This is a genomic window from Aureimonas glaciei, from assembly GCF_014643375.1.
Lineage (GTDB): Bacteria > Pseudomonadota > Alphaproteobacteria > Rhizobiales > Rhizobiaceae > Plantimonas > Plantimonas glaciei.
The window spans coordinates 562,559-675,693 of the sequence record NZ_BMJJ01000001.1 but is presented as its reverse complement, the minus strand read 5'-3'; the positions used below and the strand labels follow the sequence as shown (position 1 = coordinate 675,693).

The following is a 113,135-nucleotide window of genomic DNA, read 5'->3' as shown; positions in this document are numbered from 1 at the left end:
CGGCGCCCACACCTTCCGCCGCCTCGACAAGGAGGGCGTGTTCCACCACCAGTGGCCGGCCATCCAGGACGGCTGAGGCAGGGTCCCCGCGTCCGGCACGGCGCGACGATCATCACCCCGAGCGGGCGGCGAGGATCGTCGCCCGCTCGGACCAGGCCTGACAAATCCGGGAACATCGCCCGGAGGAACCCGTTATCTCCTCGAACCCATCAAGGGATATCAGGAGGTTACAATGTCCGATACGGTTTCCCCCAGCAATATCGAAGCCAGCCGCGTCACCGGCACGAATGTCTACAACCGCGCCGGCGAGACCCTCGGCGAGATCTATGACGTCGTCATCGGCAAGCGCGACGGACGGGTGAAATACGCCATCATGTCCTTCGGCGGCTTCCTCGGCATCGGCGAGGAGTATCACCCCTTGCCCTGGGATCAGCTCGAATACGACGAGCGCCAGGGCGGCTATGTCGTCGATCTCGACCGCGACCGTCTGGAAGGCGCGCCGCGCTACGCCCGAAACGAGCGCCCCGACTGGGACGACCGGGAATATGGCCGGCGCGTCGACGATTTCTATGGCTCGCCGCTGCTGCCGGCATCCGTCTGAGATCGCACGGCACAGGTTCGAGGATCGGCCCCGACGGGGCCGATTTTCGTTTGAGCCCACGGGCCGGCGGACAGTCCGCGCCTTGACTTCGAGGGGCCTGCTGCCGATCTTTCGAAAGGGCTGGATCGCCGGGCCCGAAATTCGTCGACCGGCGACGCTCTTCGAGCAGCCTGGCCCTTGGCAAGCCTCCGCAGAGGGGAATGCCTCAGCAAGGGAGACGATCATGCGCACCGATGCAAGAGATCAGGGCCGCCTGGCCTTCGACCATAACCTGCCGATGTCGTCCTGCACCTATCCGGCTGGATCGACCCTTCGGGCCGATTGGATGGAGGGCTGGAACAGCGCTCGCAACGCCCGTCCGGCTCCCGTGCAGCAAGCCGCCGAAACAGACAGCCCCAAGCAGTCCGGCTGACCGCCGCACGCTGCCATCGCCTTCGCCTGAGGAGAACACGATGCCCGACACCGGCAAGACCCGCTCCAATGCGCCGCCGCTGGAAAAGGCCGCGGGCATCGGCAAGAGCCGTCTCAACGACATCATCGGCGCCGACGATTACGAGTTCGGCGCCGAGGAAGCACCCGATGGCGGAGGGCGGGAGCAGCCGACGACGCTGCATCCCCAGCCGACCGGCCCCGGCCGTTCCGGCCCGCCCCGCCGCTGACGCCCCGCGGCTGCATTTTCTCGGCCCGCGTCCCCGGACGGCTGCAACTTCCCGCGGACGTGCCGCGCGTCAGTCTCTCGGCGCCCACCGTCGCTCGTAAACTTGACAGAAGCAGTCATGAATTATAGCGCAGGGGCCTGCCTCGGCCTTCGGCCGGGCCCCTGCGATGGATTGCTGCATGCTGAAGGCCCGTTCCACCATCCGCCTTGCCGACGCCGCGACGGTCCACGACAAGCTCTGCGCCCACATGACCGAGCATTGCGCGGTCACGCGCGCAGCGACCCGCTCGACGATCGCCTTCGAGTACGGCGTGGCGGAGGTCGAAGTGTTCGCCGACCGGCTGCAGGTCGCCGTCACCGGCGATGACGAGACGGGCCTGTCCTATGTGAAGATGGGCATCGTCTACCACGTCCGCGCCTTCGCCGAGCCGGAGGTACTGGACATCAGCTGGAGCGGCGACGGCAATGGCCGCTCGCCGGCCTTCTTCCGGGAAATGCGCGTCCTGCGCGCCATGGACGTCACACCGCGCATGCGCCGCGTCGTCCTCACCGGCGAGGATCTCGGACGCTTCGCCGGCGAGGGTCTGCATGTCCGGTTGATCTTTCCGCCCGCTGGCCGCGAGCCGGTCTGGCCGTGGCTGGGCGAGGACGGCTGCCCGATCTGGCCGGTCGGCGAGGACGAGCTCACGGCGCGGGTCTACACCATCCGGCATGTCGATCTCGCCCGGTCGGAAGTATGGATCGATATCCTGCGCCATGACGGCGATGCGACGCCGGGCTCCTCCTTCGCCATGACGGCACGGCCCGGCGACAGGGTCGGGATGACCGGGCCGAGCGGCCGCATGCCGAAAGCGGGGCAGTTGCTTCTCCTCGGCGACGAGACCGCCCTGCCGGCGATCGCCCGCATTCTCGAAGCGCTGCCGGAGAGCGCGCGCGTGCGCGCCGTCATCGAGGTCGCGGGGCCGGAGGAAGAGCAGACCCTGCCCTCGGCGGCCGAGGTCAGCATCCAGTGGCTGCACCGCGATGCTCCCCGGCCGGGCGCCCCCGGCGGGCTCGCCGACGTGCTTGATGCCGCCGAAAGCCTCGACCCGGACGTCTATATCTGGGCCGGCTGCGAGTTCGCCGATTTCCGCCGCCTGCGCAAGCGCGTGCGGACGGACTGGAAACTGCCGCGTGACAGGCATCACCTGGTCGCCTATTGGCGCAAGGGCGCGGCCGGCGAAGCGGCGCGCGCCGACGCCTGAGCGCGATCCCGAATGCCGGCCATCCGGCTTTTGGAAGAGATCATGCGACAGCCGAGAACGACGGCGGGAAGGCGATGAAGAAAAGCCATCCCGCTTCAGCGTGCCAGTGACAGGACGGCGGCTCCGACAGGGGCGGCGATGACAGGACGGACCGACATGCTTTCCCGATTCCTCGCCTATTACACCCCCTGGCGGGGCCTGTTCCTGCTCGACTTCAGCTGCGCCGTCATCGCCGGCCTGCTCGAGCTCGGCTTTCCCATCGCGGTCAAGGTTTTTGTCGACGACCTGCTGCCGGGCAACGACTGGGCGCTGATCCTCCTCGCCTCGGCCGGGTTGCTGGCGATCTACGTTCTTAATGCCGGCCTGATGGGGGTGGTGAACTACTGGGGCCACATGCTCGGGATCAACATCGAGACCGAGATGCGCCGCCGTGCCTTCGACCATCTGCAGAAACTCTCCTTCGGCTATTTCGACAACCAGAAGACCGGCCATCTCGTCGGCCGCCTGACCAAGGACCTGGAAGAGATCGGCGAGGTCGCCCATCACGGGCCCGAAGACCTTTTCATCGCCGTCATGACCTTCGTCGGCGCCTTTGCGCTGATGGTCGCCGTGCATCTGGAACTCGCCCTGATCACCGCCGTCGTCGTGCCCTTCGGCGTCTTCGTCACCGCCCGCTACGGCAACCGGATGACGCAGGCCTGGCACACGATCTACGGCTCGGTCGGCGACTTCAACGCCCGGATCGAGGAAAATGTCGGCGGCATCCGCGTCGTCAAATCCTTCGCCAACGAGGACCACGAGCGCGCGCTGTTTGCCGTCAACAACCAGAATTACCGGGCCCGCAAGCTCGACGCCTACCGCATCATGACCGCCAGCCAGTCGTTGAACTATCTGTCGATGCGGCTGACGCAGGTGATCGTCATGGTCGCCGGCACCTGGTTCGTCATGGACGGGGACCTGTCGATCGGCGGCTTCATCGGCTTTCTCCTCCTCGTCAACGTCTTCTTCCGGCCGGTCGAGAAGATCGCCGCGGTGCTGGAGACCTATCCCAAGGGCATTGCCGGCTTCCGCCGCTATACCGAGTTCCTCGACACCGCGCCCGACATCGTCGACCGGCCGGGCGCCGTGGCGCTTGCCGACGTGCGGGGTGCGATCGCATTTCGTGGCGTGCATTTCAGCTATGCGCGGGGCCGCGAAGTTCTGGGCGGCATCGACTTCACCATCGCCCCCGGCGAGACCGTCGCCTTCGTCGGCCCGTCCGGCGCCGGCAAGACGACGATCTGCTCGCTGGTGCCGCGCTTCTACGACGTGACCGAGGGGGCCATCCTCGTCGACGGCATCGATATCCGCGACATCCAGCTCGCCTCGCTGCGCGCCGAGATCGGCGTAGTGCAGCAGGACGTCTTCCTCTTCGGCGGCACGGTCCGCGAGAACATCGCCTATGGCCGTCTCGGCGCCAGCGAGGCGGAGATCATCGCCGCCGTCGAAAAGGCCCATCTCACCGCCACGATTGCAGCCCTGCCCCTGGGCCTCGACACCGTGGTCGGCGAGCGCGGCGTCAAGCTGTCAGGCGGGCAGAAGCAGCGCCTGTCGATCGCTCGCATGTTCCTCAAGGATCCGGCGGTGCTGATCCTCGACGAGGCGACCTCGGCGCTGGATACCGAAACTGAGCGCGCCATCCAGGCCTCGCTGGCCGAGCTCGCCCGCGGCCGCACCACCCTGATCATCGCCCACCGCCTCTCGACCGTGCGCCATGCCGACCGCATCGTCGTCGTCGCCGAGGGACGCATCGTCGAGGAGGGATCGCACGCCGCGCTTCTCGCCCGCGGCGGCGCCTACGCCCGCCTCGTCGGCGCCCAGGACGGGATTTTGGCGGCGGAGTGAAGGACGCGAACGGGAGGGTGTGCCGGTGTGCCTTTCGGCTCGGCTGCCTTCACGCGGAGTATCTGACATGTGACGCCGCCGGAGAGGCGCACACCTCGGCCTAGTCCTTCTCGGGCTCGACCCGAGAACCCATGCCGAACGCGGCAGCGGCACTGCGTGGCAGGACAGGCACGGTCGCGCCGCATCCTGAGTCGACTTTGCAACGGGTCCGCTTCCGGCATGGGTCGTCGGGTCAAGCCCGACGATGACGAGGTTTGGGACGCTGATGGCGTCATGAACGTGCGGCTCTCTCCAACGCGCGCGGCGCCCGCGTCCGCGCAGCAGGACGGCCTACCAGGAGTAGGTCAAGCTCGCCGTCACCTTGCGCGGCTCATTGTAGAAGCAGGAGTTGGCGTCCTGGCACGAGGACACGGCCTTCTTGTCGAAGAGGTTGGACGCGTTGAGCTGACCCTTCCAGTTGGCCTTCTCGTAGGAGATCGAGGCGTCGACGACAGTATAGTCCGGGACCTCCAGCGTGTTGGCCTTGTCGGCATAGCTCTCGCCGTTCCAGCGCAGGCCGCCGCCGAGGCGCAGGCCGGTCAGCGCGTCGGACTGGAAGGCATAGTCGAGCCAGAGCGAGGCGAACTCCTCGGGGATGGCGACTGGCACCTTGCCGAGGTCGACGTCGCTGGATTCCGTCACTTCGAGATCGAACTTCGTGTAGGCCGCCAGGAGGCTGAAGCCGTTGCCGAGGCCGACGGTGCCTTCGAGCTCAAAACCCTGCGACTGGATTTCGCCCGTCTGGACCTGCTGGAACGGGTTGTTGCCGACGACGTCGTTGGTGAGGACGTTGCCGCGGGTGAGGTCGAAGACGGACGCGGTGAAGAAGCCGTCGAAGCCGGTCGGCTGATACTTGATGCCGGCCTCATACTGGTCGCCGTCGCCGGACTCGAAGGGCGTCCCGGCCGCGTCGATACCGAGAACCGGGGTGAAGAACCGGGAATAGGTGGCATAGGGCGTGAGGCCGTTGTCGAAAAGATAGGCGACGCCGGCCCGGCCGCTGAAGGCGCCCTCGTCGTCCTCGGCATCGGTGCCGATGCGGTTGTCGAGTTCCGTGTTGAGGAAATCGTAGCGCGCGTTCAGCGTCACCACGAGCTTGTCGGCCCGCATCTGGTCCTGGATGTAGAGGCCGGTCTGGTTCAGCGTCTGGGCGTTGTCGATATAGGGCGCGCCGAGCGGCGGCTGGCCGACGCCGTAGTTCGGGTTCAGGACGTCGAGCGGCATGCCGAGCCCTCCGGGTCCATTCCAGGCCGACACCGCCTGGGTCTGGTCGAGCTTGTAGTAGCGGTAGTCGAGGCCGGCGAGCAGCTTGTGGTCGATCGCGCCCGTGGCGAAGAGCGCCTCGACCTGGTTGTCGATGGTGACCGTATCGGCGGTGGGGTCGGTGCGGAAGTGGATGCGGGCGAGTTCCGAGCCGCCGGGGGTGACGTAGCCGTTGCCGTAGGCCAGTTCATAGGTCGAATCGAGATGGGCGTAGCGGGCCTTCTGGCGCACCGTGAAGGTCTCGTTGAACGAATGCTCGAACTCGTAGCCGATCATCGTCTGGTCGCGCTCGAAGGTGTCGATCGTCGTGTCGCTGGTGAACAGCTTGCGGTCGATCTTGCCGTAGGACGCCGGCACGACGGTGCCGACATAGGGCAGGAAGCCCGGCACGTTGTTGGAATCGTCGCGCTGATAGGAGCCGTAGAGCGTGAAGCTCGTCTGCGCGTCGGGCTGATAGGTGAGGGTCGGGGCGATCAGGCCGCGGAACTCGTCGCCCTCGTCGGCATAGAAGTCGCCACCGAAGAGCTTGGCGTTCAGCCGGTAGGTCCAGATGTCGTCGTCGCCGAGCGGGCCGCTGCTGTCGAGCGCCGTATAGACCTGGCCGTATTCGTTGACGCCGACCTCGACCGATCCCTGCGGCGTCGTGGTCGGGCGCTTGGAAACGAGGTTCACGAGACCGCCCGGCGAGCTGCCGCCGTAGAGGACGGAGGCCGGGCCCTTCAGCACCTCGACGCGTTCGAGCAGGACGGGATCGACCTGCCAGGTCGCGAAGGCCGTCGAGAACAGGGCAAGGCCGTCGAGATACAGACCGTCCTCGTTGGCAGGGAAGCCGCGGATGTTGAACCAGTCCAGCCGGTTGTTGTTGCCGAATTTTTGGCCCTGCACGCCCGAGGAATACCGCACAGCCTCGTCGACGGACTGGACGTTGCGGAGTTCGAGCTGGTCCTGGCCGATCACCGAGACGGGCTGCGGGCTCTCCAGCCGGGACCCGGCGCCCTTGGTCGACGTCGCGCTCTGCTTCGGGACGACCAGCGCGCTGTCGGCGGCCAGGGTCCCGTCGGTGCCCGTGCCGGCGCCCGCCCCCTGCAGCGTCACCGTGTCGAGGACGATCGCGTCCTGTGCGGCGGCGGGAACGAGCAGCGCCCCGAGCGCGCAGGACACGAGCAGAAGGGTCTGGGTGCGGCGGACGGGAAAGGGCATGGCGGCCTCCTGAAGATCGGTGCTTTCCGCCTAACCGGTTTATTATGACAATTGGAGTCAAGTTATGGCGTGCGGCAGTATCTCGGCCCCACTGTTGCCATAATGTGACGCGCCCGGGTCCGGGGGCCGCCGGCGATGCGGGAACGCGGCGGCCGCGCCCATTCCTTTCGCGTTGACGGGGCGACGCCGATTGCCCTATCCCGCGGCCATCCCCAACTGGAAACCGCGGCGATCACGGCCGCGCCAACCGAGGAGTCAGGGCCACGCTGAAGGATCCTTCCGACGTCCTCAGGGACGTGTTCGGCCATGCGTCCTTCCGGGGCCAGCAGGAGGACGTCGTCCGGCATGTCACCGGCGGCGGCGATGCCGTCGTGCTGTTTCCGACGGGCGCCGGCAAGTCGGCCTGCTACCAGGTGCCGGCGCTCTGCCGCGAGGGCGTCGCGATCATCGTCTCGCCGCTGATCGCGCTGATGCGCGACCAGGTCGAGGCCCTGCGCCAGGCGGGCGTCGCGGCCGCGGCGCTGAACTCGTCGATCGCGCCGGAAGAGGCCAGCGAGATCCGCCGGCAGATCGCCGCAGGCACGCTCGACCTTCTCTATGTCGCGCCCGAACGCGCATCGACGCCCGGTTTCCGCCGCATGCTGCAGGACGCGAAGGTGGCGCTGATCGCCATCGACGAGGCGCATTGCGTGAGCCAGTGGGGGCACGATTTCCGGCCGGACTACCGCGAGTTGGCGAGCCTCGGTGCGCTCTTTCCGGGCGTGCCGCGCATCGCCTTGACCGCCACCGCCGATCCGATGACCCGCGCCGACATCATCGAGCGGCTCGATCTCGGGCAAGCGCGCGTCTTCTCCTCGAGCTTCGACCGGCCGAACATCTCCTATTCCATCGTCGAGCGCGACAATGCCCGCCAGCAGCTCCTGAAATTCCTTGCCGCGCACGAAGGCGACAGCGGCATCGTCTACTGCCTGTCGCGCGCCAAGGTCGACGACACCGCGACCTGGCTGTCGGCGCAGGGCATTCGCGCTTTGCCCTACCATGCCGGCATGGATGCGGGCCGACGGGCCGCCCATCAGGACGCCTTCCTGAAGGAGGACAATCTCTGCCTGGTGGCGACCGTCGCCTTCGGCATGGGCATCGACAAGCCCGATGTGCGCTATGTCGCCCATCTCGACCTGCCCTCCTCGATCGAGGCCTACTATCAGGAGACCGGCCGCGCCGGCCGCGACGGCCAGCCCGCCGCCGCCTGGATGAGCTACGGCATGGGCGACGTGGTGCAGCGGCGGCGGATGATCGACGACGGTCAGGCCCCGGAGGAGATCAAGCGCGTGGAGCGAGGCAAGCTCACGGCCCTTCTCGGCCTCTGCGAGACCGTCGACTGCCGGCGCAAGGCGCTTCTGTCCTATTTCGGCGAGGCCTACGACCATGCCTGCGGCAATTGCGATACCTGCCGCTCGCCGGTCGAGACCTTCGACGGCACCGAAGCCGCGGTGAAGGCGATGGCGGCGGTCTACCGCACGGGCGAGCGTTTTGGCGCCGGCCACGTCGTCGACGTCCTCACCGGCAAGGTGACGGAAAAGGTCGAGCGTTTCGGCCATGAATCCCAGGCGGTGTTCGGTGCCGGCAAGGATGTCGACGCCAAGGTCTGGCAGTCGGTGCTACGGCAGCTGACGGCGAGCGGCCTGCTCGTCGTCGACCACGCCGCGCACGGCGCCCTGAAGCTTGGCGATGGGGCGCGCGAAGTGTTCCGCGGCGAGCGCCAGATCACGCTGCGCAAGGACCGGCCGCGCAAGGCGACCGAGACGCGGCGCTCGGGCTTTTCCTCGCCGGCCGCCGCCGACATGCCGGCCGAGGCGCAGCGCCTGTTCCAGGCGCTGCGCGCCGAACGCCTGCGTCTCGCCAAGGAACAGGGCGTGCCACCCTACGTCGTCTTCCAGGACGCGACGCTCCGCGCCATGTCGCTGACGCCGCCGCGAAGCCTCGAGGCGATGATCGCTTTGCCCGGCATCGGCCAGGCCAAGCTCGAGCGCTACGGCGAGGCCTTTTTGGCCGTGATCGACGAAGAGCGGCAGCGCGCCGACTGAACACCGGCGGGTGCAGATGCCCCGGCGAAGCTTGCGAGCTGAATCGCGTCTTCTTTGCCCCGCCGCCCCTCGACACGCCTGAGAACTCCCGGCGCTAATATCACGAACTTGTGATGGAACCGGTCCCTGCGGCTGATTGTCAGGCGGCGTTAGGGGAACCCCCTGGTCCCGCACACTGGGCGGCGCTGGCGCCCCCGTCGCCAGAGCCGCATCCGATCCGGGTCGCAGGCCGGCTGTCGCGGGGCGCCAGCCCGGCCCAAGCTTTCTCCTAAACAGTCGATCCAGAGTCCGTACCCGCCGGCGGCGGGCATCGCCCCCTCATGTGCCCCACCGGGAGGCAAGAAAATCTCAATCCGCCTCCCCTACACCAACACCTCGACATCCCCCGCCGTGACGCCACGCGGTCAGTGAGTGATCAAAGCATTAGGGATTGTCGAATATTTTGGGTCGAAAGAAAGCTTGCGAACCACCATCGATAGTTAGTTCATTTTACTTATCGATCTGTACCCGCAGGCTATGGGAGCGAGGACGACCTCATGCGAATTTCCGACATCTCCATCGCCAAGAAGATCGGCATGGCCTTCGCCATCATGATCATCGGTTCGGCCGCGATGGGCATGGCAGTGCGTTCCAACATGGTCACCATCAAGCAAGCCCAGTCGGAGACGGCTTCGGACAACCTGATCATCGCCGACACGCTGGAGGCGCGGGGCGCCCTGACGCGCCAGGAAAACTCGCTGCGCGGCTTCATCATCACCAAGGACAGCTACTATTCCGAGCGCGTGAAGAAGCATTATGCCACCTTCCGGAAGCATATGGATGCCGTCCGCCAGACCCCCGGCATCACGCCGGCGCGGACCGCGGTGATCGACAAGATCGAGGCCGATCTGGCGGCCTGGCACAAGAACATCGCCGACCGGGTGCTCCTGCTGGCCGGCAACGAAGCCACCTATCCCGAGGCCGTCGCGCTGCTCGGCTCGGACGCGGCCAGTAGTTACATCGACCCCGTCGAAGAGGGGCTCGACACGATGAAGGACGAGGAACGCCAGCAGATCACGGCGGAGACCGCGGCTCAGGATGCTGCCTTCCATAACGCGCAGCTGGTGCTTCTCCTCAGCATGGGCCTCTTGATCGCGGCGGCCGTCGGCCTCGGACTGCTCCTCAGCCGCGGCATCGCCTCGCCGGTGATCCTGATGCGCGACGCCATGCAGCGCCTGGCCGGCGGCGACACCGCGATCGACGTGCCGGCCCTCGGCCGCAAGGACGAGGTCGGCCAGATGGCCACGGCCTTCGACCAGCTGAAGCACGTCTCCATGGACCGCGAGCGCCTCGGCGCCCTCGCCGAGGAAGCCCGTCGCGCCGACGAGATGCGGGCTCGCCAGGCCGAGTTGACCTCGGAGGAATATGTCCGGGCGCACGAGTTCTTCATGGCCGAAGTGGCGACGGGGTTCCAGCGGCTGGCGTCGGGCGATCTTCTGGTCCGCCTCGATAAGCCTTTCGCCGCCGACTACGAAGCCATGCGCGGCCTGTTCAACGACAGCGTCGGCAAGCTGGAGGAAGCGATGGGATCGGTCGTCCAGTCGATCACCGCCATTCGCACCGGGCTCACCGAAATCTCCGTCGCGTCCAACGACCTCGCCCAGCGCACCGAGCAGCAGGCGGCGAGCCTCGAAGAGACCGTGGCGGCGCTGTCCGAGGTGACCACCGGCGTGAACCAGACGGCCGAGGGCGCGGCCCGCGCCCAGGTCGGCGCCAGCGCGGCGCAGAAGAACGCGGAGAAGGGCGGCGAGATCGTCGCCCGGGCCGTCGCCGCGATGGCCGAGATCGAGCATTCCTCGGAAGAGATCGGCAAGATCATCGGCGTCATCGACGAGATCGCCTTCCAGACGAACCTCCTGGCGCTCAATGCCGGCGTCGAGGCGGCCAGGGCCGGTGAAGCCGGCCGCGGTTTCGCGGTGGTCGCCCAGGAAGTGCGCGGGCTCGCCCAGCGCTCGGCGGAAGCGGCCAAGGAGATCAAGAATCTGATCTCGACCTCGTCGAAACAGGTCGGCGAGGGCGTCGAACTGGTCACCGCGTCGGGCAAGTCGCTGGAGGAAATCGTCGCGCAGGTCGGCGAGATGTCGGCGGTGGTCGCCGAGATCGCCAGGAGCGCCCGCGAGCAGGCGGTGTCCTTGCGCGAGGTTTCGGGCGCGGCCGACCAGATGGACAAGGTCACGCAGCAGAACGCGGCGATGGTCGAGGAGACGACGGCCGCCGCCCAGACTCTCACGGACGAGACCGAGGATCTGGCGGCCCTGATCGGGCGCTTTGCCACCCGGGCCTCGGCGACGACGGGTCGGTCGACGGTCACGGCGATCCCGCACAAGCCCGCCGCGGCGCGCCCTGTCGTCCAGATGCGGACGGCCGGCCATGGCGGCGCAGCGGCGCAGACATCCACGGACAGCTGGGAGGAATTCTGATGAGCGACAGCACCGACGCCCTGGTCATCGACCTGCCGGCCCATCTCGACCTGACGGCGGCCGGCCCACTCGCCGAGCGCTTCGTCGCCGCCCGCGGCGAGGCCATCGCCATCGACGCCTCGCATGTCGAGCGGCTCGGCGGACAGTGCCTGCAGGTGCTGCTCTCGGCCGTCGTCACCTGGAAGGCCGATCTCACCCCCCTCTCCATCACCAAGACGTCCGAGGGCTTCGAAAGCGGCCTCCGGCTTCTCGGCCTTTCCGTCGACAGCCTGCTCGAGAAAGAGATCTCCCTATGACCAAGACGATCCTGACCGTCGACGATTCGCGCACCATGCGCGAAATGCTGCGCCGCGCCCTGCAGGATTCCGGCTTCATCGTCGTCCAGGCCGAGGACGGCGTGCACGGCCTCGAAGTGCTGGAAGGCATGGCCTATCCCGACGTCATCATCACCGACGTCAACATGCCCCGCATGGACGGCCTGCAGTTCATCGAGGAAGTGCGCGCCGACGTGAACCGCCGCGTCATCCCGATCCTCGTCCTCTCCACCGAGAGCGATCCCGAGAAGAAGGCGAGAGCCCGAAGTGCCGGTGCCACCGGCTGGATCGTCAAGCCCTTCGACCCCGTCAAGCTCGTCGACGCCATCCGCCGCGTCGCCGCCTGAGCCTGCCGCCGCCGCCATCGAATGAACAGAGTATGGGCACTTCCACCCCGGCGCGGGCGCGCCGGACGGTGGGGCCCGAAGGCCGCGAAGACGGGGACGTCGGGCGCCGCCGCAAAAGATAGAGGAGACTTCGATGGACGCGATGGCGGAGATTCGGGCGACATTCTTCGAGGAATGCGTCGAGCAGCTGGGTGAACTGGAAAACGGCCTGTTGGCGATGGAGAACGGCGAGGCCGATTCCGATACCGTCAATGCCGTGTTCCGGGCCGTCCACTCCGTGAAGGGGGGAGCCGGCGCCTTCAACCTGAACGATCTGGTGCATTTCGCCCATATCTTCGAGACGACGCTCGACGAGGTCCGCTCCAACCGGCTCGAGGCGACGCCCGAGGTCATCCGCATCATGCTGCGCTCGGCCGACGTCCTGGCCGACCTCATCACCGTCGCCCGCGATGGCGGCGAGGTCGATGCCGCCCGCAGCAAGGTTCTCGTCGACGAACTGAGGGCGCTGATCCCCGCCTCCAAGGGGGGCAAGGCCCCGGTCGTCGCGGCCGCGTCGCAGGAGCCCGAGGAGGAAGAGGCGGAGGACGACTTCTCCGGCATGTTCGGCGACGGCATGGATGGGCTCGACTTCGTCCCCGTCGCCGTCGAGCTCGACGATTTCTTCGCCCCGCAGTCCGGCTACCGCGTCACCTTCAAGCCCAGCCCCGACATGTATGCCAAGGCCAATGAGAGCGCCCGCCTCATTCGCGAAGTGCTGGCGCTGGGGGGCGGACGGGTTCTCTGCGACACCTCGGCAACGCCGCTGCTCAGCGACCTCGACCCCGAAAGCGCCTTCCTCGTCTGGAGCATCGAAGTCGCCACCGAGGCGCCGATCGAGGACGCCATCCGCGAGATCTTCGAGTTCGCCTCCTTCGACTGCGAACTGACGATCGAACCCCTCACCGGCGATGCCCCCGCCGAGGCGGCGGAAGCCGCCGAGGAAAACGTCGATCCCGAGATCGCCGCGCTTCTGGCGCGCATGCAAACCGGCCTGTCCGACGAGCCGGCGGACGCAGCGCCGGCGCCCTCGCGCGAAGTCAAGCCGGCGGCGCCGCAGCTTGCGGCTCCCGCCAAGCCGCGCGCCGAAGCCGCCGCGCCGGCGGCCAAGGCCGCGCCCAAGCCGGCCGCCGCAGCCGCCGCCCCCAGCGGCGATCCCGTCGCCCAGGCCGGCGCGACCATCCGCGTCGATCTCGAGCGCGTCGACAAGCTGATCGATCTGGTCGGCGAGCTCGTCATCCACCAGGTCATGCTGTCGCAGCGCGCCACCCAGGCCGGCCTCACCCGCGCCACGGACGTCGCCGTCGGCCTCGACGAGCTGGAGCAGCTGACGCGCGAGATCCAGGACAGCGTCATGGCGATCCGCGCTCAGCCGGTGAAGTCGGTGTTCCAGCGCCTGCCGCGGCTCGTTCGCGAGGTCGCCGATGCGACCAAGAAGTCGGTCCGGCTCGTCACCGAGGGCGAAGGCACCGAGGTCGACAAGACAGTCATCGAACGCCTGTCGGATCCGCTCACCCACATGATCCGCAACGCCATCGACCATGGCGTCGAGACGCCGGAGGTGCGCCGCGCCGCGGGCAAGCCCGAGGAAGGCACGGTGCGGGTCGCCGCCATGCACCGTTCGGGGCGGATCGTCATCGAGATCTCGGACGACGGCGCCGGCATCAACCGGCCGGTGGTGCGCAACATCGCCATCAAGAACGGCCTGATCGCCCCTGATGCCACGCTGACGGACGAAGAGACCGACAACCTGATCTTCCTGCCGGGCTTCTCGACCAAGGAAGTCGTTTCCGAGCTCTCCGGCCGCGGCGTCGGCATGGACGTGGTCAAGCGCTCGATCCAGGCCCTCGGCGGCCGCGTCTCGATCGCCTCCAGGCCCGGCGAAGGCTCGATCTTCACCATGAGCCTGCCGCTGACGCTCGCCGTGCTCGACGGCATGATCGTCACCGCCGGCACGCAGACCCTCGTCGTGCCGCTGACGGCGATCATCGAGACGCTGAAGCCGAAGGCCAGCGAAGTCAGGGGCTTCGGCAGCGACGAGCGGTTGATCAAGGTGCGCGACAGTTTCCTGCCGCTCGTCGACGTCGCCGCCCAGCTCGGCTACCGGCACGAGCAGACCGACGCCATGAACGGCGTGGCGATCCTCGTCGAGGCGGAGAACGGCAGCCGTTCGGCGCTGCTCGTCGACGCCATCCAGGGCCAGCGCCAGGTGGTGATCAAGAGCCTCGAGGCGAACTACGGCCGCGTCGCGGGCGTGGCCGCCGCCACCATCATGGGCGATGGCCGCGTCGCCCTCATCCTCGACGTCGACGCCGTCACCGCCACGTCGCGCTTCGAACAAAGCCATTTCGGCAACAGCCTGCAAGCAGCGGAGTAAGAGCCATGAACGACATCAAAGACAACGAAAAGGCCGGCATGCGCGAACTCATCGCGTTCCGCATCGGCGAGCAGGAATTCTGCGTCGACATCATCGCCGTGCGCGAGATCCGGGGTTTTGCCGCCGCGACACCGCTGCCGCACGCGCCGAACTTCGTCGTCGGGGTGATCAACCTGCGCGGCACCGTGCTGCCGATCGTCGATCTCGCCGCCCGCCTCGGCTTCGGCCCGACGCAGCCGACGGCCCGTTCGGTGGTGATCGTGGTGCGCATCGATCGCCAGCTCGTCGGCCTTCTCGTCGATGCCGTCTCGGACATCCTGACCGTCACCGACGATCTGCTGCAGCCCACGCCCGACATCGCCTCGGAACTCGCCCGCACCTTCGTGCGCGGCGTCATGGCCTTCGAAGGCCGGATGATCTCGATGATCGCCGTCGACTTCGTGCTGCCGCAGACCGACATGGCCGCCTGATCGGGCGCTCCGGGTACCAGACTGTCCGGCGGCCCTGTCGCTGCCGGATGCCGAAACCGCGATGCAGAGGCATAGACCGTAATGGCACGACCTGAATCCGATAAGCGCGTGGCCGACGGCCGTACCGGATCGGGTGAATTCATCCTGACGGATTCCGACTTCAACACGATCGCCAAGATCCTTCATTCGGATTCAGGCATCCTGCTCGCCCCGTCGAAGAGCAACCTCGTCTATAGCAGGCTGGCCAAGCGCCTCAGGGCGCTCGGCCTCGCCAGCTTCAAGGAATACTGCTCCTACATCGAGGGCGCCGAGGGGACGAGCGAGCGGATGAGCATGCTCGCCGCGCTGACCACCAACGTCACGCACTTCTTCCGCGAGAACCACCATTTCGAGCATCTGAAGAGCGAGCTGCTGCCCGCGCTTCTGGCCGACGCCAAGAAGGGCGGGCGGGTGCGGATCTGGTCGGCCGGCTGCTCCAACGGCCACGAGCCCTATTCGATCGCGCTGACCGTCCTGTCGATGATGCCCGACGCCCCGAATTACGACATCAAGATCCTGGCCACCGACATCGACCCGAACGTCATCGCCTTCGGGCGCGCCGGCATCTACGACGAGGCGACGCTCGAGGCGGTGCCGAAGACGCTGAAGCAGCGCTGGTTCAAGCCGACGGGCGGCAAGGGCGGCGACGCCTTCGAGGTCTCGGACGCCATGCGCGACCTGATCTCCTTCCGCGAGCTGAACCTCATCGGCGAATGGCCGATGCAGGGGACCTTCCAGGCCCTGTTCTGCCGCAATGTCACGATCTACTTCGACCAGCCGACGCGCGAGAAGATCTGGCACCGCTACTGCCGCTATCTCGAGCCCGGCGGCTGGTTCTACATGGGCCATTCGGAACGGCTGACGGGCCCCGCCACGCAGTATCTCGCCTATGAGGGAACGACGGCCTACCGCCGCCTCGAGGGAGCCGTGAAATGAGCCCCGTCCGGGTCCTCATCGTCGACGATTCGCGCACCATGCGGGCGCTTCTGAAGCATGCGCTGTCGGGCGACCCGGCCATCGACGTCGTCGGCGAAGCCGCCAACCCGCTGGAAGCGCGGGACATGATGAAGGAACTCGACCCGGACGTCGTCACGCTCGACATCGAGATGCCGAACATGAACGGGCTCGATTTTCTCGACAAGATCATGCGGCTGCGGCCGACGCCGGTGATCATGGTCTCCAACCTCACCCAGCCGGGCGCCGCCGCCACGCTGCAGGCGCTGGAGACCGGCGCCTTCGATTGCATCTCCAAGCCGGGCGGCCTCACCGGCAACACGCTCGACCACCTTCCCGCTTTGGTGAAGGAGGCCGCCAAGGCCAAGCCCGGAATGGCCTCGGGCCGGCGCCAGATCGCCGCGGCCCGGGCGCCGGCAAACAGCTCGGCGCTCGAGCGCCACGCCAACTGGCCCGACCTCATCGGCATCGGCTCCTCCACCGGCGGCGTCGAGGCGCTGATGACCGTTTTGTCGGATTTCCCCGCCGACTGCCCCCCGACCCTCATCGTCCAGCACCTGCCGGCGGCCTTCACCTCGTCCTTCTCGGCGCGGCTGAACAAGATCTGCAAGGCTCGGGTGATCGAAGGCCAGAACGGCGCGGAAATCCAGCGCGGCACGGTCTATATCGCGCCGGGCGCCCAGCACATGACCCTTGCCACCAAGGCCGGGCTGCGGCTGAAGCTCACCCAGGAAGATCCGGTGAACGGCCATCGCCCCTCGGTCGACATGCTGTTCTCGTCGCTGGCCCAGAACTTCGCCGGAAGGATGACGGGCGCGATCCTCACCGGCATGGGCCGCGACGGCGCGCAGGGCCTGCTCGAGATGCGCCAGAGCGGCGCCAGGACGATGGCGCAGGACGAAGCGACCTCGCTCGTCTACGGCATGCCGCGCGTCGCTTACGAACTCGGCGGTGCCGAAAAGCGCGTCCCGCTGCAGGGCGTGACCAAGGAAATATTCTCGTAGCGCTACCCAAGAAATTGCCAGAAACATTCGGGCTTCGGCCCGGCTTGGGGCAGGCTCGATTTTTTCAAGCAGAGACTTACTCCCAATGCCTTAAGTACAGCACATTATAAGCTTCCTCTCCATGATCACTTTGTCCGGAGATACTTTTCTGCCAATTTTGCAGTACGCTGGCAGGCATTTTGTTAAGGCCGATCGGATTGAATAGACTGGACTGGGCGAGTCGTCGCCTTCACCCGAGGGGAGAGACAGGTCCATCACGGTCGTGAGACGGTGAACGCTTCCCGAGAACGTGGTGCTACCCGGATGCGGCCGGTCGATCTCCGCAACCGGCATTCGAGTATTGAGAAGGAACGAAGGTATGGCCTTCAAGTCGCAACTGAAAGTGCTGATCGTCGACGACCAGCGCACCAGCCGTATGCTGATCCGCGACGCGCTCGACCAGCTGGGCATTTCGCAGATCACGATGGCCGTGGACGGCGAGGAGGCGCTGAAGATGCTGATGAGCGCGCCGTGTCACATCATCATCTCCGACTTCAACATGCCCAAGGTCGACGGCCTGCAGCTCCTGAAGGCGGTGCGCTCCTATCCGCCGACGAAGAAGACGCCCTTCATCATCCTCACCGGCCGCGGCGACCGCGAGCTCGTGCAGAAGGCCGCCGCCCTCGGCGTCAACAATTTCCTGGTCAAGCCGATCTCCGTGCCGGTGCTGCAGAAGACCATCGAAGCCGTCGTCGGAAAGCTGCAATAGTCATGAGCGAAATGATCGCGCGTCGGCGCCTCAACATCATCCAGGGTGAAGCCAAATGGGGGAGCGGCGAGGATCTCGTCCTCACCACCCTGCTCGGCTCCTGCGTCGCGGCCTGCATGCGCGACCCCGTCGCCGGCGTCGGCGGCATGAACCACTTTCTGCTGCCGGGCGGCGGCGAGGGACAGAGCCGAGCCGAAAGCTACGGGCTCTACCTGATGGAGCTGTTGATCAACGGCCTCTTGAAGCAGGGCGCCCGCCGCGAGCGCATCGAGGCGAAACTCTTCGGCGGCGCGCGCACGGTCCAGGGCCTGTCCGATATCGGCGCCAAGAACGCCGCCTTCGCGCGCAACTTCCTGCGCAACGAAGGCATCATGGAAGCCCGCGGCGATGTCGGCGGCGACAAGGGCCGGCGGATCGAATACTGGCCGCATTCCGGCCGGGCGCGCCAGGTCTTCCTCGACAAGTCCGCCGTGCTGCCGCCGCCGCCGCCGGTCCGCCAGCAGAAATCCATCGGCGATCTGGAGCTGTTCTGATGGCCATGTCCTCGCCCATCCTCGTCGCCCCGCTCGTGGCCGACGGCTTCGCCGACACGCCGCGCTCCCTGGAAACGCCGATGCCCAAAACCACCGTCAACGCCATCCTGACCCGCCTCTCCTACGAACTGCACGCGCTGGCGGACGCGGCCGACGAGTTCCACCATCTCGCCTTCTCCGACGGCGGCTCCAGCAATCTCGCCAATGCCGACTATGTCCGGGCGACCCAGGGCATCGATCTGATGCAGCAGATCCTGGCGAACCTTTCCGACTACACGGGCTGCCTCGCCATGGCCGCGCCCGAGGAGATGGACCTCGACGACGCGCAGGCGCTCTCGCTGATCTCCCTCAGCGACCTGCGCGATCGCCTGCGGGACGTGCCCGCCACCGAGATCGAGCGCCAGGACAGCGGCGACGCCGACATCTTCTTCTAGCGCCCCGTTCGCCCCGTCCCGGCCGCCTCGCTCGGGACCGCGGATCAGAAACGCAGCCAGACGGCGGTGACGAGCGCGCGCTCTTGCAGGGCGTCGCGGCCGGCCAGGGTGGCCAAGCCCCCGACCTGCAGCGACAGGTGCCGGTTGACGTCGTAGACCGCGCTGAGCTGCAGCTTGTGCTCGGTCGGCTCGGCAAAGCCCGCGTCCGGGTGATCGACCGCCAGGGTGTTGAAGCTCTGGGCCAGAAGGAGCCACTGCGCCCGCGGCCGGATCCCGAGGGTGAGATCGGCCCGAAAGGCGTCCGACCGACCGTCCAGCCCCAGCCGATAGCCGCCCTGGATCTCGGCAAAGCCGGACCATCGGCCGACGCCGAACCCCTTGCCGGCAAAGAGCAGGGCCTCGACCTCGCCGCCCCGCTCCTCGGACCGGGCGCGCCTGTCGAAGGGCGTGGCGACGCGCCCGGTGATCTCGGCCGAGAGGACGGCGCCATCGCCCTCCCACAGAAGCAGCCGGGCGCCACCACCGCTGAGGCCGAAGCGCGCGGCATCGAGCGAAGGCGCCTCGCCGCTCGCATAGGTCTTGGCCTCGGTCCGCAGAATGGCCGTCACCCCGTCGGTCAGGCCATACTCGGCATAGAGATGGATCTCGGCCTTCTGGAACAGCGGGATCGCTTCCACCTGGCCACCGCCGTCGAAAGCCTCCATCGCCTCGGCCCAGAAGCCGCTGACGATCACCTGGCCGGTGCCTTGCGGCAGGGTCCAGGCCCCGGCCAGAGCGGGGGCCGGCAGCAGCGACGCCACCCAAACGGCGAGCCTCAGCGACACGCGCATCCCCATGCCCATCCCCCACCGGAACCGACAGTCGATTGAACGGCATGGTTCGGACGGCGGCAATCGGGACCCGGCGGGCAGAACCGGTGAATCTCCGGTCACGGGAAGCAAGTCGTACCGGTGTCCGGCCCGGCTCGGCCCGAGACGGCTCAGGCCACCGTGAGGGCGGTGATCTTCAGGGCGACATGCTCGGCCATCAGATCGCGGGCGGACAGGCCGAACAGGCGCAGGCGACCGGTATGTGCCAGCAAGAGCAGGCCGGCGGCATGGGCGAAGACGTCCGCCGTCAGGCGCTCGGCCGCGGCGTCGGTGGCGCCGAGCGCGCGCGCCGTGGCGCCGATCGGCGACAGCGCGGCGACGAGCCGCGCGTTCAGCGCCGCGTCGCGGTCGGCCCCCAGGCCCTGCGGTTTCATGCCGCCGCGCAGGAGGTAGAAACCGAGATCGAGATCGCGCGGGTGCTCGGCATAGAAGTCGAAGAAGGCGAGCGCCGCCGCCGTCAGCCGGTCCGCCGGGGCCTGCGCTTCGGCCACGGAAGCGGCGATGGCGAGGCCCAGGCCGTCCAGCGACTGCGCCAGGACCTCGGCATAGATCGCTTCCTTGGACTCGAAGTGGAAGTACAGGGCCGCCGGCGTGTAGCCGGCCTCGCCGGCGATGGCGCGCAGGCTGGCGCCTTCCAGGCCCTCGCTCTCGAAGATCCGCCTTGCGGCGTCGAGGATCATCGCGCGCTTGCGGGCGGCGCCAGCCTCGCGCCGCCCGCCCGTCCCGGCCGCCGCCGCGTCGGCGCCTGTTTCGATCGCCATGAACACTCCTCGGAAATGCGGCTTGACGAATAATCTAACAGTGTTCATTTTTGCCGGCAAGCCATGGGAGGATTGCCGAAAATGCTGATGACCGCCGCCGACTACCGGGATTCGCTGCGCCGCTACAGCCCGCGCGTTTTCGTCAATGGCGAGGCCATTCCCTCCGTCGCCGACGCGCCATCGCTGCGGCCGGGGATCAACGCCATCGGCGTCACCTATGATTTCGCCCACCGGCCGGAATTCCGGACGCTGATGACGGCGGATCAGGAGGGGCGCACCGTCAACCGCATGCTGCACGTCAACCGGACGACCCAGGACCTCCTCCACAAGCTGGAAGCGGTGCGGCTGGTCTGCCGGGAATCGGGCTGCGCCCAGCGCTACCTCGCCCACGACGCGCTGAACGCCTTCTACCAGGCGACGAAGCGCACCGACGCCGCACATGGCACGGACTACCACCAGCGGTTCCTCGCCTATCTCGACCGGGTGCAGGAAGAGGACCTGACGCTCGGCATCGCCATGACCGACGCCAAGGGCGACCGGTCGAAACGCCCGGGCGCGCAGGCGAACCGCGACGTCTATGTCCACATCACCGAGCGCCGGCCGGACGGCATCGTCATTCGCGGCACCAAGGCCATCGTCACCGCTGCGCCCTATGTGCACGAATTCCTGGTCATGCCCTGCCGGACCCACACGGCAGAGGACGCCGACTTCGCCGTCGCCTGCGCCGTGCCGGTCGATGCCGAGGGGGTGACCATCATCGCCCGCCCTGCCGGTCGACCCGGCGAGGCCGCGGCCAAGTTTTCCGGGCAGTATGGGCAGTCGACCGGGGTCGTCGTCTTCGACGACGTCTTCGTGCCGCACGACCGCGTCTTTCTCGCCGGCGAGACCGAGGAAGGCGGCTTTCTCACCACCACCTACGCCACCCACCACCGCCATTCCTGCATCGGCGCCCGGGCCGGTTTCGGCGACCTCCTGATCGGGGCCGGCGCCCTGATGATCGAGGCGAACGGGCTCGATCCCGATCTCCACGGCCACATTCGCGACCAGATGGTCGAACTGATCACCATCACCGAGAGCTTCTTTGCCTGCGGCGTCGCCGCCTCAGTCTACGGCACGGCGGATCCGGCGGGCTCGGTCATGCCCGACGCGCTGTTTTCCAACATCGGCAAGCTGCTGCTGGCGACCAAGATCTACGACATGCACCGCATCGCGCATGCCGTCTCGGGCGGGTTGATCGTCGCTCTGCCCGGCCCCGACGAGGACCACAATCCGGCCGCGCAGGCGTCGCTCGGCGCGGTCCTCGCCGGACGGCCGGACATTCCCGCCGCACAGCGGCTGGAGGTTTCGCGCTTCATCGAGGACCTCACCGTCTCGCACCAGGCCGGCTGGTATTCGGTGATCTCGCTGCATGGCGGCGGCTCGCCGGAGGCGATGAAGCGCGAGATCTGGCGGCACTATCCCGTCGCCGAGAAGGTGGAGTTGGTCGAGCGACTGCTCGACCGGGGCGTGCTGGCGAACGGCGGTGGGAACCAGCGGGTGTCGAAGCAGCCGGGCCGCTGCTGCGACACAGGCTGCACCCTGCCCGCGCCGGCGCTCGCCGGCCCCGACGAAGGGCCCATTCCCTTGGCGGGCGCCGCCGAATAGATTGCTCCCCGTGAAGTCGCGCAAGGGACGTACCGGCCGCCAGTGTCGGGCGACCCTACCGGTTGGGAGGCCGGGAGCCGCGATGCGTCGGGAGGGACATCATGGAAAGCCGCTACCACGCCGTCTATGCCGAATGGCAGGCCGATCCCGAAGGTTTCTGGCTGGAACAGGCGAAGGCGATCGACTGGGTCGACGCGCCGACGAAAGCCTTTGACGCCGAGGCCGGCGTCTACGGCCGCTGGTTTCCCGATGCCAGCTGCAACACCTGCTACAACGCCCTCGACCGGCACGTCGCCGCCGGGCGCGCCGACCAGACGGCGATCATCCACGATTCGCCCGTCACCGGCACGCAGCGCAAGCTGAGCTATGCCGAGCTCCTCGCCGAGGTCAAAGCGCTCGCGGCGAGCCTTCAGGATCTCGGCGTCACCAAAGGCGACCGCGTCATCATCTACATGCCGATGGTGCCGGAAGCCGCGATCGCCATGCTCGCCTGCGCCCGGCTCGGCGCCGTGCATTCGGTCGTCTTCGGCGGCTTTGCCGCGCGCGAGCTCGCCACCCGCATCGACGACTGCCGGCCGAAGGCGGTGCTGTCGGCCTCCTGCGGCATCGAGCCGGGCCGCACCGTCGCCTACAAGCCGCTGCTCGACAAGGCGATCGAGCTTGCCGCGCACAAGCCGGAAGCGACGGTCATCCTGCAGCGGCCCCAACTCCACGCTGCGATGACCGAGGGTCGCGACCACGACTGGGCGGGCTTGCGCGACAAGGCGATGGCGGCGATCGCCGCCGGGCGCGACGTGCCCTGCACCCCCGTGAAAGCGACCGACCCGCTCTACATCCTCTACACCTCCGGCACGACCGGCCAGCCGAAGGGCGTGGTGCGCGACAATGGCGGCCACATGGTCGCCCTGCAGTGGTCGATGGAGGCGCTGTTCGGCGTGAAGGCGGGCGAGGTCTGGTGGGCCGCCTCCGACGTCGGCTGGGTCGTCGGCCATTCCTACATCGTCTACGGGCCGCTGCTGAAAGGCTGCACGGCGGTGCTGTTCGAGGGCAAGCCGATCGGCACGCCCGATGCCGGCACTTTTTGGCGTGTCATCGCCGAGCACGGCGTGGTCGCCCTGTTCACCGCGCCGACGGCGATCCGCGGCATCCGCAAGGAGGATCCGGAGGGCGAGCTGCCCCGGGCTTATGACCTGTCGAAATTCCGCACGCTGTTCCTGGCCGGCGAGCGCGCCGACACGGAAACCATCCGCTGGGCCGAAAAGGCGCTCGGCGTGCCGGTGATCGACCACTGGTGGCAGACCGAGAGCGGCTGGCCGATCGCCATCAACCCGGCCGGCCTCGGCCTTCTCCCGGTCAAATACGGCAGCCCCGGCGTGACCGTGCCCGGCTACTACATCCAGATCCTCGACGAGAGCGCCAAACCACTCGGCCGTGGCGAGATGGGCGCCATCGCGCTGCGCCTGCCGCTGCCCCCCGGTGCCCTGCCGACCCTCTGGAACGCCGACGATCGTTTCCGCTCCGCCTATCTCGACGCCTATCCCGGCTACTACGCCACCGCCGACGCCGGAATGATCGACCAAGAGGGGTATCTCTACGTCATGGGCCGCACCGACGACGTCATCAACGTCGCCGGCCACCGGCTGTCGACGGGCGAGATGGAGGAGGCGGTGTCGACCCATCCGGCCGTCGCCGAATGCGCCGTCATCGGCATGCGCGACGAGTTGAAGGGCGAACTCCCCTGCGGTTTCGTCGTCCTCAAGAACTCGAACCTCTTGTCGGCCGACGCTATCCAGGACGAGGTGGTCGCCCTGGTGCGCGAGCGCATCGGCCCTGTTGCGGCCTTCCGCCGCGTGATCGTCGTCGACCGCCTGCCGAAGACGCGCTCGGGAAAAATCCTGCGCGGCACGATGAAGAAGATCGTCGACCGCGACGCCTTCGACATGCCCGCCACCATCGAGGATTCAAGCGCGCTCGACGACATCGAGCGGGCGCTGGGGCGGTAGGCCTCTGCGGGGTCGCAGGGTGACGGCACGGGACGGTAGTCCCGACCGTTCTTGATCCGTTCGACAAGGCGCGGCATGGTGCCGGCCCTCGGGGATACAAAACGGGCCGCGACCTCAGTGACAGCAGACCACATCTCCGCCGCCGCGGCCCGGCGCATCGCGCTCGCCGCGCAAGGTTTTGGCGAAGCGCGGCCGGAAGTCGCCGACTGGCGGCGGATGAACAGGACGATCAACCGGCTGGGGCTCTTGCAGATCGACTCGGTCAGCGTGTCTGCGCGGGCGCACTACATGCCGCTGTTCTCGCGGCTCGGGCCTTATCCGCGGGAAGCGTTGGAGCGGGCGGCCTGGGGGAAACCGCGCAAACTGTTCGAATATTGGGCGCACGAGGCCTCGCTCCTGCCGCTGGAGACGCAGCCGCTGCTGCGCTGGCGCATGGATCGGGCGGCGGCGGGCGAAGGCATCTACAAGGGCCTTGCCGTTTTCGGCCGCGAGCAGGCCCCGGCCGTGGCGGCGGTACTCGAGCGGATCGCGGCGGAAGGCCCGCTCTCCTCCGGCGATTTCGAGGCGCCGCGCGGCGCCGGCGGCTGGTGGGGCTGGAGCGACACCAAGCGCGCCCTGGAATTTCTGTTCTGGTCCGGCCGCATCACCACCGCGACGCGCCGCAGTTTTGCCCGCGTCTACGACTTGACCGAGCGGGTGATCCCGCCGGCGATCCTCTCGCTGCCGACGCCCTCACCGGCCGAGGCGCAACGCGCCCTGCTGCTCGCCTCGGCCCGGGCGCTCGGCATCGCCACCGCCTCGGACCTGCGCGACTATTTTCGCCTTTCCGCCGCGGAGACGCCGCCACTCCTCGCCGATCTCGTTGAGGCCGGAGCACTGATTCCGGTGACGGTCGAGGGCTGGTCGCAGCCGGCCTTCCTCCACCCACAAGCCCGGCGGCCGCGAAAAATCGCGGCTCAGGCGCTGCTCTCGCCCTTCGATCCCCTCGTCTTCGAGCGCGCCCGGACCGAGCGCCTGTTTGGCTTCCGCTACCGCATCGAGATCTATACGCCGGCCGAGAAGCGCCTGCACGGCTACTACGTGCTGCCCTTCCTCCTCGGCGACCGGCTGGTGGCGCGGGTGGATCTCAAGGCCGACCGCAAGGCCGGAACGCTCTTTGTCCTGTCGGCCCATGCCGAGCCGCACGCGCCGGCGGAGACGGCGGAGGCCCTTCTCACCGAGCTCCGGCAGATGGCCGGCTGGCTCGGCCTCGAACGCGTGACAGTGCTGCCGGCCGGGGATTTTGGCCCGCCGTTGGCAGCCGCCCAGGCAATCGCCGGCTGACAGCCCGACCTGGTGCCGCGATGAGGGACGTGGGGCCGCACCTTAGTCCGTCCGGATGCGGCCGCGCACGGCGAGTCGCCCATCCGCTTCCGGCGCGACCACGATGATCTCGCCGGAGGCCGGAAAAATGCCGGTCAGCGCGGTGATGTTGACCTGATGCGTGACGAGAACCGCCTTGCGGTCGTCCAGTGTCGCCAGGCGCTCCGTCACCTGGCGGCTGGCGGTATCGGCGCTGCCGCGATCGTCGAAGAAGGAGTTCAGCGCCGGCTCGTCTTCGACCGGACCGAGACCGAGCTGGTCGGCCGTGTCCCGCGCCCGGCACCACTGGCTGGAGAGAACGACGGCGACGGGGATGCCGCGCTCCCGCATCGCCGCGCCGATGCGCGCCGCCTGGGCGCGGCCGGCCTCGTCGAGATTGCGCTGCGTGGCGCAGTCGCCGATCCGAAAACCGTCGGGATCGCCCGTGCCGGGGGCGATGGCATGGCGCATCAGCGCATGCGTGCCGGGCGCCCGCAGCGCCGCCCAGCCCGCCTCGTCGGCGGCAGCGGGGGAAACCAGCGCCGCCAAGGCGGTCATGACGGCGAGGGCGGCAAAACCGGCAAGTCCGGCAAAAGCGGCAGCGGTGGCTTGGCGGTGCATGGATGGCCCCTTGTGGTCGGATCGGCCTGACGGCGATCCCGTGCCCGTCGGATCATGCCGCCGGGACCATCGCGCCGCCATGGGCCCAGCACCACAAAGCACCGACGCCCGATCACGCTTCTGCCAGTTCGGGCCGGACGCGTGGCGCCTCTGCGATTGCCGCCCCCGGCGAATACCGCTAAAGGCTCGGCCCGAAACCGTTTCCCCCGAGATCGAGGACCCCGCCATGGACGCCCATTCCACCAACGGCGAACAGCAGGCGGCGCTTCTGGCCGAGGCCCTGCCCTTCATGCAGGCCTACGAGAACAAGACGGTGGTGGTGAAATACGGCGGCCATGCCATGGGCAACGCCGCGCTCGGCAAGACCTTTGCCCGCGACATCGCGTTGCTCAAGCAGTCCGGCATCAACCCGATCGTCGTGCATGGCGGTGGCCCGCAGATCGGCGCCATGCTGTCCAAGATGGGCATCGAGTCGCACTTCGAGCACGGGCTTCGCGTCACCGACCAGCGCACCGTCGAGATCGTCGAGATGGTTCTCGCCGGCTCGATCAACAAGGAGATCGTCGCCCTCATCAATGCCGAGGGCGAGTGGGCGATCGGCCTCTGCGGCAAGGACGGCAACATGGTCTTCGCCGAAAAGGCGAAGAAGACGGTGATCGATCCCGACAGCCACATCGAGCGCGTGCTCGATCTCGGCTTCGTCGGCGAGCCGGTCGAGGTCGACCGCACGCTTCTGGACCTTCTCGCCCGCTCGGAGATGATCCCGGTGCTGGCGCCCGTCGCCCCCGGCCGCGACGGCCACACCTACAACATCAATGCCGACACCTTTGCCGGCGCCATCGCCGGCGCGCTGCAGGCCTCGCGCCTGCTGTTCCTGACCGACGTGCCGGGCGTGCTCGACAAATCGGGCACCTTGATCCGCGAGCTCTCCGTCGCCGAGGCCAAAACCCTCATCCGCGACGGCACCGTCACCGGCGGGATGATCCCGAAGGTCGAGACCTGCATCCAGGCGCTCGACCGCGGCGTCGAAGGCGTCGTCATCCTCAATGGCAAGACCCGCCACGCGGTCCTGCTCGAGCTCCTGACCGAGCACGGCGCGGGCACGCTGATCGTCCCGTAGGAATTGCGCATCCAGACCCCGGCGTTACTTCTGGCCGGGCTCCTGATGCGGCCGTTTAGGGAGCGAAGTGCGCCACGGGCGACCGATACGTCGGTCGCCGCGATGCGTACCCGGCGTTACGGATTTCTCTTGTGGCGCGGCGTAACCTGCCGTACTGCAACGCAGTTCATTCGTTTCCCTTGGTAATTCCGAAAGCAGCCCTCCTTGTCCTCCGCATCCGCCCCCTCGCCGCGCAATTCGCCGGCGCGCGTCCTCTCTGCCAGCCTCATCGGCACGACGATCGAGTTCTTCGATTTCTACATCTACGCGACGGCGGCGGTGATCGTGTTCCCCAAGCTGTTTTTTCCCGGCGGGGACCCGTCCGCGGCGGTGCTGCAGTCGCTGGCGACCTTTGCCATCGCCTTCTTCGCGCGGCCGATCGGGGCGGCGCTGTTCGGGCATTTCGGCGACCGGATCGGCCGCAAGGCGACGCTGGTCGCCGCCCTGATGCTGATGGGCATTTCCACCGTCGCCATCGGCCTCCTGCCGACCTATGCCTCGGTCGGCGTCCTCGCGCCGCTGCTCCTCGCCCTCTGCCGTCTCGGCCAGGGACTCGGCCTCGGCGGCGAATGGGGTGGCGCGGTGCTGCTGGCGACGGAGAACGCGCCGGAGGGCAAGCGCGCCTGGTACGGCATGTTTCCGCAGCTCGGCGCGCCGATCGGCTTCATCTGCGCCACCGGCAGCTTTCTCATCCTCAGCAATGTCCTCACCGACGCGCAGTTCTTCTCCTTCGGCTGGCGCATTCCCTTCATCGCCAGTGCCGTGCTGGTCTTTCTCGGCCTCTACATCCGCCTCAGCCTGCACGAGACGCCCGACTTCGCCAAGACGGTCGCGCGCAACGAGCGCGTCAAGGTGCCGTTCCTGACGGTCATGACCGGGCACAAGCGGCCGCTCTTCCTCGGCACCTTCGCGGCGCTCGCCACCTTCGTCCTGTTCTATCTGATGACGGTGTTCTGCCTGAGCTGGGGCACGACGGCGCTCGGCTTCAGCCGCAACGAGCTCCTGCCGATCCAGATGGTCGGCGTCGTCTTCTTCGGTCTCGCCATTCCGTTCTCGGCCAAGCTCGCCGACCGCTACGGACGGCGCCGGACGCTGCTGTGGACGACGCTGCTCATCTGCCTGTTCGGCTTCCTGTTCCAGCCGCTGTTCGGTGCGGGCCATGCGGGTGCCGTGCTGGCGTTCCAGATCATCGGCTTCGGCCTGATGGGCATGACCTACGGTCCGCTCGGCACGGCGCTGGCGGAGCTGTTTCCGACCAGCGTGCGCTATACCGGCGCGTCGCTGACCTTCAACCTCGGCGGCATCATCGGCGCCTCGCTCGCCCCCTATATCGCGACCAAGCTCGCGACCGACTACGGCCTCGCCTCCGTCGGCTACTACATGACCATCGCCGGCGTGATCACGGCGCTGGCGCTGCTCGCCATCCGCGAGGAGCCCGAGGAGCCCGAGGCAATTCGCCCCGCCGTCGCCTGAGGGGCCGCCAAGTCGCCGCGGCCTTGCCCGATGTGGCGGGGTCGCGGCAGCGATGCTAAGGAAGCCTGGAGGGCGAAGGCCCTTGCGCAAGGCTCGGCCGAGGCAGGACGGCTATACCGAGTCCTCAGCCCCGCAGCGCCGGGCGCCTCTCGAACCCGCCGGATGCCATGACCGCTGATACCGCGCTTCGCCACACCGCCGACGCCACACCCGGCGATTTCGCCGACGTGCGCGACTGGGTGTTCGACCTCGACAACACGCTCTATCCCCGCCGCACCAACCTGTTTGCCCAGATCGACGCGCGGATGACGGCTTTCGTCGCCGACTTCCTGCGCCTGCCGGCGGAAGAGGCCCGGATCGTGCAGAAGGGCCTCTACCGCAGCCATGGCACGACGCTGCGCGGGCTGATGTCGGAGCACGCCGTCGATCCCGACGCCTTCCTCGAATTCGTCCACGACATCGACTATTCCGGCGTTGCGCCCGACCCGGCGCTCGGCGCCGAAATCAAGCGCCTGCCCGGGCGAAAGTTCATCTTCACCAATGGCGACCGCGGTCACGCCGAGCGCACGGCGCGGCAGCTCGGCATTCTCGACCATTTCGAGGACATCTTCGACATCGTCGCCGCCGGTCTCAACCCCAAGCCGGCACAGGCGACCTACGACAAGTTCGTCGGGCTGTTCAAGATCGACGGCCCCCGGGCCGCGATGTTCGAGGATCTCGCCCGCAATCTCGAAGTGCCCAAACTGCTCGGCATGCGTACCGTCCTCATCGTCCCGCCGGATATGGAGGAAGTTCTCGGCGAGGCCTGGGAGCACGAGGGCCGCGACGGCGCCCATATCGACTTCATCACCGACGACCTCGCGACCTTTCTCGCGCGCATCGAGTAGTCAGTCGCCGAGCAGCGAGCGCCCCTTGGAGGCCAGCGGCGGACGGCTGTCCGGTGCCGGCCTGGCATCGGTGCGGCCGTCTTCGAAGACCTCGTTCTCGCGCGTGTAGTCAGAGCGCTGGTTCTGCGCCAGAACGTCGTCCTGGCTGCCCGGCTGGGAGGCTCCGCCCGCGAGCGCGGCCGCCCGCGCGGCGGCGCTGGCCGGATCGCTGTCCGTCTTGTCGCGGGCTGCCGCCGTCTCGTCGGCGTCGATCTTCTGCGCCGTATCGAGGTCTTGCTGGTGGCGCATCATGCTGGAATCGGTGTCGGGCATCGGATCGGCCTTTCCAAGGGAACATGTCCCTCGCCCAACTCGGCGGCGGCCCAGGGGGTTCCGGGGGCCGGGCTCTGCCTAGAACCCGTAGAAGGCGCGGATGATGTCCCAGCCCTCCTCCGCCGTGTCGGCGAACTGGATGAGTTTCAGATCGTCGGGGGCGATCGTGCCCTCCTCGGCCAGCACCTCGAGATTCAGCACCCGGTTCCAGAATTCCTTGCCGAAGAGGATCACCGGGATCCGCGCCATGCGCTTGGTCTGGATCAGCGTCAGCGCCTCGAACATCTCGTCGAGCGTGCCGAAACCGCCGGGGAAGATCGCCATGGCTTTTGCCCGCAGCAGGAAGTGCATCTTGCGCACGGCGAAATAGTGGAAGCGGAAGCAGAGTTCGGGCGTAGCGTAGGGGTTGGGCGCCTGCTCGTGCGGCAGGACGATGTTCAGGGCGACCGACACGCCGCCGACATCGGCCGCGCCGCGGTTGCCGGCCTCCATCACGCCGGGGCCGCCGCCGGTGACGATGACGAATTCCTTGCCGCCATGCGAGGCGGCCGAGTGCAGCGAGGCGAGGCGGGAAAACTGCCGGGCCGCGTCGTAATAGTGGGAATTCGCCTCCAGCCGCGCCTTCTGCTCGGGCGTGCGCCCCGCCCAGGCGGCCTTGCCCGGCTCGGGAATGCGCGCGCCGCCGAAGAGGACGATGGTCGACAGGATGCCCGCCTCGGCGAGGCCGTTCTCGGCCTTCATCAGTTCAAGCTGCAGCCGCACCGCCCGCATCGGGGCGCTGGTCAGGAATTCGTCGTCGTCGAAGGCGAGCTTGTAGGTCGGCGAGCGCGTCTGCCGCGTCGACGGCATTTTCGCCTGCTGCTCCTGGTCGAGGCGCGATGACGGGAACGGGTCCCAGGTGCCGCGGTCGGTATCGTCGGTCATGTCATGTCCATTCCTAGGCCGTCCGCGACGCCGGCGATGCGCTGGTCCCGGCCCGGCCGCGTTGACCCTGATTCGCCCTTCTACTAGACGAAAGCGGCAAGTTGAAAACGCCCGACAACCGGAGAATGTCCCGATGACCGCCCATGAAAGCCTCGCGCGCACCATCGAAGACGCTTTCGAGGAGCGCGCCGGCATATCCGCATCGACCCAGGGCGCCGTGCGCGACGCGGTCGACACGGCGATGGAGATGCTGGACAGCGGCGCGGCGCGGGTCGCCACCCGCGGCGAAGACGGCGTCTGGAGCGTCCACCAGTGGCTGAAGAAGGCCGTTCTCCTGTCCTTCCGCCTCAACGACATGAGCATCGTCGAGGGCGGCGCCGGCGGCGCCACCTGGTGGGACAAGGTGCCGTCGAAGTTTGCAGGCTGGGACGAGAACCGCTTCCGCGACGCCGGCTTCCGGGCCGTGCCGGGCTCGATCGTGCGCCGCGGCGCCTTCATCGGCAAGGACGTCGTCCTGATGCCGTCCTTCGTCAATCTCGGCGCCTATGTCGATACGGGCACGATGGTCGACGGCTGGGCGACGGTCGGCTCCTGCGCCCAGATCGGCAAGAACGTCCATCTTTCCGGCGGCGTCGGCATCGGCGGCGTGCTCGAGCCGCTGCAGGCAGGCCCCACCATCATCGAGGACAACTGCTTCATCGGCGCCCGCTCGGAGGTCGTCGAGGGCTGCATCGTGCGCGAGGGCGCGGTGCTCGGCATGGGCGTCTACATCGGCCAGTCGACGAAGATCGTCGACCGCGCCACCGGCGAGGTCAGCTATGGCGAGGTGCCGCCTTTTTCGGTGGTCGTCGCCGGCGCCATGCCGGGCAAGCCGATGGGCAATGGCGAGCCGGGCCCGAGCCTCTACTGCGCCGTCATCGTCAAGAAGGTGGATGCGCGTACGCGCTCGAAGACCTCGATCAACGAGCTGCTGCGCAGCTGAGCGCAGAGCCTGAGGCACCCCGATGGCGGGGCCGCTTCTCCCAGGCCCAACCGCCTCGGCAACAGACGCCGGCTCAGCCAGCCGCCCGAGGGCGGCTGGCTCGTCCGGAATGGCTTCGGCTGGAACGGCTAGAGGCGAAACAGCTAGAGCCGAAACGGCTCCAGTCGGAATGGCTTCAGTCGGTGAGGGCGAGCGAGGCGGCGACGGGTGTCGTGGCCCCGATGACGCGGCGGCTGCGGCTCGACTCCTTGCCAGCGCTGGCGAGCGCGACCCCGGCCGTCGCCGGAACGCCCGGCAGCGCCGCGGCAGCCACCGTGCGGGCGGTCGGCGTGGCGGAAGCCACGGCGATCTGCTGCTCGCGCTGGTTGGCGGCGACGATCGTCTCGCGATTGGCCTTGCCACGACGGCGTTCGATCGCTGCCATGTGGCGCTTGACGTTGGCGCAGTAGGCCGCGGCCGAGCGGCTCATCACCGTGGTGCGGTGGCCGCCCTTGTACTTCATCGCCGCGCCGCAGACGTCATGGCCGCTCTTCTGCCAGGCGCCGGCGAGATATTTCATGCCGTAGCGCAGGTTCGTCTGGGGATCGAAGAGGTCGCTCGTCTGTCCGGTAAAGCCGAGACCGCGGGCCGTCGCCGGCTGGATCTGCGACAGGCCGTAGACGCCGCTGCCCTTGGCCTTGGGATTGTAGTGGCTCTCGACGCGCACCACGGCATAGGCCAGTTCGCTCGGAATGTTGTTCTCGGCCGCGGAGCGCTCGATCATCCGGTCGATCGCGGCATCGCCGGTGATCGTGTCGGTGCCCTTGAAGGTGTCGCTGATGCGGGTGCTGACGACGTCGACCGCCTTGGTGGTGGTCTCGACCGCGGCGACCTTCACGGCCGTCGCGGAATCGGCGACGGCGGCGATCGTGGCGGGCACGGCATTGACGGGATTGAGCACGGAGGCTGCGGCCGCGATGCGGTCGCCGGCCGAGGGTTTTTGTTCCGCGGCATAGGCGGCGGCCTTGGCGACGAGCACGTCGTTGGTCGGCGGGACGAGGACCTGCGGGGCCGTGGTGGTCGCCTTGCGCTCGGCGACGTCCGCGGCGAGCGCCGCGATCTCGTCGGCCGGCGGCGCGCTGGGCCGCACCGCGGCGGATTTGCCGGGAGCCGTCCCCGCCGCGACGGCGGCGAGCTTGGCGGCGTCGGGCTTCTGCGACGGCTCGGGAACGCGCGTGCCATCGGCGAAGGCCATGATGCGGACCGGCGCATAACCATAGGCGTCGACACTGGCGGGCGCCGAGCCGGGGCCCTGGGTCAGGGAGGGGGACGCGGCGCCCTGCTGGTTCGAAACGCAGGCGGAAAGGGCGAAGGGAGCGGACAGAGCGATCAGGGCGACGGGGCGAAGCGTGGCGGGTGCGCGGCGAACCGCCTGCCAAACCATTTCCGATGCTGATCGCATGAGTGTCTCCGAAAACATTAAAGATCGTTCACCCATCCGTTCGGCGGCAAACATGGCACCGAAAAGGCGGAATGACGGCTGGCGCCACACAGAACACGTTTCGTGCGGGAGTGAAACCTTTTGGCAACTATTGCCTGCGTGGCAGGTCTGAAACTTTTGCGATACATCGAGGCATGCTTAACGCCCTCCCCGACCTGACCGACCCCACCGCCGTGCTGCAGCGCCTCGTTCACTGCCCTTCGGTCACACCCGACGATGCCGGCGCGCTGGCGACGCTGGAGCAGCTTCTGCTGCCACTCGGCTTCGCCGTGGCACGCCCGGTCTTTACCGAGGCCGGCACCGCCGACATCGCCAATCTCTTCGCCCGAAGCGGCACGGCCGGGCCGCATCTCACCTTCGCCGGCCATACCGACGTCGTGCCGCCCGGCAACACGGCGGATTGGAAGCACCCGCCCTTTTCCGGCATCATCGAGGACGGCGAACTCTACGGCCGCGGTGCGGTGGACATGAAGGGCGGCATCGCCTGCTTCGTCGCGGCGCTCGCCCGCCACCACGCCCGCGGCGGCCTGCCGCCGGGCCAGGTGTCGCTCTTGATCACCGGCGACGAGGAAGGGCCGGCGGTCAACGGCACCGTGAAGCTCCTCGCCTGGGCGGCCGAGCGCGGCGAGAAATTCGACGCCTGCGTCGTCGGCGAGCCGACCAATCCGGCAGCGCTCGGCGACATGATCAAGATCGGCCGGCGCGGCTCGCTGTCGGGCACCGTCACGGTGCGCGGCGTGCAAGGCCACGTCGCCTATCCGCATCTCGCCGACAATCCGGTGCGCGGGCTGATGGCGCTGATGGATGCCCTGCTCGCCGAGCCGCTCGATTCGGGCAACGACCGCTTCCAGGCCTCCAACCTCGAGATCACCGCGCTCGACACCTTTGGCAATGTTTCCACCAACGTCATTCCGGGCCGGGCGAGCGCGTCTTTCAACATCCGCTTCAACGACGAGTGGACGCCGGAAAGCCTTTCCGCGGAGATCGAGCGACGGCTGGCGCTGGCGGCCGGGAACCGCCGCTGGCGCGGCGAGCGGGACGAGCCGCTGGCCTTCGATGTCGCCTTCCGCCCCAACCCGTCCGACGCCTTTCTCACCAGCGACGCGGCGCTGACGAAGGCGCTGTCGGAAGCGGTGCAGTCGGTCACCGGGCGGGTGCCGGCGCTGTCGACCTCCGGCGGCACCTCGGACGCGCGCTTCATCAAGGATCATTGCCCGGTGGTGGAGTTTGGGCTTGTCGGCAAGACCATGCACATGTCCAATGAACGGGTCGCTCTTTCCGATCTCGAAACGCTGACGGAAATCTATGACGCCTTCATCGCCCGTTGGTTCGCCGCCCACGCCTGACACGACGCCGACGCTGGACGAGATCCTGCGCTATTTCACCGGCGCTGCGGAGCTGATGCTCGGCCGGCCGGAGGGCCTGCGCCGTCTGGACCTGTCGGCGGACGGGTTCTGGAGTTCGTTCTTCGCCATCCTGGTGGCGGTGCCGCCGATGGCGCTGTCCTGGGTGCAGTTCGAAAGCCTGCCTCGGACGGCGCCGCTGATCGTGCCCTCGCCGGCGCTGGTCTACACCGCGCATGCGCTGGCCGATTTCCTCGCCTGGGTGCTGCCGGTGGTGGTGCTGATGCTGGTGGCGAGGCCCATCGGCTATTCGCGCAAGATCGTGCCGCTGGTCGTGGCGACGAACTGGGGTGGCGCGCTGATCACCTGGGCGCTCGTGCCCTACTGGCTGATCGGGCTCGTCGCCGGCGACGGAGAACTGATGGCGGGCCTCGGCCTCGTCGTCGCGCTGGGTTCGATCGTCCTCACCGCGCGGCTGACTTCCACCGCACTCGGGCGCGACGGCTTCGCGGCGCTCGCGATCGTCCTCCTGATGCTGGTGATGTCGCTTTTCGCCTACGGCCTCGTCATGGAACTGACGGGCGTGCGGCTCGCCTGAGCGAGCGTACCGATCAGGCGCTGGCCGCGACGCTGCGCCGCTCGGCCATGAGCGACACGGCGAAGACCGCGAGACCGCCGACCGACATCGCCGCGCCGACCCAGGCCGTCGAGGCAAAACCGTAGCCGGCGGCGATGGCCAGGCCGCCGAACCAGGCGCCGAGCGCATTGGCGACGTTGAAGGCGGAATGGTTGAGCGCTGCCGCCAGCGTCTGCGCGTCGCCCGCGACATCCATCAGCCGCGTCTGCAGCGCCGGTCCGACGGCCACGCCGCAGCCGATCAGGAAGACGCAGGCGCAGAGCATGAAGGGGATCGACGCCGTCAGCGCGAAGACGACGAGGACCACGGTGTTGAGGCAGAGCATGCCGCCGATCGTGCCCATCAGCGAGCGGTCGGCGAGCCAGGCGCCGGCGAGATTGCCGGCCACCATGCCGGTGCCGAAGCAGGCCATGATCAGGGGCGCAGAGGATTCCGGCATGCCGGCGACCGCCATGGCGGTGGCGACGATGTAGCTGAACACCGAGAACATGCCGCCGAAGCCGATGGCGGCGATGCCGAGGGTCAGCCAGACCTGTTTGCGGCGGAAGGCGCCGAGCTCGCGCAGGGCGCTGGCGCCTTCCTTCACCATGTCCTGCGGCAGCAGCGCCGCGATCAGGACGACGGTGAGGACGCCGATCGCGCCGACGATGGCAAACAGCGAACGCCAGCCGAAGAACTGGCCGACGAAGGTGGCAAAGGGCGTGCCGATCAGCGTCGCGACAGTGAGGCCGAGCATCACCCGGCCGACCGCCTGGGTGCGCTTGTGGTGCGGCACCATGGACGCCGCGACCAGCGCGGCGACGCCGAAATAGGCGCCGTGCGGCACGCCGGAGAGGAAGCGGAAGAGCATCAGGCTGGCATAGTCCGGCGCGAAGGCGCTGGCGACATTGCCGAGCGCGAACAACGCCATCAGGCCGATCAGCAGCACGCGCCGCGTCATCTTGGCCGCCAGCAGCGCGATCGCCGGCGCGCCGACGACGACGCCGAGCGCATAGGCGGAGATCACGTGGCCGGCGACCGGCGTCGACACGCCGAGCCCGTCGGCGACGTTCGGCAGGAGGCCCATGATCGCGAATTCGCCGGTGCCGATGGCAAAGCCGCCGACCGCCAGCGCCAGTTCGACGAGACCGCTCGACGGGCGCGAAAGCGCCGGGGCATCGGCAGGGGTGGCGAGGATCCGCTCGCAGTCGTCGATCGGTAGATGGGTCACTGCTGCTTCCTCTGCCCGTTGGCAGGCGCGCCGCGCCGGCCGCTCCCCGCGGCGGGGCCCCGCGGAGTGTCGCCGCCCTCCGCCGTCGCGAGAAGGCGCCGCGACGCGCTCTTGCTGCAACGCACAGAAGGAGAGCTTACGATTAGGCCGGAGCCGAGATGATGCCAAGCCGGCGAAAACGCATGGCTGCCCCGGACTTTTCGCGGGAACTGCAGAGGCTGACGGAAGCCAGGCGCGCGGTCAGCTGGCGTAGTCGACCTGCATCAGCGACAGCCCGTCCGGCGGCGCGACGGGACCGCAGCGCTTGCGATCACGCGATTCGAGCGCCGCGACGAGATCGGCGGTGGTCCAGCGGTTCTCGCCGATCAGCTTCAGCGAGCCGGCGAGCGAGCGGATCTGGTTGTGCAGGAAGGACTGCGCCGTCGCCTCGATGTGCACTTCGTGGCCCGGCCCCTTGAAGACGACGAGCCGGTCGAGCGTGCGCACCGGATTCTTCGCCTGGCAGTGGGTGGAGCGGAAGGTGGTGAAGTCGTGCGTGCCGATCAGGCTCTGCGCCGATTCGTTCATTGCCTCGATGTCGAGCGGCTTCCACACCCACCAGACCTGGCCGGCGAGCAGCGCCGGCGGCGGCCGGCGGTTGAAGATGCGGTAGAGATAGTGCCGTTTCCGCGCCGAAAACCGGGCGTCAAAACCGTCCGGCACGCGTTCGACGGACAGGATCGACACCGTCTCCTGGCGGAGGAAGGCATTCATCGCGTCGCGCACCGTCTCGGTGTCCCAGTCCTTGGCGAAGTCGACATGCGCCACCTGACCGGCGGCGTGGACGCCCGCATCCGTGCGGCCGGCGCCGAAGATGGTGACGTCCTCGCCGATGAAACCCTTCAGCGCCGTCTCGATCGCCTCCTGGACGGAATAGCCGTTCTTCTGGCGCTGCCAGCCGACATAGCGGGCGCCGTCATACTCGATCGTCAGCTTGTAGCGCGGCATGGATCAGCCCTCGCCGATCCGGCGGCCGGCCGGCAGCGGCGTCCCGCGCAAGAGCGTCTCGGCCGCCATCGGCTTGCCGCCGGCCCGCTGCAGGTCGAGGAGCTTCAGCGCTCCCGTGCCGGCGGCGACGGTCAGCGCATCGTCGAGGAGTTCGCCCGGAACCGCGCCTTCCCGGCCATTTGCCGCGACGGCGCGCAGAATTTTCACACGCTCGGGGCCGGCGCCGAAATCGATCATCGTCCAGGCGCCGGGAAAGGGCGAGAAGGCATTGATCCTGCGCGCGATCGCGGCGCCCTCGCCGGCGAAATCGATGCGCGCCTCGGCCTTGTCGATCTTTTTGGCATAGAGCGGGTCGCGGCCGGTGCGGGCGGCGAGGTCCGCCTGGTCCTCGAAGGCGAGCGTTCCGGCCTCGAGTCGCGCCAGCGCGTCGACCATGGCGCTCGCCGACAGCTGCGACAGCCGCTCCTGCAACTCGCCCGCCGTCTCCGAGGCGCCGATCGCGGTTTCCGCGGTGACCGCCACCGGCCCGGTATCGAGCCCGGCCTCCATGCGCATGACCATCACGCCGGTGGCGGTGTCCCCGGCCTCGATCGCCCGCTGGATGGGCGCGGCGCCGCGCCAGCGCGGCAGAAGAGAGGCATGGCCGTTGAGGCAAAAATGCCGGGGGGCGTCGAGGGCGGCCTGCGGCAGCAGCAGACCATAGGCGACGACGACCGCGACATCGGCGCCGAGCGCCTTGAGGTCGGCGATCTCAGCCGGATCCTTCAGCGAAAGCGGCGAGCGGACGGGAAGCCCGAGCCGCTCGGCCTCGGCCTGCACCGGCGAGGGCGTCAGCGTCAGGCCGCGGCGGCCGGCCGCGCGCGGCGGCTGCGTGTAGACGCAGACGACCTGGTGCCCCGCCGCGACAACGGCGCGCAGCGTCGGCACCGAAAAGGCCGGCGTCCCCATGAAGACGATGGTCAGCGCCATGGTCGCGCTCCCGCGCTCAGGCTCTGCGGGCGATCTTGGTGAACTTCTTCACCACCATCTCCCGCTTCAGCTTGGAGATGTGGTCGATGAACAGGACGCCATCGAGATGATCGATCTCATGCTGAAGGCAGGTGGCGAGCAGCCCGCTCGCCTCCTCCTCGTGCATCTTCCCGTCGAGGCCGAGATAGCGCACCGTGACGGTCGCGGGCCGTTCGACCTCGGCATAGTAGTCCGGGATCGACAGGCAGCCCTCCTCATAGGTGGAGCGCGCGTCGGAAGTGCCGAGAATCTCCGGGTTCATGAAGACGCGCGGCGCCTTCTCCTCGTCCTCGCCGGACAGGTCGATGGTCAGCATGCGCAGCGGCTCGCCGATCTGGATCGCGGCGAGGCCGATGCCCGGCGCATCGTACATCGTCTCCAACATGTCGTCGGCCAGTCGCCGCACGGCGACGTCGACGGTGGCCACAGGGGCGGAGACCTTGCGCAGCAGCGGGTCGGGCAAAATGATGAGCGGCTTGATCGTCATCGTCGTGACGTAATGCCTGCGGGCGCGGCGGTCAATCGCGGTCTGCGAGGCCCGAATTTGTTCCTGTTTTGATCTTCCGCTCCACCCGGGATCGCGGTAGCATCGCGCCATGACCCTCGACTCGCTCCTCGACCAGCTGGGCGCCCCGCTCTTCGTCCTCGCCGGGCGCGGCGTCAGCCTCGGCACGGCGCTTCTGGCAGCGGCCCTCCTGATGACGCTGCTGCTCGCCTGGCGAGGGCGCGGCGGGCCGGGCCGGGACGCGGAAAGGCTCGATGCCATCCTGCAGGCGCAGGCGGAGGTCAGCGGCCGGATGCAGGGCATGGCAGACAGCCTCGCGGCGCGGCAGGGCGATATGGCGCGCACGCTCGCCGAACGGCTGGACGGCATGACAGCGCGGGTCGGCCAGTCGCTGACGGCGACGACGAAGGAGACGCAGGCCAGCCTCTCGGGTCTCGCCGAGCGGCTGGCGGTGATCGACCGGGCGCAGGGGCGGATCGTCGATCTCGCCGGCGAGGTCGTGCGGCTGCAGGACATCCTCTCCAATAAGCAGACGCGCGGCGCCTTCGGCCAGGGCCGGATGGAAGCGATCGTGATGGATGGTCTGCCGTCGGGCGCCTATTCCTTCCAGGCGACGCTGTCGAACGGCAAGCGGCCGGACTGCCTGATCGTCATGCCGAACGGGGCGCCCGCGCTCGCCATCGACGCCAAATTTCCGCTCGAGGCCTGGACCGCCTTTCGCGAGGCGGAAGACGAGGCGCACCGCCTGTTCTCGGCGCAGCGCTTGCGCCGAGACATGGACGTGCATGTGAAGGCGATCGCGGAGAAATACCTCCTGCCGGGCGAGACGCAGGACACCGCCTTCCTCTTCGTGCCGTCGGAATCGATCTTCGGCGAGCTGCACGAGCATTTCGCCGACATCGTGCAAAAGGCGCACCGCGCCCGCGTGGTCATCGTCTCGCCGTCGCTGCTGATGCTGTCGATCCAGGTCGTCCAGGCCATCCTGCGCGACACGCGGATGCGGCAGGAAGCGGGCGAGATCCAGAAGGAGGTCCGCCTCCTCACCGAGGACATGGCGCGGCTCGATGCCAGGGTCGCGGCACTGCGCACGCATTTCTCCCAGGCCGGGCGGGACATCGACCAGATCCTGGTGTCGACGGAAAAGATCCTGAGGCGCGGCGAGAAGATTTCCGCCGTCGAACTCGGCACTCCCCTTGCGGAAGCGACCGAGGGGAAGCTGCCGTTTCCCGCCCAGGAAATCGCGGAATAGGCAGGGTTTTTCTGAAAATTCAGGCCTGCGGCGAAAGCCTCTGGAAACGACACAGACTTGTTACCAAATCATGGACGACAGGCGGATCGAATTAACCTTTGAGTCCGTTATTCCTGAAGAGACTGTGACCGCGGAGAGTGTCATGCGCCGTGCATACCAGACACGCCCTCGGTTGCGGAGTCTGTTCCTCGTCTTGTGCCTGTCAGCCGCGACGCTGCAGCCGCACGTCGCCTGGGCCCAAGTCCAGAGTGCGCCGTCCGCGCAGGAAACTGCTTCTCTCAGCCAGATTTACAATGAGGAGACCGATCGGACCTTCCGCCTCGGCCTGCAGATCCGTCTGGCGTGGACGGGCGATTATACCGGCACCTTCAGCGGCAGCATGGACGCGGAAAGCCTGCGGGCGCTCCGCTATTTCCAGGCCCGCCACGGCATGGAAGCCAATGGGGTGATCGACGAGGCGCTGCTGCAGCAGCTGGTGCGGCAAAGTGACGCGGCACTGGCCGCGGTCGGGTACCAGACGCTGGAGGATGCCGCCACGGGCATGCGGATGGGGCTGCCGCTGGCTTTGGTCAGCGACGACGGGGCGACCGCGGTCGGCCGCGTCTGGCGCTCGCCCCATCGCGGCATCGAGATCGAAGCGGTCCGGCTGCAGGAGAAGGGCGGCAGCCTCTCGGCCCTCTATGACGTGCTGAAACGTCCTGCCGGCGGCCGCAGCATCACCGCCACCAGCTTTTCCGACGACAGCTTCACGATCAGCGGACGCGAGGACGATCGCGCCTACACGCTTCGCTTCGACGGCCGGGGCGATGACCTGCGCGGACTGGTCATCTCCTTCGGCGACGGGGCCGCGCCTGCCATGATCCCCTATGCCACCGTGGCGCTGCAGCTCTTCGATCCCTTCGGCGCCCCGTCCGACCTGGTCGCGGAAGAGGCTGGGTCCGCCCCCATGACGGCCGTGGCCGGCCACGACACAACGCGCGCCGATGCGGACCTCGCCGCCTCGCTCGCCCCTGCCCCGGCGCCCGGGCTGAACCGACCGCAGGGTCCAGAGACGGATTCTTCCGGATCCGGCTTCGTCGTCTCGGCGGATGGCTGGGTGCTGACCAATGCGCATGTCGCGGGGTCCTGCCGCCAGGTTCTCGTCGGCACCTATGGCCCCGCCGATTCCGTCGTGCTCGACCGCGTCAACGACCTCGCTCTGGTGCATGTCGGCGCCCGGCTGGGCCCGCCGCTGCGGCTGGCCGCGGGCATGCCGCGGCTGGGCGAGGACGTGCTGGCGCTCGGCTTTCCCCTGCGCTCGATCCTCGCCGACAGCTTGAACGTCACGCGCGGCAACGTCTCGTCTTTGCTCGGCCTCGCCAACGACGCGCGCTATCTGCAGATTTCCGCGCCGGTGCAGCCGGGCAATTCCGGCGGGCCGCTCGTCGACCTGTCCGGCCGGGTGGTCGGGGTCGTCACCGCCAAGCTCGACGCCGTGGCGATCGCCGACGCGACCGGCGACATCCCGCAATCCATCAACTTCGCCATCCGGCCCGACGCAGTGGCAAAATTCCTCACCGCCAATGGCATCGCCTTCGATCCGGCCCCGGCGCCCGAGCATTTTGACAGCGTGGCCGATACCACGGCCGATGTGGCCGATTCCGTCCTGCCCATTCTCTGCCTGGGCGGCTGAACGGGCCGCGTGACGCTGACGGTGAGTTCTCCGGAGGCCTGGGCAGCCTTACCGCATTGATCCGGCGGACCAATGCGGGTTGACGGAGCCGCCTGCTGACGAGCCGACCGCAGAGTGAGCTAGGAGGCCGTCCCTGCTTTTGGCGACCCGAACAGGCCGCGGACTCGCGAGGCCAGAGGGGCGAGGACATAGCCGGTCACCGGGATGAGCGCGGCACCGACCACGAGCCCCACGATCCCCGACCCGGCCGCCGTCACCAGCCATTCGATGACGCCGCCGAGAGCCGGCACCACCGAGGCGGAGGCCAGTGCCGCGTCGTGGATGAGGTGAGCGGGACCGGCGATGCCGTAGCCTTCCAGCCCGTGCACGATGATCCCGCCGCCGACCCAGATCATGGCGGCCGTCCCGACGATCGACAGGAGTTTCAGGAAATAGGGCATGCCGATGACCAGCCCCCGGCCGAGACCGCGCACGAGGCTGCCGAAAGCCGAGGGAGACGCCGTCCTGGCCATGGCGACGCCGGCATCGTCGGCTTTGACGATGAGCGCCACGCCGCCATAGACGACGACCGTGATGCCGACGGCGACCACTGCGAGCACCACCGCCTGGTTCACCAGGCTTCCGGCCGGCAGCGAGGCGAGCGTGATGGCCATGATTTCGGCCGAGAGGATGAAATCGGTCTTGATCGCGCTGGCGACCTTCTGGTTCTCCAGCGCCGTGGCGTCCTCCGGCGCGGCGACGAGCTTCTTCTCGTGCGCGTGCGCCTTGTGCGGGAACAACGCCTCGTAGACCTTCTCCGCCCCCTCATAGGAGAGGTAGGCGCCACCCAGCATCAGGAGGGGGGTGACGGCCCAGGGGGCCAGGGCGCCGAGGGCCAGGGCACCGGGAAGCAGGAAAAGCAGCTTGTTGCGCAGCGATCCCAGGGCGATCCGGCCGACGATCGGCAGTTCGCGCTCCGCCGCGAAACCGACGACATAGCGCGGCGTCACGGCCGCGTCGTCGATGACGACACCCGCCGCCTTGACGCCGGCCCGCCCCGCCTGCGCCGCGATATCGTCGAGCGAGGCGGCGGCTGTCTTGGCGAGAGCCGCGACATCGTCGAGAAGAGCGATCAGTCCAACACTCACGGCACGTCTCCGGGTTCAGCTCCGTCCAGCACATAGCGGCAGCGCGCCGTAAAGCGAGAGCCGAAATTCTATGCGATAGCGCATAGGCCGTCTGCCGCGACCCCGGACAACCGCCATGGCCGGCAGCCCGGGCAAGCCCCCTTTTTGACGCTCGGCGGCGCATCAGGCTGCAGCGGGTCGGGCATTGATCTCGCGCCGTGTCATGATCTCAGCCGACCGGCCTTCACTTGAATCCTCCAAGGATGTTTGCATAATAGCATCCATGAAAGACGACGCTGCCGTTTCCGCCCTGTCCGCCCTCGCCCATGGCGACCGCCTTGCGGCTTTCCGAATGCTGGTTCGCGCCGGCCCCGAAGGCATGCCGTCCGGCGAGATCGCCGATGCGCTGTCGATCCCGCCGACGCGGATGAGCTTTCATCTGGCGACGCTGGAGCGCGCGAAACTGCTGCGCTCATGGCGGGACGGGCGACGGATCCTCTATGCCGCGAGCTACGACGACATGCGCCAGCTTCTCGCCTTCCTCACCGAGGACTGCTGCTCGGGCAAGCCCGAGATCTGCGGAAACCTTGCCGACTTCGCTTCCACCTGTCTTCCGGAGACGTGCTCATGAGCGACCAGCCCTTCAACGTCCTCTTTCTCTGCACGGGCAATTCCGCCCGGTCGATCCTCGCCGAAAGCATCCTGCGCAAGGATGGCGCCGGACGCTTCAACGCCTTCTCCGCCGGAAGCCAGCCGAAAGGTGAAGTGAACCCGATGGCGCTCAGCGTGCTGGAGGAATTCGGCTATCCCACCGACAATATGCGCTCCAAGCCCTGGGACGAGTTCGCCACCCCCGAGGCGCCGCAGATGGATTTCGTCTTCACCGTCTGCGACCAGGCGGCCGGCGAGACCTGCCCGATCTGGCCGGGACAGCCGATGACGGCGCATTGGGGCATCGAGGATCCCAGCCATGAGACCAAGGGCGAGATCTGGAAGCGCGCGGCCTTCACCACCGCCTTCCGCTACATGAAGAACCGCATCTCGGTCTTCATCGCGCTGCCGATCGCCAGTCTAGAACGCTCGCGCCTCGCCGTGAAGGTGCGCGAGATCGGCCAGCTCGAGGGCGCCACATTCCAGAAGCCCGACGTCGCCTGAAGGACTGAAGATGACAGTCACGATCTACCACAATCCCGCCTGCGGGACCTCGCGCAACACGCTGGAGATGATCCGCCAGTCCGGCGAAGAGCCCGTCGTCATCGAATACCTGAAGACGCCGCCGAGCCGGGAGACGCTGACCGAACTGCTCGACGTCATGGGCATGACGCCGCGCGACCTCCTGCGCGAGAAGGGCACGCCCTATGCCGAGCTCGGGCTGGACGATCCAAAACTCTCCGACGAGGAACTGCTCGACGCGATGATGGCGCATCCCATCCTCATCAACCGCCCCATCGTCGTGACCGACAAGGGCGTCGCGCTCTGCCGCCCCTCCGAAAAGGTCCTGCCGCTCCTCGACAACCCGGTCGCCACCTTCACCAAGGAGGACGGCGAGGCGGTGATGGGGAGCGCCGCGTGACCGATCCGCTGGCGATGGACCTGCCGAACATAGCACCCGACCAGCTTCGTCCGATCGACATCGCGGCGCTGGCCGGGCCGGACGGGCCGACGCACGCCCCGCGCATCCTCGTCCTCTACGGGTCGATCCGCGAGCGCTCCTTCTCCCGGCTCGCCTCGGAGGAAGCGGCGCGGCTCTTGCGCTGGTTCGGCTGCGAGGTCCGCAGCTTCGATCCGCGCGGACTGCCGTTGCCCGATGGCGCCGAGCCCGATCATCCCAAGGTCAAGGAATTGCGCGACCTCGCCGCCTGGTCGGAGGGCATGGTCTGGGTCAGCCCGGAGCGCCACGGCGCGATGACCGGCATTCTGAAAGCGCAGATCGACTGGATCCCCCTCAGCGAAGGCGCCCGGCGTCCGACGCAGGGCAAGACGCTGGCGCTGATCCAGGTCTCCGGCGGCTCGCAAAGCTTCAATGCGGTGAACCAGATGCGGGTCCTTGGCCGCTGGATGCGGATGATCACGATCCCCAACCAGTCCTCGGTGCCAAAAGCCTTTCTCGAATTCGACGAGGCGGGTCGCATGAAACCCTCCCCGCTCTACGACCGCATCGTCGACGTCTGCGAGGAACTGGTGAAGTTCACGGTGATGACGCGCGGGCGCTCGGCCTATCTCACCGACCGCTATTCCGAGCGGGTCGAGAGCGCCGAAGCCTTGATGAAGCGCGTGAACCAAGCCTCGATCTGAGGTCCTCGGCGCTGGCGGGCGCCGGCTCCACAACACGTCCCCCGGTCCGGGAGACGGCGCGAAGCGCCGACCTCGGTCCTGCGCTCTCCATTATGGAAACGGCCCATGCTCGCCTTCGCGATCTTCGTCGCCACGCTCGTCCTCGTCATCTGGCAACCCCGAGGGCTCGGCATCGGCTGGTCGGCCCTGGCGGGCGCAGCCGTCGCGCTCGCAAGCGGCGTCGTCGGCTGGGCCGATGTCGGCGTCGTCTGGGACATCGTCTGGGACGCGACCTTCACCTTCGTCGCGCTCATCGTCATCTCGCTCATCCTCGACGAGGCCGGCTTCTTCTCCTGGGCGGCGCTTCATGTCGCCCGCTGGGGCGGCGGCAGCGGGCGAAAACTCTTCCCGCTCGTCGTCCTCCTCGGCGCGGCGATCGCCGCCGTCTTCGCCAATGACGGCGCCGCGCTTCTGCTCACGCCGATCGTGCTGGCCATCCTGCTCCGGCTGAACTTTCCGCCCGCCGGCGCGCTCGCCTTCGTCGTCGCCTGCGGCTTCGTCGCCGACACCACCTCGCTGCCCCTCGTCGTCTCCAACCTCGTGAACATCGTGACGGCCAACTATTTCGACGTGTCCTTCGGCCGCTACGCCGCGGTCATGGTGCCGGTGAATTTCGTCTCGCTCGCCGCCACGCTCCTCGTCCTCTGGGCCTATTTCCGCCGCGACATTCCCGCGCGCTACGACCTCTCGGCGCTGGAGGCCCCGGCGCATGCGATCCGCGACGCCCAGGTTTTCCGCGCCGCCTTCCCGCTGCTCGGCCTCCTCCTCGTCGCCTATTTCGTCACCGGGCCGCTCGGCGTGCCCATCGCCTTCGTGACGGGCGCCGCGGCGCTCGTCCTCATGGCCATCGCCGGCCGCTGGTTTTCGGGCGGTCGCGGCGCCGTCGTGCCGCTCGGCAAGGTCTTGCGGGAAGCGCCCTGGCAGATCGTCCTGTTCTCGATCGGCATGTATCTGGTGGTCTACGGCCTCGGCAATGCCGGCCTCACCGACATCGCCGCCGGCGTGCTCGTCTGGCTCGGCGCGCAAGGGACGTTCGTCGCCACCGTCGGCACAGGCTTCGTCGTGGCGGTGCTGGCCTCGGTCATGAACAACATGCCGGCGACGCTCGTCGGCGCACTCGCCATCGATCGCGCCACCCTCGATCCGTTGACGCAGGAACTGATGGTCTACGCCAATGTCATCGGCAACGATCTCGGCCCGAAATTCACGCCGATCGGCTCGCTGGCGACGCTGCTCTGGCTGCACGTCCTCGCCGGCAAGGGCACGACCATCACCTGGGGCCAGTACATGACGGTCGGCCTCGTCATCACGCCGCCGGTGCTCCTGGCGACGCTCGTCGCGCTCTGGCTCTGGCTGCCGCTGGTCTCGTAAGCGCGCGGCTTCGCGCCTTCCCCTCACGCTCGCAGCATCACGGCGCTGTCATGCGCCTGTAATGCCAGCCGGTTAGCAAATCTGGAAACGTTCGAAAGAGCGTCGCCCGATCTGCCACCAACAGGGGAAGCCGTCATGACCGACCAGGATACCGCCACGTTCCGCACCAGCCAATTGGAAGCCAATGACGGGGCCGGACACAACACCACCGCCAATCCGACCATGGGCGAGATCATCGCCTCCCGCTTTTCCCGCCGCGGTTTCCTGAAGGGCTCGCTGGCGGTCACTGCCATCGCCGCGACCGTCAGCCCGCTGGCGCTGATCGCCGCCGACGAGGCGCGGGCCGAAGACGGCGCGTCGCGCTTCGCCTTCACCGAGGTCGAGGCCGGCATCGATGCCAACCACCATGTCGCCGAGGGCTACGACGCCGACATCCTGCTGCGCTGGGGCGATCCGCTCTTCGCCGACGCGCCGGACTTCGATCCGATGACGCAGACGGCGGAAAAGCAGCGCCGGCAGTTCGGCTACAACAACGACTATGTCGGCTTCATCCCGCTCGAGGACGGCTCGTCCGAGCATGGCCTGCTCGTCGTCAACCATGAGTACACCAACGAACATCTGATGTTCCCGGGGATCGTCAAGATCGCCGAGGGCAAGATCACCGTCTCCGACGCCGACAAGGAACGGGTCGACATCGAGATCGCCGCGCATGGCGGCACGATCGTCGAGATCCGCAAGGCGGACGGCAAGTGGCAGGTCGTGCGCGACGGCGCGATGAACCGCCGCATCACCGCGGACACGGAAATGCAGCTTACCGGCCCCGCCGCCGGCCATGACCGGCTGAAGACCGCCGCCGATCCGACCGGCACCAAGGTGCTCGGCACCATCAACAACTGCGCCGGCGGCGTCACGCCCTGGGGCACCTACATGATGGCCGAGGAGAATTTCCACGGCTACTTCATGGGCGAACTGGCCGCCGACCATCCGGAAGCCGCCAACTACAAGCGCTACGGCGTTCCCGAGGGCACCTATGCCTGGGGCCAGTTCTACGATCGCTTCGACGTTTCCAAGGGGCCGAACGAGCCGAACCGCTTCGGCTGGATGGTCGAGGTCGACGCCATGGATCCCAATTCCGTGCCGAAGAAGCGCACCGCCATGGGCCGCTTCAAGCACGAGGGCGCCGAGTCGATCGTTTCCAAGGACGGCCGCGTCGTCTTCTATCTCGGCGACGACGAACGCTTCGACTATGTCTACAAGTTCGTCACCGAAGGCCGCTTCGATCCGGCTAACAAAGCTGCCAACATGGACCTCCTCGACAAGGGCACGCTCTACGTCGCCAAGTTCGCCGAGGACGGCCAGCTCGCCTGGCTGCCGCTGGTCCATGGCGAGGGCCCGCTGACGGCCGAGAACGGCTTTGCCAGCCAGGCCGACGTCGTCATCGAGACCCGCCGCGCCGGCGATCTGCTCGAGGCGACGAAGATGGACCGTCCCGAGGATATCCAGCCGAACGGCAGCAATGGCCGCGTCTACGTCATGCTGACCAACAACACCAAGCGCAAGGCCGAGCAGGTCGACGCCGCCAATCCGCGGGCCGAGAACGCCTTCGGTCACATCATCGAGATCCACGAGGACGGCGATGACTTCGCCGCGACGAAGGGCACCTGGGAAGTGCTGCTGAAGTGCGGCGACCCCGCCGTCGCCGAGGTCGGCGCCACCTTCTCCAGCGCCACCACGGCCAATGGCTGGTTCGGCATGCCGGACAACTGCGCGGTCGATGCCGAGGGCCGGCTCTGGGTCTCGACCGACGGCAATTCGCCGAAGGCCACGGGCCGGACCGACGGTCTCTGGGCCGTCGACACGGAAGGCGCGGCGCGCGCGACGTCGAAGCTATTCTACCGCGTGCCGGTGGGCGCCGAGATGTGCGGCCCGCTGCTCCTCGACGATCTAGAGACCGCCTTCGTCGCGGTCCAGCACCCTGCCGATGGCGGTGAGGACTGGGAAGGTTTCGGCCGCCCCTCCTACTACGAGGACCTGTCGACCCGCTGGCCCGACTTCAACGACGCCATGCCGGTGCGCCCGTCCGTCGTCGTCATCACCCGCCAGGGCGGTGGCAAGATCGCCATGGCCTGACAGGCCTATCGGCGCCTAGGGGCGCCGGCAGATTCGGCCGGACCGGCGGGATCTCCCGCCGGTCCGGAGCCCTCGGGCACGACGCGCCAGTCTTCCCCGCATGAGGCCGCCGGCTGGCCCGGCCGACAGGCCGAGCCTATTTAACCGGGCGGCATAGTCGCCGGCTCGGCCAGAAGGTCGACGACAGCCCGGCGCTCGCCTCGCCTTCGCGGCCGGCCAGATCTCGGTTTCGAGGAAACGCTGGAAACCCCGGGAGATGCCGCCGGTCTGCGAGGCGGCCTTCGCGCCGGCCGCGGCCATTTCCGAGCATGACGCTCCGATCCCGTGGCCGATTAGAAAATCGCGCCGCGCCGAGATAGCAAGGGTGTGACAGGGCCGAGACCGTGCCTCGTCTCTCGAAGCGGGTGAGACCGCGACCGTCCGGGGACGGCTCAGCATTGACCGCGCTGACTGCCGGGGCAATGCTACCGCGAAGCGACGAGAGACCCAAAAGGGGCAGAGGATGCCATCACCATCCGGGAGCGCGGACGAGAGGCTGGCCAAGGCGCCGGTTCGGATCGATCGCCGGGCGCTTCTGGGAGGACTGGCGGCGACGGCTCTTGCGGCTCCAAGCCTTGCTTCCGCCGCGCCGCGGGCCCGCCTCGCCTTCGGCCTGACCCCGGTGTTCCGCAACTCCGATCTCGCCCTCCTCGAACGCCTTCAGGCCTATCTCGAGGCCTCGACGGGCCGGCCGGTCGACTTGGTGACGCGCCGCACCTATCAGGAAATCTCGGCGCTCGTCGTCTCCGGCCAGGTCGATGCGGCCTGGATCTGCGGCTATCCCTTCGTGCAGTACCGCAGCGAGCTCGCCCTCGTGGCGGTGCCGGTCTGGCGGGGGTCCCCCCGATACCAGGCCTACATCATCGTCGATCGCGATCGCCCAGGCGACGACTGGCACCGGCTCGGCGGCGACATCCACGCCTTTTCCGATCCCGATTCCAACTCCGGCTATCTCGTGACCACCGCGCTGCTCGCCGCCGAAGGCCTGTCCGCGTCCTCGTTCTTCCAGAGCAGCTTCTACACCTATGGCCATCGCAACGTCGTGCGCGCGGTCGCCTCCGGCCTTGCCCAGTCCGGCAGCGTCGACGGCTACGTCTGGGAGGTGATGGCAGAGCTCGAGCCTGCATTGACGGACCGCACGCGAATCCTTCGCGCGTCCGAATGGCTGGGCTTTCCGCCGATCGCCTGCGCCCGGCGATCGGTGGACAGCCCGGAGACGTCGCGGTTGCGGGACGCGCTTTTGGGGATGTCCGCCGATCCGGTCGGGCGCGAGGTTCTGGCCATGCTTCGTCTGGACGGCTTTGCGGTGGAGGATGAAGGGCTTTTCGACACGATCGCGGCCAAGATCGACATCGTCAGGCGATCGACATGAGACGCGCGCTCGCCGTTTCGTCCTGGCCTCTGACGGTCCAGATCCCCCTCCTCGTCGTGATCCTGATGGTGGCGCTGAGCCTCACCGTTTCGCAGCAGGTTCTCGGGCGTCTCCAGGCGACGCAGGAGCGCCATCTCCAGGAACTCGGAAACGCCTATCTCGACGGTCTGTCCTCCTCGCTGATCCCCGCCGTTCTCCGGCGCGATGTGTGGGAGACCTTCGATACCGTCGACCGGGCCAAGGGAATGTACCGGGGCCTCGCAGCGGCGGGCACGATCGTTCTGGATTCCGGCGGCAAGGTTCTGGCAGCGTCCGATCCGCGGGCGTTCCCGACCGGGACGAGCCTGCCGGCGGAAGTGACGGCGCGATTTGCCAAAGGCGGAGGGTTCCGGACCCAGGAGGGCGGCACGCTCGCCTTCCTCAGCCGCGACCTCGTCTATGAGGACCGCAAGCTCGGCTCGGTCTATGCGAGCTTCGATACCACGCATCTGGCGGCCGAGCGACGGGAAGTGCTGATGACCCTCATCGCGACCAACATCGCGATCACCATCGTCCTGGCGGGCCTCGGCTATTTCGCCGTCGGCCGCATGGTCCGCCCCATCCGGCTGCTGACCGATCATCTCCAGCAGAGCACCAAGGCCGAGGTCATGCCGCTCTCGCCGGAGTTCCGCTCGGCCGTCGGTGAAACCGGGCGGCTCTTCCGCTCCTACGGACGGCTCGTCGACGCCGTGCGCGACCGCGAGAACCTTGCCCGCCGGCTGGCGGAGGAGGAGAGACTCGCCAGCCTCGGGCGGCTCGCCTCCGGCATGGCGCACGAGATCAACAATCCGCTCGGCGGGCTCTTCAACAGCCTCGACACCCTGAAGCGCCATGGCGACAAACCGCTGGCCCGCAAGGCCTCGATCGACCTCCTGGAACGCGGCCTGACGGGCATCCGCGACGTCGTCAAGACGGCGCTCGTCAGCTACCGGTCGGTCGGGGAGACGCGCACGCTGCATCCGGCCGACATTGCCGACCTCCGGCTTCTCCTGCATCCCGAGGCCGAGCGACGCTCGCTGACGATCGCTTGGACCAGCGCCATCGGCGGCGACGTGCCGGTCGACGCGACCAAGGCTCGCCAGATCCTGTTGAACCTTCTCCTCAATGCCTGCGCCGCGTCACCGGCCGGATCGGTCGTCACCTTTTCTGCCCGGCGATCGGGAGAAAGCTTTATCGTGACGATCGACGACAGCGGCCCCGGCATGCCCGAGGAGGCGGCCGCCTATCTCCGGTCGAGAGACGTGCTGACGACCTTGTACGAACCGAATGCCGGCCTCGGCCTCTGGCTCGTGCGGCGCCTGATGATCGAACTCGGCGCGACCGCGGCGATCGAAGCGAGCGCCCTCGGCGGCACCCGCATCGTCGTCACCTTTCCCTTCAACCACGAGGAGGCGCTCGCCGATGTCGCTTGAGCACCGTCGCATCGCCATCGTCGAGGACGACCCCATCATGGGCGAATCGCTCTTCCAGCGCCTGACCATCGAGGGCGGGACGGTGCGTTGGTGGAAGGACGGGGCCTCCATCTCGGACGAGATGGCCCGCTTCAATCCCGATATCGTCGTCTGCGACATCCGCCTGCCCGATTGCTCCGGCGAGGACGTGTTTCGCAACACCGTGGACAAGACGGCGGCGCCCTTCCTCTTCATCACCGGCTATGGCGACGTCGACCAGGCGGTGCGGCTGATGCGGGCGGGCGCGGGCGACTATCTCACCAAACCTTTTCAGATGGACGCCTTCCTCGCGCGTCTGGACGGGCTGCTGCGGCCGGCCCAGCGCAAGGCGGGGGGCGTTCTCGGACTGTCCCAAGGCATGCAGAGCATCGAGACCCTGCTGCTGCGGCTGGCGGATCGTCCGGCCCCGGTGCTGATCACGGGCGAGACCGGGGTGGGCAAGGAGGTCTGCGCCCGCTTCCTGCACGCCCAGTCGGCCAGCGCGCACGAACCCTTCGTCGCGGTGAACTGCGCGGCCATCCCCGACGATCTCCTCGAAAGCGAGATCTTCGGTCACGAGCGCGGCGCCTTTTCCGGCGCCGTCGGCCAGCACCGTGGCTATGCCGAGCGCGCCGAGGGCGGGACGCTCTTCCTGGACGAGATCGGCGAGATGCCGCTGAAGCTGCAGGGCAAACTGCTGCGTCTGCTCGAAAACCGGGAGATCGACCGGGTCGGGGGCGTCGCGCCGGTGCCCTTTCGCGCCCGCGTCGTGACGGCCACCAATCAGGCCCTGCCGAAGGCCGTCGCCGAGGGCCGGTTCCGGGAGGACCTCCTCTACCGGATCAATGTCGTGTCGATCGAGGTTCCGCCGCTGCGCGATCGCCCGGAGGACATTCCCTGGCTGATGCAGCGTTTCTTCGACGCCCTGACGCAAGACGGGACGCCCCTTCGCGGGATTAGCTCGCTCGCCGAGGAGGCCGCGATCTCCCATGCCTGGCCGGGCAATGTCCGGGAGCTGCGCAATCGCGTGGAGCGCGCGGTGGCGCTGGCCGACGGCGAGTGGATAGCCCCTGTCGACCTGTTCCCGGAGCATCAGGTCTCGGCGACCGCGCCCGCGGCTTCCGTCGCCTCGCTGGCAACGGCGCGGGACGCTGCCGAACGCCGCGAGATCCTTCGAGCTCTCGATGCCACGCGCGGCCAGATCGGCGATGCCGCCAAGCTGCTCCTGGTCTCGCGGACCACCTTATGGGAGAAAATGCGCCGGTTCGGCTTGGGAGGCTAACGGGAGGCTAACGGGCGGCAACCACGGGCGTCCGGATTTCCAAACCCACGGCGGTGCAGCATGTTCGGCATTCCGGACATTCACTCTTCCCTGTGAACACTGAGGGCCGCATCTTAGGGCCTTTCTAAACTGGCACAGGCTGTGCATGGGGCTCCCCATACCAAGGGGAGGATTTTCCATGCAGAGATGTGACAAGAAGGTCGACATCGGCCGGCGCCAGTTCTTGCGCGGAAGCGCGGTCGCCGCCGCAGGTGCTGCCGCGACGGCGGCCATGCCGGCGCAGGCCCAGACCGCGACACAGGCCCAGCTCGCCCGGGTGTCCTACCCGTCGAACCGTCTCGGCAATGTCAGCGAACTCCAGGCCAACGACCCGCTGAATGTCGCCTATCCCGACGACGACGCGCCCGGCGTTCTGTTGAAGCTCGGCAAGGCCGTGCCGGGCGGCGCGGGACCGGACGGCGACATCGTCGGCTTCACCACGAGCTGTCCGCACCAGGGCTTTCCCCTGTCCTACAGCGCCCAATCCAAAACCTTCAACTGCCCCGGCCACTACTCGGTCTTCGATCCCGAACAGGGCGGCATGCAGGTCTGGGGACAGGCGACACAGAACCTGCCGCAATACGTGCTGCGCGTCGACGACAAGGGGGACATCTACGCCGAGGGCGTCGATGAGCTGCTCTACGGTCGCCTGTCGAACGTTCTTTAGAGGGAGGGTCACATGGCTTACAAACGACAGATTGATCGCCTGCCGATCATCCCCGCCGACGCCAAGGTGCAGACCGTGGTCTGCCACTACTGCATCGTCGGCTGCGGCTATAAGGCCTATAGCTGGGACATCAATCGCCAGGGCGGCGTCGCCGCCGCCGAGAATGCCATGGGTGAGGACCTTTCGGCACAGCAGCCGCCGCAGTCGGCCGCCTGGTATGCGCCCTCGATGTACAATGTCGTCAAGCAGGACGGCCGCGACGTGCATCTGGTCATCAAGCCCGACCACGACTGCGTCGTCAATTCCGGGCTCGCTTCGCCGCGCGGGGCGCGGATGGCCGAGATGAGCTACAGCCGCGCCCGCCAGACGCAGTTGCAGCGCCTCACCGACCCGCTGGTCTGGCGTTACGGACAGTTGCAGCCGACGAGCTGGGACGATGCGCTCGACCTCGTCGCCCGCGTCACCGCGCGCATCGTCAAGGACCGGGGCGAGGACGCGCTGGTGGTCTCGGCCGCCGACCATGGCGGCGCCGGCGGCGGCTACGAGTTCACCTGGGGCACGGGCAAGCTGTATTTCGAGGCGATGAAGGTGCGCAACATCCGCATCCACAACCGCCCCGCCTACAATTCCGAGGTTCACGCCACCCGCGACATGGGCGTCGGCGAACTGAACAATTGCTACCAGGACGCCGAGCTCGCCGACACGATCTTCGTCGTCGGCGCCAATCCCCTGGAGGCGCAGACCAACTATTTCCTGAACCACTGGATCCCGAACCTGCGCGGGTCCTCCGCCAGCCTCAAGGACAGCGAGACGCCCGGCGAGGAGCATCCGCCGGCGCGCATCGTCTTCGTCGACCCGCGGCGGACCGTCAGCGTCAATGCCTGCGAGGTCGAGGCGGGACCGGAGAACGTCCTGCATCTGCCGGTGAAGGCGGGCACAGACATGGTACTCCTCAACGCCCTCTTCACCCACATCGCCGAACGGGGCTGGGTGGACCAGGACTTCATCGACAACCACACCGCCGTCGCGGGAACGCAGACCGGCGGCGACCAGTCCCAGATGCTGCCGCGAAAACCCTCCACCAAGGGCCAGCCGGCGCCGCTGACGACCTTCGCCGACGCCGTCGAGGCCAACCGCACCAGCCTGGAGAAGGCGGCGGAGATCACCGGCCTGTCTGTCGAGGACATCCGCAAGGCGGCCGAGTGGATCGCCCAGCCGAAGGGCGACGGCAAGCGCCGCCGTACCATGTTCGCCTACGAGAAGGGCCTGATCTGGGGCAACGACAACTATCGCACCAACGGCGCGCTGGTGAATCTGGCGCTGGCGACCGGCAATGTCGGCCGGCCCGGCGGTGGCGTCGTCCGCCTCGGCGGCCACCAGGAGGGCTATGTCCGGCCGGGCGACGGCCATGTCGGCCGTCCGGCGCCCTATGTCGATCAGCTGCTGATCAATGGCGAAGGCGCGGTCCACCACATCTGGGGCTGCGACAACTACAAGACGACGCTGAACGCCATGCAGTTTAAGCGCACCTACAAGGAGCGCAGCGACAAGGTGAAGGACGCGATGAACTCCGTCCCCTACGGCGACCGCGAGGCATTGGTGAATGCCATCGTGGCGGCCATCGACGATGGCGGGCTGTTCGTGGTCGATGTCGACATCGTGCCGACCAGCATCGGCGAGGCGGCGCATGTCATCCTGCCCGCCGCGACCTCCGGCGAGATCAACCTGACCTCGATGAACGGCGAACGCCGGATGCGCATCACCGAGCGCTACATGGACCCTCCCGGCCAGGCGAAGGGCGACGCCATCATCGCCGCGCGGCTCGCCAACAACATGGAGCGGGTGCTGCGCGAGATGGGCGACGGTGCCTATGCCGACAAGTTCAAGGGTTTTGACTGGCAGACCGAGGAGGACGTGTTCGAGGACGGCTATCGCAAGAACGCAGCCGGCGGCGAGCACGTCACCTACGAGCGTCTGCGCGCCATGGGCACCAACGGCTTTCAGGAGCCGGCGACGGGCTTCGAGAACGGCCAGATCGTCGGTACCAAGCGGCTTTACGCGGACGGCAAGTTCGGCACGGAGGACGGCCGCGCGCTGTTCCTCGTCGCCGAATGGAGCGGGCTCCAGGCCGAGGGCAAGGAAGCGCAGCGCGAGCGCTTCCCCTTCCTGATCAACAACGGCCGGGCCAATCTGGTCTGGCAGTCCGCCTATCTCGACAAGGACAGCGAGTTGGTCATGGATCGCTGGCCCTATCCGTTCATCGACATGCATCCCGACGACATGGCGAAGCTCTCGGTCTCCGAGGGGGATCTGGTGGAGATCTGGAACGATGTCGGATCGACGCAGGCGATGGTCTATCCGACGCCGTCGGCCCGCCCGGGCGAGACCTTCATGCTGTTCGGCTATCCGACCGGCGTGCAGGGCAATGTGGTGAATGCCGGCGTCAACGAGCTGATCATCCCGAACTACAAGAACACCTGGGCGAATATTCGCAAGCTGGCGGACAAGCCGGCATCGCTGAACCACCTGACCTTCAAGTCGAAGGAATACCGGGTCTGACGAGCAGAGGCCGGCGCGGAAGACAGCAGCCGCCCGCGCCGGCGCTATCGACAGCGAACGAGGACGAACGGGCCATGTCGCATTCACGGCAAGCCGATGATTGCTTCATCGGGCGTCATCTTCTCACCCCGGACGCTGCGGCGGAAATGGTGGTGGAAGGCCTCGAAGCCATCCAGGGATTGCAGCGCGTTTCCCTGGATGAAGCCGCCGGGCGGATCCTGGCGGAAGCCGTGGTCGCCCCGCGCAGCCTCCCGCCCTTCGATCATTCCGCCGTGGACGGCTATGCCTTGGCCCTCAGGCCCTCTGCCGAGCAGGCAGAAAGCTTCAGGGTGGTCGGCCGCGTCCCCGCCGGTCGCCCGATGCCGGGCGAGGTCGCGCCCGGGGACGCCGTGCGCATCTTTACCGGGGCCGCGCTCCCGGCGGGATGCGACGCGGTGGTGATGCAGGAGCATGCCGATTTCGCCGACGGCTTCGTCGTGCCGCGGCGCGACTACCGGGCCGGGGACAATATCCGGCTCGCCGGCGAGGATGTCGCCGCGGGGATGACGATCCTGCCGGAAGGCGTGCTTCTCGATGCCCGCCACCTGGCGCTTCTGGCGGCGTCGGGAATTTCGTCCGTCGTCGTGCGGCGACGGCTCAGGATCGCGGTCATCTCGACCGGCACCGAGCTGCGCGCGCCGGGGGAGGATCTCTCCGAGGGAGCGATCTACGATTCCAACCGCATCATGCTGCTCGCTCTGCTGCGCCATCCGGCCGTCGATCTCATCGACGGCGGGATCGTCGCCGACGAGGGTGCGGCGATCGTCGCCGCGATCGAGCGGGCGGCCCGCTCGGCGGACCTCGTCGTGACATCGGGCGGGGTCTCGGTCGGCGAGGAGGACCTCGTGCGATCCTCGGTGGAAGCTGCCGGGGGCGCGCTTCGATCGCTGAAGATCGGCATGAAGCCGGGCAAGCCGCTTGCTTTCGGACATCTGGGCAAGGCGGCGATCCTGGGATTGCCGGGCAACCCGCTGGCCGCCATGATCGGCTTCCTCGTCGTCGCCAAGCCGCTCGTCGCCAGGCTCGTCGGCTTGCGTCCCGCGGGCCTGCGCATCCGATCGGCGAGGGCCGGCTTCGATCGCAACGTGACGCCGGGCCGGATGGAGTTCGCCCCGGCGTCGATCGTCAGCCACGCCGCCCCGGACCGCCTGATCGTCGACACGCTCGGCCGCGGCGGCTCGGCCCGCCTGATGCCGCTCTCGATGGCCGACGGCTTCTGCGTGATCTCGGCGGATGTGCAGGCTGTCCGTCGCGGCGATGCCATCGGCTTCGTGCCGATCGGCGATCTCGATCTTTTTCGGTAGCCGCCGCGATGCGCCCGACGCGCACGACCCGAAAAAAGCTCGTCACGTCCGCGGCCGCAGCGACGGCCCTCCACCGCGCGGTCGCCCCGGTTATTCGGAGGCGGGAACCCCGTCACCCCGCGGCCGACGGATCCTCATGGACACGGTCCACATCCCTGCGGCGGCGACCAGCGAGTACAGGCCCATGGCCGCAAGCTGGAGATCGTAGTCGACCCCGGCATCGATGAGGTAGCCGGTCAGCCCGGGCCCTGCCGCGCTGGCGAACACCATGGTGGCGACGACCACCGAGCGGATCGCGCCGAGATGCCGCGTTCCGTACAGCTCGGGCCACATCGCGCCCGACAGCGTCGACGAAAAGCCGTTGCTGACACCCATCAGCGCCATGAACAGGAAGATCGCCCAGGGTGCCGTGACGAAGGCGGCGACGAAGGAGGCCGCCGCGAGGGGCAAGAGGAACAGCGGCAGCACCCTTGCCGCCGACGTCCGGTCGATCAGCCAGCCCGCCAGCAGCGTGAAAGCGACGTTCGCCACCGACATCACGGCAAAGCCTGCCGCAAACAAGGTCAGGGGCCAGCCGCGCAGTTCGGTCAGGTAGACCTGGTGGAAGAAGATCGTCGTCGCGACGAAGGGCGGGGCGAGCACACCCGCCGAGATCAGGTAGAATTTCGGATCGCGAAGTACCTCGGACAAGGTCCACTGCCGGACGGGCGCGCGACGGATCGTCTCCGGATCGTTCTGCGGCACGCGGTCCCGGCGCAGGAGCAGCATCACCAGGGGAAGGGCGACGAGGAGGAGCGCGCCCGTCCCGGTGAACCAGGAGGCCCGCCAGCCGATCGCGCCGGCGACGATCACGAACAGAAACGGTAACAGCGCCTCGCCGGCCTGATGGCCGAGCGTCACCAGCGAGACCGCGCGGCCGCGACTGGCCGAGAACCAGCGCCCGGTCGCGGTGAAGGCGGTCTGCGTCATCATCCCCTGCCCGAACAGGCGCAGCATGTAGAGCGAGAGGACGAGGGCGGGGACCGAGGTCGACAGCCCCATCGACACCGTCGCCAGCGCCAGCATCACGAGGGTGCCGATGGCGACGGTCATCGTCCGGTAGCGGTCGAGCACCCGGCCGAGGAAGGGCAGCGTCAGGGCACTGCCGAGCGTCGCCAGCATGTACAGCCCGCCGAAATCGCCGTGGCTGAGGCCATAGGCCTGGCGGATCCCGGCATTCGACAGGGAGATAAAGAAGGTCTGCCCGAACGAGGAGAAGAAGGTGAGGAGGAAGCCGCCGCCGAGCCATCGCCCGTTGTCGGCGATGAACCGCCCGAATGCCTGCACGTCATGTCTCCCGATCACACGCCCGTCTTCTAGTGGAGCCCGCCCCGCGCCGACAGGAGAAAATCGCCGAAATCGACGGGGTCGTCGGCGGCAGCGAGGATCGGTCCGCGGCAAAGCCAATGCCGCAGGACGCTGCCGCGCCGACGGGCGCTTGGGGCCGGGTCACCGGATGACGAGCACAGGAACCGTGCAGGATTCGATCAGCGCGGTCGTCGTCGAGCCGACGATGAGGTTGCGGATGCGGGAATGGCCGTAGGCGCCCATGACGACGAGGCCGATGCCCTCCCGCCTGACCTTGGCGGCGATGACGCTCTCCGGCTCGCCGTCCTCGATGCCGACGGTGACGGCGTAACCGGCGCTCTTCAGCGCGCCTTCCGCGGCCCGCAGCCGATTGCCGGCCTCGCCGGAGCCGTCGCCGGCCATGAAGAGATGGCAGGGAAGGTCGGAGAGCAGCGGACTGGCGACGAGCCGCTCGACGACCTGGCCCGAACTGCGACCGCCGTCGAAGGCGACGAGAAAACTCTCGATGGGCGCGAAGGCGCGCGACGCGACGAGGACGGGCTTCTTCGTCGAGCGGATGACCCGTTCCATGTTCGAGCCGAGATGCCCCTTGGCGAAGTCGGCCGCCTCGCCGCGCTTGCCGATGACAAGGAGGCGCGTCTCGCCGTCGAGGTCCCGGACCGTGTCGGCAACGTCTCCATGACGCAGCATCTCCGAGACATCCTGAAGGCCCGCCGCCTTGATGCGCGAGACCGCATCCGCGACGAGGTGGCGACCGCGCAGGTGTGAGACCTTCGCCTTCTGCGCGTCGAGCTCGGCGAGTTGCTTCAGGAGCGCCTCGCGCTCGCCGAATTCGAGGCTGCCGCTGAGGTCGAGCGGCGCGCTCGCGGTGTCGCGACGCCCAAGCGCATGGACGACCTCGACCGGGGCGGAGAGGCGTTGCGCGGCCCAGGCGGCATGGTCGCAGACGCTGGCGGCGTAGATGGATCCGTCGATGCAGGCGATGATTTTCGGCATGTTCGTTCTCCTCCCTAATGGCCCGCGAGGCTGTCGATCGCCCCCGGCCTGTCGTGGATGGCGAGCTTGTCGACGAGGGTCGCGCTCGCTTCGTTGAGGCCGAGGATCTCGACCTCGGCACCTTCGCGACGGAACTTCAGGATCGCGCGGTCGAGCGCGGCGACGCCGGAGAGATCCCAGATGTGGGCACCGCTCACGTCGATCACGACGCGGTCGAGCGGTTCCTTGAAGTCGAAGGCCGAGGCGAAGCGTTCAGACGAGGCGAAGAAGACCTGCCCCTCCACCCTGTAGGTGCGGGTCCGCCCGTCGGCCGAGAGGCTGGAGGCGACGCGGAAGATCTGCGCGACCTTCCAGGCGAAGAAGACGCCCGACAGCATCACGCCGATGACGACGCCGATGGCGAGGTTGTGCGTCCACACCACCGTGACCACGGTCGCCAGCATGACGATCGACGAGCGGCGCGGATGGTCGCGCAGGTTCCGGATCGAGCCCCAGGAGAAGGTGCCGATCGCGACCATGATCATGATCGCGACGAGCGCGGCCATCGGGATGATGCGGACCCAGTCGCCGAGGACGACGATGAGGAAGAGGAGAAAGACACCGGCGGCAAAGCACGACAGCCGTCCGCGGCCGCCGGACTTCACGTTGATCACCGACTGGCCGATCATGGCGCAGCCCGCCATGCCGCCGAAGAAGCCGGTGACCGTGTTGGCGACGCCCTGCCCGACGCATTCGCGGTTCTTGTCGGACGGGGTGTCCGTCAGCTCGTCGACGATCTGGGCGGTCATCAAGGATTCCAGGAGACCCACGACCGCGACCGCCGCCGAATAGGGCAGGACGATCATCAGCGTTTCGAGGGTCAGCGGGATGTTCGGGATCAGGAAGACGGGAAGCGTGTCGGGCAGCGCGCCCATGTCGCCGACGATCCGAAGGTCCATCCCGAACGTCATCGAGACGGCCGTCAGCACCACGATGGCGACCAGCGGCGACGGGATCGCGGTGGTGATCCGGGGAAAGAGGTAGATGATGGCCAGCCCCGCCGCGACCATGACGTAGGTCATCCCTGGGACGCCGACGAGTTCGGGAATCTGCGCCATGAAGATGAGGATGGCCAAGGCGTTGACGAAGCCGGTCATCACCGACTTCGACACGAACTGCATCGCGTTGCCGAGGCGCAGGAATCCCGCGGCGATCTGGAGGAGGCCGGCCAGCACTGTGGCGGCGAGGAGATAGTCGAGGCCGTGATCGCGCACGAGCGTGATCATCAGGACGGCGGTGGCCGCGGTGGCGGCCGAGATCATGCCCGGGCGGCCGCCGAGAAAGGCGATGAGGACGGCGATCGAGAAGGAGGCGTAGAGCCCGACCTTCGGATCGACGCCGGCGATGATGGAAAAGGCGATGGCTTCGGGAATGAGCGCAAGCGCCACGACGATGCCGGCGAGGAGATCGCCGCGCACGTTCCCGAACCACTCCTGGCGGAGCGTTTCAAACGAGTTCATGAAGTTCTTCAAGTGATGGGCGGATCGCGACGTCGGCACGCGGCAGACTGAAAGGCGATCGGCTGACTTGGTTGGCCGGGGGATCGGCGCCCGGCGTAGCCACCCAATTGAATGGGTCCATACGTGACGCCTTCATGCCCGCTCACAATCGCGAAATCAAGACCGGCGACGCGGACGCCCTTGTGGCGCCCCATGGAGACAGTCGACGTGAATGAGCACGAGCTCGCGGTCAGCCCCGCGCGGTAACAGGGCACACCGTACGCCAAGTTGCGGCCCAACGGGGTTGGCGATGGCGCGATAGCTTCGGACTGAAGTCAGTGAGGGGCGATCCCCTGATGGCGCGCGAAAACCCGCGCTCGTGGGCGGAACGTCCGTCGTCGCGGGCGGCCATGGCGGCACTCCCCCGGTGGCGGATCACCAGCGTCACGGGACGCACCCTCGGGTCAACGCGGGAACAGCCGATCCGTGGCTTGCAACAAATCGGGGGACGACCTGTGGGCAAGATCATGGCTTTGCCGCGAACGGCGCCGAAGTATTGCGGTGCCCGACAAGCGTCGGTAGGGCTGGGCCGACGCGAAACCCGGACTGCCCCAATCACGGTGTCACCATGCAACGACTGGACCTGATCGACGGGCTGCGGGGCTATTTCCTCGTCTTCATGCTCATCAACCACCTCGCCTTCGATGGTGGCTACTGGCTGGTGGAGATCAACCACCGCCAGCTCGCCTTCGTCGAGGACGCGCAAGGGTTCGTCTTCTTGTCCGGCCTCCTCATCGGCATGGTCTATGCCGGCCGCATGCAGCGGAAGGGGTTCGGGGCAGCGGCGGGCGCCATCTGGCGTCGCGCCGGTGACCTCTATCTCCAGACGCTCTTCCTCCTTGCCTTCGCGATGACGCTTGTCCTCTTGTTTCCGGCCGCCAAGCTCGCCTGGGTCGAGTGGATGGCGGACCTCGACTGGCGCAATCCGTTCAGGGTTGCCAGCGCGGCCCTGCTTCTGTTCCAGCCCACTTACATGGACATCCTCCCGCAATACATCGTCTACATGCTGGCGGCGCCCTTCCTCATCCGGGCATGCCTCAAGGGCCGTTGGGCGGAAGTCCTCATCGGCTCGTCGCTCCTGTGGCTCGCCGCGCAGTTCGCCGTTCAGCGCCCCATCACGGCGGCGCTGAACACCTGGCTGGCGGGCGACACGGGACATGGGCTCCGCGTGAACTTCAACCTCATGGCCTGGCAGATCGTGTTCGTCGTCGGGCTCGTCTTCGGCGTGCTGACGGCGACGAACCGGATCGACTGGAGCCGAGTCTTCAGGCCCGACAACACGATCCTTCCCGTGGCCGCGCTGTCGGTGTGCCTCTTCTTCCTACCCTTCAGGTTCGCGACCGCCCACGACTACATGCCGCTCGACGTGCTCGGGACGTTCCAGAGCTACGAGAACCGCTCGGAGTTCGGCCTCGTCTATCTCCTGAACTTCGCGGCAGCGGGCTCGGGCATCGCCTGGCTGCTGACCGCGGGGCCGGCGCACGCTTCGGGACGGGTGCGCGCTTTCGCCAATGGCCTGTCCTGGCTGGTCAACCTTCCGTTCCTTCGACTTCTCGGACGGCACTCACTCCAGGTGTATGTGTGGCATGTCGTGATCGTCTACCTCGTCCGCTTCGTCGATTTCGAGACGCCGCGCTTCAGCCAATCGCTGAAGACCGCGATTGCCTTCGGATGCATCGCGCTCCTTGCCCTCCCGGCGGTCTACCGGGAGCGGCAGCGGCTGTTGGGGCGCCCGGGTCCGGGTGTTCCCCCGGCATGACGAGGCCGGCTCCGCGACCGCCGACGATGAAGACTGAACGGAGGGCCGCCGCCGCTCCGGTCCTGTTTCGTCCATGAGATGGCGCCCAAAAATCGTCTCGAAAGAGGCCCTTCTCGAGAACCGCTGGATACGTCCGTTCGCCCATCGCTTGACGCATCCTTCCCTCTGGCACCTGAACCGACGATCGGTCTCGCGCGGCGTCGCCCTCGGCCTTGTCGCCGGCTTCCTGATTCCGTTCGGGCAGATCATGGTCGCGGCTTTTCTGGCGTTGAGCGTGCGGGCCAACATCGTCGTCGCCGCGACCGCCACCCTGGTGACCAACCCGCTGACCTTCCCGCCGATCTACTACGCGGCCTATCGCTTCGGGCGGTTCATCCTCGGCAGTGACGGCGCAGGCCACCTCACCGAGGATCAGGTGATCGCTCTGACCGAAAGCGCGACATCGTCGGCAGGCGCCTCGAGCTGGTCTGTCGCCAACGTCCTTCTTCCGCTGACAATCGGGCTCGTCGTCTTCGCCGTCGTCTCCGGCGTCGTCGGCTTCGCCCTCGCGCGCCTCTTCTGGACGATGCGGGTTCGCCGGAAATGGCGTCGCAGGACGGTCCTGCGACCTTCGGTGCGCAACGAAGGCGGCGACTGACGCACGGTGCGCGCGGGTGCCGACGGGCGGCGGGCCGGGCGCCCGCTCGCCGGCACCCCGATCACGCAGCCGCTCCGATCGAGGGAGCCGCTGGCTAATGGTCCACGACCTCGGTTTCATGCCACAAGCGTCTGGCCTGTCGGATCGTCCCGACGCGAACTTCCATCACGCCAGTCGCCCAACATAGCCTTGGATCCCGTATGGTCTCGCTTCCCCGATTGAACCTCTCGGCCACCGGCCTGGCGATCGGCGCGCTGTTGATGGCCGCGTCGCTGACACCGAGCCTCCTGCCCCGGGACTTCGTCATCCAGGGCCTCCTGTCGGGAACGTCGCTCTCCATCGGTTACCTCATCGGCGTCTTCCTGCGCTGGGCCTGGCAGTTCGCCCAGCTTCCCGAAGGATCGGAACGGGGCCGCCGGACCGTGCGGCGCGGTCTCGTGATCCTCTGCGCCGCATTGCTCGGCTTCGTCCTGTGGAAGGAGAGCGACTGGCAGAACCAGGTCCGCTCCTTGATGGGCATGGACCCCATCGACACCAGCGATCCCGTGAAGGTAGCGCTGATCGCCGCGAGCCTGTTTGCCCTGATCCTGGCGCTCGCCCGTGTCTTCCGGCGCACGAAGCGGTTCCTGGCGGGACGCTTGAAGCGCCGCACGGTGCCCCCGCGCCTGTCCCTTCTCCTGGGCGCCATCGTCGCGGCGGGGCTTTTCGGCGCGGTTCTCAACGGCATCGTCTTCGAGGGTCTGCTGCGGCTCGCGGACAGTTCGTTCCAGGAAATCGATCAGCATCTCGACGCCGATCTTGTGCCGCCCTCGGCCGCGGAACGGACGGGAAGTCCGGCGTCGCTCGCGGCTTGGCAGACCCTCGGCGCACGGGGCCGGGAATTCGTCTCGTCGGGTCCCACGGGCGAGGACATCGGACGCTTCTTCGGCGGCAGCGCGCGTGACCCTCTTCGGGTCTATGTCGGCCTGAACTCGCGGGAGACCGTCGACGAGCGCGCGGCGCTGGCACTGGCCGAGTTGATCCGCGTCGGCGGTTTTGACCGATCCGTGCTTGTCGTCGTGGTGCCGACGGGGACCGGCTGGATCGATCCCGCCGCCCTCGACACGCTGGAATATCTCCACCGCGGCGACGTCGCGTCCGTGGCCGTCCAGTATTCCTACCTGACGAGCTTCCTGTCGCTGATGGTCGAGCCCGGCTATGGCGCCGAGGCCGGACGCGCGCTTTTCAAGGCCATCTACGGGCACTGGACCCGCTTGCCGCCCGATGCCCGGCCGCGGCTTTATCTCCACGGCCTCAGCCTGGGCGCGATGAACTCGATGCTCTCGACGGACCTTTACGAGGTGATCGGCGATCCGTTCGACGGGGCGCTCTGGAGCGGCCCGCCCTTCAACAGCGCCACCTGGCAGGACATGACGGGCGCGCGGACTCCCGACTCGCCCGCCTGGCGGCCCCGCTTCCGGGACGGCTCGGTCGTTCGCTTCGGCAACCAGGCGGGAGGATTCGAAGACGGCGCCCCTTGGGGTCCCCTGCGGATCGCCTTCCTGCAATATGCCAGCGATCCCGTCGTCTTCTTCGAGCTGGAGAGCCTGTACCGCGAGCCGGACTGGATGAAGGAACCCCGCGGACCCGACGTCGCGCCCGAGTTTCGCTGGTTCCCCGTCGTCACCATGCTCCAACTCGCCTTCGACATGGCCATCGGCACGACCAGTCCGATCGGCTTCGGGCACCTCTATGCCCCCGAACACTACATCCCGGCCTGGATGGCGGTGACGGCACCGCCCGATATCGATGCCGCGACGGCGGAACGGCTCAAGGTCTGGTTCAAGGCCAGTCGCTGAGACAGGCCGGGTCTGTTGCCCGGCGGCCGCCGAGGCAGGTTCCCGTCGGCGTGACGGAAGCCGGCCACGACCGGCTGAAGACCGCCGCCGATCCGAGCGGCACAAAAGTGCTCGGCAGAGGCCGACCGGCCGAGCCTATTTCAGGCGGGCGGCCAGGTCGCGGCTCGGCCAGCAGGTCGGCGACAGGCCGGCGCTCGCCTCGTAGTCGCCGATCGACCGGCGGGTCTTGAAGCCGGGCAGGCCGTCGGCGCCGCCGACGTCGTAGCCGCGCCCCACCAGCTTTTCCTGCATCCGCGCGACGTCGCCGCGGGTCATGCCCTCGACCTGCACCCAGCCGCCCTTGAAGGCGCCGCCGCCGGCCATGCGGTCGGCGACATGGCCGATGAACAGGGCGTAGAGGTCGGAATTGTTGTAGACCTTCAGCGTGTAGAAATTCGGCGTCGCGATGAAGGCGGGACCGTTTCGCCCGGCCGGCATCATCAGATGGCCGGTGGCACCCACCTCGTTCGCGGGAAACGGCCGGCCGGAGACGCGGGTGACGCCGGCGGAGACGAAGTCGCGGATCGGCCGGCCCTTGTCCGGCCCCTCGACGGCGCAGGAGACGGAGTCCGGCACGTTCGCCTCGAAACCCCAGTCGCGGCCCGCGACCCAGCCGGCCTTCTGCAGATAGTGGCCGATGGAGGCCAGCGTATCCGGCACCGAGTTCCAGATGTCGCGGCGGCCGTCGCCATCCTGGTCGACGGCGAAGGCGAGGAATTTCGACGGCATGAACTGCGGCTGGCCGAGCGCGCCGGCCCAGGACGAGCGCATCTCCGACACTTTCAGATGGCCGTCGGCGACGATGTCGAGGGCGGCCAGGAGCTCTTCGCGAAACATCTCCTTGCGCCGGGCGAGGTAGGCCTTGGTGGCGAGGACCTCGAAGGCGTTGTGCGGGATCTTGGCGGCACCGAAACCCGATTCGCGGCCCCAGATCGCCACGATGATCGCCGCGGGAACGCCGGTCTTCGCCTCGATCCGGGACAGCACCGCGCGGTGCGTGGCCATCAGCCCGCGGCCGCGGGCGGCAAGCCCCGCGACGGCCGATTCGTTGAAATAGGCCGATGGACTCTGGAACTCGGCCTGGAAATTGTTCTCCTCGACCTTGGCGGCGTCGCCGGGAAGCTGCAGGTCGGGGAGCTTCAGATTGGGCTTCACGCCCTTGAAGGCGGCGTCGAAGATCGGCCGCGGCACGCCCCGCGCCTTCGCGGCCGGCCAGATGTCGGTCTCGAGGAAACGCTGGAACCCCCGGGCGATGTCGCCGGTCTGCGCGGCGGCGGGAAAGGCCAGAAGGAGCGCGGTCAGGAGGGCGGCCAGCCGGGCGGCAAAGGTCATCGGTCGTCGTCTCCGAAGGTCGTCAGGGGGGAGCGGGACGGCGGTTGCCACCCCGAGGCAGGTGAGCCTCGCCGGGGATCACGGCAGGCGAAAGGCGGGCCGCGTCAAAACGCGGTGCGGGCCCGCATCGCGGCCGAAAGCGTGCCCTCGTCGAGATAGTCGAGCTCGCCGCCGACCGGCACGCCGTGGGCGAGACGGGTGATCCTGACGTCGAACTCGGCGAGCTGGTCGGTCAGGTAGTGCGCCGTCGTCTGCCCCTCGACCGTGGCATTGACCGCGATGATCACTTCGCGGACCGTGCCGCCAGCGACGCGCTCGACCAGTTGCCTGATGGTCAGATCGTCGGGGCCGACGCCGTCGAGCGGCGAGAGGACGCCGCCGAGCACGTGGTAGGCCGCGTTCAGCGCCTTCGCCCGTTCCAGCGCCCAGAGGTCGGAGACGTCCTCGACGACGACGACCAGCGTCTGGTCGCGCGCCGGATCGCAGCAGACGGTGCAGGGATCGCGGGTGTCGATATTGCCGCAGACGGAGCAGACGAGTACGCGCTCCAGCGCCTGCGTCATCGCCTGCGCCAGCGGCCCGAGCAGCTGCTCCTTGCGCTTGACGAGGTGCAGCGTGGCGCGCCGGGCCGAGCGCGGGCCGAGACCCGGAAGTTTCGCGAGCAGCTGGATCAGCCGCTCGATCTCCGGGCCGGCGATGGGTTTTGCCATGAGGTCAGTCGTTTCGGGTCGGGATCAGAAGGGCAGCTTCAGGCCGGGCGGAAGCTGCAGGCCGGCGGTCAGTTCCTGGGTCTTGGCCTGGATGATCACCTCGAGCTTAGCCTTGGCATCGTTGTGCGCGGCAATCACCAGGTCTTCCAGAATTTCGGCCTCGTCGGGCTTGGCAAGCGACGGGTCGATCTTCAGCACCGCCATCTCGCCGCGACCGTTCAGCGTCACCGCGACGAGGCCGCCACCGGACTGGCCGGTGGCGGTGATGTCGGCGATTTCCTGCTGCAGGCCCTGCATCTTTTCCTGCATGGCCTTGGCCTGCTTCATCATGCCCATGATGTCTTTCATGCCTGTTTGCTCTCCCTAGAGGTCGTCGTCATCGTCGGTTTCGATCGGCATGTCGTCGGCGAGGTCCGCATCGCGGGGCGCCTCCGACAGAGTGAGGGTCGCCGCCTCGGCCGCCAGCGCCTCGCCGCGCAGCCGGACGTCGATCACCTTGGCGCCCGGAAACTGCGCCAGGATCGCGGCAACTTCGGGGTCGGCGATGGCGTCGGAGACGAGGGCGTCGCGGCGCGCCGCGACCGTCTCCTCGATCGTCCGCCCGCCCTCGGCGCTGGAGATCGTCACCGTCCAGCGCCGGCCCGTCCATTCGAGAAGCCGGCGCTGCAGGTCGCCGGGGAGCGTGCGCGGCGCGCCCTCGGTCAGCGCGACCTCGATCCGGCCCGGCTCGATCTTCACCGGCCGGATGTAGCGGCGCAGCGAGGCCTGCATCAGCGAATCGCGTTTTTCCTCGGCCAGCGCCACGAGCCCCTCGATCGTTCGGATCTCGGGCATGGCCGTCGCCGGGGCGGCGGCGGGCGCGGCCATCCGGCTGTCGCCGCGCGCGGCGATGGCGAGCCGCGGCGGTGGGGTCATGCCCGTCATCGCTGGCGTCCCCGTCATGGCGGCAACCGGCGCGGCGGCCGGCATGGAAGAGGACCGCTCGGCGGCGGCGGCAGGCGCCGCCTCGCCCGCGGCATGGGTCGCGGCCGAAGCGCCGTCGCGGGGCGCAGGGTATGACGGCGAGCGCGGAACATCGCCGCCCTCGGCGATCAGCCGGGCAAGATCGGCGGGCGCCGGCAGGTCGGCGGCATAGGCGATGCGGATCAGCGCCATCTCGGCGGCCTGGCGCGGCGTCGTCGCCGCGCGCGTCTCCTCGATCGCCTTCAGGAGAAGCTGCCAGACCTGCGACAGCGTCCGCACCGACAGTTTTTGCGAGAATTCCAGGCCCCGCGCCGATTCGGCCGGAGACAGGGCGGCATCGTCGGCCGAGTCCGGCACGAAGCGCAGCGAGGTCACGAGATGGGTGAAGTCGGCGAGATCGGAGAGCACGACGAGCGGGTCGGCGCCGCCATTGTACTGGTCGCGCAGTTCGGCGAGCGCGGCGGTGGCGTCGCCGCGCATGAGCTTCTCGAACAGGTCGATCACCCGGCCGCGGTCGGCAAGGCCCAGCATGTCGCGCACCGCGGCGGCCTCGACCCGGCCGGCGCCGTGCGAGATCGCCTGGTCGGTCAGGGACAGGGCGTCTCGCACCGAGCCCTCGGCGGCGCGGGCGAGAAGCCGCAGGGCCTCCTCGTCGATCTCCACCTTTTCGGCCGCGGCGACCTTGCCGAGATGGCGGATCAGCGTCGCGGCGTCGACCCGGCGCAGGTCGAAGCGCTGGCACCGCGACAGGACGGTGATCGGAACCTTGCGGATCTCGGTCGTGGCGAAAACGAACTTGACGTGCTCGGGCGGCTCTTCGAGCGTCTTCAACAGGCCGTTGAAGGCCTGGTTGGAGAGCATGTGCACCTCGTCGATGATGTAGACCTTGTAGCGCGCCGAGACCGGGCGGTAGCGCACCTGGGCGATGATCTCGCGGATGTCGTCGATGCCGGTATGGGAGGCCGCGTCCATCTCGACGACGTCGACATGCCTTCCTTCCATGATCGCCTGATCGTGGATGCCGGGCTCGCGCATGTGGATGGTCGGCTCGTGGATCTCGGCCGTCTCGTAGTTAAGCGCACGGGCGAGGATGCGGGCGGTGGTCGTCTTGCCGACGCCGCGCACGCCGGTCAGCATCCAGGCCTGGGCGATGCGGCCGGTCTCGAAGGCGTTGGTGAGGGTACGCACCATCGGCTCTTGGCCGATCAGGTCGTCGAAGCTCGCGGGCCGGTATTTACGGGCGAGAACGCGGTAGGCCTCGCCCGCCGGGACCTGTCCGGCGCCGTTCGTCACAGTGTCCTGATCGCTCATCGGCGGTCGTCGTCCCTTCGAGTACCGCAAGCGCATGTGGAACGGCGTTGATCGGAGTTCAACGCCGACCTTAGAGCAAGCCTGTCTGGTTTTGAAGCGCCGCCACGCCGAACCGGCTGGCATTCACGCTTGAACCGCCTCCGAAAAGACCCGCGTCACAAAGGCTCGAAGCCCCTGGGTGCCATGCCCCAGAAGTCGATCGGAAAGCGGATTTTCGGTGGAAGGGGATCGCAAAGGGAGCCGGCATTCCGCGGGCTGTTTTCCGCCGGCGCGTCGATGACATATCCGGCGCCGTCCGCTTCGAACGCGACCGTCCAGAAGCCAGGCGACGAAAAAGGTTGGGAGGCTGGCACGGCGACCCGTGCCTGGCTCGTTGGGGCTGCTTCCTTCCGGACCTGACCCGGTTGGCGAGTGACTCGTCCACCACCAACCTCCCGAGGCCGATATCGCTCTTCCCCCTGGCAAATGCAAGCGCCGGCCTAGATTGTTTTGATGGCTATCTCTGTGACGGAACTCTCCCGGATGCACCCCTTCGCCCTCGATCCGCGGCTGGACCGCGACACGCTGCCGGTCATGTCGCTCGGCCTTTGCGACCTTCGGCTGATGAACGACAGCCGCTGGCCCTGGCTGATCCTGGTGCCGAAGCGCCCCGGCATTACCGAGATGCACGACCTCACCCCGCTCGACCAGACCATGCTCACCTTCGAGACGGCACTGGTGGCCGACTGCATGAAGAAGACGCTGAACGCCGCGAAACTCAACATCGGCATGCTTGGCAATGTCGTGCCGATGCTGCATCTGCACATCATCGCGCGCGAGCCCGGCGATCCGAACTGGCCGGGCCCCGTCTGGGGCGTCGGCACGCGCGAACCCTATGGCGACGACGAGGCCGCGCGTCTTGTCGACCTGTTCCGCGAAAGAGTTCTCTGCCCATGACCCGTCTCGACCCGATCCGGCCGCGTCCCAACGAACTCGCTTTGGGCTTTGTCGGCAATCTGCTCCTGCGCGACGGCGAAAACCGGACGGAAAGCTCCCTGCCCGAAGCGCTCGCCGCTCCCGGGGCGAAGGTGTACCTGATGCATGAGGGGGCCTGGCTCTACCGGGACGCGGAGGGGCGGGCCGAGCCGGGTTTCGACGTGGCGACGGCGCTTTCGCATGCGGCGCCGGAATCAGACTGCGTGCTGCTCGGGCATACGCCTGCCGGCGAGCCGCGCCTCGCGCTGCGCGCCACCACGATTCCCGACGCGGCCCTCAGCCTGCCGCTGCGCCCGCTGGCGACCGCCGGCATGCTCGACGCCGATACCGAGGGCCAGCTCGGCCAGGCCGAGCATTTTCTCAACTGGCACCAGCGCGCGCGCTTCTGCGGGCGCTGCGGCACCGCGACACGGCCCGAAGCGGCGGGCTATCGCCGTCGCTGTAGCGGCTGCGGCGAGGTGCATTTTCCACGCACCGACCCGGTCTCGATCATGCTGATCCATGACGGGGCCGGCCGCTGCATCCTCGGGCGCTCGGCGCGCTTCCCGGACAAGATGTGGTCGTGCCTCGCCGGCTTCGTCGAGCCGGGCGAGACGCTGGAGGGCGCGGTGCGGCGCGAGACGCTGGAGGAATCGGGCGTCACGGTCGGCGAGGTTTCCTATGTCGCCTCGCAGCCCTGGCCGTTTCCCGGCTCGCTGATGATCGGCTGCATGGCGCTGGCGACGAGCACCGACATCGTCTTCGACACGGTCGAGCTCGAGGCCTGCCGCTGGTTCGACCGCGACGAGGTCCGGGCCATGCTGGACGAAACGCATCCCGAGGGACTGACGGCGCCCAAAAGTTTCGCGATCGCCCACCACCTCGTCCGGCTCTTCGCCGAGACGCTGCCCTGAGAGCCTATTCGGCGGGGGTCAGGAAGCGCTGGCGATCGGGCGCTGCCTTGTAGACGCCGAGGATTTCCATCGCCGCCGAGAAGAAGCGCAGCTCGTGCAAAGCGCGGGCGGCCGCCGGATCGTGCGGATGGCCTTCGATGTCGGCATAGAACTGCGTGGCGGAGAAACTGCCGCCGATCTGGTAGCTCTCGAGCTTGGTCATGTTGACGCCATTGGTGGCGAAGCCGCCGAGCGCCTTGTAGAGCGCCGCCGGAATGTTGCGGACACGGAAGACGAAGGTCGTCACCACGTCGCGGCTGACCGGCTCGGCATCCGTCGCGCGGGGAATCCAGAGGCCCTCCTCGCTACCGTCCGGGCGGGAGAGGACGACGAAGCGCGTCATGTTGTCCTCGGAGTCCTCGACGTTCTCCTTCAGGATGTCGAGGCCGTAGAGATCGGCGGCAAGGCGCGGCGCCAATGCCGCCATGGTGCGGTCGCCGGCTTCCGAGACGATTCGCGCGGCGCCCGCCGTATCGCCGGCGACGACGGGCTTCCAGCCGTTCGCGCGGATGATCGCGCGGCACTGGCCGAGGGCGTGGATGTGGCTGTGGACGCTCTTGATCTCGGACAGCGCGACGCCCGGCAGCGCCATCAGCTGGAAGCGGATCGGCAGGAAATACTCGCCGACGATCTTCAGCCCGGAGATCGGCAGGAGATGATGGATGTCGGCGACCCGGCCGGCGATCGAGTTCTCGATCGGGATCATGGCGAGATCCGCCTCGCCATTGGTTACGGCGGCGAAGGCGTCCTCGAAGGAGGGGCAGGGCAGCGGCTGCATGTCGGGAAACATGTTGCGGCAGGCGGTATCGGAATTGGCCCCGGCCTCGCCCTGGAAGGAGATGCCGTTGGTGGGCGCAAAGGAAGTCGTCATCGAAGGGGTCTGCACCGTCTGCTCACTCACCGTCATCGTCATGCCCGTCCCGCCTGGGCGGCGAACATCGCCCGCGCCTTCTCCAGATCGTCGGGCGCGTCGACGCCGAGCGGCACGGCCGTGACGATCTCGGCATCGATGCGCATGCCCGCCTCCAGCGCCCGCAGCTGTTCCAGTCTCTCGCGCGTCTCCAGCGGCGAGGGCGGCAGCGACACGAAGCGCTCCAGCGCCGCGCGGCGATAGGCATAGAGCCCGATATGGTGGAAGAGCGGCCCCTCGCCCCAGGGGGCGGTGGCGCGGGTGAAGTACAGCGCGCGCAGCCGCGTCGGGCCGAGGGGCGATCCGACGAGCTTCACGACATTCGGATTGATTCGCTCACCCTCTTCGGTGATTTCGACGGCAAGCGTCGCGATGTCGCAGCGCGGGTCCTCGAAGGGCGCCAGCACCTGGCGGACGAGTTCGGGCTCGATCGTCGGCAGGTCGCCCTGGAGATTGATCACCGTCTCGACCGCGCCGTCCGGGTCGAGCGCCTTTAGCGCCTCGAAGATCCGGTCCGACCCGGAGGGGTGATCCAGCCGCGTCATCACCGCTTCGAAGCCGTGGGAAAGAAGGCTCTGCCGGATTTCCAGGGTGTCGGTCGCGACGACGACGCGGCCCAGCCCGGCGGCTGTCGCCCGTTCGGCGACGCGCACGATCATCGGCAGGCCGCCGATATCGGCGAGCGGTTTTCCCGGCAGGCGGGTCGACGCCATTCGGGCCGGGATCAGGATGAGGTTCGACATCGGGCCTTGCGAAACTTGGAAACGTGCTAAGGAGCGGATTGAATGATCGGCACCACAGTGTCAAAAGGTGGCCCTGCGCGCCTTCTACAGGTGTTGTCTTCAATCCGCAAAGAACCTAGTTTCCGCGCGTTTTCTACCAGTGCCACAGCGGCCGCGACAAGCCGGCCCATCAGACCCGGGAGCCGCCCTGTCCATGGATTCGTTCGAGGCCAATAAGATCTTCGGCGCCATTCTGGGGACGATTTTCGTCGTCTTCGGTGGCAGCCTGCTGGCCAGCAGCATCTATCATTCCGAAGTGCCTGAAACGCCGGGCTACACGATCGTCGCCGCCGAGGCCCCTGCCGCCGGCGAAGCCCCTGCCGCCGCCGCCGAGGATCCGCCGATCGCCACGCTGCTCGCCTCGGCCGACGTCGCCAAGGGCGAAGCCGAGTTCAAGAAGTGCACCGCCTGCCACAGCGGCGAAGAGGGCGGCCCGAACAAGGTCGGTCCGCATATCTGGGACGTGGTCAACCGGCCGATCGCCTCGGTCTCGGACTTCTCCTACTCTGCCGCGATGAAGGAATTTTCGCAGGGCGGTTCGGTGAACTGGGACTACGACCACCTCTATCACTTCATCAAGGCGCCCAAGCAGTACGTTCCGGGCACCGCGATGGGCTATGCCGGCCTGAAGGATCCGCAGGGCCGTGCCAACCTGATCGCCTATCTGCGCACGCTCTCGGCGACACCGGCCGCCCTGCCCGATCCGGCCGAAGCCGCACCTGCCGATGCAGCCGCCGCTCCCGAGGCGGACGGTTCTGCCCCGACGGCGGAAGCGGCGCCGGGCCCCGCCGCGGCAGCCACACCGGGTGAGGCTCCGGCCGCCGAAGCACCGGCCGCAGCGCCTGCGGCGCCGGCTGAGACGCCTGCGGCGCCCGCCTCCGCTGCGCCTGCCGCGCCGGCACCGGCCGCTCCCGCGGCTCCCGCACCGGCGGCTGCGCCCGCCGCTCCTGCTCCGGCGGCTCCTGCCGCTCCGGCACCGGCTGCGCCTGCCGCACCGGCTGCGCCCGCCGCGCCGGCTCCCGCCGCTCCCGCCCAGCAGGGCGCGGCGGCACCGGCTGCTGCGGCCCCGACGCAGGTCGCCGCCGCCGGCGATCCGGCCGAAGGCGCCAAGGTTTTCCGCAAGTGCCAGGCCTGCCACGCTGTCGGCGAAGGCGCGGCCAACAAGGTCGGTCCTGAGCTAAACGGCATCATCGGCGAGGCCGTCGCCGGGGTCGAAGGCTACAACTTCTCGGCCGCGCTGAAGACCTTTGCCGGCACCAACCCGGTCTGGACCGAAGAACTGATGGCCCAGTGGCTGGCCAATCCGAAGGCGCTGGTGCCCGGCACCAAGATGGCCTTCCCCGGCCTGAAGAAGCCCGAGGAAATTGCCAATGTGACCGCCTATCTCGCCGGCTTCGACGAGACCGGCGCGGCCAAGTAGCACCGCGATCCCGCTCTATCGATCGAGGGCTCCGACACGCGTCGGGGCCCTTTTTCGTTGCAGGGCGCCTGCGAACGGCTGGTCGGGCTGGCCCCAACGGCCGACCCCACCGCGCGCGGTTTTCGCTTGTGAGCCCGCTCCGGCCATGGAAAGGCTGGACCGGTCCGGCCCTGCAAGGGCCGGGGAAACGTCTCCGTCGGGCCGCTGGCGGGCCGATGAAACTTTCGTCATGCTGGACCGGGTGCCGAACGAAGGCCACAAACGGTGGCAACGGTGCCGTCCGCCCCTCAGACCGGAGATCCCCTTGCCGTCGAACCTGCGATCCGCCCTGTTCCTGGCCTGCCTTTTCGCGCCCCTCGCCGCACTCCCGGCCGGGGCCCAGGACGCGGCTCCCGCGGCGACCGCCGGTCAGAGCGCTTCTCCCGCCGATGCCTCCACTCCCTCGCCGGACAGCATCGCACCCGCGCCGCCGGTCGCGCCGGCCGCCGCCGCCACGCGCGACTGGCGTGTCGGCACCAGCCTGATGGGCGACCCGAAATACCAGGAAGGCTTCACCCGCTTCGACTACGTCAATCCGGACGCCCCGAAGGGCGGCGTCGCGCGCCTCGACGGCAGCGGCAGCTTCGACAGCTTCAACCCGGTCCTGTCCAAGGGCGACGTCGCCGAAGGCATCGGCCTGGTCTACGAGACCCTGATGGCGCCCTCGCTCGACGAGACCTCGACCAATTACGGCCTGATCGCCGACGCCGTCTCCTATCCCGAGGATTTCTCCTCCGTCACCTACCGGCTGAACCCGAATGCGCGCTGGCACGACGGCCAGAAGATCACGACGGACGACGTGGTCTGGTCGTTCGAGACCCTGAAGGAAGTCAATCCGAGCCAGGGCTTCTACTACCGGCACGTCGCCTCCGCTGCCGCCACCGGCGAGAACGAGGTGACCTTCACCTTCGACGAAAAGAACAACCGCGAACTGCCCAACATCGTCGGCCAGCTGGTCGTGCTGCCGAAACACTGGTGGACGGGGAAGGACGCGAACGGCAAGCAGCGCGACATCAACGAGACCACGCTGGAGCCGCCGCTCGGCTCCGGCCCCTACAAGGTCGGCAACTTCGCCACCGGCCGCAACGTCTCCTACACCAGGGTCGAGGACTATTGGGGCGCCGAGCTGCCGGTGAATGTCGGCCAGAACAATTTCGACCGCATCGACTACATCTATTTCCGCGACGACACGGTGTCCTTCGAGGCCTTCAAGGGCAACCAGTTCGACTGGTGGCTGGAGAACAAGGCCGCGCGATGGGCCTCGAGCTATGATTTCCCTGCCGCCCAGAACGGCTGGGTGGTGAAGGAGCGGTTCGAGAACCCCTATCGCAGCGCGGGTGTGATGGTCGGATTCATCCCGAACCTGCGCCGGCCGCTGTTCCAGAACCTCGACCTGCGCCGCGCCCTGAACCATGCCTTCGACTTCGAGACCATGCAGCGGACGCTGTTCTTCGGCGAATATGCCCGTCCGAACTCCTACTTCAACAAAACCGAGCTCGCCTCGTCCGGCCTGCCCGAGGGCGACGAGTTGGCCTTGCTGGAGCCGTTGAAGGCGCAGGTGCCCGAGAGCGTCTTCACCACGCCCTATGCCAACCCCGTCTTCGGCGACAACGCCAAGACGCGCGACAACCTGCGCGAGGCGGTGCGGCTCTTGAAGGCGGCGGGCTACGAGCAGAAGGGCGGCAAGATGGTGAATGCCGCGACCGGCGCGCCGCTTTCCTTCGAGGTCCTCCTCAACGGCCCGACGCTGGAAGGCGTCGTCACGCAGTTCCAGGACAGCCTGAAGCGCATCGGCGTCGAGATGCGCATCCGCACCGTCGATCCCTCGCAGTTCGTCAACCGCGTCCGGGCGCGCGACTACGACATGATCTATGGCGGCCTGTCGCAGTCGCTGTCGCCCGGCAACGAGCAGTACGACTATTTCGGCTCGGACGCTGCCGACAAGCCGGCCTCGCAGAACTATGCCGGCATCAAGGACCCGGCCGTGGACGTGCTGGTGAAGGCCGTCGTCCAGGCCAAGGACCGCGCGTCCCTCGTCACCGCGACGCACGCGCTCGACCGGGTGCTCCTCGCCAATCAGTTCATTATCCCGACCTATGTGCCGAAGGACCAGCGCATCGCCCGCTGGGACCGTTTCGGCCATCCCGAGACCCTGCCGACCTACTCGATCGGCTGGCCGCAGGTCTGGTGGTACGACGAGGCCAAGGCCGCCAAGATCCCGGCGCCCCGATGAGCACGGCGCTCTCCACCCTCACCCGCCGGCGCTTTGGCCAGCTGGCGCTCGCCGGCGGCGTCGCGGCGATGCTGCCACGCGCCGCCTTCGCCGCCGTTGCGACCGACACACCCCTGCACGGACTTTCGGCCTTCGGCGAGCTGAAATACGGGCCGGACTATGCGGGCTTCGACTATGCCAGCCCTGAGGCGCCGGATGGCGGGCGGATGAACTATTCCGTGCCGAGCTGGCTGTTCAACCAGTCGCCGCAGACCTTCGACACGCTGAACACCTTCGTCCTCAGGGGCAATGCTCCGCCCCGCCTCGAAAAGCTCTACGACTCGCTGATGACCTCGTCGCTGGACGAGCCCGACAGCCTCTATTGCGCGCTGGCCGAAAGCGTCTCGCTCTCCGCCGACCGCAACACCTACACCTTCCGGCTGCGGCCCGAGGCGCGCTTTTCCACCGGCGCGGCGGTGACGGCCGAAGACGTCGCCTTCTCCTACCTGACCATCAAGGACAAGGGGCATCCCTCGCTGGTGTCGCTCTTGCGCACCGTGACCGACGTGGTGGCGGTGGATGCCGCGACCGTCAGGCTCGTCTTCACAGGCCAGCAGACGCCGCAGGATGCGCTGGAGGCGCTCGGCATTCCGATCGTGCCAAAGGCCTTCTTCGACGGCCGCGCCTTCGACACAACCGATCTCACCGAGATTCCCGGCAGCGGCCAGTACACGGTCGGCCGCTTCGCCGTCGGCCGCTTCATCGAATACGAGAAGCGCGCCGACTATTGGGCCAAGGACCTGCCCTTCGCCCGCGGCCTCAACCATTTCCAGACGATCCGCATCGACTTCTTCCGCGACCGGCAGCCGGCGCTGGAAGCCTTCAAGAAGGGCGAGATCGACTTTCGCGAGGAATTCACCACCCGCAGCTGGGCGACGGAATACGACTTTCCGGCCGTCACCGAAAAGCGCGTCGTCAAGGGCGAGTTCCCCTTGGAAAAGCTGCCGCGCTTCCAGTGCTGGGCGCTGAACCAGCGGCGCGAGCGCTTTGCCGACGTCCGCGTCCGCCGCGCGATCAACCTGTGCTTCGACTTCGAATGGACGAACGCCAACCTCCTGTTCGGCCTCAGGACCCATTCCGATTCCTGCTTCGAGGGCTCGGACTTCAAGGCGGCGGGCATGCCGTCGCCGGAGGAGCTCGCGATCCTCGAGCCGCTGCGCGCCAGCCTGCCGGACGAGGTGTTCGGCCCGGCCTGGGTGCAGCCGGTCAGCGACGGCAGCGGCAACGACCGGAAACTCCTCCGGGAGGCCTCGCAGCTCCTCGCCGCCGCCGGCTGGAAGCAGGGACAGGGCGGGCTGGTGAACGCCAAGGGCGAGGTCTTCCGCCTGGAATTCATGATCAACAGCCAGGAGCAGTCGCGCGTCTACGGCAAGTTCTTCGACACGCTGCGCCGCCTCGGGATCGACGCGACCTTCCGGCTTGTCGACGAGGCGCAGTACCAGGACCGGCAGTCGAACTTCGACTACGACATGATCCTGGCCGCCTTCGGCTTCACCGCGACGCAGACGAAATCCGGCCTCGACCTCTTCTTCGGCAGTTCCTCGCGCGACAGGCCAGGCTCATACAATTTTCCCGGAATGGCCGACCCTGCCGTCGACGCGCTGATCGACAAGGTCGGCGCGGCAACCACGCGCGAGGCGATGACCACCGCCATGCGCTGCCTCGACCGGGTGCTGCGTGTCAGGCTCGACTGGATCCCGAACATCAACGGCGGAGCCCGCCGTGTTGCATACTGGGACGTGTTCGGTTTCAAGGAGAAGCCGGACTACAGCTTTGCCGTCGAATCGCTCTGGTGGTTCGACGAGGCCAAGGCGAAGGCCATCGGCCGGGCTTGAGGCGCCGTTCGGGCCGCAAGGCCGCCGCGGGCGCATAGACGTATGGCCGCCGCGCCCTCGCGGAGGCCAAACCAGGGTGACGAGTTTTCATGGGCGCCTACATCCTTCGACGGCTTTTGCTGATGATCCCGACGCTGCTCGGAATCATGGCCATCTCCTTCGCCGTCATCCAGTTCGCGCCCGGCGGACCGGTGGAGCAGGTGATCGCCAACCTGCAGGGCCAGGGCAGCAACGGCGCCGACCGCATCGGCGGCGCGTCCAGCGATTTCGGCGGCCAGGGAAGCTCGGAGAACTCCGGCTATCGCGGCGCCCAGGGGCTCGATCCCGCCTTCATCAAGAAGCTCGAGGAGCAGTTCGGCTTCGACAAGCCGCCGCTCGAACGCTTCGGCAAGATGATCTGGGACTACAGCCGCTTCCAGTTCGGCGAGAGCTATTTCCGCTCGGTCTCCGTGCTCGACCTGATCGTCGAGAAGATGCCGGTGTCGATCTCGCTCGGGCTCTGGATCACGCTCCTGTCCTACGGCATCTCGATCCCGCTCGGCATCCGCAAGGCGCTGAAGGACGGGTCGAGCTTCGACACCTGGACCTCGGGCGTCATCATCGTCGCCTATGCCATTCCGGGCTTCCTCTTCGCCATCCTCTTGATCGTCCTGTTCGCCGGCGGCTCGTTCTGGGATCTTTTTCCCTTGCGCGGCCTGACCTCCGACAATTTTTCGCAGATGTCCTGGCCGGAAAAGATCGCCGACTATTTCTGGCACCTGACGCTGCCCCTGATCGCGCTGTCGCTCTCGGCCTTCGCCACCACGACGCTCCTCACCAAGAACTCGTTCCTGGAGGAGATCCGCAAGCAGTATGTCACGACGGCCCGGGCCAAGGGCCTGACCGAGAACAAGATCCTCTACGGCCACGTCTTCCGCAACGCCATGCTGATCATCGTCGCCGGTTTTCCCGGCGCCTTCATCTCGGCCTTCTTCGCCGGCTCGCTCCTGATCGAGACGATCTTCTCGCTCGACGGGCTCGGCCTCCTCGGCTTCGAATCCATCTACAAGCGCGACTATCCCGTGGTGTTTGCCACCCTCTACATCTTCTCGCTGATCGGCCTCGTGACGGCGCTCATCTCCGACCTCACCTATACCTGGATCGATCCGCGCATCGATTTCGAGAAGCGGGAGGTCTGAGATGGATACGCCCCGCAACAACCAGCCGCCCGCGGATGCCGCACAGGAGATCGCCGGCACCGCGTCCGCCGTTCCCACCGCCGTCGAGGCGCGCGAGGATGCGTCGATCGACACCGCGGGCACCGCGCAGATGGCGCCCTCCGCCCAGGTCGTGCGCAGCCGGCTGTCGCCGCTGAACCAGCGCCGCCTGCAGAACTTTCGCGCCAACCGCCGCGGCGTCTGGTCGTTCTGGATCTTCCTGTTCCTGTTCTTCGGCACCCTCGGGGCGGAGTTCGTCGCCAACGACAAGCCGCTGCTCGTCGAATACAAGGGCGAGTACTACGCGCCGATCTTCAAGGACTATCCAGAGGAGATCTTTGGCGGCTTCCTGCCGGTCACCGACTACCGCGACCCCTTCGTGCAGGAGGAGATCCGCGGCAATGGCTGGATGATCTGGCCGCCGATCCGCTATTCCTATCGCACCGTCAACAACGAGATCCCGACGCCGGCCCCCTCGGCCCCCTCCTGGATGTTCACCAAGGAGGAGCGCTGCGTCCAGTATCCGCTGGGCGTCGACGACCCGAACTGCACCTTCGGCAACATGAACTGGCTCGGCACCGACGACCAGGCGCGCGACGTGCTGTCGCGCCTGATCTACGGCTTTCGCATCTCCGTCCTGTTCGGCCTGATCCTGACCGGCCTCTCGGCCGTCATCGGCGTCGCGGCCGGCGCGGTGCAGGGCTATTTCGGCGGTTGGGTGGATCTTCTGTTCCAGCGCTTCATCGAGATCTGGACCTCGATCCCGGTGCTGTACCTGCTGCTCATCATCGCCGCCATCCTGCCGCCGGGCTTCTGGATCCTTCTGGGCATCATGCTCCTGTTCTCCTGGGTCTCCTTCGTCGGTGTCGTCCGCGCGGAGTTCTTGCGGGCACGCAATTTCGAGTATGTGACGGCGGCGCGCGCGCTCGGCGTCGGCGACTGGACGATCATGGTCCGCCACTTGTTGCCGAACGCGACCGTGGCGACGCTGACCTTCCTGCCCTTCATCCTGAACGGCTCGATCACCACCCTCACCTCGCTTGACTTCCTCGGCTTCGGCCTGCCCCCGGGCTCGCCCTCGCTCGGCGAACTGCTGGCCCAGGGCAAGAACAACCTGCAGGCGCCCTGGCTCGGCATCTCCGGTTTCGTGGTACTCTCCCTGATGCTGTCGCTGCTCGTCTTCATCGGCGAGGCCGTGCGCGACGCGTTCGATCCGAGGAAGAGCTTTCGGTGAATTGGGGAGGGGTATGAGCGAGGCAACGAAGTTCATTATCGACGATTTCCCGGCTGGAGAGCTTCCGGCGAGCGTGCGTAGGAACATCGATCCCACGCACCGAGTGCGGATTACAGTCGAGGAAATACCTGAGCAGGCCGACAAAGAGCCCAGATATCTGCGCTATTGGGGCGCGGCGAGCCATCTGGGGACGACGACCGAGGAGGCCGTGGCGCGCATCCGCGCGCTCAGGGACGAGTGGGATTGAGATCGCCACGACTCTATCTCGATACCAACGCGATCATCGCCTTTGTCGAGGAACAGCATGTGGGTCTCCGCTCCGTCTTCGAGAAGTTGGAGAAGGGGATGTGCCAGTTCGTCACCAGCCAGATCACCTTAGCGGAGGTGCTGGTTCGCCCCATGAAAGAGAAGCAGGACTGGCTGATCACGCTCTACGAAGAACTCTTGCACGAAGATCGCTTCTTGGACGTCCGGCCGATCGATCTGCCGCTTCTTCGGGAAAGCGCAAAACTGCGTGTCGCCCTGAACGGCAAACTTCCTGACAGCATCCATGTGGCGACGGCACTCTCGGCGAAATGCAGCGTCTTGATTTCATCGGACAAACGCTTGCGAGTTCCACCGGGACTTCAGCGCATTTCGGTCGATGACCCAGATATCGACAGGTTGGAGGGCTGGCCGCATGCTTGACCGCAAGACGAACAATGCCGCCGGCAACCTGGACTTATGGCCATGACCGCCCATTCCCACGCCCCCGGCGCCGCGCATGACGACCACGACCATGCCGGCCATGCCAGCGAGAAGCGGCTGATCTGGGCGGCGGCGCTGACGGGCGGCTTCATGTTGGCGGAGATCGCCGGCGGCCTGATCTCGGGCTCGCTGGCGCTGCTCGCGGATGCCGGGCACATGTTCGTCGATTTCGCCGGCCTGTCGCTCGCGCTTTTCGCCATGCGCCTCGCGCGGCGGCCGGCGGACGCCAAGCGCAGCTACGGCTACGACCGGTTCCAGATCCTCGTCGCCTATTCCAACGGCCTCATCCTCTTCGGCATCGCGATCTTCATCGCCGTCGAGGCCTGGCGCCGCCTGTCGGAGCCGGTCGAGATCTTGGGCGGGCCGATGCTGGCGGTGGCGGTCGGCGGTCTTCTCGTCAACATCGCCGCCTTCCTCGTTCTGCACGGCGGCGACCGTGAGGATCTCAACATGCGCGGCGCGCTGCTGCATGTCGCCGGCGACCTGCTCGGCTCGGTCGCGGCCATCGCCGCTTCGCTGGTGATCCTCATCTCCGGCTGGATGCCGATCGATCCGATCCTGTCGGTGCTGGTCGCCGTGCTCATCCTCGGCAATGCCTATGGCCTCGTGCGCGCTTCCGGCCACATCCTGCTGGAGGGCACGCCGAAGGGCCTCGACAGCGCTGAGGTCGGCCCGCACCTCGCCGCGATCCCCGGCGTGGTCGACATCCACCACGTCCATCTCTGGGCGATCACGCCGAAGCGCCGCGCCGCGACGCTGCACGCGCGGATCGCCGACCACGCGGAACCGGCCGGCATCGTCCGGTCGATCAAGCGAGAGATGGCGACGCGCTTTGCCATCGACCATGTGACCGTCGAGATCGAGCATGACGCCTGCGCCGACCGGGCCGGTCACAACGGTCACGCTCACGACCACGACCACGACCACGACCACGATAATGCCGCCGATCATGCCCATGACCACCCGCATGAGCATGGGCGGACGGACCCTGCGGGGCCCGGCGCCGGGGCATCCGCCCGCCAGAGCGCCGACCACCACGACCATCCAAGCCGACCGCTGGGAGCCCATCTATGAGCCGATCCGCCCCGCCCGCCGCCCCCGCCAGGGCCGCCGCGCCTCAGCACCCCGCCTCTCCGGTCGCCCCGGCACGCCCGGAGCTGCCGGAAGGCGCGCTCCTCTCCGTGCAGGGGCTGAAGGTCGCCTTCCACCAGAACGGCCGCACGAGTCTGGCCGTCGACGACGTCTCCTTCCACATCGACAAGGGCGAGACACTGGCGCTCGTCGGCGAGAGTGGATCGGGCAAGTCGGTCTCGGCGCTGTCGATCCTGAAACTCCTGCCCTATCCGACCGCGAGCCATCCCGGCGGCGCGGTCTACTATCGCGGCGAGAATCTGATCGACGACGACGAGGCGGACCTCCGAAAAGTCCGCGGCAACAAGATTTCGATGATTTTTCAGGAGCCGATGTCCTCGCTGAACCCGCTGCACACCATCGAGCGGCAGGTGGGCGAGGTCCTGAAGATCCACCGCGGCGTCTCCGACAAGGAGGCGAACCGGCGCACGCTGGAACTCCTGCACCAGGTCGGCATCCGCGATCCGGAGAAGCGCCTGGGCGCCTATCCGCACCAGCTCTCCGGCGGCCAGCGGCAGCGCGTGATGATCGCGATGGCGCTCGCCAACGAGCCCGACCTCCTCATCGCCGACGAGCCGACGACGGCGCTCGACGTCACCGTGCAGGCGCAGATCCTCGAACTGTTGAAGGTGCAGCAGCAGAAGCGCCAGATGGCCATGCTGTTCATCACCCACGACCTCGGCATCGTCCGCAAAATCGCCGACCGCGTCTGCGTGATGTACCGCGGCAAGATCGTCGAGACCGGCCCGACCGAGGAGATCTTTGCCAATCCGCAGCACCATTACACCCGCCATCTCCTCGCCGCCGAGCCGAAGGGATCGCCGCCGCCCGCCAATCTCAACGCGCCCGTCGTGATGGAGGCGAAAGATCTGAAGGTCTGGTTCCCGGTGAAGACCGGCTTCCTGCGCCGCACGACCGATCACATCAAGGCCGTCGACGGCGTCGACATCACGCTGCGGGCCGGGCAGACCGTCGGCATCGTCGGCGAATCCGGCTCGGGCAAGACGACGCTCGGCCTTGCCCTCTCGCGGATGATCTCCTCGAAGGGAGCGATCCGCTTCGATGGCGAGCCGATCGACACCCGCTCCTTCGCCGCCATGCGGCCCCTGCGGCGAAAGATCCAGATCGTCTTCCAGGACCCGTTCGGCTCGCTGTCGCCGCGCATGACCATCGCCGACATCATCGCCGAGGGGCTGGCCGTGCACGAGCCGAAGCTGCGGGCGAGCGAGCGCGACGACCGTGTCGTCGCGGCGCTGAACGAGGTCGGGCTCGATCCGGCCACGCGCTTCCGCTACCCGCACGAGTTTTCCGGCGGCCAGCGCCAGCGCGTCGCCATCGCCCGCGCCATGGTGCTGAACCCGCGTTTCGTCATGCTGGACGAGCCGACCTCGGCGCTCGACATGAGCGTGCAGGCGCAGGTGGTCGACCTCCTGCGCGACCTGCAGAAGAAGCACGACCTCGCTTATCTCTTCATCAGCCATGACCTGAAGGTGGTGAGGGCGCTCGCCAACGAGGTGATCGTCATGCGCAACGGCGTCGTCATGGAGCGCGGACCGGCCGTCGAGATCTTCGAGCGGCCGCAGACCGACTACACCAAGGCGCTGATGGCCGCCGCCTTCGACATCGCCACCGCCCCGACGGACATCGCGCAGCAATGACCATGAGCCATGGCCACTACCGCGACGTCCTCGCCGACCAGCCAGTCGACGTCACGCTGACGAAACGCGAGCGCCTCTGCGACGGTTTTCGTCCGTTCGAGGCGGTGACGCTGACGCATGCCTCGCTCGACGGCGAAACGATCATCGGGCCGCTGCGGCGCGAACTGATCAGCACCGGCTCCGTGGTCGTCGTCATTCCCTACGACCCCGTCCTCGACAAGATCGTGGTGATCCGGCAGTTCCGCATCGGTGCCGCGCTGAAGACGGCGAACGCCGCGCCGCTGGAAATGCCGGCGGGGCTCGTCGACGACGGCGAGACGCCGGAAGCGGCGGCCATGCGCGAGTTGACGGAAGAGACCGGCCTCGTCGCCCACGCCGTCGAGCGCTGCTTCACCATGCTCCCCTCGCCCGGTCTCACTGACGAATACGCCTATGTGTTCCTCGCCATCGTCGACGCCTCGACGCTCGCGACCCGGGCGGGCCTTGCCGACGAGCACGAGGACATCCGCCCGATCGCGGCGCCGGCCGACGCGCTGATCGCGGCGGTGGACGAGGGCCGGGTCGAGAACGGTTTTCTCATCGCCTGCACCCACTGGTTCGCGCGCAAGGGCCGGGCGCGGGCGACGACGCTTGCGATCGCCTCGGAAAATGCCGACAAGGACGAGGTTGCGGCCTGACGTTTTGGGCCGCCGCTCCGCCCCGTGGCGGAAAGCCTCTCCTGCCGCATAAGGACCGATAGCGTGACGATCCTCCTCTCCGTCACCGGCTTCCAGCCGACCGAATGGCTCAACGCCCTGCAGGAACGGGCGCCGCGGCGCGCCGTCATCCTCGAGCCGAACAGTGCCAACGACGCCTCCGTCGACTACGCCATCGTCTGGAAGCAGAAGCCGGGCGTGCTGGCCGGCCTACCGAACCTCAAGGCGATCTTCTCCATCGGCGCCGGCGTCGACCATATCCTGCGCGACCCGCATCTGCCGGACGTGCCGATCGTGCGCATCGTGGCGGACGACCTGACGGCGCGGATGAGCGAGTACGTTGTCTGGCGGGTGCTCGACCATTTCCGCCGCGGCATGGCCTATCGCGCCCAGCAGGCCGCCGGCCTCTGGCACGACCGGGTGCAGCCGGCGGCGCACGAGATGACCGTCGGCATCATGGGCCTCGGCGAACTCGGCCGCGATGCCGCCCAAAAACTCGGCGTGCTCGGCTTCAACATCGTCGGCTGGTCGCGGACGGAAAAGACCGTCGCCGGCGTCGAGAGCTTTTATGGGGCCTCCGGGCTCGATCCCTTCCTCGCCCGCACCGACATCCTCGTCGTGCTCCTGCCGATCACGCCGGAGACGCACGGCATTCTCGACACCGGCCTGTTCTCGCGGCTGAAGCACCGCACGCCGATCGGCGGGCCGGTGCTGATCAATGCCGGCCGCGGCGGGCTGCAGGTGGAATCCGCGATCCTCAAGGCGCTCGACGACGAGACGCTGATGGAAGCCTCGCTCGACGTGTTCGAGACCGAGCCGCTGCCGGCGTCGAGCCGGCTGTGGAAGCATCCGCGGGTCTTCGTCACCCCGCATGCCGCCGCGACCTCCAATGCCCAAGCCCTGGTGCCGCAGATCCTCGCCCAGATCGACGCTTTCGAACGCGGCGAAGAACTCCAGCACCTCGTCGACCGGCAGGCCGGCTACTGAACCCGCTTGGCGGCTGGCTTAGCCCAGCCGCCTTATGCTGGTGACGGCAGAGCCACGGGCGGCCGTCCGCGCGATGGCCTCCGACAGCGGTTCGCGCGCGGTCATCATGTGATGCGCATTGGCGTGCAGCAGAATCTGCCCATCCAGCATGATGCCGACATGGCCCTTCCAGAAGACGAGGTCGCCGCGCCTGAGCGGCTCGATGCCGGCGAGGCGGGTGCCGAGCGCGCGCTCCTGCATGTCGGTATCGCGCGGCGCCGCGATGCCGGCCATGGCGAGCGCCACCTGCACCAGGCCCGAACAGTCGATGCCGAGCGTCGTCTTGCCGCCCCAGAGATAGGGGACGCCGAGAAACTGTTCGGCCACGGTGACGAAATTGTCCGCTGCCCCGCCGAAGGGCGCCAAATGCTGGGTGACGACGGCCCCGGTGGGCGTCGTCAGGCCGTAGCGGGCGTTGCGGTCCTCGGCCTCGCCAGTCACCGTCACCAGCGCGCCCATCGGCAGGCCCATCAGCGGCGGCAGCTTGATGTCGGGGCCGGGGAAGAGCAACGTGCGCGGTACGGCGATAAGGTGCGTCGGCCCGTCGCCGCGCGGACCGAGCGCCGCTGACGCGATCCAACCGACATAGGAATCGGCCTGGAGCTGGACCCAGGACCAGCCCTCCTCCGTCGTCTCGAACACCAAGACGTCTTCGCCGAACAGCGCCTCGGTCTCCTGCGCCGCATCCGGTCGCGGTTCGCGGCGGAGCGCTGCCGACGAAACCGTCACGCGCTCCGGCCGGCCGTCGACGAAATGGCGGGCCTCGACCTGGCCCTCGAGGCGACGGTCGGCGAGGTCGGGGCGAAAGGCGTTGAGGCGGGGATCGAGGGTCATGGTGCCAGTTCTCCGGCTTTTTCGACCAGCCGGTCGGCCATCTTGGAAACGTAGAGGCTGCCGGCGACGGTGCGCTTGATCAGCACGTTGCGCCGGTCGGCCGTGTCGCGGCGGCGCTCGACGAGGCCGTAGCCGCCCATTGTGTCGAGCGCCCTCGTAATCACCGGCTTGGTCACGGTCAACCGCGCGGCCAGGCCGCGAACGGTGTGCGGCGGCGGTTCGAGATAGATGGTGAGGAGGATCGCCGTCTGGCGCAGCGTGAGATCGGGCGCGTCCTCGCGCGCCTGATCGAGGGCTGTCTGATGCAGCAGCCGGAGCGCTTGTGCGGGTCTGAGGTCGATGCCCATGAGACGACCCTAGCACAGGATCGTTTCGGAACCGTATCGAACCCTCTCCGAAGTAGGCCCCATTCTTCAAATCTCGCGGCGCTCCGGATTTGGGTCGTCGCGCCGAAGATTGTGGAAAGGACTCCCATGTTCTCCCGGCGCTATCCGCGGCGACGAAGTCACACGCTGGAAACAGTGGCGCAGACGATTGAAATTAGTCATCCCGGACTTGATCCGGGAACCATGCCAAACCGCTGAACGCGATCGAGGACGATGGACACTACCATCCTGACCGTGGCCCCATCCTGACATGATTTGGCAATGACAACGCCTCGGCATGGGTCCCGGATCAAGTCCGGGATGACTAGTTTTCAAATGTCTGCGCAATTCTTCCCCTGGTTTGCGCTTTGCCGATCCCTTCCGGCTTTGATCGTCACAAAATATTCCTGCTAGAACACCGAGGATTGATTGGGATTACTCGGTACTCTCGATTTTCTGTAGCGCGCCAGAGACGAGGCGTCGGCTCGTCTGTCACAGCTGGGGATAGCGGCCCTTCAGCACGTGGTGGATCGCCCGGATGGCCTGCGCCTCGCCGCCGACGGGTCCCGTTGGGCCGGCCTGCGGACGCCAGCCATAAATGTCGAAATGCGCCCAGGCCCCCGCCTTCTCGACGAAGCCCTGCAGGAACAGCGCGGCGGTGATCGCGCCGGCAAAGCCGTCCGGGGTGACGTTGTTGGTGTCGGCGACCTTGGAGGCCAGCGTCTTGGCATAGGGCTGCCACAGCGGCAGGCGCCAGATCGGGTCGGACACGGCGAGCGAGGCCGCCGAGAGCTCGGCCGCCAGCGCCTCGTCGTCGGTGAAGAAGGGCGGCAGCTCCGGGCCGAGGGCGACGCGTGCGGCACCGGTCAGCGTCGCCATGTCAATCAGGATCTCCGGCGCCTCCTCGTCGGCCAGCGCCAGTGCATCGGCCAGCACCAGCCGCCCTTCGGCGTCGGTGTTGCCGATCTCCACCGTCTTACCCTTGCGGCTTTTCAGGATGTCGCTCGGCCGGAAGGCGGAGCCGGAAATGGCATTCTCGACGGCCGGGACGAGCACGCGCAGGCGGATGTCGAGCTTCAGCGTCATCAGGATCTGGGCAAGGCCCAGCACGTTGGCGGCGCCGCCCATGTCCTTCTTCATCAGAAGCATGCCCGAGGCCGGCTTGATGTCGAGGCCGCCGGTATCGAAGCTGACGCCCTTGCCGACGAGCGTCACCTTCGGCGCGTCGCGGCGGCCGAAGCTGAGGTCGATCAGCCGCGGCGCGATGGCGCTGGCGCGGCCGACGGCGTGGATCATCGGAAAATTCCGCGACAGGAGGTCGTCGCCGACGACGACCTCGATGTCGGCGCCGAAGCGTTCGGCGAGGCTGCGGGCCGCCCGTTCGATGGCGTCGGGCCCCATGTCGTTGGCCGGGGTGTTGACGAGGTCGCGGGCGAGAAAGGCGCCTGCGCCGATCGCCGCCGCCGCCGCGGTGTCGGCGCCCTCGCCGGGGAAGAGCTGGACCGCGGCGGTCGCGGACGGCTTGGAGCGGTAGCGGTCGAAGCGATAGCCGCCGAGGAGAAAGGCGAGCCCGGCCATGTCGGCATCGAGGCCGTGGCCCTCGGCGAGGTGCCAGTCGCCGTCGGCAAGGCTCGTCGCCAGCGCGCCGGCCAGCAGGGCCTGGCGGCGCCGGTCCGTCGACGCCGACGGGCCGAGGCCGAGAATCGCGCCGAGAACCGCGCCGTCGCTGCCCGGCACGAGCAGCACCTCGCCGGCGCCAGCCTTGAACCGCAGGGTCCCGGCCCAGGCGGCAGCCTCAGGCGGCAGATCGCCGATCGTGTCCGGGCTGGCCGTCCAGACGGGCCGAGAGCCGGCGGCCGCGGCGGAGAGAAGCGTGCTCATGTCGGGGAATTCCTCATGCGGGCCTTTCCCGGCAAGCTCGGGGAAGGGTTAACAAAATAGGCTGGCCTGACGATCCGGCCGCGGCAGCGATGGCGGCGGCAAGATGAGACAGGGGACAGCATGCTTCAAGCCGATAATGGTCACCAGCCGATCTATCGCAAGGCCTTGGCTGTCGTCACGCTCTCGCTTCTGGTCGGCCTCGGCGGCTGCGCCTCGACCTCGAAGATGACGACCGGCTCGATCGGCGCGCCGCGCATGTCGAAGCCGCTCGACCAGATGTCGGCGGAAGAGCTCAACGGCGCCGTCGCCACCTATGGCATGGCCTACGACAAGAACCCGAAGGCCAAGCCGGTCGGCCTCGGCTATGCCTCGGCGCTGCAGATGGCCGGCCGCAACGACCAGTCGCTCGCCGTCATGCAGCAGATGGCGATCGCCCATCCGCAGGACCGCGACGTGCTCGCCGCCTACGGCAAGGCCCTGGCCGCCGCCGGGGACCTGCCCAAGGCGCTGGAAACGGTCCGCCGCGCCCAGACGCCTGATTCCCCGGACTGGCGCCTCTATTCGGCGGAAGGCGCCATCCTCGACCAGCTCGGCCAGTCCGACGCCGCGCGCACCCTCTATCGCAAGGCGCTGGACATCCAGCCCGGCGAGCCGTCGGTGCTTTCCAATCTCGGCATGTCCTACGTCCTCACCAGCGACCTGCCGGCCGCCGAAACCCATCTGCGCCAAGCGGCGGGCCGGCCCGGCGCCGACAGCCGCATCCGGCAGAATCTCGCCCTCGTCGTCGGCCTGCAGGGCCGCTTCCAGGAAGCCGAGCAGATCGCCGGCGCCGAACTGTCGCCGGAGGATGCCAAGGCCAATGTTGCCTATCTCCGCGGCATGCTGGCGCAGCAGAACACCTGGTCGATGCTGAAGGACAAGGACGCCAAGAAGGGCTGACCCGCCTGCCCCAGCGCCCTCTTCGGCGCGCCGGTCAGGGTCGTTCGGCTCTCACCAGCGACTTGGCGAAGCACATGGTCTCGGCGCGTCCGACATAGCGGCCGTAGTTGTCGATCGGCCGGTAGCCATGCCGGCGGTAGAAGCCGACGGCATGCGCGTTCACGCGCCGGGTCTCGAGCCACAGCGCCGCATAACCGTCCTCCCGTGCCCGTGTCTCGAGGAAGTCGAGGAGCGCCTGGCCGACACCCCTGTTGCCGGGAACGGCGTACATCCGCTTCAGCTCGGCGACACCCGGTTCCAGCCGGCGATAGGCACCGCAGCCGAGCGGCGTGCCGGCCGCATCTCGGGCGACGACGAACAGGCCACCCTCGCCTCGCACATCCCCGACGTCGAAGGAGGCCTCGCCGGAGGCGCCGGTCAGCGCCGCCAGGGCTCTCGACAAGGCCGCGAGCAGCGCCACGGATGGCGGCGAGGCGGGATCCTCGGGGACGACGATGATCTTCGGCGCGGCCTTCGCGCCCATCAGGCCCTCCCGGTCCGCCGGCGACGTCACGTCGCCGCCATCACCTGGATTATGGCCGGGCCGATGATCACCGCAAACAGCACCGGCAGGAAGAACACGATCATCGGCACGGTCAGCTTCGGCGGCAGCGCCGCCGCCTTCTTCTCCGCCGCGTTCATGCGCATGTCGCGGCTCTCCTGCGACAGGGTGCGCAGCGCCTGGCCGACCGGCGTGCCGTATTTCTCGGCCTGGATCAGCGCCGTCGACACGGCCCGGACGTCCTCGATCCCGGTGCGCAGCGCCAGGTTCTGATAGGCCGTCTTGCGGTCGGTGAGATAGGAGAGCTCGGCGCAGACGAGCACCAGCTCCTCGGCCAGCGGCACCGACTGGATGCCGATTTCGTCCGACACCCGGCGGAAGGCCCCTTCGATCGACAGGCCGGATTCCACGCAGATCAGGAGAAGGTCGAGGGCGTCGGGCCAGGCCCGCGTGATCGACTGCTTGCGGTTCGTCGCCTTGTTGGAAATGTAGATATTGGGCAGGTAGAAGCCGATATAGGCGACGATCAGGCAGACGCAGACCCGCAGCATGACCGGTCTGTCGGCCAGAAGACCGATGCCGAAGATGTAGGTGACCGCCAGCGCCAGCATCACCAGCGGCAGCGTCACACGCGCAAACAGGAACAGCGTCAGCGGCCGCTGGCCGCGAAAACCGGCGATGCGCAGCTTGCTGACCGTGTTGTCGTCGACCAGCGCCTTGCGGAGATTAAATTTTTCGACGACGGCGGCGGCAAGACCCGAACTCTCCGCCTGCCGGACGGTGCCCTTGCGACCGCGTTCCTTCTCGATCGACAGGCGCGCCCGCTCGCGCGCGCGCACCTCCTCGCGCTCCAGCGCCACCGCCCTCATGCGCGTCTTCAGGTTATTGCCCGACAGGAGCGGCATCGCCACGGTCATCAGCGTGGTGAAGACCGCCACCGCGACGAAGATGCCGAGGGCCTGCGAACTGGTCAGGCCGATGACGGCGAGGATGGTGTCCATGGCGGTTCCGATGGTGGGGCGGTGCTTCTCCGCGGCCGGCGGCCGGTCGCGCTTCGGCCCTGGTCGCTAGAAATCGAAGTTGATCATCTGCTTCATCACGAAGATGCCGATCGACATCCAGATCGCGGCGGCGACGAGGATGATGTTGCCGGTCGTGTTGGTGAAGAGGATGCTGATGTAGTCCGGGGTCGTCAGGTAGACGAGAAGGCCGACGATGAACGGCAGCGAGCCGATGATGCCGCCCGAGGCCTTCGCTTCCATCGACATGGCCTGGATCTTGGCCTTCATCCTCTTGCGGTCGCGCAACACGCGGGAGAGATTGCCGAGGGCCTCGGACAGATTGCCGCCCGCCTGGCTCTGGATCATGATGACGATGGCGAAGAAGTTGGTCTCCGCCAGGGGAACGCTCTGGTAGAGCCGCTCGACGGAGTCGGAAACGGTCATGCCCATCTGCTGGGCCTCGACGATCTTCTGGAATTCCGTTCGCACCGGTTCGGCCGCCTCGCTGGCGATCATGCGGAAGGTGTCGTTCAGCGGCAGGCCGGACTTCACGCCCCGCACGATCAGATCGACCGCATTGGGAAATTCGGCGATGAAGTTCTTCTGACGCCGGCTGCGCAGGTGGTTGAGCGTCCAGCGCGGCACGCCGACGCCGCCGACCACGGCCATGCTCAAAGTCACGATCAGCGAGGGCTGCAGAAGCAGAGCGAGCAGCCCCAGCACCACGCCCGAGCCGACGCTCGCCCACACGAACTGTTTTTCCGTGATCGACAGTCCGGCCTGTTCCAGGCGGCGATGCAGGCTCGGCTTGGCATTCTGCTTGGAGCGCTCCTTCTGCTTGTCCTCGATCTCCTGCAGCGAGTTCTGGATCGTCTTGCGGCGCTTGGCGATCTCCTGCACCCGGTCGCGGGCGACCCGCTTGGACGTGCTGTCGGTCTCCGCCTTCTTGTACTGGCTGAGCCGTGCCTCGGCATTCCTTTCCGCGGCGATGCGCGGCTGCAGAAAGGCATAGGCGACGGCCGACGCCGCCACGGTGGTGAGCAGAACGAACAAAGCGAGCGTCAGGATCGACATCGGTGCCGCCTCACAGATTCTTGGCTTCGGACATATCCAGCGCCTGCGCCAGCCGCTGCTCCTCGTTGTAGTAGCGCGCGCGGTCCCAGAAGGCCGGGCGGCCGATGCCGGTGGAGCGGTGCTTGCCGATCAGCTTGCCGCCGGCGTCCTCGCCCTGGATGTCGTAGACGAAGAGGTCCTGGGTGGTGATGACGTCGCCCTCCATGCCGACCACCTCGGTGATGTGGGTGATGCGGCGCGAGCCGTCGCGCAGGCGTGCCGCCTGGACGATCACGTCGACCGAACCGACGATGATCTCCTTCACCGTCCGGGCCGGCAGGGTGAAGCCGCCCATGGCGATCATCGATTCCATGCGGTTCAGGCACTCGCGCGGGCTGTTGGAGTGGATCGTGCCCATCGAGCCGTCATGGCCGGTGTTCATCGCCTGCAGGAGATCGAAGACCTCGGGTCCGCGCACTTCGCCGACGATGATGCGTTCGGGCCGCATGCGCAGGCAGTTCTTGACGAGGTCGCGCATGGTGATCTCGCCTTCACCCTCGATGTTGGGCGGGCGGGTTTCCAGGCGCACGACATGCGGCTGCTGCAGCTGCAGTTCGGCCGTGTCCTCGCAGGTGATGATGCGCTCGTCCTCGTCGATGTAGCGCGTCAGGCAGTTGAGGAGCGTCGTCTTGCCCGAGCCGGTACCGCCGGAAATGATGACGTTGCAGCGGACCCGGCCGATGATCTGCAGGATCGTCGCGCCTTCCGGCGAGATCGCGCCGAACTTCACCAGCTGGTCGAGGGTCAGCTTGTCCTTCTTGAACTTTCGGATGGTCAGGACCGCACCGTCGATCGCCAGCGGCGGCGCGATGACGTTGACGCGGCTGCCGTCCGGCAGGCGCGCGTCGCAGATCGGCGACGACTCGTCGACCCGTCGCCCGACCTGGCTGACGATCCGTTGGCAGATGTTGAGCAGCTGCTGGTTGTCGCGAAACCGGACATTGGTCTCGATCACCTTGCCGGCGACCTCGATAAAGGTCCGGAAGGGGCCGTTGACCATGATGTCGGCGATGTCGTCGCGCGACAAGAGGGGCTCGAGCGGGCCGTAGCCGAGCACGTCGTTGCAGATGTCGCCGAGCAGGTCCTCCTGCTCGGCGATGGTCATGGCGAAGTTCTTGATCGAGATGATGTCGTTGACGATGTCGCGAATTTCCTCGCGCGCGCTCTCGGCATCGAGGCGGGCGAGCTGCGACAGGTCGATGGTGTCGATCAGGGCGGCGAAGACCTGGGTCTTGGTGTCGTAGTAGGATGCGGCGCGCTCGCGCGGCGGCGGGGGCGGCGGAGGCTCGACGACCGGGGCACGCGTTTCGGCCGCCGAAGGGCGGGCGACGACCGGGGGAGCGATCGTCGGCTTCGGGCGCTCGACCACCTTGGTCTGAACCTCCCGTTCGTTTGCGCGCTTTCCGAACATTGCCAACTTTCTCTAGTTCATTCGAACGTCGCATTCTGCCCGCGGCGCCGGGCCCAGCGGCGACGCGCCGGTGTCATTTGCGCTTCAGCCGGGCAAACAGGCCGTTCGACCGTTTGGCTCTCTTCGCCTCGCCGCGGCCGGTGAGGACGTGGGCGATGTGCTGGAAGGCCTCGATCGCCGGGTGCTTGACGTCGGTCTCGGCGATCATGCGGCCGTTGTTGGCCGCCGTTCCGAAGGCGCCGGGGTCGAAGCCGATCAGGGCGATGGGCTCGAGGCCGAGGGGTTCGGCAAACTCCTCCGGACTGATCTCGGGACGCTTGGGAATGTTCAACTGGTTCAGGACCAGATGCGGCGGCTTGTCGTTCGGCCGGGAACGGGTCAGCGTATCGACGAGGTTCTTGGCGTTGCGCAGATTGGCCAGATCGGGCGTGGCGCAGATGACGATCTCGTCGGCCCGCGACAGGACACTTCGGGTCCAGTCGCTCCAGCCATGCGGCACGTCCAGCGCCACGACCGGCGTCGAACGCTGGGCGATCTCGATCAGGGCGGTGAAGGCATCGACATCGAAGTCGTAGGTGCGGTCGAGAATGGACGGGGCGGCGAGAAGCGACAGATGGTCGGCGCATTTCGACAGCAGCCGGTCGAGAAAGACATCGTCCAGCCGGTCCGCCGAGAACACCGCCTCGGCGATCCCCTGCGCGGGGTCCTGGTCGAAATTGATGTTGGCCGTGCCGAAGGGCAGGTCGAGATCGGCGAGCACCACGTCGCTGGAAAACAGCTGCGAGATCGACCAGGCGACGTTGTGGGCCAGCGTCGAGGAGCCGACGCCACCCTTGGCCCCGACAAAGGCGAAGGTGCGACCGATCGGCGGCGCGTCATCGGCCACGTACAGCCGGCCGATCACCGCCATCAGGTCCGACATGGCGATCGGGGCGACGAGATATTCCGAGATGCCGCGTCCGATCAGTTCGCGGTAGAGCGCGACGTCGTTGTAGTGACCGATGACGACGACCTTCGAGCCGGGATCGCAGACCTCGGCGAGGCCGTCCAGCTCGCCGACGAGTTCGCCCGGTGCGGCCTTGGATTCGAGGATGACCAGATTGGGCGTCGGGGCGCCGGCATAGTGTTCCGTCGCGGCGCGCACGCCGCCCATGTGGACGCGCACATGCGCCTTGGCCATGCGGCGGTCCTCGGCGGCCCGTTCGATCGGCTTGGCGACGCTTTCGGTCTCGCAGAAGGCCTGGATGGAGATCCGCGGCACGGGCCGGATCGCGTCCATCGCCGACGTTTGTTCGCCGGCAAAGCTCGTCGCTCCGTCTGCCGCTTCGCTGGTCAGTCTGCTCATCGTCGTGTCCCCGACTACCAGTCGTACGTTGATTCGGTGATGGGCGCCTGCGAGGCCGTCGTGTTGCCCTGGCGGTAGTCGCCGAGCATGGTGGTGCGGCGTTCGGCATCGATCGGATCGATGCCGCGCGGGCCGAGCAGGTCGCGCGGGTCGGCGATCTGCGCGGCGAGGTTCTGCTGGCTGGCGCAGCCGAAATTGAAATAGTTCTTGTTCTCGTGCGTGTCGCCGAGATCCGCCGGCCAGCGTCCGCAGGCCTCGGTCTTGGCGGTCAGCGTGGCGAAGGACAGGCGGATGGGCGCCGGTCCGTCGAAGCCGGCGGTCCGATAGGGCTGGACGAGAATCCGGTCTGACCGGATGCCCGCCTTGCGCAGGGCCGCGACGACGTCGCGCGAGGCGAGTTCGGCGGCGGCAGCATTGTCGGAGCCGGACGGCAACAGCACGCGGATGGCCGCCGAGCCAGAGCGCTGGAAACGGTCGGCGAAGGTGGTGATGCGGTCGCGCGAGGCCGGCGGCAAGCGAACTTCGGAGGAGACGATCGGGATCTCCAGCACCTCTTCCGCCTCGCCGACGGTGATCGGGTGCCGGGTCCGGTAGTCGTCCGGGATCGCGCCGACCTCGATCGAGTGGCGGTCGGCGCAGCCGCCGAGGAGCGACAGCGCGGCGACGAGCGCCAGCGCGGCGCCCTTCACGGGTCCGCGGTCGAGGCGCGGCGCGGGGCTCTGAGGGGAAAGGCGGGACACGGGATCTCTCCTCGAAGCGCTCATTTGTAGATGTATCCGACGACGCCGTGGTACCGGCCGGGCGGAAGATCGGTGTCCATGGCGCCGTAGACGCGGTTGACCCGGCCGAGGAAGTTGGCGGCGCCGTCGGCGGAAAAATTCAGCCCGTCGTCCGGCCGGGCCAGCGCCTTGCGGGCGACCGGACGCACCAGATAGGGCGTGACGATGATGACAAGCTCGGTCTCGTAGCGCTGGAAATCGCGGCTGCGGAACAGCGTGCCGAGAATCGGGATTTTGGAAATGCCGGGATAGCCGGAGATGACCTGCCGGGTCTCGTCGCGCACCAGGCCCGCGATGACCATGGAGCCGCCGGAGGGCAGCTCGACCGTGGTGTCGGCGAGGCGCTTGCGGATGCCCACCGAGCCGACGCCGCCATCCCTGCCGCCGGCCATGTGGAAGGGCGACTCAAAGGTCGGCTCGGATACCGCCGTTCGCACCTTCAGGCTGATACGCCCCGGCGAGAGAACGACCGGCGTGAAGTCCAGCCCGATGCCGTAGTCGATCGTCTTGCTCTCGATCTGTCGCGAGCTCGGCGTCGCCGGAATGGTCTCGTAGATGGCCTGGCCGCTTCCATCAAAGCCCTTGAACTCCTGCCTCGCGGGCTCGCCGGGCGTATACTGCTGTCCGTCCGGCGCCGTGAACTCGCCACCGACCTTGAAGCTGGCGCTTTCGCCGGAGATCGCCGTCAGGCTCGGCTCGGCGAGCGTCTTCATCACGCCGGCCTGCTCCATGGCGTTGAGCTGGGCGTCGATGCTGCCATTGCCGATGAGGCCGGAAAGCCCGATGGCCGAGGCCGAGGCCGCCTTGCCCAGGGCAAAGGGATTGTCGCCGAGCGCACCGACGCTGATGCCGTCGATGACCGCGTTGCTCGTTCCGTTGAAACCCAGCTGCTTGATCACCGAGCGCTGCACTTCGGCGACCGTCACCTTCAGCATCACCTGGTCTTCACCCTGGATCTGCAGGAGGTTGACGATCTGGCTCTGGCGCCGGTCTTCCTGCGCCTGGCTGACGTCGCCGCCCTGCGGGCCGGAGCCGCTGGTGGCGGTCTGGATGTAGGCGCCGGTCGTCGCCTCGCCGCCGGTCAGGTAGATGTTGGCCAGCTGCACCGCGCGCGAAGCGTCCTGCGGCGTCTGCACCGTGCCGGTGAGGACGATGTTGTCGTTGAGGATCTCGACCTGGACGTCGGCGTCCTTGATGTATTTGCGGATCGAGCCTTCGAGACCGGCAATGTCGCGTTCGATGCGCAGGTCGAGCACGGCGATCTCGCGGCCGCGGGCATCGAAGACGAAGATGTTGGTCTGGCCGACCTGCTTGCCGAAGATGTAGATGCGCCGCGCGGTGCGCGTCACCGCGTCGGCGACGGCCGGATTGGCGACGAGGATGTCGTGGGCATCGACCGGCAGGTCGATCACCTTGGACTTGTCGAGGCCGAGGCTGATCGACTGGTGCACCCGGTTCACGGCGACGATGGAGGAGGAGGCGGCCTCGGCAGGCGTGGCCGCCAGCAGCGGCGCCAGCGCCGTCGTCAAAGCGAGAAGGGACGCCAGGATCGGGCGCGCGGCCGGCCGTGAACGAACCTCATGCGAAGGGAGCTTGATCGCCATGGCGCGCGTCACTTCTTGGTCGTGATGTCGCTCGTCTTGCCGTAGCGGACGATGCGGATCTTGGTGGGAGAGTTTTCGCCGGCGAGGAGAAAGGCGGCGTAACCGGGCGAGCCGGGCACCGAATCCTCCAGCGAGCGAAGCGCCAGGACCAGACGCTCGGCCATCGGCTGCGCCGCGGTCAGGGCCTCGGCCTGGGTCGGATCGACCTCGAGCGTGGCGGTCGAACCGACCACGACCTTGGTGCCGTTCTGCTCCTCGATCGTCTGGTCGATGGCCAGGACCCGGAGATTGCGCAGGATGGTCTCGGTGTCGAAGTCGCCCGTCTGTTCGCCATTGGCCCGCCGCCGGGTCATGATGACGTCGACATGGTCGTTGGGAAGAATGAAGCCGCCGGCCGAGGTCTCGGCCGAGATCTGGATGGCGAGCGCCCGCTTGCCGGCGGGCAGGATCGCCGACATGAAGCCGCGATCGGTCTTGATGAGCTTCGTCTCGCGCACGGGCTCGCCGGCGAAGAAAGACTGGCGGGCGATCGACCCCTTCAGTTCCTCGATCGCGCCGGGTCGCGCGGTCTTCAGGATGAGGGTTTCGCTGACGCCGTCCTCCGGCCATTTCTGCCAGGACAGGGCGTCGTCGACCGACATGCCCATGCCGATATCCTTGGCGGTGACGAGCACTTCGGTGAGCTTGATCGGGGGTTCGGCGGGCGAGGCGGTGATGATCACGGGCTCGACCGGCTTCTGGGCCGACAGCATCAGAGCCAGGAAGCCGGCGCCGCCGGCGGCCAGGACTGCGACGCCGAGAACGGCCAGACGCGCTATCTTCATCTCCAACCCTCAAACTATGCCCGCGATCGCAGGCCGGCTTGAAGCTTTATGAGCGATAAAACGTCAATGCATGGTTAACGAAGCCCTACCCGGGCTCAGAAATAGTTGCATTCCATTAAGGTTGATCGACATCGCCCCGAATTTTCGCAGCGCTTCGGGCGGAAGGATGTCCCAGGTGGCGGATCAGCCGCGCGTCGCTGGCCAGGTCAACATCGGTGTCAGCCGAAACGGGACGCGTCCGGAAGACCCCAAGTCTCCACGGAGGCATCCCCGCCGGGGTCACCTGACGGGGGTGAATGCCGAACCGATGCCATCGAACAGGGCGATGATGTCGGGGGACAAAAGGGTCAGGGCAGCGATGAGGGCGGTCCCAATGAGACTGGCGATCACGCCATACTCGATCGCGGTTGCACCCGATCGACTGTCCCGGAATCTTCTGAGGAGCGGCACCATCGTCTTCACTTCCCATGCGAGCGTGCGGACGCGGCTCGTGAGCCGGATCGGCGAGGGCAGAGCGGGCTTTGGCGCAGAGAGGGTGATCTCAGACGAGACCGTGAACCGCGAGGGAAACCCAGTCACTTGACGTGTAGACGGTCAGGCCGGCGGCGCCGAGACCGATACCGTAGGGAATGCCGGTTTTTCGTTCAAGGAGATGGTCGACGAAGTCGACGCCTGTCACCGGGACGAATTTGGCCCGCGCCAGGAGGATCGCCAGCGTCAGAACCCCGCCGAAGACGGCTCCAAGGACCAGATAATCCAGAAAGAGCTGCGTCGGACCGAACCATACGGCCGTGGCCGCCAGCAGCTTGGCATCCCCGCCCCCCATCCACCCGGCCGCAAAGCAGCCGAAGGCGACGACGAGTGTTGCCAGGCCTACGCCGAGATGCAGGCCGATCGAAGACAGCGGCATGCCGACCACCAGAGCCAGCACGACGAAGGCAGCCAAAAGAATGATCGACACCCTGTTGGCGATCGTCATCGACACGAGATCGGAGAACGCCGCATAGGCCATCGCAAAGGGAAAGACGACGAAGATGACGGCGGCGATCATGGACGGACCCAGCAGCGGTTCGACTTGTCCCCTCCGGCGGCGAGCGCCGTCGGAGGGGAGTAAATGCTTGATTTACTGGGTGACCTGCATCGACGTGCCGATGTCGGTAAAGGCGCTCGTGATGCTTCCGCCGAGCAGCGTGAACGCGCCGATCAAAACGGTCGCCATAATGCCGGCAATCAGGCCGTATTCGATCGCGGTCGCGCCAGACTCGTTGTTGATGAAGCGCTTGAGGGTCTTGGTCATGGAGAACTCCTTGGTGGGATACAGGGGGCGGAGAGAACATCCCGACGACGCAATCCCCGTCGATCGGATGGCCAAAACATAGCCAATCCCCGTTTCGCCCCGCTTAAGAAATACCGTTAAAATGTTCGCATCCCGCGACTCCACGAATGCAGTGAACGATTGGTGAAACGCCCAACCGGCCTTAAGGCTTCGTTTACCAGAATGCCGTTAGCCTTGCGGTCAGTTCGCAGGATGGATCATCCACCGATGTTCAGACACCACGCCCTCGTCGCCACGATCCTTGTCGCTGCGACCTCCGTGCCGGCGATGGCCAGCGAGCGCCTGCAGGTGTCGGTGGACCATGCCCGCATCCTGAAGATCGATCGGCCGGCGGCCAGCGTCATCATCGGCAATCCCTCGATCGTCGACATCACCGTGCATGATTCCCATACGCTGGTCCTGACCGGACGCTCCTACGGCATCACCAATATCGTCGTCCTCGACAGCGACGGCGGCTCAATCATCGACGAGGAGGTCGCCGTGCGCTCCTTCGAGAAGGGCACGGTCCGGATCTACCGCCAGGCGGAACGCACCACGCTCGCCTGCCTTCCCAACTGCGAGCCGATGGTGACGATCGGCGACACGCAGGCCGCCTTCTCGGCCGCCGCCGAACAGTTCAACACCCGCCAGACCATCTCGGCCGGCGGCAGCCAATAGCGGCGCGACCGCCGCGCAACCAATTGTCAAGGATTACCCTGCATTCTCGGCGGTCGACGCATCGACGCGGAGGATCGGCGACATGGCTCGCTTCGACTGCACGCTTCCGGAGAACGGTGAGCGCTCGACCGGCGGGGCCCGACGTGCCCGGTCCTTCCGCCTCGCCGGCGATCGCCGTGGCTCGGTCGCGGTCGAATTCGCGTTTCTGGCGCTGCCCTTCTTCCTGACCATCTTTGCCATCGTCGAGACCTCGCTGGTCTTTCTCGCCGAACTGACGCTCGACCAGTCCGTCGATCGCGTCGCGCGCAGCGTCCGGACGGGCGAGTTGCAGAAAGCGAACATGACGGCCGAGGATTTTCGCGCCGACATCTGCCAAGGTGTCGATTTCCTGCTCGACTGCAGCAAGCTGCATATCGACATCAGGGTCTATCCGGACTTCGGCAACCTGGACCAGCCGACCCCGGTCCAAAATGGCGACATCGACACCGCCGGCTTCGGCTACCAGCTCGGCGGACCCGAGACGATCAACGCGCTGCGCGTGTACTACAAGTGGCCGATCCACACCGACCTGATGCGGGCCTATCTGTCCGACATGGCAGACGGCTCGCACCTCCTGTATTCCATGGCCGCCTTCCGGACGGAGCCGTACTGATGGCCATCCCCGCCCGCCACCTCCCCGCCCGCCTGACCGACTTCCTGCGCTGCCGCTCCGGTATCGGCGCGGTGGAGTTCGCCCTGATCGCGCCCTTCCTGTTCGCCCTGTATCTGGGCGGAACGGAGGTCTCGATGGCGGTGACGATCAACCGCAAGGTCGAGCACACGGCCAGCACGATCAACGATCTCGTCACCCAGGCCCAGAGCCTGGGCGCGGGCGACCTGCAGGGCATCTACCAGATCTCGGCCTCGCTGATGGCGCCCTACAGCGCCAGCGGTCTGAAGATCCGGGTAACCTCGGTGTTCATCGACAGCAACGGCGTGTCCAAGGTGGACTGGTCGTGCCCGACCACGGGGATGGCAAAGCTCGCTGCCGGCGCCGGCTTCACCCTGCCGACGCAGTTCGCTGCCCTGCGCAACCGCTATATCCTGGTGTCCGAGACGCGCTTTCCCTATTCGCCGCTGACCACCTACGGGATGATCGGAGAGATCGAGATGGGCGGGACGAGCTATCTGGACCCGCGCATCGGCAGCAATGTCGCCTCGCCCTCGGGAGGCTGCGAGACCATCGAGCTTTGAAAACGCCGCGTCGCGCCCCATCTGCCATGGCGCACACGCCGCCCCGTCCGGCGCACCTGCCGGGAGAGCCGGGCCGTCGCCGGCCGCGCGCGCGACGGGATCCGTGCGGGACAGAGGACCGAGCATGCGCCGCGCCATTCTGATCGTCATGGACTCCTTCGGCATCGGCGGCGCCGTCGACGCCGAAGCTTTCGGCGATGCGGGCGCCGATACCTTCGGCCACATCGCCGCGGCCTGCGCAGCGGGCCAGGCCGATATCGGCCGCCGCGGCCCGCTTGCGCTGCCGCATCTCGAGGCACTCGGTCTCGGCCGGGCCGCCGGCACCGCCAGCGCTCCGGAACAGCCCGAAGGCCTCTGGGGCTCGGCCGGCGAGGTCTCGCGCGGCAAGGACACGCCGTCCGGCCACTGGGAGATCGCTGGCGTGCCCGTCACCTTCGACTGGGGCTATTTTCCCACGGAGATTCCGACCTTTCCCGCCAGCCTGATCGCCGAGATCATGGACGATAGCGGCATTCCCGGCATTCTCGGCGACCGCCACGCCTCGGGCACCGAGATCATCGCGGAGCTCGGCGAGGAAAGCATCCGCTCGGGCAAGCCGATCTTCTACACCTCCGGCGACAGCGTGCTGCAGATCGCCGCGCACGAGACGCATTTCGGGCTGGAGCGGCTCTTCGCGCTCTGCGGGGTCGCGCGAAAACATGTCGACCCCCTGAACATCGGCCGCGTCATCGCCCGGCCTTTTCTCGGCGAGAGCGCCGAGTCCTTCCGGCGCACCGCCAACCGGCGCGACTATTCCGTCCTACCGCCGGAAGCGACGCTCCTCGACCGCGCCGTCGCGGCCGGGCGAAAGGTCATCGCCATCGGCAAGATTGGCGACATCTTCGCCCATCAGGGGATTTCCGAGGTGCGCAAGGGCGACGGCAACATGGCGCTGTTCGATGCCATGCTCGGGGCGATCCGGGACGCCGGCGACGGCGATCTCGTCTTCGCTAATTTCGTCGACTTCGATTCGGCTTTCGGCCACCGCCGCGACGTCGCCGGCTACGCCGCGGCGCTCGAGGCCTTCGACCGTCGCCTGCCCGAATTCTTCGCCGCCCTGCAGCCGGGAGATCTCGCTCTCATCACCGCCGACCACGGCTGCGACCCGACCTGGCCCGGTACCGACCACACCCGCGAGAACGTACCGGTGCTCGGCTTTGGACCCGGGATTGCCGGCCGCGGCATCGGCCACCGCAAGACTTTTGCCGACATCGGCGAGAGCGTCGCCGCCCATCTCGGCCTGCCCCAGGGCAAGCACGGGACGAGCTTTCTCTGACGCGGCAGCCCATTCGCGCCATGGTGGCGCTTCCCGGCGTCCTGGTGCGACTAAATCCGGGGATCGCGGCCGTCTCGCGGCCTTGAGGGCGCCGCCCGGCTTGGCGGGCCGGACGTCAGGCCTTAGGGTTTTGAAAAATCACGAAGGAAAGGTCCGCGCATGGACGGCGTCACCGTCATCGACCACCCGCTGGTCCAGCACAAGCTCACCATCATGCGCAACAAGGAGACCTCGACCGCGAGTTTTCGCCGGCTGCTCCGGGAGATCTCGACGCTCCTCTGCTACGAGGTGACGCGCCATCTCGACCTGACCACCATGCGCATCGAGACGCCGCTGGTGGAAATGGATTCGCCCATCCTGGAAGGCAAGAAGCTGGTCTTCGCCTCGATCCTCCGAGCCGGCAACGGTCTCCTCGAGGGCATGCTCGATCTCGTTCCCGCCGCCCGGGTCGCCCATATCGGCGTCTACCGCGACCACGAGACGCTGATGCCGGTCGAGTACTATTTCAAGGCGCCGGAGGATCTCGCCAACCGGCTGGTGATCGTCGTCGACCCGATGCTGGCGACCGGCAATTCGGCGATCGCCGCAATGGACCAGCTGAAAAAGCGCGGCGCCTCGAACATCCGCTTCCTGTGCCTGCTCGCAGCGCCCGAGGGCATCGAGCGTTTCCGCGCCGCTCATCCGGACATCCCGATCTTCACCGCCTCGATCGACAGCCATTTGAACGAGCAGGGCTACATCGTGCCGGGCCTCGGCGACGCCGGCGACCGCATGTACGGGACGAAATAGCGGTTAACCCCGCATTCACCCTCCCGGCCATCTTTGCCGGGCGCGCCCCTCCGCCCCAGCGCCAGCATTAACGCCTTCGTGCCAGGCTCTCCCCTCGTATCGATCCGCCCGGCCCGGGCGGTGAAGGGGAGGGACGATCCTTGATCCAGAAGTTTCTGATCCTCGCCGGCGGCGCCTCGCTCCTCGCCTTCGCCTTTCCCTCGGCCTTCGAGGAATACCGGCAGCGCCAGGCGCAGGAACAGGCCGTCGAGACGGTGGTGCCCGCGCCCGCGGTGCAGGCGGCGTCGACGCCGACCTATGCCGGACGCGTGGCGCAGCTCACGGCGGGCGAGGACGGGCATTTTCGGACGGAGGCACGGCTGAACGGGCGGCCGGTGGCGGTCCTCGTCGACACCGGCGCGACCTATGTCTCGATGAACGAGACGACGGCGCGCCGGCTCGGCCTGCAGATCCGCGCCGACGCCTATCGCTACAAGGCGCAGACGGCCAATGGCGAGACCGACGTGGCGGTCGCCACGCTCGACCGCGTGACCATCGGGCGGGTCGAGGTGCGCGACGTCGAGGCGCTCATCACGCGGGGCGACGTCATGCCGACCACCCTCCTCGGCATGAGCTTTTTGAAGAAGCTGAAGCGTTTTGGCGTCGAAGAGGGGCGGCTGAACCTGGTCGAATAGGCATCAACCGAAACGGTCGATCACTGCCGGCCGGCGCTCCCCTGCCCTCTCGCCGACAGCGTAGGCGCCGCGCACCATCTCCGCCGCGGCCTCAGCCGCGGTGTCCGACCGGGCATGGACGAAGCAGAGCGGCTCGCCCGGCGCCACATTCTGGCCGAGACCGGCAAGGCCGGTCAGGCCGACGGCATGGTCGACCGGATCCTGCGGCCGCGTCCGCCCGCCGCCGAGCGCGACGACGGCGAGGCCGATGCGGCGGGTGTCGATGGCGGTGACGAAGCCCGCCTGCGCCGCGGCCACCGGCCGCACTATCGGCGCCGCGGGCAGGTAGTGATCCATGCGCGCGACGAAATCGATGGGGCCGCCGAGGGCCGCGACCATGCGGCCAAAGATCTCCGCCGCGCGGCCGTCGTCGAGGGCGGCGCGCGCCTTTGCGAGCCCGTCGGCGCTATCGGCGGCGAGCCCGCCCAGCGCCAGCATCTCGGCGGCGAGCGCTACGGTGACCTCGAGAAGCCGCGCGTCCTGCCGCGTGCCGGTCAGGAAGTCGACGGCATTGCGCACCTCGACCGCATTGCCGGCGTCCGAGGCCAGCGGCTCGTCCATGCCGGTGAGCAGCGCCGTGGTCTTCAGGCCCGCGCCGTTGGCGACGGCGACGAGGCTGGCCGCGAGCGCCCGCGCATCCTCCTCCCTCGCCATGAACGCGCCGGAGCCGGCCTTGACGTCGAGCACCAGGCCGCCGAGGCCGGCGGCGAGCTTCTTCGACAGGATCGAGGCGGTGATCAGCGGGATCGATTCCACCGTCGCCGTCACGTCGCGGATGCCGTAGAAGCGTGCATCGGCGGGGGCGAGGCGCCCGGTCTGGCCGATCACGGCGCAGCCGACCTCGGCCACCGTCTTGCGGAACAGCGCATTGTCGGGCGTGACGGAATAGCCGGGGATCGATTCCATCTTGTCGAGCGTGCCGCCGGTGTGGCCGAGGCCGCGGCCGGAGATCATCGGCACCGCGCCGCCGCAGGCGGCGACGATCGGCGCCAGCATCAGCGAGACATTGTCGCCGACGCCGCCGGTCGAGTGCTTGTCGAGGATCGGCCGGCCCGAACCGGACCAGTCGAGCGTGTCGCCGGAATCGCGCATCGCCTCGGTCAGCGCCACGGTCTCGGAAGGCTGCATGCCGTTGAAGAACACCGCCATGGCGAAGGCGGCGACCTGCCCCTCGGTGACGCGCTCGCCTTCGAAACCGGCGATGAAAGCCTTGATGTCCTCAGGCGCCAGCGTACCGCCGTCGCGCTTGGCGCGGATGAATTCCTGCGGCAGCATCAGTAGGCTCCCTTCGCGCCCGAGCGGGGCGTGCCGGCGGCGACCGCCAGGAGGTCGGCGAGAACGCCCGAGGCGCCGATGCGGAAATGCCGGGGCGTCGCCCAGCCCGCGCCGCAGAGCGCCTCGGCGAGGTCGTGATAGGCACGGGCGTCCTCAAACGTCTTGATCCCGCCCGAGGCCTTGAAGCCGGCGCGGCCGCCGGCGGCGGCGATCGCCGCCAGCATGATCTTCGCCGCCTCGAGGCTCGCATGCCTCGCGGTCTTGCCGGTCGAGGTTTTCAGGAAATCCGCACCGCCGGCCAGCGCGGCGCGCGCGGCTTTCGCGATCAGGTCCGGCTCCATCAGCTCGCCCGTCTCCAGAATGGCTTTCAAAACCGCCCCGCCGCAGGCCGCCTTCACCGTTCGCACCTGGCGCTCTACGTATTCGGGATCGGCGGCGAGCCTCTGATAATCGATCACCATGTCGATCTCGTCCGCGCCGTCGGCCAGCGCGGCGGCCGCGTCGCGGGCGGTCTGCGCGGGATCGTCCGAGCCCAGCGGAAAATTGACCACCGTGGCGATGCGGATGCCGGGCGCGAGTCCGGCCCGCGCGCCGGCGACGAAGCGCGGCCAGATGCAGATCGCCGCGACGGCGCCCTCGGGCGTTGCGGCGCGCGCGCAGAGGGCGGCGACATCGGCTTCGGTGCAGGTCTCGTTGAGATCGGTGAGATCGAGGCTGGCGATCAAAGCGCGCGCGGCCTCGGCCTCTCTTGTGTCGGTCATGTCAGGTCCTTCGATACGTTCGCACAGCCGCCGTAGCGGCTCAGAAGCGGGGCAGCGCCGCCTTCAGGATGCGGGCGAGGATCGCCCCGCCTTGCGGCGCGACATCCTTCGTCTCGGCATGGGAGAGTTCGGCCCCGGTCATTCCGGCACCGTAATTCGTCACCACCGAGGCCGCCACCACCTTGAGGCCGAGAAAACGCGCCAGGATCGTCTCCGGCACGGTCGACATGCCCAAGGCATCGGCGCCGAGCAGCCGCGCCATGCGCACCTCGGCCGGCGTCTCGAAGGACGGGCCGGAGAACCACATGTAGACGCCGCCCGGCAGGGTCACGCCTTCCGCCTCAGCCGCCGCGCGCATGTGGGCGCGCAGCCCGGCATCGTAGGCCTCGGTCATGCCGGTGAAGCGCGCGTCGGACGGCTCGCCGATCAGGGGGTTCAGGCCGGAATAGTTGATGTGGTCGTCGATCAGCATGACCGAGCCCGGCGGGAGGTCTTCCCGCGTCGACCCGGCCGCATTGGTGAGGACGAGGATTTCCACGCCCAGCGCTCTCAGCGCTTCCAGCGCCGGCCGCATCGCCGCGGCGTCGCCCTGTTCGTAATAGTGGATCCGGCCGGAGAGGAGGATCACCGGCACGCCGGCGAGCTTGCCCCAGACGAGTTCGCCGGAATGACCGCTGACGCCGCTTTGGGGGAAACCGGGGATTTCGGCATAGGGGATGCGAAGGGCCTCGTCGACGTCGCCCGCGAGCCCGCCGAGACCGGAGCCGAGGATCAGCGCGATGCGGGCCGTGCGCCCATCGAGCTGGTCCTTCAGAACATTCAGATCGACGCTCATCCCAGGCCTTCCGCAAAGAAGCCGCGCGGAAACAGGTCGCCGAGGCGCAGCGTCTCGCGCACGCCGGTCTCGTCGCAGAGATGCACCTTCGTCTCGGGCGAGCCGAACTCGGCGATGCGCTGGCGGCAGCCGCCGCAGGGCGTGCACAGCGCCAGCTTCTCGGCCAGCACCGCGACCTCGGCGATGCGCCCGCCGCCGTCCATCACCATGTGGCCGATGGCTGTCGTCTCGGCGCACCAGCCCTCGGGAAAGCTCACCACTTCCACATTGCAGCCGGCATAGATGCGCCCGTCATGGGTGCGGATCGCCGCACCGACCGGGAATTTCGAATAGGGCGCGTGCGCCTTGCGCATCGCCGAGCGCGCCAGCGCGAAAAGATCGTCAGCCATGTCGAGTGTCCTTGCCAGCGCGCCTTGCGTCAACGCGCACGATCATCGTTCTTTCACGTACGGCACGCCGCCGGCCTTCGGCGGCACCGCCTTGCCGACGAATCCGGCGAGCAGCACCACGGTCAGGATATAGGGCAGCGCCTGGACGAACTGCACCGAGACCGTGCCGACGAACGGCAGCTGGACGCCCTGGATCCGGATCGACACGGCGTCGAGGAAGCCGAAGAGGAGGCACGCGCCCATCAGCGGCACCGGCCGCCATTTGGCGAAGATCAGCGCGGCGAGCGCGATATAGCCCTTGCCGGCGCTCATGTCGCGGTTGAAGCCGGCCGATTGCGCCAGCGCCAGATAGGTGCCGGCAAAGCCGGTGAGGACGCCGCAGATGATCACCGCGCGGTAGCGCAGCCAGGCGACCGAGATGCCGGCGGTGTCGACCGCCGCCGGGTTCTCGCCGACGGCGCGCATCCTCAGGCCGAAGCGGGTGCGGAAGAGCACGAACCAGGTCACCGGCACCATCAGGAAGGCGACGTAGACGAGCACGTTCTGGCCGGAGACGAGGTCGGTGAGGATCGGCCCGAGAACGGGGATGCCGCCGACGGCCTCGGCGCCGGGCAGGTCCCAGTCGCCGAAGCGCTCGGAGCCGCTGAGCGAAGGGGTGCGGCCGCCCTGGCCGTACCAGTTCTGCCCGAGCAGCACGGTGAGGCCGGCGGCGACGAAATTCAGCGCGACGCCCGAGACGATCTGGTTGCCGCGATAGGTGATCGAGGCCAGCCCATGCACCAGGGAGAAGAAGACGGCGGCGAGAATGCCGCAGCCGAGGCCGAGGACGGCGGAGCCGGTGAGGCTGGCGCCGACGGCAGAGAAGAAGGCCGAGATCAGCATCTTGCCCTCGAGGCCGATGTCGAAGATGCCGGCGCGCTCGGAATAGAGGCCGGCGAGCGCGGCAAACAGCAGCGGCGTCGACAGCCGGATGGCGGAATCGGCGATGTTGATGGCCATGCCGAGATCCATCACGGCGTCTCCCCGGTGGCCGGCACCGCGGCGGGCCGCAGCGCGATGCGGTGGTAGAAGGCGCCGACGCCCGGCCGGATCATGTTCTCCATCGCCCCGGCGAACAGGATCACCAGGCCCTGGATGATGACGATCATGTCGCGCGAGATGGCCGGCATGTCGAAGGCGAGTTCCGCCCCGCCCTGGTAGAGCACGCCGAACAGGAGGGCGGCGGGGATGATGCCGGCGGGATGGCCGCGCCCCATGAGCGCCACGGCGATGCCGACGAAGCCGGCGCCCTCGGGAAAGTCGATCTGCAGCCGGGCCTGGTCGCCCATGACAGGGTTCAGCGCCATCATGCCGGCCAAGCCCCCGGAGATCGCCATGGCGAGGACGATCAGCCGGACCTCGTTCATGCCGGCATAGCGCGCCGCTTGCGGTGCGTGGCCGAGCGTGCGCAACTCGTAGCCGAGCCGGGTGCGCCAGATCAGCACCCAGACGCCAAGCGCGGCCAGCAGGGCGACGAAGAAGACGACGTTCAGCGGCGCGCCGCCGAGGTCGAGGCCGAGCGCCTCGAACAGGGCCCCGAGTTTGGGCGCCTGCCCGCCCTCGGAAAAGGTCCGCGTCGCCGGCTGCATCGAGCCGGCGAGCTTCAGCGGCCCGACGAGCAGATAGTTCATCAGGCTGGCGGCGATGAAATTGAACATGATGGTGGTGATGACGATGTGGGCGCCGCGCCGCGCCTGCAGGATCGCCGGCAGAAAAGCCCAGAGCGCGCCGAAGGCGGCGGCCGAGACGATCGCCACCGGCAGCGTCACCCACCAGGGCGCGACATCGCCGAGCGACAGCGCGACGAGGGCGACGCCGAGGCCGCCGAGATAGGCCTGACCCTCGCCGCCGATGTTGAAGAGGCCCGCGTGGAAGGCAACCGCGACGGCCAGCCCCGTGAGGATGAAATTGGTGGTGTAGTAGAGGGTGAAACCGATCCCCTCGCCATAGCCGAAGGCGCCGCGCAGCATCAGCGTCGCGGCCTCCCAGGGCGATTCCCCGACGATGGCGACGACGATGCCCGCCACGGCGAAGGCCAGGGCGACGTTGAGCAGCGGGATCAGCCCGTAGTCGACGAGCGGCGGCAGTTTCGCATAGGGGCGACTCATGCCGCGCCGTCCTCGGAGGCATTGCGCAGGAGGTCGAGATGGCCGCGTTTGGTCAGCCGGAAGAAGGGGTTGTAGGCCAGTTCCCAGAGATGGCCGTCGGGATCGGCGAAATAGCCGGAATAGCCGCCCCAGAAGGCCGGCTCCGGCGGCTTGATCGCGCGCCCGCCAGCGTCCAGCGCCTGATCGTACAGCCGGTCGACGGCCTTTTCGCTCGCCATGTTGATCGCCAGCGCAATGCTCGGATAGGGCGCGTTGCCCTCGAGCGAGACGCCGACGTCCTTGGCCAGATCCTTGCGGCCGAACAGCGACAGCACCATCCGCTCTCCCTGCAGGAAGACGACGCTGGCATTGCCGGCAGCCGTGCGCACCCAGCCGAGCGCGACATAGAAGGCAGCGGCGCGTTCGAGATCGTCGACGGCCAGCGTCACCAGGCAGATCCGCGCGTCCTTCATGCCACCTCCTTCGCGTGCCCTTCGACACCCGCCATCAAAAGGCCGAGCTCGGCCTCGTCGGCACCGCTTTGCCGCTCGCCGACGATGCGGCCGTCGAACATGACCAGGATGCGGTCCGACAGAGCGCGGATCTCGTCGAGCTCCACGGAGACGAGCAGGATCGCCTTTCCCGCGTCGCGCATGGCGACGATGCGGCGGTGGATGAACTCGATCGCGCCAACGTCGACGCCGCGCGTCGGCTGGCCGATCAGGAGCACGGCGGGGTCGCGCTCCATCTCCCGCGCGAGCACGATCTTCTGCTGATTGCCGCCGGAAAAATTCGCCGTCTTCAGCCGGCAGTCGGGCGGGCGGATGTCGTAGGCCTCGATCTCGCGCCGCGCCGCGCGGCGCATGCTGCCGATGTCGAGCAGGCCGGAGCGGCCGTAGCGCGCATCCCCCTGGTAGCCGAGCATGGCGTTCTCGCACTCCTCGAAGGGCAGGACGAGGCCCATGTGGTGACGGTCCTCCGGCACGTGGCCAAGGCCGATGCGGCGCATGAAGGCAGGATCGCCCTCGCCGCTCGACGGGTCGAGCCGATGGCCGGCGACGTCGATGCGGCCGCTCTCGGCGCGGCGGATGCCGGCGATGGCTTCCAGGAGCTCCGACTGGCCGTTGCCGGCAACGCCCGCAATGCCGACGATCTCCCCGGCCCGCACCTCGAAGGAGACGTTTTTCGTCATCGCCACGCCGCGCCCGTCGCGCACGGTGAGGTCGCGCACGGCGAGCCGGACCTCGCGGGGCGAGGCCTTCGGCCGATCGACCGAGAGCAGAACGCGGCGGCCGACCATCAGCTCGGCGAGCTCGGCGACATTCGTCTCGGCGGTCGGGCGCGTCGCCACGATCTCGCCGCGGCGCATGACCGAGACCGTGTCGGTGACGGCCATGATCTCGCGCAGCTTGTGGGTGATGAGGATGATGGTTCGCCCCTCGTCGCGCAGCTGCCGCAGCACGGCGAAGAGCTGGTCGGCTTCGGCCGGGGTGAGCACGCCCGTCGGCTCGTCGAGGATCAGGATATCGGCGCGGCGGTAGAGGCTTTTCAGGATCTCGACCCGCTGCTGCAGGCCGACCGGCAGCTCGTCGACGATGGCATCGGGGTCGACGTCGAGCCCGTGCTCTGCTTCCAGCCGCTTCAGCTCCTTGCGCACGCGGGCGATGCCGGACGACAGGAAGCCCGACTGCTCGGCGCCCAGCATGACGTTCTCGACCACGGTGAAATTGTCGACCAGCATGAAATGCTGGTGGACCATGCCAATGCCGGCGGCGATCGCGGCGTTCGTATCGGCGATCTCGACCTTCTTGCCATCGACACGGATCTCGCCGGAATCGGCCTGGTAGAAGCCGTAGAGAATCGACATCAGCGTCGACTTGCCGGCGCCGTTCTCGCCGACGATGCCGTGGATCGTGCCCTTCTCGACCGTCAGGGAGATCTCGTGGTTCGCCCGGACGGCGCCAAAACTCTTGCAGATCCCGATCAGCTCGATGGCTGGCATATGAACTCTCGACGCTGTCCGACCGGGCAGAGCTTAGTCAGCCGGCGGCGGGATGACCAGTGCCCTGGCAGAGGAGGGATGGCAATCGCCCCTCGACAAGACGCAGTGCTTCATGGTCTCAGCTGCCCTTTCGCCGGTCCGGCACGTTTGCTCGCGCGACCGACGAGCGAGGGAGACCTGCCATGAACAACGCCCACCGCATCGACCAGCTGGAAAGCACGATCGCCCACCAGGGCCGCAGCATCGAGGAGCTCTCCGACATGGTGCGCGAGCAATGGC

Annotated in this window: 107 protein-coding genes, 1 other RNA gene and 1 other annotated feature (2 of these 109 running past the window's edge); of the genes, 64 read left to right on the top strand and 44 right to left on the bottom strand. The window is 67.7% G+C overall.

Annotated features, from left to right (window positions below):
• The 6 genes from gnd to IEX88_RS03085 all read left to right on the top strand — a co-directional run.
• On the top strand, positions 1–76 hold the end of the coding sequence (gene gnd / locus IEX88_RS03110; protein ID WP_188849076.1) for an NADP-dependent phosphogluconate dehydrogenase. The gene continues 1,361 nt to the left of window position 1, outside the view; the window shows 76 of its 1,437 coding nt (coding positions 1,362–1,437); the start codon falls outside the window, past its left edge; the stop codon is at positions 74–76.
• Positions 77–232: 156 nt separating this feature from the next.
• Positions 233–601 (top strand): PRC-barrel domain-containing protein, encoded by a 369-nt coding sequence (locus IEX88_RS03105; protein WP_188849075.1) that lies wholly within the window; start codon positions 233–235, stop codon positions 599–601.
• Positions 602–824: 223 nt separating this feature from the next.
• Positions 825–1,013 (top strand): ribosome modulation factor, encoded by a 189-nt coding sequence (locus IEX88_RS03100; protein ID WP_188849074.1) that lies wholly within the window; start codon positions 825–827, stop codon positions 1,011–1,013.
• 40 nt (positions 1,014–1,053) lie between these two features.
• Positions 1,054–1,260 carry a hypothetical protein gene (locus IEX88_RS03095; RefSeq protein WP_188849073.1) on the top strand — a complete coding sequence of 69 codons (207 nt, stop codon included), beginning with the start codon at positions 1,054–1,056 and terminating at the stop codon, positions 1,258–1,260.
• A 178-nt stretch (positions 1,261–1,438) separates the two neighbouring features.
• Positions 1,439–2,503, top strand: a complete 1,065-nt coding sequence (locus tag IEX88_RS03090) for a siderophore-interacting protein (RefSeq protein WP_244639778.1) — start codon at positions 1,439–1,441, stop codon at positions 2,501–2,503.
• A 156-nt stretch (positions 2,504–2,659) separates the two neighbouring features.
• A complete protein-coding gene (locus IEX88_RS03085; RefSeq protein ID WP_188849071.1) occupies positions 2,660–4,387 on the top strand; it encodes an ABC transporter ATP-binding protein in 1,728 nt (575 codons plus the stop codon).
• Positions 4,388–4,717: 330 nt separating this feature from the next.
• Here the strand turns inward: IEX88_RS03085 and IEX88_RS03080 are convergent, their stop codons facing one another.
• A complete protein-coding gene (locus IEX88_RS03080; RefSeq protein ID WP_188849070.1) occupies positions 4,718–6,889 on the bottom strand; it encodes a TonB-dependent siderophore receptor in 2,172 nt (723 codons plus the stop codon).
• 266 nt (positions 6,890–7,155) lie between these two features.
• Between IEX88_RS03080 and recQ the strand changes: the two genes are divergently transcribed.
• The 11 genes from recQ (at position 7,156) to IEX88_RS03025 (ending at position 18,688) form a co-directional block, all read left to right on the top strand.
• The gene (recQ, locus tag IEX88_RS03075) at positions 7,156–8,973 is read left to right on the top strand and encodes a DNA helicase RecQ (protein ID WP_244639818.1); all 1,818 of its coding nucleotides are present in this window, start codon (positions 7,156–7,158) and stop codon (positions 8,971–8,973) included.
• A 536-nt stretch (positions 8,974–9,509) separates the two neighbouring features.
• Positions 9,510–11,432: a methyl-accepting chemotaxis protein gene (locus IEX88_RS03070; protein WP_188849069.1), complete on the top strand. Its 1,923-nt coding sequence runs from the start codon at positions 9,510–9,512 to the stop codon at positions 11,430–11,432.
• Positions 11,432–11,728 (top strand): STAS domain-containing protein, encoded by a 297-nt coding sequence (locus IEX88_RS03065; protein WP_188849068.1) that lies wholly within the window; start codon positions 11,432–11,434, stop codon positions 11,726–11,728. The genes IEX88_RS03070 and IEX88_RS03065 overlap by 1 nt, the downstream gene beginning before the upstream one ends.
• Positions 11,725–12,093 carry a response regulator gene (locus IEX88_RS03060; RefSeq protein ID WP_188849067.1) on the top strand — a complete coding sequence of 123 codons (369 nt, stop codon included), beginning with the start codon at positions 11,725–11,727 and terminating at the stop codon, positions 12,091–12,093. Before IEX88_RS03065 ends, IEX88_RS03060 begins: the two co-directional genes overlap by 4 nt.
• 133 nt (positions 12,094–12,226) lie before the next feature.
• Complete coding sequence (locus IEX88_RS03055; protein ID WP_188849066.1) at positions 12,227–14,506, top strand: chemotaxis protein CheA; 2,280 nt, start codon at positions 12,227–12,229, stop codon at positions 14,504–14,506.
• 5 nt (positions 14,507–14,511) lie between these two features.
• Positions 14,512–14,976 carry a chemotaxis protein CheW gene (locus IEX88_RS03050; RefSeq protein WP_188849065.1) on the top strand — a complete coding sequence of 155 codons (465 nt, stop codon included), beginning with the start codon at positions 14,512–14,514 and terminating at the stop codon, positions 14,974–14,976.
• Between the two features lie 81 nt (positions 14,977–15,057).
• On the top strand, positions 15,058–15,951 hold the full coding sequence (locus IEX88_RS03045; protein WP_188849064.1) for a CheR family methyltransferase: 894 nt from the start codon (positions 15,058–15,060) through the stop codon (positions 15,949–15,951).
• Entirely contained in the window at positions 15,948–16,973 is a 1,026-nt protein-coding gene (locus IEX88_RS03040) for a protein-glutamate methylesterase/protein-glutamine glutaminase (protein ID WP_188849063.1), read from the top strand. The genes IEX88_RS03045 and IEX88_RS03040 overlap by 4 nt, the downstream gene beginning before the upstream one ends.
• Positions 16,974–17,331: 358 nt before the next feature.
• Entirely contained in the window at positions 17,332–17,721 is a 390-nt protein-coding gene (locus tag IEX88_RS03035; protein WP_188849062.1) for a response regulator, read from the top strand.
• A gap of 2 nt (positions 17,722–17,723) precedes the next feature.
• Positions 17,724–18,254, top strand: coding sequence for a chemotaxis protein CheD (locus tag IEX88_RS03030; protein WP_188849061.1), 531 nt, complete (start codon positions 17,724–17,726; stop codon positions 18,252–18,254).
• On the top strand, positions 18,254–18,688 hold the full coding sequence (locus tag IEX88_RS03025; RefSeq protein ID WP_188849060.1) for a DUF8776 family protein: 435 nt from the start codon (positions 18,254–18,256) through the stop codon (positions 18,686–18,688). The genes IEX88_RS03030 and IEX88_RS03025 overlap by 1 nt, the downstream gene beginning before the upstream one ends.
• A gap of 44 nt (positions 18,689–18,732) precedes the next feature.
• On the opposite strand, the gene IEX88_RS03020 is transcribed toward IEX88_RS03025, so the two are convergent.
• Positions 18,733–19,524: a hypothetical protein gene (locus IEX88_RS03020; RefSeq protein WP_188849059.1), complete on the bottom strand. Its 792-nt coding sequence runs from the start codon at positions 19,522–19,524 to the stop codon at positions 18,733–18,735.
• Positions 19,525–19,667: 143 nt separating this feature from the next.
• On the bottom strand, positions 19,668–20,318 hold the full coding sequence (locus tag IEX88_RS03015; RefSeq protein ID WP_188849058.1) for a TetR/AcrR family transcriptional regulator: 651 nt from the start codon (positions 20,316–20,318) through the stop codon (positions 19,668–19,670).
• Positions 20,319–20,399: 81 nt separating this feature from the next.
• On the opposite strand from IEX88_RS03015, the gene IEX88_RS03010 reads away from it, so the two are divergent.
• The 3 genes from IEX88_RS03010 to IEX88_RS03000 all read left to right on the top strand — a co-directional run bounded on the left by IEX88_RS03010 (position 20,400) and on the right by IEX88_RS03000 (position 25,288).
• Positions 20,400–21,962 carry a 4-hydroxyphenylacetate 3-hydroxylase family protein gene (locus IEX88_RS03010; RefSeq protein WP_188849057.1) on the top strand — a complete coding sequence of 521 codons (1,563 nt, stop codon included), beginning with the start codon at positions 20,400–20,402 and terminating at the stop codon, positions 21,960–21,962.
• Between the two features lie 101 nt (positions 21,963–22,063).
• Positions 22,064–23,965: a propionyl-CoA synthetase gene (locus tag IEX88_RS03005; RefSeq protein WP_188849056.1), complete on the top strand. Its 1,902-nt coding sequence runs from the start codon at positions 22,064–22,066 to the stop codon at positions 23,963–23,965.
• Positions 23,966–24,082: 117 nt separating this feature from the next.
• Positions 24,083–25,288: a winged helix-turn-helix domain-containing protein gene (locus tag IEX88_RS03000; RefSeq protein ID WP_244639776.1), complete on the top strand. Its 1,206-nt coding sequence runs from the start codon at positions 24,083–24,085 to the stop codon at positions 25,286–25,288.
• Positions 25,289–25,330: 42 nt separating this feature from the next.
• Here the strand turns inward: IEX88_RS03000 and IEX88_RS02995 are convergent, their stop codons facing one another.
• Positions 25,331–25,927: a histidine phosphatase family protein gene (locus IEX88_RS02995; RefSeq protein ID WP_210319227.1), complete on the bottom strand. Its 597-nt coding sequence runs from the start codon at positions 25,925–25,927 to the stop codon at positions 25,331–25,333.
• Between the two features lie 226 nt (positions 25,928–26,153).
• On the opposite strand from IEX88_RS02995, the gene argB reads away from it, so the two are divergent.
• From argB to IEX88_RS02980, 3 genes are all read left to right on the top strand, one after another.
• Positions 26,154–27,047, top strand: coding sequence for an acetylglutamate kinase (gene argB, locus IEX88_RS02990; RefSeq protein ID WP_188849054.1), 894 nt, complete (start codon positions 26,154–26,156; stop codon positions 27,045–27,047).
• A 204-nt stretch (positions 27,048–27,251) separates the two neighbouring features.
• On the top strand, positions 27,252–28,559 hold the full coding sequence (locus tag IEX88_RS02985; RefSeq protein ID WP_188849053.1) for an MFS transporter: 1,308 nt from the start codon (positions 27,252–27,254) through the stop codon (positions 28,557–28,559).
• A gap of 167 nt (positions 28,560–28,726) precedes the next feature.
• Complete coding sequence (locus IEX88_RS02980) at positions 28,727–29,446, top strand: pyrimidine 5'-nucleotidase (protein WP_188849052.1); 720 nt, start codon at positions 28,727–28,729, stop codon at positions 29,444–29,446.
• Here the strand turns inward: IEX88_RS02980 and IEX88_RS02975 are convergent, their stop codons facing one another.
• Both IEX88_RS02975 and IEX88_RS02970 read right to left on the bottom strand, forming a co-directional pair.
• Entirely contained in the window at positions 29,447–29,758 is a 312-nt protein-coding gene (locus tag IEX88_RS02975) for a hypothetical protein (protein WP_188849051.1), read from the bottom strand.
• A gap of 78 nt (positions 29,759–29,836) precedes the next feature.
• Positions 29,837–30,682 carry an LOG family protein gene (locus IEX88_RS02970; RefSeq protein ID WP_188849050.1) on the bottom strand — a complete coding sequence of 282 codons (846 nt, stop codon included), beginning with the start codon at positions 30,680–30,682 and terminating at the stop codon, positions 29,837–29,839.
• Positions 30,683–30,815: 133 nt separating this feature from the next.
• Here IEX88_RS02970 and dapD point away from each other — a divergent pair, with 133 nt between their 5' ends.
• A complete protein-coding gene (gene dapD / locus IEX88_RS02965; RefSeq protein WP_188849049.1) occupies positions 30,816–31,664 on the top strand; it encodes a 2,3,4,5-tetrahydropyridine-2,6-dicarboxylate N-succinyltransferase in 849 nt (282 codons plus the stop codon).
• Positions 31,665–31,839: 175 nt separating this feature from the next.
• Here the strand turns inward: dapD and IEX88_RS02960 are convergent, their stop codons facing one another.
• Positions 31,840–33,105 carry a transglycosylase SLT domain-containing protein gene (locus tag IEX88_RS02960; protein ID WP_188849048.1) on the bottom strand — a complete coding sequence of 422 codons (1,266 nt, stop codon included), beginning with the start codon at positions 33,103–33,105 and terminating at the stop codon, positions 31,840–31,842.
• A 173-nt stretch (positions 33,106–33,278) separates the two neighbouring features.
• Between IEX88_RS02960 and dapE the strand changes: the two genes are divergently transcribed.
• Together dapE and IEX88_RS02950 are read left to right on the top strand one after the other, a co-directional pair.
• A complete protein-coding gene (gene dapE, locus IEX88_RS02955; RefSeq protein ID WP_188849047.1) occupies positions 33,279–34,490 on the top strand; it encodes a succinyl-diaminopimelate desuccinylase in 1,212 nt (403 codons plus the stop codon).
• Positions 34,450–35,085, top strand: coding sequence for a hypothetical protein (locus IEX88_RS02950; protein WP_188849046.1), 636 nt, complete (start codon positions 34,450–34,452; stop codon positions 35,083–35,085). Before dapE ends, IEX88_RS02950 begins: the two co-directional genes overlap by 41 nt.
• 13 nt (positions 35,086–35,098) lie before the next feature.
• Here IEX88_RS02950 and IEX88_RS02945 read toward each other — a convergent pair whose 3' ends face one another.
• The 4 genes from IEX88_RS02945 to def all read right to left on the bottom strand — a co-directional run bounded on the left by IEX88_RS02945 (position 35,099) and on the right by def (position 38,816).
• Positions 35,099–36,334: an MFS transporter gene (locus IEX88_RS02945; protein ID WP_188849045.1), complete on the bottom strand. Its 1,236-nt coding sequence runs from the start codon at positions 36,332–36,334 to the stop codon at positions 35,099–35,101.
• A gap of 240 nt (positions 36,335–36,574) precedes the next feature.
• Positions 36,575–37,321, bottom strand: a complete 747-nt coding sequence (gene truA / locus IEX88_RS02940; RefSeq protein WP_188849044.1) for a tRNA pseudouridine(38-40) synthase TruA — start codon at positions 37,319–37,321, stop codon at positions 36,575–36,577.
• Between the two features lie 3 nt (positions 37,322–37,324).
• Positions 37,325–38,290: a methionyl-tRNA formyltransferase gene (gene fmt / locus IEX88_RS02935; protein WP_188849043.1), complete on the bottom strand. Its 966-nt coding sequence runs from the start codon at positions 38,288–38,290 to the stop codon at positions 37,325–37,327.
• 16 nt (positions 38,291–38,306) lie between these two features.
• The gene (gene def / locus IEX88_RS02930) at positions 38,307–38,816 is read right to left on the bottom strand and encodes a peptide deformylase (RefSeq protein WP_188849042.1); all 510 of its coding nucleotides are present in this window, start codon (positions 38,814–38,816) and stop codon (positions 38,307–38,309) included.
• A gap of 109 nt (positions 38,817–38,925) precedes the next feature.
• Here def and IEX88_RS02925 point away from each other — a divergent pair, with 109 nt between their 5' ends.
• A complete protein-coding gene (locus IEX88_RS02925; RefSeq protein WP_188849041.1) occupies positions 38,926–40,083 on the top strand; it encodes a DNA recombination protein RmuC in 1,158 nt (385 codons plus the stop codon).
• A 142-nt stretch (positions 40,084–40,225) separates the two neighbouring features.
• Complete coding sequence (locus tag IEX88_RS02920) at positions 40,226–41,755, top strand: S1C family serine protease (RefSeq protein ID WP_188849040.1); 1,530 nt, start codon at positions 40,226–40,228, stop codon at positions 41,753–41,755.
• A gap of 119 nt (positions 41,756–41,874) precedes the next feature.
• Here IEX88_RS02920 and IEX88_RS02915 read toward each other — a convergent pair whose 3' ends face one another.
• Complete coding sequence (locus IEX88_RS02915; RefSeq protein WP_188849039.1) at positions 41,875–42,882, bottom strand: DUF808 domain-containing protein; 1,008 nt, start codon at positions 42,880–42,882, stop codon at positions 41,875–41,877.
• A 262-nt stretch (positions 42,883–43,144) separates the two neighbouring features.
• Here IEX88_RS02915 and IEX88_RS02910 point away from each other — a divergent pair, with 262 nt between their 5' ends.
• The 12 genes from IEX88_RS02910 to IEX88_RS02855 all read left to right on the top strand — a co-directional run bounded on the left by IEX88_RS02910 (position 43,145) and on the right by IEX88_RS02855 (position 57,466).
• Entirely contained in the window at positions 43,145–43,492 is a 348-nt protein-coding gene (locus tag IEX88_RS02910) for an ArsR/SmtB family transcription factor (RefSeq protein ID WP_188849038.1), read from the top strand.
• Positions 43,489–44,016, top strand: coding sequence for an arsenate reductase ArsC (locus tag IEX88_RS02905; RefSeq protein ID WP_188849037.1), 528 nt, complete (start codon positions 43,489–43,491; stop codon positions 44,014–44,016). Before IEX88_RS02910 ends, IEX88_RS02905 begins: the two co-directional genes overlap by 4 nt.
• Positions 44,017–44,026: 10 nt before the next feature.
• Entirely contained in the window at positions 44,027–44,434 is a 408-nt protein-coding gene (arsC, locus tag IEX88_RS02900) for an arsenate reductase (glutaredoxin) (protein WP_188849036.1), read from the top strand.
• Positions 44,435–44,448: 14 nt separating this feature from the next.
• Positions 44,449–45,156 carry an arsenical resistance protein ArsH gene (arsH, locus tag IEX88_RS02895; protein WP_188849295.1) on the top strand — a complete coding sequence of 236 codons (708 nt, stop codon included), beginning with the start codon at positions 44,449–44,451 and terminating at the stop codon, positions 45,154–45,156.
• Between the two features lie 105 nt (positions 45,157–45,261).
• Positions 45,262–46,566, top strand: coding sequence for an arsenic transporter (locus IEX88_RS02890; RefSeq protein ID WP_188849035.1), 1,305 nt, complete (start codon positions 45,262–45,264; stop codon positions 46,564–46,566).
• A gap of 135 nt (positions 46,567–46,701) precedes the next feature.
• Positions 46,702–48,696 carry a PhoX family protein gene (locus tag IEX88_RS02885; RefSeq protein ID WP_188849034.1) on the top strand — a complete coding sequence of 665 codons (1,995 nt, stop codon included), beginning with the start codon at positions 46,702–46,704 and terminating at the stop codon, positions 48,694–48,696.
• Between the two features lie 502 nt (positions 48,697–49,198).
• Positions 49,199–50,107 carry a substrate-binding domain-containing protein gene (locus IEX88_RS02880; protein WP_188849033.1) on the top strand — a complete coding sequence of 303 codons (909 nt, stop codon included), beginning with the start codon at positions 49,199–49,201 and terminating at the stop codon, positions 50,105–50,107.
• Positions 50,104–51,558 carry an ATP-binding protein gene (locus IEX88_RS02875; protein WP_188849032.1) on the top strand — a complete coding sequence of 485 codons (1,455 nt, stop codon included), beginning with the start codon at positions 50,104–50,106 and terminating at the stop codon, positions 51,556–51,558. The genes IEX88_RS02880 and IEX88_RS02875 overlap by 4 nt, the downstream gene beginning before the upstream one ends.
• Positions 51,548–52,858, top strand: a complete 1,311-nt coding sequence (locus IEX88_RS02870) for a sigma-54-dependent transcriptional regulator (protein WP_188849031.1) — start codon at positions 51,548–51,550, stop codon at positions 52,856–52,858. The genes IEX88_RS02875 and IEX88_RS02870 overlap by 11 nt, the downstream gene beginning before the upstream one ends.
• Positions 52,859–53,036: 178 nt before the next feature.
• Positions 53,037–53,564: an arsenate reductase (azurin) small subunit gene (locus IEX88_RS02865; protein ID WP_188849030.1), complete on the top strand. Its 528-nt coding sequence runs from the start codon at positions 53,037–53,039 to the stop codon at positions 53,562–53,564.
• A gap of 12 nt (positions 53,565–53,576) precedes the next feature.
• The gene (locus IEX88_RS02860) at positions 53,577–56,123 is read left to right on the top strand and encodes an arsenate reductase (azurin) large subunit (RefSeq protein WP_188849029.1); all 2,547 of its coding nucleotides are present in this window, start codon (positions 53,577–53,579) and stop codon (positions 56,121–56,123) included.
• A gap of 74 nt (positions 56,124–56,197) precedes the next feature.
• The gene (locus IEX88_RS02855) at positions 56,198–57,466 is read left to right on the top strand and encodes a molybdopterin molybdotransferase MoeA (RefSeq protein ID WP_188849028.1); all 1,269 of its coding nucleotides are present in this window, start codon (positions 56,198–56,200) and stop codon (positions 57,464–57,466) included.
• Positions 57,467–57,556: 90 nt separating this feature from the next.
• Here the strand turns inward: IEX88_RS02855 and IEX88_RS02850 are convergent, their stop codons facing one another.
• The 3 genes from IEX88_RS02850 to IEX88_RS02840 all read right to left on the bottom strand — a co-directional run bounded on the left by IEX88_RS02850 (position 57,557) and on the right by IEX88_RS02840 (position 61,308).
• The gene (locus IEX88_RS02850) at positions 57,557–58,792 is read right to left on the bottom strand and encodes an MFS transporter (RefSeq protein WP_188849027.1); all 1,236 of its coding nucleotides are present in this window, start codon (positions 58,790–58,792) and stop codon (positions 57,557–57,559) included.
• Between the two features lie 162 nt (positions 58,793–58,954).
• Positions 58,955–59,809, bottom strand: a complete 855-nt coding sequence (locus IEX88_RS02845) for a universal stress protein (protein ID WP_188849026.1) — start codon at positions 59,807–59,809, stop codon at positions 58,955–58,957.
• Between the two features lie 14 nt (positions 59,810–59,823).
• On the bottom strand, positions 59,824–61,308 hold the full coding sequence (locus IEX88_RS02840; protein ID WP_188849025.1) for a SulP family inorganic anion transporter: 1,485 nt from the start codon (positions 61,306–61,308) through the stop codon (positions 59,824–59,826).
• 69 nt (positions 61,309–61,377) lie between these two features.
• Positions 61,378–61,430 (bottom strand) — a sequence feature (sul1 is cis-regulatory element that is thought to sense ions involved in sulfur or methionine metabolism; They are found in Alphaproteobacteria).
• Between the two features lie 485 nt (positions 61,431–61,915).
• Here IEX88_RS02840 and IEX88_RS02835 point away from each other — a divergent pair.
• The 3 genes from IEX88_RS02835 to IEX88_RS02825 all read left to right on the top strand — a co-directional run bounded on the left by IEX88_RS02835 (position 61,916) and on the right by IEX88_RS02825 (position 65,581).
• A complete protein-coding gene (locus IEX88_RS02835) occupies positions 61,916–63,106 on the top strand; it encodes an OpgC family protein (protein ID WP_188849024.1) in 1,191 nt (396 codons plus the stop codon).
• A gap of 73 nt (positions 63,107–63,179) precedes the next feature.
• Positions 63,180–63,743, top strand: a complete 564-nt coding sequence (locus tag IEX88_RS02830; RefSeq protein WP_188849023.1) for a DUF2062 domain-containing protein — start codon at positions 63,180–63,182, stop codon at positions 63,741–63,743.
• 200 nt (positions 63,744–63,943) lie between these two features.
• Complete coding sequence (locus IEX88_RS02825) at positions 63,944–65,581, top strand: alpha/beta hydrolase (RefSeq protein ID WP_188849022.1); 1,638 nt, start codon at positions 63,944–63,946, stop codon at positions 65,579–65,581.
• Positions 65,582–65,716: 135 nt separating this feature from the next.
• Here the strand turns inward: IEX88_RS02825 and IEX88_RS02820 are convergent, their stop codons facing one another.
• The 5 genes from IEX88_RS02820 to ffs form a co-directional block, all read right to left on the bottom strand.
• On the bottom strand, positions 65,717–66,952 hold the full coding sequence (locus IEX88_RS02820; RefSeq protein WP_188849021.1) for a lytic murein transglycosylase: 1,236 nt from the start codon (positions 66,950–66,952) through the stop codon (positions 65,717–65,719).
• A gap of 104 nt (positions 66,953–67,056) precedes the next feature.
• Entirely contained in the window at positions 67,057–67,662 is a 606-nt protein-coding gene (gene recR, locus IEX88_RS02815) for a recombination mediator RecR (RefSeq protein WP_188849020.1), read from the bottom strand.
• Between the two features lie 24 nt (positions 67,663–67,686).
• Positions 67,687–68,010, bottom strand: a complete 324-nt coding sequence (locus tag IEX88_RS02810) for a YbaB/EbfC family nucleoid-associated protein (RefSeq protein ID WP_188849019.1) — start codon at positions 68,008–68,010, stop codon at positions 67,687–67,689.
• Positions 68,011–68,025: 15 nt separating this feature from the next.
• Positions 68,026–69,936 (bottom strand): DNA polymerase III subunit gamma/tau, encoded by a 1,911-nt coding sequence (locus IEX88_RS02805; protein WP_188849018.1) that lies wholly within the window; start codon positions 69,934–69,936, stop codon positions 68,026–68,028.
• A 338-nt stretch (positions 69,937–70,274) separates the two neighbouring features.
• Positions 70,275–70,371: signal recognition particle sRNA small type (ffs, locus tag IEX88_RS02800), an RNA gene on the bottom strand.
• 87 nt (positions 70,372–70,458) lie between these two features.
• Between ffs and IEX88_RS02795 the strand changes: the two genes are divergently transcribed.
• Both IEX88_RS02795 and nudC read left to right on the top strand, forming a co-directional pair.
• Entirely contained in the window at positions 70,459–70,872 is a 414-nt protein-coding gene (locus IEX88_RS02795; RefSeq protein WP_188849294.1) for an HIT domain-containing protein, read from the top strand.
• The gene (nudC, locus tag IEX88_RS02790; protein ID WP_188849017.1) at positions 70,869–71,804 is read left to right on the top strand and encodes an NAD(+) diphosphatase; all 936 of its coding nucleotides are present in this window, start codon (positions 70,869–70,871) and stop codon (positions 71,802–71,804) included. The genes IEX88_RS02795 and nudC overlap by 4 nt, the downstream gene beginning before the upstream one ends.
• A gap of 4 nt (positions 71,805–71,808) precedes the next feature.
• On the opposite strand, the gene IEX88_RS02785 is transcribed toward nudC, so the two are convergent.
• Together IEX88_RS02785 and IEX88_RS02780 are read right to left on the bottom strand one after the other, a co-directional pair.
• Positions 71,809–72,714 carry a prephenate dehydratase gene (locus IEX88_RS02785; RefSeq protein ID WP_188849016.1) on the bottom strand — a complete coding sequence of 302 codons (906 nt, stop codon included), beginning with the start codon at positions 72,712–72,714 and terminating at the stop codon, positions 71,809–71,811.
• Positions 72,715–72,752: 38 nt separating this feature from the next.
• On the bottom strand, positions 72,753–73,496 hold the full coding sequence (locus tag IEX88_RS02780; RefSeq protein ID WP_188849015.1) for a 3-deoxy-manno-octulosonate cytidylyltransferase: 744 nt from the start codon (positions 73,494–73,496) through the stop codon (positions 72,753–72,755).
• 193 nt (positions 73,497–73,689) lie between these two features.
• On the opposite strand from IEX88_RS02780, the gene IEX88_RS02775 reads away from it, so the two are divergent.
• The 11 genes from IEX88_RS02775 (at position 73,690) to IEX88_RS02725 (ending at position 86,749) form a co-directional block, all read left to right on the top strand.
• On the top strand, positions 73,690–74,955 hold the full coding sequence (locus IEX88_RS02775; protein WP_188849014.1) for a c-type cytochrome: 1,266 nt from the start codon (positions 73,690–73,692) through the stop codon (positions 74,953–74,955).
• Between the two features lie 304 nt (positions 74,956–75,259).
• On the top strand, positions 75,260–77,227 hold the full coding sequence (locus IEX88_RS02770) for an extracellular solute-binding protein (protein WP_244639775.1): 1,968 nt from the start codon (positions 75,260–75,262) through the stop codon (positions 77,225–77,227).
• Positions 77,224–79,101: an extracellular solute-binding protein gene (locus IEX88_RS02765; RefSeq protein WP_188849013.1), complete on the top strand. Its 1,878-nt coding sequence runs from the start codon at positions 77,224–77,226 to the stop codon at positions 79,099–79,101. The genes IEX88_RS02770 and IEX88_RS02765 overlap by 4 nt, the downstream gene beginning before the upstream one ends.
• 89 nt (positions 79,102–79,190) lie before the next feature.
• A complete protein-coding gene (locus IEX88_RS02760; RefSeq protein ID WP_188849012.1) occupies positions 79,191–80,279 on the top strand; it encodes a microcin C ABC transporter permease YejB in 1,089 nt (362 codons plus the stop codon).
• A gap of 130 nt (positions 80,280–80,409) precedes the next feature.
• Complete coding sequence (locus IEX88_RS02755) at positions 80,410–81,531, top strand: ABC transporter permease (protein ID WP_188849292.1); 1,122 nt, start codon at positions 80,410–80,412, stop codon at positions 81,529–81,531.
• 13 nt (positions 81,532–81,544) lie between these two features.
• Complete coding sequence (locus IEX88_RS02750; RefSeq protein WP_188849011.1) at positions 81,545–81,778, top strand: hypothetical protein; 234 nt, start codon at positions 81,545–81,547, stop codon at positions 81,776–81,778.
• On the top strand, positions 81,775–82,218 hold the full coding sequence (locus IEX88_RS02745) for a type II toxin-antitoxin system VapC family toxin (protein ID WP_188849010.1): 444 nt from the start codon (positions 81,775–81,777) through the stop codon (positions 82,216–82,218). Before IEX88_RS02750 ends, IEX88_RS02745 begins: the two co-directional genes overlap by 4 nt.
• A gap of 42 nt (positions 82,219–82,260) precedes the next feature.
• Positions 82,261–83,352, top strand: coding sequence for a cation diffusion facilitator family transporter (locus IEX88_RS02740; protein WP_188849009.1), 1,092 nt, complete (start codon positions 82,261–82,263; stop codon positions 83,350–83,352).
• A gap of 83 nt (positions 83,353–83,435) precedes the next feature.
• The gene (locus IEX88_RS02735; RefSeq protein ID WP_244639816.1) at positions 83,436–85,067 is read left to right on the top strand and encodes an ABC transporter ATP-binding protein; all 1,632 of its coding nucleotides are present in this window, start codon (positions 83,436–83,438) and stop codon (positions 85,065–85,067) included.
• Positions 85,064–85,744 (top strand): NUDIX domain-containing protein, encoded by a 681-nt coding sequence (locus tag IEX88_RS02730; protein ID WP_244639774.1) that lies wholly within the window; start codon positions 85,064–85,066, stop codon positions 85,742–85,744. The genes IEX88_RS02735 and IEX88_RS02730 overlap by 4 nt, the downstream gene beginning before the upstream one ends.
• Positions 85,745–85,807: 63 nt before the next feature.
• Positions 85,808–86,749, top strand: a complete 942-nt coding sequence (locus IEX88_RS02725) for a 2-hydroxyacid dehydrogenase (RefSeq protein ID WP_188849007.1) — start codon at positions 85,808–85,810, stop codon at positions 86,747–86,749.
• 18 nt (positions 86,750–86,767) lie between these two features.
• Here IEX88_RS02725 and IEX88_RS02720 read toward each other — a convergent pair whose 3' ends face one another.
• The 3 genes from IEX88_RS02720 to IEX88_RS02710 form a co-directional block, all read right to left on the bottom strand.
• A complete protein-coding gene (locus IEX88_RS02720) occupies positions 86,768–87,622 on the bottom strand; it encodes a C40 family peptidase (RefSeq protein ID WP_188849006.1) in 855 nt (284 codons plus the stop codon).
• A complete protein-coding gene (locus IEX88_RS02715; RefSeq protein WP_188849005.1) occupies positions 87,619–87,969 on the bottom strand; it encodes a MarR family transcriptional regulator in 351 nt (116 codons plus the stop codon). Before IEX88_RS02715 ends, IEX88_RS02720 begins: the two co-directional genes overlap by 4 nt.
• 510 nt (positions 87,970–88,479) lie before the next feature.
• Positions 88,480–89,868 (bottom strand): leucyl aminopeptidase family protein, encoded by a 1,389-nt coding sequence (locus IEX88_RS02710; RefSeq protein WP_188849004.1) that lies wholly within the window; start codon positions 89,866–89,868, stop codon positions 88,480–88,482.
• 120 nt (positions 89,869–89,988) lie between these two features.
• Here IEX88_RS02710 and IEX88_RS02705 point away from each other — a divergent pair, with 120 nt between their 5' ends.
• Positions 89,989–90,807, top strand: coding sequence for a tetratricopeptide repeat protein (locus IEX88_RS02705; RefSeq protein WP_188849003.1), 819 nt, complete (start codon positions 89,989–89,991; stop codon positions 90,805–90,807).
• A gap of 34 nt (positions 90,808–90,841) precedes the next feature.
• Here IEX88_RS02705 and IEX88_RS02700 read toward each other — a convergent pair whose 3' ends face one another.
• From IEX88_RS02700 to IEX88_RS02650, 11 genes are all read right to left on the bottom strand, one after another.
• Positions 90,842–91,330, bottom strand: a complete 489-nt coding sequence (locus tag IEX88_RS02700; protein WP_188849002.1) for a GNAT family N-acetyltransferase — start codon at positions 91,328–91,330, stop codon at positions 90,842–90,844.
• 26 nt (positions 91,331–91,356) lie between these two features.
• Positions 91,357–92,349, bottom strand: a complete 993-nt coding sequence (locus tag IEX88_RS02695) for a type II secretion system F family protein (protein ID WP_188849001.1) — start codon at positions 92,347–92,349, stop codon at positions 91,357–91,359.
• A gap of 66 nt (positions 92,350–92,415) precedes the next feature.
• The gene (locus tag IEX88_RS02690; RefSeq protein ID WP_188849000.1) at positions 92,416–93,423 is read right to left on the bottom strand and encodes a type II secretion system F family protein; all 1,008 of its coding nucleotides are present in this window, start codon (positions 93,421–93,423) and stop codon (positions 92,416–92,418) included.
• A 10-nt stretch (positions 93,424–93,433) separates the two neighbouring features.
• A complete protein-coding gene (locus IEX88_RS02685) occupies positions 93,434–94,873 on the bottom strand; it encodes a TadA family conjugal transfer-associated ATPase (RefSeq protein WP_188848999.1) in 1,440 nt (479 codons plus the stop codon).
• 73 nt (positions 94,874–94,946) lie between these two features.
• Positions 94,947–96,218, bottom strand: coding sequence for a CpaE/TadZ family protein (locus IEX88_RS02680; RefSeq protein WP_188848998.1), 1,272 nt, complete (start codon positions 96,216–96,218; stop codon positions 94,947–94,949).
• Between the two features lie 14 nt (positions 96,219–96,232).
• A complete protein-coding gene (locus tag IEX88_RS02675; RefSeq protein ID WP_244639773.1) occupies positions 96,233–96,958 on the bottom strand; it encodes a CpaD family pilus assembly protein in 726 nt (241 codons plus the stop codon).
• Between the two features lie 20 nt (positions 96,959–96,978).
• On the bottom strand, positions 96,979–98,601 hold the full coding sequence (locus IEX88_RS02670; RefSeq protein ID WP_188848996.1) for a type II and III secretion system protein family protein: 1,623 nt from the start codon (positions 98,599–98,601) through the stop codon (positions 96,979–96,981).
• 8 nt (positions 98,602–98,609) lie between these two features.
• On the bottom strand, positions 98,610–99,425 hold the full coding sequence (gene cpaB, locus IEX88_RS02665; protein WP_188848995.1) for a Flp pilus assembly protein CpaB: 816 nt from the start codon (positions 99,423–99,425) through the stop codon (positions 98,610–98,612).
• Positions 99,426–99,704: 279 nt separating this feature from the next.
• Positions 99,705–99,878 (bottom strand): Flp family type IVb pilin, encoded by a 174-nt coding sequence (locus tag IEX88_RS02660; RefSeq protein WP_188848994.1) that lies wholly within the window; start codon positions 99,876–99,878, stop codon positions 99,705–99,707.
• An 88-nt stretch (positions 99,879–99,966) separates the two neighbouring features.
• Entirely contained in the window at positions 99,967–100,476 is a 510-nt protein-coding gene (locus tag IEX88_RS02655; protein WP_188848993.1) for an A24 family peptidase, read from the bottom strand.
• A 72-nt stretch (positions 100,477–100,548) separates the two neighbouring features.
• A complete protein-coding gene (locus tag IEX88_RS02650; protein ID WP_188848992.1) occupies positions 100,549–100,722 on the bottom strand; it encodes a Flp family type IVb pilin in 174 nt (57 codons plus the stop codon).
• 246 nt (positions 100,723–100,968) lie between these two features.
• Here IEX88_RS02650 and IEX88_RS02645 point away from each other — a divergent pair, with 246 nt between their 5' ends.
• The 6 genes from IEX88_RS02645 to IEX88_RS02620 all read left to right on the top strand — a co-directional run bounded on the left by IEX88_RS02645 (position 100,969) and on the right by IEX88_RS02620 (position 105,429).
• On the top strand, positions 100,969–101,418 hold the full coding sequence (locus IEX88_RS02645; RefSeq protein ID WP_188848991.1) for a pilus assembly protein N-terminal domain-containing protein: 450 nt from the start codon (positions 100,969–100,971) through the stop codon (positions 101,416–101,418).
• 82 nt (positions 101,419–101,500) lie between these two features.
• A complete protein-coding gene (locus IEX88_RS02640; protein WP_188848990.1) occupies positions 101,501–102,070 on the top strand; it encodes a TadE/TadG family type IV pilus assembly protein in 570 nt (189 codons plus the stop codon).
• On the top strand, positions 102,070–102,651 hold the full coding sequence (locus IEX88_RS02635) for a TadE/TadG family type IV pilus assembly protein (protein WP_188848989.1): 582 nt from the start codon (positions 102,070–102,072) through the stop codon (positions 102,649–102,651). The genes IEX88_RS02640 and IEX88_RS02635 overlap by 1 nt, the downstream gene beginning before the upstream one ends.
• Before the next feature lie 124 nt (positions 102,652–102,775).
• Entirely contained in the window at positions 102,776–103,966 is a 1,191-nt protein-coding gene (locus tag IEX88_RS02630; protein ID WP_188848988.1) for a phosphopentomutase, read from the top strand.
• Positions 103,967–104,125: 159 nt separating this feature from the next.
• The gene (gene upp / locus IEX88_RS02625; RefSeq protein ID WP_188848987.1) at positions 104,126–104,755 is read left to right on the top strand and encodes a uracil phosphoribosyltransferase; all 630 of its coding nucleotides are present in this window, start codon (positions 104,126–104,128) and stop codon (positions 104,753–104,755) included.
• A gap of 140 nt (positions 104,756–104,895) precedes the next feature.
• Positions 104,896–105,429 (top strand): retropepsin-like aspartic protease family protein, encoded by a 534-nt coding sequence (locus IEX88_RS02620; protein ID WP_188848986.1) that lies wholly within the window; start codon positions 104,896–104,898, stop codon positions 105,427–105,429.
• Between the two features lie 3 nt (positions 105,430–105,432).
• Here the strand turns inward: IEX88_RS02620 and deoA are convergent, their stop codons facing one another.
• The 8 genes from deoA to IEX88_RS02580 are packed head-to-tail and all read right to left on the bottom strand — an operon-like array spanning position 105,433 to position 112,856.
• Complete coding sequence (gene deoA, locus IEX88_RS02615; RefSeq protein ID WP_188848985.1) at positions 105,433–106,743, bottom strand: thymidine phosphorylase; 1,311 nt, start codon at positions 106,741–106,743, stop codon at positions 105,433–105,435.
• Positions 106,743–107,504 carry a deoxyribose-phosphate aldolase gene (deoC, locus tag IEX88_RS02610; RefSeq protein ID WP_188848984.1) on the bottom strand — a complete coding sequence of 254 codons (762 nt, stop codon included), beginning with the start codon at positions 107,502–107,504 and terminating at the stop codon, positions 106,743–106,745. The genes deoA and deoC overlap by 1 nt, the downstream gene beginning before the upstream one ends.
• Positions 107,505–107,544: 40 nt before the next feature.
• Positions 107,545–108,339, bottom strand: coding sequence for a purine-nucleoside phosphorylase (locus IEX88_RS02605; RefSeq protein WP_188848983.1), 795 nt, complete (start codon positions 108,337–108,339; stop codon positions 107,545–107,547).
• The gene (locus tag IEX88_RS02600) at positions 108,336–108,728 is read right to left on the bottom strand and encodes a cytidine deaminase (protein WP_188848982.1); all 393 of its coding nucleotides are present in this window, start codon (positions 108,726–108,728) and stop codon (positions 108,336–108,338) included. Before IEX88_RS02600 ends, IEX88_RS02605 begins: the two co-directional genes overlap by 4 nt.
• A gap of 42 nt (positions 108,729–108,770) precedes the next feature.
• On the bottom strand, positions 108,771–109,739 hold the full coding sequence (locus IEX88_RS02595) for an ABC transporter permease (RefSeq protein ID WP_188848981.1): 969 nt from the start codon (positions 109,737–109,739) through the stop codon (positions 108,771–108,773).
• Entirely contained in the window at positions 109,739–110,875 is a 1,137-nt protein-coding gene (locus IEX88_RS02590; RefSeq protein WP_188848980.1) for an ABC transporter permease, read from the bottom strand. Before IEX88_RS02590 ends, IEX88_RS02595 begins: the two co-directional genes overlap by 1 nt.
• A complete protein-coding gene (locus tag IEX88_RS02585) occupies positions 110,872–111,327 on the bottom strand; it encodes a VOC family protein (protein ID WP_188848979.1) in 456 nt (151 codons plus the stop codon). Before IEX88_RS02585 ends, IEX88_RS02590 begins: the two co-directional genes overlap by 4 nt.
• Positions 111,324–112,856 (bottom strand): ABC transporter ATP-binding protein, encoded by a 1,533-nt coding sequence (locus IEX88_RS02580; protein WP_188848978.1) that lies wholly within the window; start codon positions 112,854–112,856, stop codon positions 111,324–111,326. Before IEX88_RS02580 ends, IEX88_RS02585 begins: the two co-directional genes overlap by 4 nt.
• 182 nt (positions 112,857–113,038) lie before the next feature.
• On the opposite strand from IEX88_RS02580, the gene IEX88_RS02575 reads away from it, so the two are divergent.
• Positions 113,039–113,135: the 5' portion of a SlyX family protein gene (locus IEX88_RS02575; protein WP_188848977.1), read on the top strand. 104 nt of this gene lie beyond the right edge of the window; only the first 97 of its 201 coding nucleotides appear in the window; its start codon is at positions 113,039–113,041; the stop codon falls past the right edge of the window.

Bases quoted from the DNA above. Each gene is read 5' to 3' on its own strand.
- IEX88_RS02650 (WP_188848992.1), bottom strand. From the start codon at position 100,722: ATGACCAAGACCCTCAAGCGCTTCATCAACAACGAGTCTGGCGCGACC.
- deoC (WP_188848984.1), bottom strand. From the start codon at position 107,504: ATGACCGACACAAGAGAGGCCGAGGCCGCGCGCGCTTTGATCGCCAGC.
- IEX88_RS02630 (WP_188848988.1), top strand. From the start codon at position 102,776: ATGCGCCGCGCCATTCTGATCGTCATGGACTCCTTCGGCATCGGCGGC.
- IEX88_RS02825 (WP_188849022.1), top strand. From the start codon at position 63,944: ATGGTCTCGCTTCCCCGATTGAACCTCTCGGCCACCGGCCTGGCGATC.
- IEX88_RS02835 (WP_188849024.1), top strand. From the start codon at position 61,916: ATGCAACGACTGGACCTGATCGACGGGCTGCGGGGCTATTTCCTCGTC.
- IEX88_RS02695 (WP_188849001.1), bottom strand. From the start codon at position 92,349: ATGGACACCATCCTCGCCGTCATCGGCCTGACCAGTTCGCAGGCCCTC.
- IEX88_RS02715 (WP_188849005.1), bottom strand. From the start codon at position 87,969: ATGGGCATCGACCTCAGACCCGCACAAGCGCTCCGGCTGCTGCATCAG.
- IEX88_RS02845 (WP_188849026.1), bottom strand. From the start codon at position 59,809: ATGCCGAAAATCATCGCCTGCATCGACGGATCCATCTACGCCGCCAGC.
- IEX88_RS02810 (WP_188849019.1), bottom strand. From the start codon at position 68,010: ATGAAAGACATCATGGGCATGATGAAGCAGGCCAAGGCCATGCAGGAA.
- IEX88_RS02920 (WP_188849040.1), top strand. From the start codon at position 40,226: ATGCGCCGTGCATACCAGACACGCCCTCGGTTGCGGAGTCTGTTCCTC.
- IEX88_RS02865 (WP_188849030.1), top strand. From the start codon at position 53,037: ATGCAGAGATGTGACAAGAAGGTCGACATCGGCCGGCGCCAGTTCTTG.
- IEX88_RS02910 (WP_188849038.1), top strand. From the start codon at position 43,145: ATGAAAGACGACGCTGCCGTTTCCGCCCTGTCCGCCCTCGCCCATGGC.
- IEX88_RS02685 (WP_188848999.1), bottom strand. From the start codon at position 94,873: ATGTTCGGAAAGCGCGCAAACGAACGGGAGGTTCAGACCAAGGTGGTC.
- IEX88_RS02580 (WP_188848978.1), bottom strand. From the start codon at position 112,856: ATGCCAGCCATCGAGCTGATCGGGATCTGCAAGAGTTTTGGCGCCGTC.
- IEX88_RS02970 (WP_188849050.1), bottom strand. From the start codon at position 30,682: ATGACCGACGATACCGACCGCGGCACCTGGGACCCGTTCCCGTCATCG.
- IEX88_RS02905 (WP_188849037.1), top strand. From the start codon at position 43,489: ATGAGCGACCAGCCCTTCAACGTCCTCTTTCTCTGCACGGGCAATTCC.
- IEX88_RS03085 (WP_188849071.1), top strand. From the start codon at position 2,660: ATGCTTTCCCGATTCCTCGCCTATTACACCCCCTGGCGGGGCCTGTTC.
- IEX88_RS03045 (WP_188849064.1), top strand. From the start codon at position 15,058: ATGGCACGACCTGAATCCGATAAGCGCGTGGCCGACGGCCGTACCGGA.
- IEX88_RS02860 (WP_188849029.1), top strand. From the start codon at position 53,577: ATGGCTTACAAACGACAGATTGATCGCCTGCCGATCATCCCCGCCGAC.
- IEX88_RS02880 (WP_188849033.1), top strand. From the start codon at position 49,199: ATGCCATCACCATCCGGGAGCGCGGACGAGAGGCTGGCCAAGGCGCCG.
- IEX88_RS03055 (WP_188849066.1), top strand. From the start codon at position 12,227: ATGGACGCGATGGCGGAGATTCGGGCGACATTCTTCGAGGAATGCGTC.
- IEX88_RS02585 (WP_188848979.1), bottom strand. From the start codon at position 111,327: ATGAAGGACGCGCGGATCTGCCTGGTGACGCTGGCCGTCGACGATCTC.
- IEX88_RS03070 (WP_188849069.1), top strand. From the start codon at position 9,510: ATGCGAATTTCCGACATCTCCATCGCCAAGAAGATCGGCATGGCCTTC.
- IEX88_RS02750 (WP_188849011.1), top strand. From the start codon at position 81,545: ATGAGCGAGGCAACGAAGTTCATTATCGACGATTTCCCGGCTGGAGAG.
- IEX88_RS02870 (WP_188849031.1), top strand. From the start codon at position 51,548: ATGTCGCTTGAGCACCGTCGCATCGCCATCGTCGAGGACGACCCCATC.
- IEX88_RS02795 (WP_188849294.1), top strand. From the start codon at position 70,459: ATGCACCCCTTCGCCCTCGATCCGCGGCTGGACCGCGACACGCTGCCG.
- IEX88_RS02710 (WP_188849004.1), bottom strand. From the start codon at position 89,868: ATGAGCACGCTTCTCTCCGCCGCGGCCGCCGGCTCTCGGCCCGTCTGG.
- argB (WP_188849054.1), top strand. From the start codon at position 26,154: ATGGACGCCCATTCCACCAACGGCGAACAGCAGGCGGCGCTTCTGGCC.
- IEX88_RS03015 (WP_188849058.1), bottom strand. From the start codon at position 20,318: ATGGCGATCGAAACAGGCGCCGACGCGGCGGCGGCCGGGACGGGCGGG.
- IEX88_RS03080 (WP_188849070.1), bottom strand. From the start codon at position 6,889: ATGCCCTTTCCCGTCCGCCGCACCCAGACCCTTCTGCTCGTGTCCTGC.
- IEX88_RS03095 (WP_188849073.1), top strand. From the start codon at position 1,054: ATGCCCGACACCGGCAAGACCCGCTCCAATGCGCCGCCGCTGGAAAAG.
- IEX88_RS03020 (WP_188849059.1), bottom strand. From the start codon at position 19,524: ATGGGGATGCGCGTGTCGCTGAGGCTCGCCGTTTGGGTGGCGTCGCTG.
- IEX88_RS02730 (WP_244639774.1), top strand. From the start codon at position 85,064: ATGACCATGAGCCATGGCCACTACCGCGACGTCCTCGCCGACCAGCCA.
- IEX88_RS02670 (WP_188848996.1), bottom strand. From the start codon at position 98,601: ATGGCGATCAAGCTCCCTTCGCATGAGGTTCGTTCACGGCCGGCCGCG.
- IEX88_RS03005 (WP_188849056.1), top strand. From the start codon at position 22,064: ATGGAAAGCCGCTACCACGCCGTCTATGCCGAATGGCAGGCCGATCCC.
- IEX88_RS02605 (WP_188848983.1), bottom strand. From the start codon at position 108,339: ATGAGCGTCGATCTGAATGTTCTGAAGGACCAGCTCGATGGGCGCACG.
- recR (WP_188849020.1), bottom strand. From the start codon at position 67,662: ATGGCAAAACCCATCGCCGGCCCGGAGATCGAGCGGCTGATCCAGCTG.
- IEX88_RS02925 (WP_188849041.1), top strand. From the start codon at position 38,926: ATGACCCTCGACTCGCTCCTCGACCAGCTGGGCGCCCCGCTCTTCGTC.
- IEX88_RS02820 (WP_188849021.1), bottom strand. From the start codon at position 66,952: ATGACCTTTGCCGCCCGGCTGGCCGCCCTCCTGACCGCGCTCCTTCTG.
- IEX88_RS02840 (WP_188849025.1), bottom strand. From the start codon at position 61,308: ATGAACTCGTTTGAAACGCTCCGCCAGGAGTGGTTCGGGAACGTGCGC.
- IEX88_RS02595 (WP_188848981.1), bottom strand. From the start codon at position 109,739: ATGGATCTCGGCATGGCCATCAACATCGCCGATTCCGCCATCCGGCTG.
- IEX88_RS02635 (WP_188848989.1), top strand. From the start codon at position 102,070: ATGGCCATCCCCGCCCGCCACCTCCCCGCCCGCCTGACCGACTTCCTG.
- IEX88_RS02995 (WP_210319227.1), bottom strand. From the start codon at position 25,927: ATGCACCGCCAAGCCACCGCTGCCGCTTTTGCCGGACTTGCCGGTTTT.
- IEX88_RS02950 (WP_188849046.1), top strand. From the start codon at position 34,450: ATGACGCCTTCATCGCCCGTTGGTTCGCCGCCCACGCCTGACACGACG.
- IEX88_RS03025 (WP_188849060.1), top strand. From the start codon at position 18,254: ATGGCCATGTCCTCGCCCATCCTCGTCGCCCCGCTCGTGGCCGACGGC.
- IEX88_RS02875 (WP_188849032.1), top strand. From the start codon at position 50,104: ATGAGACGCGCGCTCGCCGTTTCGTCCTGGCCTCTGACGGTCCAGATC.
- dapD (WP_188849049.1), top strand. From the start codon at position 30,816: ATGACCGCCCATGAAAGCCTCGCGCGCACCATCGAAGACGCTTTCGAG.
- IEX88_RS02775 (WP_188849014.1), top strand. From the start codon at position 73,690: ATGGATTCGTTCGAGGCCAATAAGATCTTCGGCGCCATTCTGGGGACG.
- IEX88_RS02700 (WP_188849002.1), bottom strand. From the start codon at position 91,330: ATGGGCGCGAAGGCCGCGCCGAAGATCATCGTCGTCCCCGAGGATCCC.
- IEX88_RS02890 (WP_188849035.1), top strand. From the start codon at position 45,262: ATGCTCGCCTTCGCGATCTTCGTCGCCACGCTCGTCCTCGTCATCTGG.
- IEX88_RS02805 (WP_188849018.1), bottom strand. From the start codon at position 69,936: ATGAGCGATCAGGACACTGTGACGAACGGCGCCGGACAGGTCCCGGCG.
- IEX88_RS03100 (WP_188849074.1), top strand. From the start codon at position 825: ATGCGCACCGATGCAAGAGATCAGGGCCGCCTGGCCTTCGACCATAAC.
- IEX88_RS02830 (WP_188849023.1), top strand. From the start codon at position 63,180: ATGAGATGGCGCCCAAAAATCGTCTCGAAAGAGGCCCTTCTCGAGAAC.
- nudC (WP_188849017.1), top strand. From the start codon at position 70,869: ATGACCCGTCTCGACCCGATCCGGCCGCGTCCCAACGAACTCGCTTTG.
- IEX88_RS02655 (WP_188848993.1), bottom strand. From the start codon at position 100,476: ATGATCGCCGCCGTCATCTTCGTCGTCTTTCCCTTTGCGATGGCCTAT.
- fmt (WP_188849043.1), bottom strand. From the start codon at position 38,290: ATGGCGCTGACCATCGTCTTCATGGGGACGCCGGCCTTTTCGGTGCCG.
- IEX88_RS02640 (WP_188848990.1), top strand. From the start codon at position 101,501: ATGGCTCGCTTCGACTGCACGCTTCCGGAGAACGGTGAGCGCTCGACC.
- cpaB (WP_188848995.1), bottom strand. From the start codon at position 99,425: ATGAAGATAGCGCGTCTGGCCGTTCTCGGCGTCGCAGTCCTGGCCGCC.
- upp (WP_188848987.1), top strand. From the start codon at position 104,126: ATGGACGGCGTCACCGTCATCGACCACCCGCTGGTCCAGCACAAGCTC.
- IEX88_RS03105 (WP_188849075.1), top strand. From the start codon at position 233: ATGTCCGATACGGTTTCCCCCAGCAATATCGAAGCCAGCCGCGTCACC.
- IEX88_RS02755 (WP_188849292.1), top strand. From the start codon at position 80,410: ATGGCGCCCTCCGCCCAGGTCGTGCGCAGCCGGCTGTCGCCGCTGAAC.
- truA (WP_188849044.1), bottom strand. From the start codon at position 37,321: ATGCCGCGCTACAAGCTGACGATCGAGTATGACGGCGCCCGCTATGTC.
- IEX88_RS03090 (WP_244639778.1), top strand. From the start codon at position 1,439: ATGCTGAAGGCCCGTTCCACCATCCGCCTTGCCGACGCCGCGACGGTC.
- IEX88_RS02760 (WP_188849012.1), top strand. From the start codon at position 79,191: ATGGGCGCCTACATCCTTCGACGGCTTTTGCTGATGATCCCGACGCTG.
- arsH (WP_188849295.1), top strand. From the start codon at position 44,449: ATGGACCTGCCGAACATAGCACCCGACCAGCTTCGTCCGATCGACATC.
- IEX88_RS02740 (WP_188849009.1), top strand. From the start codon at position 82,261: ATGACCGCCCATTCCCACGCCCCCGGCGCCGCGCATGACGACCACGAC.
- IEX88_RS03030 (WP_188849061.1), top strand. From the start codon at position 17,724: ATGAGCGAAATGATCGCGCGTCGGCGCCTCAACATCATCCAGGGTGAA.
- IEX88_RS02765 (WP_188849013.1), top strand. From the start codon at position 77,224: ATGAGCACGGCGCTCTCCACCCTCACCCGCCGGCGCTTTGGCCAGCTG.
- IEX88_RS03050 (WP_188849065.1), top strand. From the start codon at position 14,512: ATGAACGACATCAAAGACAACGAAAAGGCCGGCATGCGCGAACTCATC.
- IEX88_RS03065 (WP_188849068.1), top strand. From the start codon at position 11,432: ATGAGCGACAGCACCGACGCCCTGGTCATCGACCTGCCGGCCCATCTC.
- IEX88_RS02780 (WP_188849015.1), bottom strand. From the start codon at position 73,496: ATGTCGAACCTCATCCTGATCCCGGCCCGAATGGCGTCGACCCGCCTG.
- IEX88_RS03040 (WP_188849063.1), top strand. From the start codon at position 15,948: ATGAGCCCCGTCCGGGTCCTCATCGTCGACGATTCGCGCACCATGCGG.
- IEX88_RS03035 (WP_188849062.1), top strand. From the start codon at position 17,332: ATGGCCTTCAAGTCGCAACTGAAAGTGCTGATCGTCGACGACCAGCGC.
- IEX88_RS02960 (WP_188849048.1), bottom strand. From the start codon at position 33,105: ATGCGATCAGCATCGGAAATGGTTTGGCAGGCGGTTCGCCGCGCACCC.
- IEX88_RS02680 (WP_188848998.1), bottom strand. From the start codon at position 96,218: ATGAGCAGACTGACCAGCGAAGCGGCAGACGGAGCGACGAGCTTTGCC.
- IEX88_RS02980 (WP_188849052.1), top strand. From the start codon at position 28,727: ATGACCGCTGATACCGCGCTTCGCCACACCGCCGACGCCACACCCGGC.
- IEX88_RS02720 (WP_188849006.1), bottom strand. From the start codon at position 87,622: ATGACCCTCGATCCCCGCCTCAACGCCTTTCGCCCCGACCTCGCCGAC.
- deoA (WP_188848985.1), bottom strand. From the start codon at position 106,743: ATGCTGCCGCAGGAATTCATCCGCGCCAAGCGCGACGGCGGTACGCTG.
- IEX88_RS03010 (WP_188849057.1), top strand. From the start codon at position 20,400: ATGCTGATGACCGCCGCCGACTACCGGGATTCGCTGCGCCGCTACAGC.
- IEX88_RS02885 (WP_188849034.1), top strand. From the start codon at position 46,702: ATGACCGACCAGGATACCGCCACGTTCCGCACCAGCCAATTGGAAGCC.
- IEX88_RS03060 (WP_188849067.1), top strand. From the start codon at position 11,725: ATGACCAAGACGATCCTGACCGTCGACGATTCGCGCACCATGCGCGAA.
- IEX88_RS02660 (WP_188848994.1), bottom strand. From the start codon at position 99,878: ATGGTGCCGCTCCTCAGAAGATTCCGGGACAGTCGATCGGGTGCAACC.
- IEX88_RS02705 (WP_188849003.1), top strand. From the start codon at position 89,989: ATGCTTCAAGCCGATAATGGTCACCAGCCGATCTATCGCAAGGCCTTG.
- IEX88_RS02645 (WP_188848991.1), top strand. From the start codon at position 100,969: ATGTTCAGACACCACGCCCTCGTCGCCACGATCCTTGTCGCTGCGACC.
- IEX88_RS02690 (WP_188849000.1), bottom strand. From the start codon at position 93,423: ATGTCGATCCTGACGCTCGCTTTGTTCGTTCTGCTCACCACCGTGGCG.
- IEX88_RS02590 (WP_188848980.1), bottom strand. From the start codon at position 110,875: ATGAGTCGCCCCTATGCGAAACTGCCGCCGCTCGTCGACTACGGGCTG.
- IEX88_RS02600 (WP_188848982.1), bottom strand. From the start codon at position 108,728: ATGGCTGACGATCTTTTCGCGCTGGCGCGCTCGGCGATGCGCAAGGCG.
- arsC (WP_188849036.1), top strand. From the start codon at position 44,027: ATGACAGTCACGATCTACCACAATCCCGCCTGCGGGACCTCGCGCAAC.
- dapE (WP_188849047.1), top strand. From the start codon at position 33,279: ATGCTTAACGCCCTCCCCGACCTGACCGACCCCACCGCCGTGCTGCAG.
- IEX88_RS02975 (WP_188849051.1), bottom strand. From the start codon at position 29,758: ATGCCCGACACCGATTCCAGCATGATGCGCCACCAGCAAGACCTCGAT.
- def (WP_188849042.1), bottom strand. From the start codon at position 38,816: ATGACGATCAAGCCGCTCATCATTTTGCCCGACCCGCTGCTGCGCAAG.
- IEX88_RS02855 (WP_188849028.1), top strand. From the start codon at position 56,198: ATGTCGCATTCACGGCAAGCCGATGATTGCTTCATCGGGCGTCATCTT.
- IEX88_RS02785 (WP_188849016.1), bottom strand. From the start codon at position 72,714: ATGACGACTTCCTTTGCGCCCACCAACGGCATCTCCTTCCAGGGCGAG.